This window comes from Kitasatospora papulosa (assembly GCF_000717245.1).
Classification (GTDB): Bacteria; Actinomycetota; Actinomycetes; order Streptomycetales; family Streptomycetaceae; genus Streptomyces; species Streptomyces papulosus.
In genome coordinates this window covers 1,141,759-1,252,299 of the sequence record NZ_JNYQ01000001.1, presented here as the reverse complement: position 1 = coordinate 1,252,299, position 110,541 = coordinate 1,141,759, and the positions used below count along the sequence as shown (strand labels likewise).

Here is a 110,541-nt window from a genome sequence, read left to right as displayed (position 1 = left end):
CTTCATCGTCTTCAACAGCGTCGACAACACCGCCCAGGAGCCCTTCGCGGCCCCCGTCCGCAGGCCCGACTTCATCGGCGCCCGCGACTTCACCCCGGTGAAGTAAGGGCGTACGACTGTCGGAAGGGGCGGGACGCACCACGCGTCCCGCCCCTTCCGCGTCCGGTGCTCCCTCAGGGGCGGCGCCGCCGCGGGCCGGGCCGTACAACTCGCTGGACCCCGGCCCGGGTCGGCGGCGACAGTGGCGCCCATGACCTCACTCGTACAGCACATCACCATCGACTGCGCCGACGCCTACGAGCTCGCCGGCTTCTGGGCCGAGGTGCTCGGATCCTCCGTGTCCGACGAGGACGAGCCCGGTGACCCCGAGGCCCTCGTCGAGTCGCCGCGGGGCACACTGCTCTTCGTCACGGTGCCGGAGTCCAAGCGCTCCAAGAACCGGGTCCATCTCGACCTGCGCCCCGACGGCCGCACCCGCGACGAGGAGGTCGAGCGGCTGCTCGCCGTGGGGGCGACGCCGGTGGGCGACCATCGCAAGCCGAACGGCCGGGGCTGGGTCACCCTGGCCGATCCCGAGGGCAACGAGTTCTGCGTGGAGCTCAGCGCGCCGGAACGCGCCGCGCTGACCGGCGCCCGGCTGCCCGTCACCGCCGACGACGTGACGCTGGCGGTCCGGCTCGCGGTCGACACCCTCGCGAAGTCCCCGGCCGAGGACTGGCGGGTGCCGGCCGGAGGGCTGACGTGGGACTGCTGGGAGACCGTCGAGCACCTGAGCGACGACCTCTTCGCCTACGCCGTCCAGCTCGGCCCGCGCAGGCCCCCGCAGGACCGCGAGGTGCCTTACCGCTACGGCTCCGAACGCGAGGGCGGTCCCGGGAACTCGATCTTCGCGAACCCGGAGGCCGGCGTCCCCGGGCTGCTCCAGACGCTGGAGGCGAGCGGGGCCCTGCTGACCGCGATGGTGCGGACGGCCTCGCCGGACGTGCGCTCCCACCATGTGTCCGGGCTGTCCGACCCCGAGGGCTTCGCCGCGATGGGGATCGTGGAGACCCTCGTCCACACCCACGACGTCGCCACCGGGCTGTCGTCGTCCTGGACCCCGCCCCAGGACCTCTGCGACCGGGTGCTGGCCCGGCTCTTCCCGGACGCCCCGGACGACGAGGACCGGTGGACCGTGCTGCTCTGGTCCACCGGCCGCGCCGATCTGCCGGGCCGCGCCCGTGTCACCTCGTGGATGTGGCACGGTGCGCCGCTGTAGCCGCTACCGGTGCGAGAACCAGGCGGCCGCCGGCAGCAGCTTGCCGTCGTAGTCGAACACCGCCTGGTTCTCCCACGCGTTGCCCGACGCCGGGTCGGCCGGGTCCCAGCCGCTGCCGGTGACGGCGGTCCAGGCCGGCTCCCAGTACACGGCGCCGAGGCCCCGGCCGTTCGGGACGGCCTCGACGACGTTCATGACGTCGCGGAGGTTCGCCGCCTGGCCGGCCGGGGTCGCCGGGTAGCCGGCGACCAGCTGGCTCGCGGTGGCCACGTTGTTCTCCAGGCCGTCGTCGTCGGCGAGCGTGTGGGCGTAGGCCGTCTCGGCGACCAGCACCGGCTTCCCGTAGCGGGAGGCGGCGTCGTCGAGGTTGGTCTGGAGCTCGGACAGCGAGCCGTGCCAGTAGCCGTAGTAGGAGAGGGCGATGACGTCGAAGGGCACCTTCTGCGCCACGGCGTTGTCGAACCACCAGCGGGTGCCCGCGTTGTCGCCGCCCTCGGCGAGGTGCAGCGCCACCTTCGTGCCGGAGGAGACCGCCTTGGCCGCGTTCGCCCCCGAGGTGATCAGGCCCGCCAGTTGTGACCAGTTGGCGGTGGAGCCCTCGGGCCAGAGCATCCCGCCGTTGATCTCGTTGCCGATCTGCACCATGTCGGCCGTGGTGCCCTGGGCCTTGAGGGCGTTCAGCACGTCGTAGGTGTGGTTGTAGACGTCCGTGCGGAGCTGGGCGTAGCCGTGCCCGGCCCAGGCGGCGGGCTTGTTCTGCTTGCCGGGGTCGGCCCAGGCGTCGGAGTAGTGGAAGTCGATCAGGGTCTTCATGCCGAGGGCCTTGGCGCGCTTGGCCATGGCGAGGACCCGGGCCTTGTCGTTGTAGCCGTCGGCCGGGTTCACCCACACCTTGAGGCGTACGTAGTTCATCCCGGAGCTCCTGAGGATGCCCATGGCGTCCCCGGCCGTGCCGCCGGCGTTGCGGTACGTGGCGCCGTGCGCCTCGTTCTTGGGGAGGGTGGAGAGGTCACCGCCCCTGACGCTCAGCCCGGTGCTCCCGGGGGTGAACGTGATGTCGTCGAAGTTCGCCCACTGCCCCGCGTGCGCGTCGGAGTTGAGGCTGATCGTGCAGGCCCCGCCGGTCACCTTGACGGACGTGACGAGCCGGATCCACTCGCCGTTCGCGGTGGGCGGCAGGTCGGTGCGCTGCTCGGCGGAGCCGCAGTTGCGCAGGGCGAGGTAGGCGGATCTCTGGCCGCCGCCGGAGCGCACCCAGGCGCTGAGGGTGTACGTGCCGTCGGTCAGGCCGCTCAGGTACTGGTAGGTCTCGACCTTGTACGCCGAGGCCGACCAGTGGCTGAGCCGGGTGCTGCCGCCGTGGCCGCCCGCCTCGGTGAAGGAGGCGGCGTTCTGGCCTCCGGCCGAGTAGGTCGACCAGCCGGCGGCCCCGGACTCGAAGCCGGTGTTGACGGGGGCGGTGGCCGCGTGGGCGGCCTGGGCGGGGAGCGCGGCGAACACGAGACCGGAGAGTGCGGCCACCGCCCCGGCCGCTTTCGCGCGGGTGTGCGTCGTTCCGTACATCGTCGATGTCCCTTCGACCGTTGTGCGGGATTCCCTGTGGGTGTGCGCCTCAGCCGTCGAGCCGTACGACACGGACCGCGCCCGCCGGAACGGCGAGCTTGTCCACGGCGGGCTCGCCGGTGAGGAGTTCGGTGCCGGGGGTGTCGAGCGCCACCACCGCCTCGGCGTCGGTGTGGTTGATCACGAAGAGGTAGCTGCCGGAGTCACCGGTGCGGCGTACGACCTCGACGTCGTACGGCAGGCTCGTGCGGGGCTCGATGCGGGCGTCGGCGGCGGCGCGGTCCAGGACGGCGTCCAGGTCCGGGCCGGAGAGCCGGGTGGAGAGGTACCAGGCGGTGCCCTCGCCGAGCCGGTTGCGGGTGACGGCGGGGCGGCCCGCCGGGATGCCGTCGGCGTACGACCAGACGGTCTCGGCGCCGCGCGGGATCACCACGTCCGACCAGAGGTCGCCGGTCAGCTCCGGTCCCTCGGGGGCGCCCTCGGGGGTGATCAGGCGGACGGTGCCGCCCTCGCCGAGTGGGGAGAACTCCTCGACGGTCAGCCCGAGTACGTCCCGGAGGACGCCCGGGTAGGCGCCGGGGTGCACGGCGTCGTCGGCGTCGACGATGCCGGAGAAGTACGAGACGACGAGGGTGCCGCCCCGCTCGACGTAGCGGCGCAGGTTGCGGCCGGTCTCCTCCGTGGCCAGGTAGAGGGCGGGGACGACGACCAGCGGGTAGCCGCTCAGGTCGGCGTCGGGGTGGGCGAAGTCGACGGTGAGGTGGCGGTCGAAGAGCGAGGCGTAGAAGGTGTCGGCGCGCTCGCGGGCGTCGTGCTCCTCGCTGGGGCGCCACTCCAGGCCCTGGGCCCACCAGGACTGCCAGTCCCAGATCATCGCCACGTCGGCGACGGTGCGGGTGCCCCGGATGCCCTCCAGCAGGCCGAGTCCGGCGCCCAGCGCGCTCACCTCGCGCCAGATCCGCGAGTCGGTGCCGGCGTGCGGGACCATCGCGGAGTGGAACTTCTCGGCGCCGCGCCGGGACTGCCGCCACTGGAAGAACATCGCCCCCTCCGAGCCCCGGGCCACGTGGGCGAGGCTGTTGCGGGCCATCTCGCCGGGGCGCTTGGCAGGGTTGCGGGGCTGCCAGTTGACGCCGCTGGTGGAGTGCTCCAGCAGCAGCCAGGGGGCGCCGCCCGCCACGGAGCGGGTGAGGTCGGCGGCCATGGCGAGGTTGACGTGGGTGCGGCGGCCGTCGGTGATCAGGTAGTGGTCGTTGGAGACGATGTCGACCTCACGGCCCCAGGCCCAGTAGTCGACGGACTCGCACTGGCTGAGCGCGGTCATGAAGTTGGTGGTGACCGGGATGCCGGGAGCGAGCCGGTGCAGGATGTCGCGTTCGGCGGTGAAGTTCTCCCGCATGGTGGCGTCGGCGAAGCGGGCGTAGTCGAGCTGCTGCGCCGGGTTGCCGACCGTCGGGGTGGTGCGAGGCGGGTCGATGTCCTCGAGGCTCCGGTAGCGCTGGCCCCAGAAGGCGGTGCCCCAGGCCGCGTTGACCGCGTCGGCGGAGCCGTGCCGGGCGGCGAGCCAGCGGCGGAAGTGCGCGGCGCAGCTGTCGCAGTAGCAGGCGCTGACCGGGACGCCGTACTCGTTGTGGACGTGCCACATCGCGAGCGCCGGGTGGCTTCCGTAGCGGCGGGCGAGCTGTTCGGTGATGTCGGCCGCCGCCGCGCGGTAGGGGGCCGAGCTGTGGCAGACGGCGCCGCGTGAACCGAAGGCGTACCGGACCCCGTCCCGGCTGACGGGCAGGGCCTCGGGGTGGGCACGGTAGAACCAGGCCGGCGGGACGACGGTGGGGGTGCCGAGGTCGGCGCGGATGCCGTTGACGTGCAGCAGGTCCAGAAGGCGGTCGAGCCACCCGAAGTCGTAGGTGCCCGGCTCGGGTTCCAGCAGTGCCCAGGAGAAGATCCCGACGCTGACCATGGTCACGCCCGCTTCCCGCATCAGGCGTACGTCCTCGTGCCAGACCTCTTCGGGCCACTGCTCGGGGTTGTAGTCGCCGCCGAAGGCCAGCTTGTGCAGACCGACCGGGTAGGGCGCGGATTCTGAGTGCGGCATGGACAGCTCCTGGCTCTTCGGGTCAACTTCTGGGAACGTGCACACACACTCTCGGCGGCGCAGGGCCAACATAACCGCACAGCAACAACCATTGACAAGTGTCGGTTTGGTTTCTCTACTGTGAACGCTCACAGCGCCTTTCCGGCCAGTCCGCCGATGCGTCTGTTCGTCTCGTCAGGGGAGAAACCATGAAATACCGCACCGTCGCGGTGTCCACCGCCGCAGCCCTCGCCGCCACCGCCCTGCTCTCGGGGTGCGGCACGGACGACGGCGCCGACGAACCGGCCGCGTCCGGGCCCGCCTCGCTGACGTACTGGGCGTGGGCCCCCGGCCTGGACAAGGTCGCCGACATCTGGAACAAGGGCCCCGGCAAGGAGGCCGGCATCACCGTCACGGTGAAGAAGCAGGCCTCGGGTGACGACCTGGTCACCAAGATCATCACGGCGGCGAAGGCCCACAAGGCGCCCGACCTGGTCCAGGCCGAGTACCAGGCACTCCCCACCCTGGTCTCCAACGACGTCCTCGCGGACATATCCGAGGAGGCGGGTGACGCGAAGGGCGAGTTCGCCGACGGGATCTGGCAGCAGGCAACCCTCGGCTCGGACGCCCTGTACGCGCTGCCGCAGGACTCCGGCCCGCTGATGTTCTACTACCGCCAGGACCTCTTCGAGCAGTACGGCCTGACGGTGCCGACGACCTGGGACGAGTTCGCCGAGACGGCCCGCGCGCTCAAGAAGAAGGCGCCGGACAAGGACCTCACCACCTTCTCCTCCAACGACTCGGGCCTCTTCGCGGGTCTCGCCCAGCAGGCGGGCGCGAAGTGGTGGACCACGGGCGGCGACAAGTGGAAGGTCGCGATCGACGACCCCGCCACGCAGAAGGTCGCGGACTTCTGGGGCGGCCTGGTGAAGGAGGGGGCCGTCGACAACCAGCCGATGTACACCCCGGCCTGGAACAAGGCGCTCAACACCGGCAAGCAGGTCGCCTGGGTCAGCGCCGTCTGGGCGCCCGGCACCCTGACCACCGCGGCGCCCGAGACGAAGGGCAAGTGGGCGATGGCCCCGCTCCCCCAGTGGACCGCCGGTGAGAACGTCACCGGCAGCTGGGGCGGTTCCTCCACGGCCGTCACCAACGACTCCACGAACAAGAAGGCCGCCGCCACCTTCGCGAAGTGGCTGAACACCGACCCGACGGCGCTCGCCGCGCTGGTGAAGGAGGGCGGCATCTACCCCGCCGCCACGGCCGCCCAGACCGGTGGCGCCCTGGCGAAGGCTCCGGACTACTTCTCCAACCAGCCCGGCTTCTACACCGAGGCCGCGAAGATCGCCCAGGGCACCGCCCCCGCGGCCTGGGGCCCGAACGTCAACGTCGCGTACAGCGCCTTCAAGGACAACTTCGCGGCGGCCGCCAAGAACAAGTCCGACTTCGGCCCCGCGCTGACCGCCATGCAGGACGCCACCGTCGCGGACCTGAAGAAGCAGGGCTTCGGGGTCTCGGAGTGACGCGTACGCCCCGCAGGAAGGCGTACGGGGTCAAGAGCGCCCCGTACGTCTTCCTGGTCCCCGCCACCCTCCTGTTCCTGCTCTTCTTCGCCCTCCCCATCGGCTACGCCGTGTACCTCAGCTTCCGCCGGACCGAGGTCGCGGGACTCGGCCTCGGGAAGGGCGCACGGCAGGAGATCTGGGCCGGCGTCGCCAACTACGCGGACGCGCTCTCCGACTCGGAGCTCCTGGACGGAGCGCTGCGCATCCTCGGGTACGGCGCGATCGTCGTCCCGGTGATGCTCGGCCTCGCCCTGCTCTTCGCCCTGCTGCTGGACACCGACGGGCTCCGGGCACGCGGCTTCAGCAGGCTGGCGATCTTCCTGCCGTACGCGATCCCCGGCGTCATCGCGGCGCTCATGTGGGGCTTCCTGTACCTGCCGGACGTGAGCCCCTTCCTGTACCTGCTCGACGCGGCGGGACTCCCCCGGCCCGACCTGCTCGACGGAGGGCCGCTGTACCTGTCGCTCGCCAACATCGCCGTGTGGGGCGGCACCGGCTTCAACATGATCGTGATCTACACCTCGCTGCGGGCCATTCCCGCCGAGGTCTTCGAGGCCGCGCGGATCGACGGCTGCTCGCAGCTCCAGATCGCGCTGCGCATCAAGATCCCGATGGTGGCGCCGTCCCTGATCCTGACCTTCTTCTTCTCGATCATCGCGACGCTCCAGGTCTTCAGCGAGCCCACCACGCTGAAGCCGCTGACCAACTCGCTCTCCACCACGTGGAGTCCGCTGATGAAGGTCTACCAGGACGCCTTCGTCAACAACGACATCCACGCGGCCGCCGCCCAGGCGGTCATCATCGCCCTGGCCACCCTCGCCCTGTCGTTCGGCTTCCTCAAGGCGGCCAACTCCCGTACGAAGCAGGGAGACTCCCGATGAGCACCCCGTCCCTCACGGCCCCCGGCCGCCGGCGCCTCCCGCTCGTTCCGACCGCCGCGCTGCTCCTCGGCGCGCTGTACTGCCTGCTGCCCGTCGTCTGGGTCCTGGTCGCCTCGACGAAGTCCGGCAGCGAGCTGTTCTCCACCTTCACCTTCCTGCCCGGTTCCGGCTTCACGGACAACGTCGCCGATCTCACGGAGTACCGCGACGGGGTGTACTGGAGGTGGATGGCCAACTCGGCCTTCTACGCCGGGGCGGGCGCCCTGCTCTCCACCGCGGTGTCCGCGGTCTCCGGGTACGCGCTGGCCGTGTACCGCTTCCGCGGCCGGGAGACCGTCTTCAACATCCTGCTCGCCGGGGTGCTCATGCCCCCGGTGATCCTGGCCGTGCCGCAGTACCTGCTGCTGGCCCAGGCCGACATGACCGACTCCTACCTGTCGGTGCTGCTGCCGCTGATCCTCTCCCCGTACGGCGTCTACCTCGCCCGGATCTACGCGTCGGCCGCCGTGCCGGCCGACGTGATCGAGGCCGGGCGGATGGACGGCGGCGGCGAGTGGCGGATCTTCCGGACCATCGCGCTGCCGATGATGCTGCCCGGGCTGGTGACGGTGTTCCTGTTCCAGTTCGTGGCGGTCTGGAACAACTTCCTGCTGCCCTACATCATGCTCGGCGACGACGAGAAGTTCCCGGTCACCCTGGGGCTCTACACACTCCTCCAGCAGGGCTCGAACACCCCGGCGCTCTACACGCTGGTGATCACGGGCGCGCTGCTCGCGATCATCCCGCTGATCGCCCTGTTCCTCGTGATCCAGAGGTTCTGGAGCCTCGACCTGCTCTCCGGCGCCGTAAAGTCCTGACAGCTCCTCAACAGGGCACCCCTTCATGAAAGATCGAGCACCATGAGCCGCACAGAACAGAACGGCGCGGGACGCCGCAGGCCGCCGACGATCCACGACGTCGCCCGGGAGGCCGGGGTCTCCCGGGGCACGGTCTCCCGGGTGCTCAACGGCGGTCACAACGTCAGCCCGGCCGCGCTCGAAGCGGTTCAGTCCGCCATCCGCCGCACCGGCTACACCGTGAACCGGCACGCCCGGTCGCTGATCACCGGGCGCTCCGACTCCGTGGCGTTCCTGCTGACCGAACCCCAGGAACGCTTCTTCGAGGACCCGAACTTCAACGTGCTGCTGCGCGGCTGCACCGCCGCGCTCGCCGCGCACGACATCCCGTTGCTGCTGATGATCGCGGGCACGGAGGCCGAGCGCCGCCGCAACATGCGGTACATCGCCGGGCACGTGGACGGGGTGCTGCTGGTCTCCAGCCACTCCGGCGACCCGGTCGCCGCGCAGCTGCACGAGGCCGGGGTGCCGTTGGTGGCCTGCGGGAAGCCGCTCGGGCAGGGGTCGCGGGTCAGTTACGTGGCGGCGGACGACCGCAACGGCGCCCGGGACATGGTGCGCTTCCTGCACGGTTCGGGGCGCCGCCGGATCGCCACGGTCACGGGGCCGCTGGACACCCCGGGCGGGGTGGACCGGCTCGCGGGGTACCGCGAGACGCTCACCGAGTGCGGGCTCCCGGTCGACGAGGCCCTGATCGTGCCGGGCGACTACAGCCGGGCGGGCGGTGAGGCCGCGGCGGCGCTGCTGCTGGAGCGGGCGCCCGACGTGGACGCGGTGTTCGTCGCGTCCGACCTGATGGCGCAGGGGGTGCTGAGCACGCTGGAGCGGGCGGGCCGCCGGGTGCCGCAGGACGTCGCGGTGGGCGGCTTCGACGACTCGCCGGCCGCCCTCTCGGCGCGCCCGGAGCTGACGACGGTCCGCCAGCCGTGGGACCGGATCAGCGCCGAGATGGTGCGGGTGTTGCTGGCGCAGATCGGCGGGGAGGACCCGGCCGCGGTCATACTCCCCACGGAACTGGTGCGCAGGGACTCGGCGTAGAGCCGGGCGCCGTCGCCCGTACGGGGACGGCACGGCGGGGGCTCAGGCCAGGCGGCGGGCCAGCACCTGCCCCGGCCAGGTCCCGGACAGGAAGGCGTCCGTACGGGCGAAGCCGTTGCGCTCGTAGTAGGCGACCAGTTCGCCTCCGCCGCCCGCCCAGCAGTCGACCCGCAGCAGGTTCACCCCGGCCTGCCGGGTCTCCTCGGCGGCGTGGGCCAGCAGCGCGGCCCCGATGCCCAGACCCGCGTGCCCGCGGTCGGAGATCAGCAGGCGCACGTAGCGCTCCGGTTCCCCGGCCGGGGCGATCGGCATCTGCGGGCTGGGGCCGGTGTCGAGCACGAGCGCCCCCACGGTCGTGCCGTCCAGCTCGGCGACGTACGGGGTGTTCCGCGTGGTGTACCGCTCGACCCGCTCGACGCCGCCGGAGGTCTGTGAATACGGGACGGTGCCCCACTGCTGGGTGTTGCCGCGGGCGTTCATCCAGGCGACCGCCGAGTCGAGCATGTCCAGGATGGCCGGGGCGTCGGCCGGACCGCCCGGCCTGATGTGCAGGTGCTGAGCCGCTTCGTCGTGGGTCACGGCCGCAGTCTGCCACGGGGACCGCGGCGGACGCCGTGAGCCCGTACGCCGCCGTCGCGGATCGCGGGACGGCGGCGTACGGGCTCACGGCGTCCCGGGCGGCCGGGGTCAGACGGTGTCGAGCGCCGGGTAGTCGGTGTAGCCCTTCGCGTCGCCGCCGAAGAAGGTCGACGGGTCCGGTGTGTTGAAGGGGCCGCCCGCCTTCAGCCGGGCCGGCAGGTCGGGGTTGGCGAGGAACAGGGCGCCGTAGGCGATGATGTCGGCCACCCCGTCGTCGATGACCGTGTGGTGCTCGGGGCCGGTGGGCCCTTCGGAGAACACGTTGATGACGAGGGTTCCGGTGAACTGCTTGCGCAGGGCGAGCGTCAGTTCCCGGGTACCGGCCTGCTCCAGCACGTGCAGGTAGGCCAGTCCGAGCGGTTCGAGCTCGGCGACGAGCGCGGTGTAGACGGCGTCCGGCTCGGGCTCCTCGATGCCGTTGTAGGGGTTGCCCGGCGAGATGCGCAGGGCGGTCCGGTCGGCGCCGATCTCGGCGGCGACCGCCTTGACCACCTCGACCGCGAAGCGGATACGGCCCTGGTCGGAGCCGCCCCACCCGTCGGTGCGCAGGTTGGTGTTGGGGGCCAGGAACTGCTGGATCAGGTAGCCGTTGGCACCGTGCAGCTCGACGCCGTCGAAACCGGCCTCGATCGCGTTGCGGGAGGCCGTGACGAAGTCGGCGACGGTCGACCGGATCTCCGCGTCGGTGAGCTCGTGCGGCTCCACGAAGTCCTTCGGTCCCACGTGGGTGTGGACCTGGCCGGGCGCCGCCACCGGGGAGGGCGCCACCGGGACCAGCCCGTCGGGCAGCAGGACGGGATGGCCGATCCGGCCCGCGTGCATGACCTGGGCGAAGATGCGTCCGCCCGCCGCGTGGACGGAGTCGGTGACCTTGCGCCAGGAGGCGACCTGCTCGGCGCTGTGCAGGCCGGGGGTGGAGGGGTATCCCTGGCCCACCACGGAGGGCTGGATGCCCTCGGTGATGATCAGCCCGGCCGAGGCGCGCTGGGTGTAGTAGTCGACGGTGAGGTCGGTGGCCGTACCCCCCTCACCGGCCCGGCTGCGGGTCATCGGCGCGAGGGCGATGCGGTTGGAGAGCTGCGTCCCGGAGAGGTCGACGGGATCGAACGCGGTGGTCATGAAAGCCTCCGAGGCATTTATATGGTCGGCCAAGCAATCAGCCGCGAGTCACTGTAACGCATTAATTGGCCGACCAAGGTAAAGTTCACGGGGACGTCATGAACCCGGCAGCGGACCGGGTCGCTGCACCGCCCCGAGGAGTACCGATGCAGGCCGACAGCAACGCCCCCGCCGACCCCGCCTGCACCGGCGGGCTGCCGAGCGCGGCACTCGGCGGTCCCGTGAGCCACGCCGTGTCGCGGGTCGCCCGGCTGCACAGGATGACGGCGGGCCGCCTGCTCAAGGGGCTCGGGCTCTACCCGGGGCAGGAGTTCCTGATGATGCACCTCTGGGACAACGGGGCGGTGCGCCAGGCCGAGCTGATCAAGGCGATGGACCTCGACCCGTCCACCGTGACCAAGATGCTGCAGCGCCTGGAGCAGGCCGGGCACGTGCACCGCCGCCCCGACCCCGGCGACCGGCGGGCCGTCCTGGTCGAGGCGACGGAGAGGAGCTGCGCGCTGCGCGCGGAGGTGCGCGACGCCTGGTCGGGGCTGGAGGAGCACACCCTCGCGGATCTGGATCCCGCCGAGCGCGCGGAGCTGATCCGGCTGCTCGCCAAGGTGGAGGAGAACCTCTGCCACCAGGCCGGGGACTGACCCGGCGGATAGCCCCGCCGGGTCAGCCCGCCAGCACGTCCAGAGCCCGGTCGACGTCGGCCTCGGTGTTGTACAGGTGGAACGCCGCCCTCAGGTTGCCCGCGCGGGCCGACACCACCACCCCGGCCGCCGCCAGGTCGGGTTCCCGGCCTCCCAGACCGGGGACGGCGACGATCGCGGAGGCGCCGGGCACCGCCTCGTGCCCGATCGACGCCAGCCCTGCACGGAAGCGTGCGGCGAGTGCGGTGGCGTGCGCCTGCACGGCGTCGACCCCGACCTCCGCCAGCAGCTCCAGCGACCGCTCGGCCCCGTGGTAGGAGAGGAAGGAGACCGGCTCGTCGAAGCGCCGGGCCTCGGCGGCGAGCCGTTCGACCGGACCGTAGACGCTGCCCCAGGCGTCCTCCGCCGCCGCCATCCCCGGGAACAGGACGGGCAGGGTCTCCTGCGCCTCCTCGGTCACGGTCAGGAACGACGTGCCGCGGGGGCACATCAGGAACTTGAAGCCGCCGGTGACCGTGTAGTCGTACGCGCCCGCGTCCAGCGGCAGCCAGCCGGCGGACTGGCTGGCGTCGAGCAGCGTACGGGCGCCGTGCGCGGCGGCGGCCGCACGGATCGCGTCCAGGGCGGCGACGCGACCGTCGGAGGACTGGACGGCGGAGAAGGCGACGACCGCCGTCCCCGGCCGGACCGCGTCGGCCAGTCCGTCCAGCGGGACGTAGCGCGTCCTGAGGTCGCCGCGGACGGCGAAGGGGCTGACGACCGAGCTGAACTCCCCGGTCGGCGCCAGGACTTCGGCGCCGGGCGGCAGTGAGGCGGCCACGAGCCCGACATGGGAGGCGACGGAACCGCCCACGGCGACCCGGCCGGGTCCGACGCCGACGAGCCGGGCGAACGCGTCCCTCGCGGCCACCACGGTCGCGTGGTCACCGGCGCCCTGCCTGCGCCCGGTCGCGTTGTCCTCGACCAGCGCCTTGACGGCGTCGGCCGCGCTGCGGGGCAGCAGCCCACAGGCCGAGGTGTTGAGGTACGTGGTTTCGGATGCGAATTCGCTGGCCCTGACCCGGTCGATCGCAGAAGTCTCCATGCGGGACAGCCTGACGGCCGCTCAACCTCACGTCAATCACGTAAGTTTGAGCGGCACGCCCAAGAAATGCTTATACGCGCTGCTCGGAGGCGCTCGCTGCGGGCACTTCACAGGACCCGTCCGCGTCGCAGGCCGCCGCGTCGCCGCCGACCTGCGTCAGACCGGGGACCTCGCGGTCCTTCCACGCCTGCTCCAGGGCCTGGGTGAAGACCTCGGCGGGCTGGCCGCCGGAGATGCCGTAGCGCCGGTCGAGCACGAAGAACGGCACGGCGTTGGCCCCCAGTTCGGCAGCCTCGCGCTCGTCGGCCCGTACGTCGGCGGCGTACGCCTCGGGGTCGGCCAGCAGCGCACGCGCCTCGTCGGCGTCGAGGCCAGCCTCGACGGCCAGCTCGGCCAGCACGGCGTCGTCGAAGACGGAGCGCTCCTCGGCGAAGTTGGCCCGGTAGACGAGGGTCAGCAGCTCCTCCTGGAGCCCGCGGGCCTTGGCGAGGTGGAGCAGCCGGTGGATGTCGAAGGTGTTGCCGTGGTCGCGCCCCTCGGTGCGGTAGCCGAGCCCTTCGGCCTGCGCGTTCGCCGCGACGTTGGCCTCCATCCCCCGGGCCTCCTCGACGGTGCGGCCGTACTTCTGCGCGAGCATGTCGACGACCTGCTCGGTGTCGCCCTTGGCCCGGCCCGGGTCGAGCTCGAAGGACCGGTGGACGACCTCGATCTCGTCGCGGTGCGCGAACCCGGCCAGCGCCTTCTCGAAGCGTGCCTTTCCGACATAGCACCACGGGCAGGCGATGTCGCTCCATATCTCGACGCGCATGACTCTTCTACTCTCCCACTCGGATTCGCACAGGACGGAGGATCCCTCCGTGCGTCATTCAACCTTCCGCTGCCGTTCGGGATTCCCGAGGCCGGGGCGGAGCCGCACAAACGTCACCGGCGCCTCGGCGCAGGCCTCGTGCCGAGTGCCGGCGCACGGGCGGAGTTGTCAGCGCCCGGCACGGGCTCTGCCGGGTGCCACCGCCCCGGGGCCCCGCGCCACCGCCCCCTGCGCAGCGGGGAGTTCGGGTACCGAACGCTGTCATATGATCCGCTGAACGGCCGCTCCGCGATGGTGCGGCCTGACAGCCACGCAGCTTGCAGCGCGGGTGGCCCGCTCCCCACGAAGGCACCCGGCCCGTCCGAGAACCGGGCGGTGGCAGTGCGTTCCGGCAGGGTACCCAGGAGGAATCCGCTCAGTGCAACCGCTCACCGACTCAGATCCGGCCCGGATCAGTCGCTACCGTCTCGCCGGCCGCCTCGGGGCGGGAGGTATGGGCTCCGTCTACCTCGGCAGCACACCCGGCGGCCGACCGGTCGCCATCAAGGTCATCGGTGACCAGTTCCAGTACGAGGAACAGGCGCTGGAGCGGTTCCGCCGCGAGGTGGGCACCTTGCGCACCATGCGCAGCGCCTACAGCGCTTCGCTCATCGACTCCGGTCTGGACGCCCCGCCGTACTGGTTCGCCACCGAGTACGTGCCCGGCCGGACCCTGCACTCCGCCGTGCGTGCGTCCGGCGCGCTGCCCGCCCAGCTCTGCCTCGGTCTCATGGCCGCGCTGGCCGAGGGGCTGTCGGACATCCACGTCCACGGAATCCTGCACCGGGATGTCAAGCCGCCAAACATCATCCTCTCTCCGGTCGGCCCGCAGCTCATCGATTTCGGCATCGCCCGGGAAACCGGGCAGGCCGCTCTGACCCAGGTCGGCCACACTGCCGGGAGTCCGGGGTTCACCTCCCCCGAGGCGCTGCAGGGAGAGGACGTCGGTGTCGCCGCCGACGTGTTCGCGCTGGGTGCCACCCTGGCCTTCGCCGCCACCGGCCGCCCTCCGTACGGTGAGGGGTCCTTCCCGGCCATCGCCTACCGCACCGTGCACGGCGGCATCGACCTGGGCGGGGTCGACGCCGGACTGGCCGAAATCATCACGGCCTGCACACAGCGGGACCCGGCCCGGAGGCCGGCGCCTGAGGAGATCGTGGAGATGTGCCAGTCGCACACCTCCCTGGCGAATGATCCGGCCTACCAGCGGATCGCCGCCGCCGACCCGACGGACGCCCTGCCTGTTCTCCCCCCTGCCCCCACGGTCCTGGACTCCCCTTCGGATTCCCCGGGCGTCACACTCGCGGTGGCTCCGGCGCACCCGGCCACCGCTCTTTCGGCACCTACCCCTCCTCCGGAGCCGACGGCAGTACAGCCGACCGACATCGTGGTGGCGTCCCCCCGGACGGCGCCCGCCGACGTGCCGCCCGGAGAGGCCGGCGGAAACCGTCGGCGACGACGCAGGATCGCCGTGGCCGTGGCCGCCGTCGCGGTCGTGTGCGCGGTCGGCGTGACCCTGCAGGTTCTGCAGCCCTGGCACGGCGCGGAGGGGGCCGACGGGACGAAGTCCGGGGCGAAGGCGGGAGCCACGCCGTCGGAGACGGCTGTCGCCGCCCCTGGCGACAACGCGGACGCGCCGGCCGACAACGTTTCGGAGGACGAGAAGGAAGAGGAACTGCCCGAGGAACGGGTGATCGACTCGCCGATGAGACTGCAGCCCGGTGAGGAGATCTCCGCGGCCAGGATCCGGCTGGTCTTCCAGCGCGACGGCGGACTTGTCGCCTACGACGAGGCGAACCAGGCGCGCTGGGACACCTGGGCCGGCGGCCCCGGCACGCGAGCCGACTTCCAGCCCGACGGAAACTTCGTCCTCTACAACGCGCAGGACCAGGCCGTGTGGGCGAGCCAGACCGACGGACACGAGAACGCGGTGCTGAAACTCCAGAGCGACGGGAACATCACCGTCGTCGACGGTGATGTCGTCCTCTGGGCCGCGGGAACGAATCACTGACGCGAGGGACGCCCGGAGCGAGGCACTCCTCGGAGTCCTCGCCGGCGGACCGGAGCACGTGGGACGGCCGCGCGCCACGTGGTGCGCGCCGCCGGAACCCGGCCCGCGACGGCGTGTACACGGGCGCACCGAGGACAGGCGGGTGCAGCTCGCTCATGACCTCCGAGCGGGGCCGCGGATCCGGGAGGATCCGCGGCCCCGCGGGTGGACGGCTCCGTCAGCTGCCGTCGCGCAGGTCACCGGGCGCGGTGGGACGGAAGGAGATCCGGTCGAACGAGGCCGTGCAGCCCTCGCCGGTCGGCGACTGGACGAGGAAGCCGACACGGGCGGCCGCCCGCTCCTCCTCCGTGCCGAGCGTGAACACGCGGACGAACGTCCATCGTTCGCCGTCCGCCGACGCGTGGAAGGCGAAGGCACCCCCGGTGCGGCTGATCCGCAGCCAGCAGCTGTCCCCCTCCACCTCGGCCGAGTTCACGTCGTCGGACTGCCCGCGGGTGACCACGGTGCAGACGGTCGGGCGTTCCGGGGAGAGCTCCAGGCAGAGTTTCGCCCACTCCCGCTCGCCGACGTGGAGGTAGAGCACTCCCGCGTCGAAGGCGGCGTCGAAGCCGACCTTCACCCGGGCGATCAGCTGGAAGTCGCCCTCGGGTGCCGCGCCCAGCAGACGCGGAGCGTCGGAGGCGGGCTCCAGCGCGTCGCCGCCCGGCGGGACGAAACGGTCCTGCTTCGGGCCCGCCGTGCCGGTCAGCGCGCCGTCCTCGTACGTCCACCCGCCCTCGGGTCCGAAGCGCTCCAGCGGGAAGGGGAGCGCGTCGATCCGCAGCGCCGTCATGCCCGGCGCCCGTCGACCCGGCGGGGCAGGTTCTGCGGGTTGTCCTCGCGGAGCTCCGCCGGCAGCAACGCCTCGGGCGTCGACTGGTAGCTGACGGGGCGCAGCCAGCGCTCGATCGCGGTGGCGCCGACCGAGGTGGAGGTGGAGGTGGTGGCCGGGTACGGGCCGCCGTGGTGCTGGGCGGGAGCGACGGCGACGCCGGTCGGCCAGCCGTTGACCAGGACGCGTCCCGCCACCGGGGTCAGCTCGGCCAGCAGTCCGGCGGCGCTGCCGTCGGCCTCCTCCGTGGCGATCTGGAGGGTGGCGGTGAGGTTCCCGGGCAGGCGGGACAGCACCGCGGTGACCTCGTCCGCGGAGTCGTAGCGGGCCACGACGGTGACCGGGCCGAAGCACTCCTCCAGGAGCGCGTCGTGGGGTCCCTCCTCAGCAAGCCTCCGGGCCGGCACGGTGAGGAAGCCGGCGGAGACCGTGTGCTCACCGCCCGCGCCGGGGGTGACGGGTGCCTCGACGTCGGGGAGCGCGGCCCGTTCGGCCACTCCCCGGACGAAGGCCTCGCGCATCCGGTGGTCGAGCATGACCCCGGCGCCCGTCCCGCTCACCGTCTCGGTCAGCGACTTCAGCAGCTGGTCGCCGGCCTCGCCGGACGGAGCGAACACGAATCCGGGCTTGGTGCAGAACTGCCCCGCGCCCATGGTCATGGAACCGCCGAGTCCGGCCCCGATCTGCTCGGCGCGTTCGGTGGCGGCCGCCTCGGTGACGACGACGGGGTTGAGGGAGCCGAGCTCGCCGTGGAAGGGGATCGGCGTGGGCCGGGCCGCCGCCGCGTCGAACAGGGCGCGGCCGCCGCGGACCGACCCGGTGAAGCCGGCGGCGGAGACGAGCGGGTGCTTGACCAGCTCGACGCCCGCCTCGAAGCCGTGGACCACGGTCAGGACGTCCTCGGGGATCCCGTGCCGGGCGGCGGCCCGGCGCAGGAGCGAGGCACAGAGCTCGGAGGTCGCGGGGTGGTCGGGGTGCGCCTTGACGACGACCGGGCAGCCCGCGGCCAGCGCGCTCGCGGTGTCGCCGCCGGGGACGGAGAACGCGAGGGGGAAGTTGCTGGCGGCGTAGACGGCGACGACGCCGAGCGGGATCTTGTAGCGGCGCAGGTCCGGCCAGGGCGGGGTCCGGCTGCCGTCCTCGTGGTCGATGTGGATGTCGAGGTAGGCACCCTCCTCGACGACCTCCGCGAAGGCCCGCAGCTGCGCGGCCGTGCGGGCGAGCTCGCCGGTGAGCCGGGCGGGGCCGAGCGCGGTCTCCGCGTCGGCGGCCTCGATGACGTGTTCCTGCGCCTCGGCGAGCAGGTCGGCCGCGGTGCGCAGGAACGCGGCGCGCACGGTGCGGTCGGCCAGCGCCCCCCGGACGGCATGCGCCGCCCGGACCGCACGGTCGACCTCCTCCGCTGTAGCCTCCACCGCAACCTGCTCACGCGGGTTCCCCGTCCGGGGGTCGACGCTCCAGACTGGTGCTGCTGCCACCGTGATTCCTTCCGGTCCACTGCCACACAGGAGAAGTTGTTCGGTATTCTGAACAGCGTTCCTGAACGTGAATACACGGGAACTCTATTTCCGGGCGCTCAGTGTTGGCAAGAAGTGACAGGGTCGGACAAGAAGGCTGGAAGGGGCATCAGGGATGTCGGTTGGCGAGTCCGGTGGGGCACAGGTCAAGTCCGCTGTGAGGACGGTGGAGCTCCTCGAATACTTCGCGGGGCGACCCGGCATGCACTCGCTGGCCGCCGTGCAGGAGGCCGTCGGCTATCCCAAGTCCAGCCTCTACATGCTGCTGCGCACCTTGGTGGAGCTCGGCTGGGTGGAGACCGACGCCACGGGAACGCGCTACGGGATCGGCGTACGGGCCCTGCTCGTCGGCACCTCGTACATCGACGGTGACGAGGTCGTCGCCGCCGCCCGCCCCACGCTGGACCGGCTCTCCGACGACACCACGGAGACCATCCACCTGGCCCGGCTGGACGGGACGAACGTGGTGTACCTCGCCACCCGGCAGTCCCAGCACTACCTGCGCCCCTTCACCCGCGTCGGCCGCCGGCTGCCCGCGCACTCCACCTCGCTGGGCAAGGCGCTGCTGGCGACCCACAGCGACGAGCAGGTCCGCACGATGCTGCCCGAGACGCTGCCGGCGCTGACCGAGCACACCCTCACCGACCGCGAGAAGCTGATCGAGGAGCTGCACGTCATCCGCGAGCAGGGGTACGCGGTGGACCGCGAGGAGAACACGCTCGGCCTGCGCTGCTTCGGCGTCGCGATCCCGTACCGCACCCCCTCGCGCGACGCGATCAGCTGCTCGGTGCCGGTCGCCCGGCTCACACCGGCGCACGAGCAGATGGTCAAGGACGCCCTCTTCGACGCCCGCGACCGGCTCACGCTCGCCACCCGCAGGCTCTGAGCGCCCGGCGGGCCGCTGCCGGACGGGCGGACCCGCGCACCTGAGAAACCGGTGAGAAGGAACACGGACGGGAACGTCCCCGGCGTCCCCGTTCGTCCCTCCAGCGGGATGAACAAGACGATCAGGCGCGCTTCGGTCTTCTGTCTGCTCATGGTGCTCGCCCTGCTGGTGCGGGCGACCTGGGTCCAGGCGTACGAGGCACGGGCGCTCGCAGACGACGAACACAACCGGCGGAACACGATCGCGCAGTACGCGCAGCCGCTCGGAGACATCATCGTGGCCGGTTCACCGGTCACCGGTTCGAAGGAGACGGACGGCGACGACCTCCGCTACAAACGCACCTACACCCAGGGCGATCTGTACGCGGCGGTCACCGGCTACAGCTCGCAGGCCTACGGAGCCACCCAGCTCGAAGGCATCTACAGCGATGTCCTCGACGGCACGGACGACCGGCTGAAGAACCCCGCCGACATGCTCACCGGCGAGCGGACGGACCCCGGCGACGTGCTGACGACCATCGACCCGGACGTGCAGAAGGCGGCCTACGAGGCGCTCGGCGACGACCGGGGAGCGGCGGTCGCGATGGACCCGGAGTCAGGGCGGATCCTGGGGATGGTCTCCTCGCCCTCGTACGATCCCTCCGACATCAGCGGGACCACGGACGGCGACGCCTGGCAGAAGCTCCTCGACGACACGAGCAAACCGCTGGTCAACCGGGCGCTGCGGCAGCCGCTGCCGCCCGGTTCGACGTTCAAGCTGGTGGTGGCCTCGGCGGCGCTGGAGAACGGCCTGTACGGCTCGGTCGACGAGCCCACCGACAGCCCCGACCCGTACACCCTGCCGGGCACGAGCACGGTCCTGTCGAACGAGAACCCGTCGGCACCCTGCGAGAACGCCACGCTGCGCACCGCCCTCCAGTACTCCTGCAACAACGTCTTCGCGAAGGTCGCGGCCGATCTGGGCCAGGACAAGCTGAAGGCGATGGCGGACGCCTTCGGCTTCGACACGGAGGAGCTCGACGTGCCGGTGCGGGCGTCGCAGAGCGTGTACCCGACCGGGATGGACAAGGCGCAGACCGCGCTGACCGGCATCGGGCAGTTCGAGGTGACCGCCACCCCGATGCAGATGGCCATGGTGTCGGCGGCCCTCGCCAACGGCGGTGAGCTGGCCTCACCGCACATGGTCTCCAAGGTGACGGACTCCGACGGTTCCACCCTCCAGGAGTTCCCGGACGGCGACACCGAGCGGGTCGTGAAGGCCTCGACGGCGAAGCAGCTGCGGAGCGCGATGGTCACCGTCGTGGACGAGGGGACCGGCAGCAACGCGAAGATCGACGGAGCCGAGGTGGGCGGCAAGACGGGGACCGCGCAGAACGGCGTGGACAACAGCAACACCCCCTACGCCTGGTTCACCTCGTACGCGAAGGACGACTCCACCGGCAAGCAGGTCGCGGTCGCGGTGGTCGTCGAGGACTCGGGGGCGGCCCGCTCCGAGGTCAGCGGGAACGGTCTCGCGGCGCCGATCGCGCAGAAGATGATGAAGGCGGCCCTGAAGGGGTGAGGCGTTCCGCTGCCACCGCCCGGCGGGCGGTGGCAGCGGGGGCCGGCTACTTCACACCGAGCAGCTGCTCGACCGGGTCGATGGCGAAGTACACGGCGAACAGGGCGGCGGCGCCCCACAGCAGCCAGTGGACCTCCCTGGCCCTGCCGAGGACGGCCTTGAGCACCACGTACGACACGAAGCCCGCGCCGATCCCGTTGGTGATGGAGTAGGTGAACGGCATCACGGCGATCGTGAGGAAGGCCGGGACGGCGATCTCGTACTTCTCCCAGTCGATGTGACGCACCTGGGCCATCAGCATGAAGCCGACCGCGACCAGGGCCGGCGCGGCCGCCTGCGCGGGGACGATCGTGGCCAGCGGGGTGAGGAACAGCGCCACGGCGAAGAGTCCGCCCGTGACGAGGGAGGCGAAGCCCGTGCGGGCGCCCTCCCCGACGCCCGCCGTGGACTCGACGTAGGAGGTGGCGGAGGACGCGGAGGCCGCGCCGCCCGCGACCGCCGCCGCACCGTCGATGAGCAGGACCCGGCCCAGGTGCGGCACCTTGCCGTCCTCGTCGAGGAGTCCGGCCTCGTGGGAGACGCCGACGACGGTTCCCATGGTGTCGAAGAAGTCGCTCAGCAGCAGGGTGAAGACCAGCAGCACGATGGTGAGGACACCGACGTGCTGGAACGCCCCGAAGAGGCTGAAGGATCCGAGCAGCCCGAAGTCCGGTGCCGCGAACAGGTCGTCGGGGACGGCGGGCACGGTCAGTCCCCACGCGGTGGGGGCGATGTCGGCGAGCGCGTCGACGACGACCGCCACGACGGTCGTCACGACGATGCTGATGAGGATGGCGCCCTTGGTCCTGCGGGCGAGCAGCGCCACGGTGAGCAGGACACCGAGGCAGAAGACCAGGACCGGCCAGCCGGAGAGGTGTCCGGTGGCGCCGAGCTGCACGGGGACCGATCCGGTGTCGCCGGGGATGCGGGTGGCGAAACCGGCGTCGATGAAACCGATGAACGCGATGAAGAGCCCGATACCGACACTGATGGCCTGTTTGAGGGACGCCGGGATCGCGTACATGATCGCCTCGCGGAGCCCGGTGACCACCAGGACGCAGATCAGCAGGCCCTCGATGACGATGAGGCCCATCGCGTCGGGCCAGCTCATCAGCGGCGCCAGCTGGTAGGCGGTGACGGCGTTGATGCCGAGCCCGGCCGCGAGGGCGAGCGGGAGATTGCCGCCGATCCCCATGACGACGGTCGTCACGGCGGCCACCAGGGCGGTGGCGGTGACGAGTTGCGGCGCGGAGAGGTGGTTGCCGAACTTGTCCTCGGCCGAGCCGAGGATGATCGGGTTGAGCACCAGGATGTAGGCCATCGTGAAGAAGGTGGCGAAGCCGCCGCGTATCTCGCGTCCGAAGTCCGAGCCGCGGGCGCTGACGGAGAAGAAGCGGTCGACCGCGCCCGGGCCGCCCCGCTCCGGGGGCGCGCCCTCCGCGGGCACCGCGGGCGCGGGGACCGCGGCTTTCTCGGTCCCGGGCACGGGCGCGGTGGGATCGGGTCTGTCCGGCATGGCACTCCTCCTGGTGTACGGATCACTGGTGTACGGATCACTGGTGCACGGATCGCAGGTGCACGGATCGCAGGTGCACGGCTCACGGCTGTACGGGTCACGCGGTGGTCAGCCGGATTGTCCACCGGCCGTGGGGAGTTCGGGTTTTCGCCGTGTTACGTCCCGGGTGGTTCGGGCGCGCCGAAGGGACCCCGGGGATGCGTGCGGCGAGTCCGGGGCAGTGGCGCGAAAGGAACGTACACAGGGACGCGCGCGCCGTCACTCCCCCGGGCCCGCGGCCCTTCGGCCGGCGCAGGGGGGTTCAGGTTTTCGCCGTGTTACGCCTTACTGGGAGGCGCACACGCGTCGAAGCGCTTCCGGGTGCGCATTGGTACGCTCGCGCCCCGCGAACGGAGTTGGGAACGTACACAGCCCGTTCGAGCGCGTAGGGATTCCCGTGCAGAGAAGAGGTAGCCGTGGGCACGGTCGTGGACGATGCTGCTGCCGCCGAGTTCCGTGCGTTCTTCGAGGCGCACTACGCCGAACTCGCCCGGCTCGCCCATCTGCTGACGGGTGAGGCCGACGCGGCGGACGATCTGGCGGCCGACGCGCTGATGGCGCTCTGGCACCGCTGGGACCGGGTCAGGGGCGCCGACCACCCGGCGGCGTACGCCAGGGGGGTCGTCGCCAACCTGGCCCGCACCCGCATCCGCAGCGCGGTGCGCGAGCGCCGGAGGATCGCCCTGTTCTGGGCGCCTCGGGGGGCCGGGGACGGCGGTGCGGCGGACGGGCCCGACGTGTCGGCCGTGGTGGACGTCCAGGAGGCCCTGCGGCGGCTGCCGTTCCGCAAGCGCGCGTGCGTGGTGCTGCGGCACGCGTTCGACCTGTCCGAACGTGACACCGCTCTGGTCCTCGGTGTCTCGGTGGGTACGGTGAAGAGCCAGACCTCGCGCGGTGTGGCGGAACTCCAGCGGCTGTTGGGACCCGAGACCCCGGCGGCACAGGTACAGGTGGCGGCCGCCGGGCAGCGCGCCGGAGGAAGGCAGTGATGGACGAGGACCTGCGGGAGCGCCTGCGCGCGGCCGCCGCTTCGCACCGCCCCGACCGGGCGCGGATGCTGGCCCGTGTCGAGCGCGGCATGGCGGAGGAACCTCCGGCCCGCCCCGCACGCGCCCCGCGTACGGCGATGCCGTGGCTGCGCGTGGCCGGAGCGACGGCGGCGGTGTGCGGGGTGCTGACGGCCGGAGCGTTCGCGGTGGCCTCCGCCGGCGGGGAGGAGCCGGAGGGCGTTCAGCGGGTGGCGGCGGGCCCCGCGTCACCCGGCCCCGCGTCACCGGCCCCGGACAGGGGCGGCGCGCTGCCCGCGGGGAAGGGCCCGCTGTGGTCGGACGGTTCGCTGGACCCGGAGAGCAACAGCTACTGGGCGCAGAGCGAGGTGACGGTGAAGACGACCGGGCCGCTGTCCGCGCTCACCGTCGAACTCCGGATCGCGCTGAACGGCGGGGTGAACACCACCGGGTCCTGGCGCTCCCTGCCCGAGGAGGACTTCACGGTCTCGGCGCGCGAGGAGGACGGCTTCCTGGTCTACCGCTGGGCCCTGAGGCAGGGAAGGAGCGTGCCGGCCGGTACGCACACCTTCGCGGGGCAGTACAACCACGCGGAGGGCGACCGCGACACCGGACGGGACGACTACACGGCGCGGGCGCGGGCGGCGGGTGGACAGGTCGCGGTGGGCGGCGGCTTCACGCGGACGCGCTGAGCGCCGGGGCAGGGACGGCCGCCGGGGCAGGGACGGCCGCCAGGGCCGCACAGGCCGCGGAGAAGGACAGGGCGGCGAAGGGCACGGCGAAGAAGAAGGCCCGGACACGGCAACCCTTTGCGGGGCGGCGGCGACCCAGGAGCGCGAGACTCCCCCACCCTCTAGGAAACGGGACCACGAACATGAAGGAACGCGCGCACACCCACCGGCGCAGGCCCGGCAGGCGCCGTATGGCCGCCGCCCTCACCGCGGCCCTGGGCCTCACCGGCGCCGCTCTGGCCACCAACGTGATGCTGCAGCCGGCGGGCGCGGCGACGGCCGCGGTACCCGCCTGGCCGAGTGCCACCGGCTCCCAGGCCGTCTCGAAGACCATCGAGGTCTCGGGGACGTACGACGGATCGCTGAAGCGCTTCTACGGGAGCGGCGACCTCGGCGGGGGCGGCCAGGACGAGGGCCAGGACCCGATCTTCAAGCTGGCCGACGGTGCCACGCTCAAGAACGTCATCCTGGGCTCGCCCGCCGCCGACGGCGTGCACTGCTCCGGCAGCTGCACCATCCAGAACGTCTGGTGGGAGGACGTCGGCGAGGACGCCGCGTCCTTCAAGGGCACGTCGACGGGCTCCGTGTACACGGTGTACGGCGGCGGCGCCAAGAAGGCCTCCGACAAGGTCTTCCAGTTCAACGGCGCGGGCAAGCTGGTCGTCACGAAGTTCCAGGTGTCGGACTTCGGCAAGCTCGTCCGGTCCTGCGGCAACTGCTCCAAGCAGTACAAGCGCGAGATCATCGTGAACGACGTCGACATCACGGCGCCGGGCAAGTCCCTGGTCGGCATCAACACCAACTACGGGGACACCGCCGCGCTGCGGTCGGTGCGGATCCACGGTGACAGCAGCAAGAAGATCAAGCCGTGCGTCCGCTACACCGGCAACAGCACCGGTGCCGAGCCCAAGGAGACGGGCAGCGGCCCGGACGGCACGTACTGCCGCTACACCGCGTCGGACCTCAGCTACGACTAGGAGGTAGCGGTGCGGGGGCGCGGACACCGTGGTGTCCGCGCCCCCGCGTCATGTCCGCCGCACCCCGGCCGCCGGCCGGCCGGCGAGCCGGACGTCGAGCCAGGCGTACACCTCGGCCTGCATCGCCGAGGTGAAGGTGTGGCCGGTGTCGGGCCACACCCGGGTGGTCAGCCGGTCGCCCGCCCCCTGCGACTCCCAGACCGCGCGCAGGGTGGCGTACGCGGACTCCACCCCCGCAGCCGTGAACAGGTGGTCCCTGCCGCCCGCGTGGAAGAGCGCCGGCTTGGGGGCGGCGAGGGACGCGACGTCCGGGATGTCGAGGCGGCGGCGCAGTCCGGGGTGGAGCATGAAGTACGCGGACTGGCCGCGCAGGGCGTTGCCGCCCGGCGCCGTCAGCTCCTTGAGCCCCGTCATCCAGCAGACGGCGGCGGCCGCCCGGACCCCGTCGGAGAGGGCGGACAGCTGCCAGGCGCGGTAGGCGCCCATGGAGAACCCCAGCGCGCCGACCCGCCGTTCGTCCACCTCGGGCAGCGAGGCGAGGAAGGCCGCGGCCCTGATGTCCTCGTGGGCGGCGAGTCCGGCGAGGGAGGTGCCCAGCTGGAGGAGGTTGGCGGCCAGGGCCTGCTGGTCCTCGTGGGCGAGCGGTCCCCGGTCGCCCCAGCCCAGCGTGTCCACGGCGAGAACGGCGTACCCGCGGGCGGCCAGTTCGTCGCCGATGAACCGGCCGTCGTAGTACCGGTCCGCCCACGCCTCGGCGGGTGCGAGGCGCTCCGGGTCCGACCGGGGCCGGACCACCTTCTCGCGGCCGATCCCGAACTCGCCCCCGTGGTCGTGGAGTACCAGTACCGCGGGGAAGGGCCCGCTCCCGCGCGGCATCAGCAGGGAGCCGCGGGTACGCCCGTAGCGGCTCAGGGCGAACTCGACGGTGCGGGCGGTGTACGTGCCCGCGGGCCGCTCGTCGAGGGTCACCGGGCCGAACGGTTCGGGGCCGGGCGTGAGCGGCTGCAGCAGTGACTCCCCGACCGCGGCGCGCGCCTCGGCGCGCCAGGCCGGGAAGTCACGGGTCGCCGACCTCCCCCAGGAGAGCGGGAAGGTGAGTTCGTCCCTGAGCCGCTCGTGGAAGGCGGGGAGCACCCGCCGGGTGATCCCCAGGTTCACGCGCGGGGGCGCCAGTCGCCCAGCCAGTCGGCCGGGGTGTGCGCGCGTGCCTCGGACGCGGTCAGCTGCGGACGGTTGCCGGGGACGGTGACGCGCGCGCCGGGACCGGTGTTGCGGTACTCGGCGAAGCGCTGGTCCTGCCAGGGGAAGCCCGCGGACATGGTGCCGTACGGCGTGACCGCGTCGATGCCGGCGCCGAGGTGGCTGTCCCGGACGGTCAGCATCGGGTGGGCGGTCGGGTCGGAGGAGGGCACCCAGGGGCGGGCCAGTTTGTAGTACGCGTCGGGGGCCGTGCTGGTGACCCGGGAGCGCAGCACCAGGTAGCCGCGCGGGTTGGCTCCGGCGGTGCTGGGCGCGAAGACGAAGCCGTACGGGGCGGCGGCGAGGTCGGTGCGGTCCAGGGTGCGGAAGTGGCAGCGGTCGAAGACGGCGGTGGCCCGGCCGAAGACGAAGTCGACGTCGCCCTCCACGTAGCAGTCGCGGTAGTACTGGCGCGCGAAGGCGGTGAGGGCGAGGGAGTCGGCGTACAGGGTGTCCTGGTGGCCGAGGAAGCGACAGCCGTGGAACGCGGAGCGGTCGCCCTGCACCTTGATCGCGACGGCCTGGGTGCCGGTGTACTCCGGGTTGTCGGAGCGCAGCCAGTCGTTGGCGAAGGTCACGTCGCGGGCGGTGAAGCCGGCGGCCTGGACGGTGACCGTGGCCGATCCGCTGGTGCCGTAGGGGCCGGAGCCGTCGGGCCTGGGTGTTCCGGCGGCGTTGTCGTGGACGATGACGGTGTCCCGGGGGTCGCCGCTCGCGCCGATGACGGTGAGCTCCGCCCGGGCGGCGGTGACGAGGACCGGGCCGCGGTAGGTGCCGGGGGCGAGGACCAGGGTGTGACCGGTGCCGGACGCGGCTTCGACGGCGGACGCCACGTCGGTGTGGTCGCCCCGGCCGAGCGGATCGACGTACAGCGTCAGGGCGTCGAGCCGGCGGGAGGGGGACCCGTAGCGGCCGAAGGGGCGGGTGTGGGCGGGCCGCGCCGCGGCGGCGGGGGTGCCGAGGGCGAGGGCGGCGCCCGCCCCCGCGAGCAGGGTCAGCGCGCTGCGTCTGCTGGGCATGGCGTACTCCTTGTGCGGGGGTGGGGGGCCGGAGCGGCGCTCTCCGGGGTGCTGGAGAGCGTGCGGTGCCGCTCCGGCCGTTCGGGGGGTGGGTCAGCGGACCAGCGGCTTGCCGGCGCCCGCTCCGAGGCCCACCAGGAGCGGGACGACGAGCGGGTGGCTGACCCGGGTGCGCAGGGTCGGGGTCCAGCCGGCGCCCTCGGTGAGCTGCTCGGCGGGGACGCCGGCGTTGTGGACGGCGATCAGGTCGGTCTTCCGCCCGTTGACGTAGTTGTTCTCCGCCGTGAGGGAGGACTCGGACCATTTCTTCAGGATCTTCGCCCGGTCCAGGCCGGATCCGAGCGTGAACGCGTTGGACTCGGCGACGAGCTTCGACTCGGCGCCGATGCCGTAGGTGTAGCCGTAGGCGGAGCCCGTCGTGGCGACGAAGTGGTTGTTGTACGAGTCGACCTGGCCGAAGCGGACGCGGGGCGCGCGTTCCTTCACGTCCTTGAAGAGGTTGTGGTGCAGCGTGACGCGGAGCTTGCCCCGGTCGCTCGCGCCGGCGCCGTCGCTGTTGCCGATGAGCATGGTCTTGTCGTGGTCCTCGAGGACGTTCCACGAGACGGTGACGAGGTCGGCGCCGCGCACGATGTCGAAGAGGCCGTCGTGCTGCTGGTACACCTGCCCGAAGTAGCGGGGCTGGTCGGCGTCGGGGCGGTCGCCGTCGCTGAAGGTGTTGTGGTCCACCCAGACGTGGCTGGAGCCGTGGACGACGAGGTTGTCGTACTCGGAGTTCCAGGCGCCCTGGTCACCGTCGGTGGGGTCCCACTGGGGGAAGCAGTCGTAGGTGTCCTCGAAGGAGATGTTGCGGACGATGACGTTGGAGACGTTCTTCACCTGGAGGCTGGCACCGATGATCGTGGCGTCCTTGCCGACGCCGACGAGCGTGGTGTTGGACGGCACGTTCACGTTGACCGCGGCCGCCTGGAGCTTCGCGGACGCGGCCCGCGCGTCCTCCAGCGGGCCAGCCGGCACCTCGTCCCTGCCCCAGACGGCCGGGTCGTAGGCGTCGAGGTACTTCTCCAGGGTGTAGCCGCCCTGCTGGTACGCCTCGCAGCCGATCGGGGTGCCCTCGGCGTCGGAGTTGCCGTGGACGGTGCCGGCGATCCTGACGATCTTGGGCGCGTCACCCGCGTCCTCGAAGGCGGCGATGAGCTCGGCCCGGTCGGTGACGGTGTACACGTGCTCCGGGGTGGCGCCCGCGCCGCCCGTGGTGGAGCCGTCGGCGGAGGCCCAGCCGTCACCGGCGGGGAGCACCGCGCGCTCGATGCCCGTGCCGCGGTGGGTGGTGGCCTGGGCGGGGAGGCTGACGGCGAGGGCGAGCGAGGTGGCGCCCATCACCACGGCGATGGCGCGGACGTGTCTCATGCGTGCGGGCATGGCGGATCCTTCTCTGTCGTACGCGGAAGGTGCTCGGGTGAGCGGGGAGGGCTGCGCGCGGGAGGGTGCGGAGGGGATCAGGCCGGGGGCCAGGTGATCCACGATCCGGGCACCGGCTCGTCGAGTCGGCGCAGGTCGCGCGGGGAGAGCGTGCGCGCGTCCAGCAGGGCGCGGGCGGTGGTCCTGGCCACGTCGACGGCGCCGTCGGGCCGGAAGTGGGTGTTGTCCTGCTTGCCGTCGGGGTAGTTCGGCGACTCGCCGGGCTCCAGCCAGTTGAAGTACGGCAGGGTCCCGTCGGGGCCGAGCCGCTGCCAGCGGGCGAGGGAGAGTGCCTGCATGTCGAGCAGGGTGACGCCCTCCTCCGACGCCAGGGCCCGCATGGCGGCCGGGTACGCGCCGTGGGTGGGCTTCGCGGTGCCGTCCTCGGCGAAGCGGCGGCGCTCGACCGGGGTGATCAGGACGGGCTCCGCACGCCGGGCGCGGGCGCCCTCGACGTACTGGCGCAGGTATGCCTGGTAGGTGGTGTACGGGTCGGTGCCCCGGGCGGGGTCCTCGGTCTTCTCGTCGTTGTGGCCGAACTGGATGAGGACGAGATCGTCCGGGCGGACGCCGTCCAGCAGGACGGTGAGCCGGCCCTCGTCGATGAAGCTCTTCGAACTCCGGCCGTTCACCGCGTGGTTGACGACGCGGAGGGAGCGGCCGAGGAAGAAGGGCAGGGCCATGCCCCAGCCGGTCTCGGGCGCGGCGTCGGCGTACTTCTGCGCTGCCGTGGAGTCGCCCGCGATGTGGAGGGTCCGGGGCCGGGGCCTGCCCCCGCCACCGTGGGCGAGCGCGGGGGTGGCGCTGAGGGCGAGGGGCAGCGCGAGGAGCGCGGCTGCCGTCCGTCTGCGGGTGAGTGACACAGGATGACTGCCTCTCTCGAGGGGCACGCGGGAGGTGGAGCGTGGGAGGGGGACCGGCGGCGGGGTGCGACCCGGACCGCCGCCGGCCCCCCGGTCATCGGGGTGTCGGCCGTGGTGACGACCGGGTCAGCCGTTGCCCAGTTCCTTCCACTCCTTCTGGGCGGCGTTCAGCTCGTCGGCCATCTTGTCGAGGAAGGCCTTGGCCGTGATCTTGCCGAGGAGGAGCTTCTGGAACTCGGGCTCGTTGTCGGCCTTGCTGATGTTGTTCCAGTCGGGCAGGTAGTACGGCAGGTCGACGATCTTGGTGGAACCGTCGGTGAGGGCCTTCGCGGCGAGCGCGGTCGGCTCGGACTCGGAGATCCACGGGTCCTCGGCCGCCTCGGTGTTGGCCGGGATGGCGCCCGCGGACTCGTTCCACTTGCTGTTGGACTCGTGGGAGGCGGCGAACTCGATGAACTTCCAGGCCGCGTTCTTGTTCTTGCCGGACCGGAACAGGCCGAGCCCGTCGACGGGGTTGGACACCTGGACGCGTGTACCGCCTTCACCGATGGGCGCGGGTATGCCGGCGAACTTGTCCTCGCCCAGCGCCTTCAGGTGGTCCTGGTAGGAGCCGAGGTTGTGGCTCAGCATCCCGATGGTGCCGGTGTCCCACTGGGCGACCATCTTGGTGAAGTCGTTGTTGACGTCGGCGGCCGGTGTCGTCCTCTTGAAGAGGGCGGCGTACTTCTCCAGGGCCGCGACGTTCTTCGGGTCGTTCAGAGTGGTCTTCTCGCCGTCCCAGAACTCCGTCATGCCGGTCTGGCCGTAGATCGCGTCCAGGGCCTGGGCGATGGAGCCCGCGCCACCGCGGATGGTGTAGCCGAACTTGTTGTTCTTCGCGTCGGTGAGCTTGTCGGCGGCCTCGTAGAACTTGGGCCAGGTGGTCGGCGCCTCCAGGCCGGCCTGCTCGAACAGGTCGGTCCGGTACCAGAGAGCACCGTTGTTCGCGGAGGTCGGCATGGTGTACATGTCGTCGCCCCGCCCGGCCGCGGATCTGACGCTCTCGACCATGCTCTCGACGAGTCTGCCCTTGAGCGGCGACCCCTCCAGCCGCTTGTTGAGCGGCTCCAGGGCCTCCTGGGACACCATGTTGGCCAGGTAGGCGGTGCCGACACCGCCCACGTCGGGCAGGCCGCCTCCGGCGATGGCCGTGTCGTACTTGGACTGGACGTCGGCGATCGGGATCGGGACGTACTTGACCTTGATGTCGGGGTTCTTCTTCTCGAAGTCCTTGATGATCTCGGTCCAGATCGCGGTGCGCGGGCCACCGTTGTTGTCCCAGAAGGTGATCTCGCCCTTCCCGCTGCCCTCCGTGCCCGAACCGCTGCCGTCGTCTCCGCAGGCGGTGGCACCGAGCGCCAGGACCGCGGTGAGGGACACCGCGGTCGCGGCACGCCCCCGGAGCGTCTTCGAGATGTTCATGTCGGCTCTTCTCTCTCGGAATCTGTGCGCGTACGTGGGGGGAGGTCAGTGGTGTGCGCGGTGCGGGGCGGCCGCCCGGCCATGCGGCGGGCATGACAAAGACGGCGGCGGGTGGGCCGTGAACAGCCTTGTCGTTCCGGTGCGCTCGGTACGGAGGTGCGTCATTGCGGCTCCCATACAGCGGTGCGGGGTCAGACGGTGCGGGGTCGGACGGTGCGAGGTCGTCCGGTCGTGCGGAAAGCGGTGAAGCCGGCTGTTCCGGAGGGCCCGTCGCCCGCCGGAGCGGTGGCGAAGAGGCCGAGCAGCGCGCCGACCCAGCGCCACGGGGTGGCGGCGAAGACCTGGCCGGAGGCCCGGAAGCCGGTCCCGTCGCCGGTGTCGGCCCAGAAGCGGCAGCGCGCGCCGCGGGTGACCTCGATCCGGACGCGGACGGAGGCCCCGGGCGCGGGCCGGGGGTGTTCGGCGTCCCGCTCGTGCTCGGCCACGGACTCGGCGTACCGGTGCACGAGCAGGGCCCCGCCGTCGGCGCCGGCCTCCAGTCCGATCCACGAGAACGCGTCGCCGAGCACGGCGAGGCCGGCCTTGGCTCCCGGTTCGGCGGTGTCCAGCGTGATGCCCACCTCGACGGTGAACTCCTCGGCGGGCAGGCGTTGCACCAGGACGTTGGGCAGGGCGCGCAGGTCGTGGGCGTACGCGGTCCGTACGCAGCTGAGGCGCAGCCCGTCGCCGGCGTGCCCGATCGTCCAGCCGGTCCGCGGGTTGGCCGTCCACTGCCACTGGCGTCCGTGGCGGCCACCGGGGAAGTCGTCGTCGGAGGCAGGTGCCCCGGCGGTCCGCTCCGGGGCCTCGGGGAGCCGGTGGCGCAGGACGGGCTCGCCCTCGTCGCCGATGACCGGCCAGCCCTCCTCCCAGCGCATCGGCTGGAGGTGCACCACCCGGCCGTACGCCCCGCGTGCCTGGAAGTGCAGGAACCAGTCCTCACCCGCGGCGGTACGGACCCAGCCTCCCTGGTGGGGTCCGTTGACGTCGGTGCTGCCCTGGGCGAGGACGACACGCTCCTCGTAGGGGCCTTCGAACGTCCGCGAGCGGAAGGCGCCCTGCCAGCCGGTCTCCACTCCCCCGGCGGGGGCGAAGATCCAGAACCAGCCGTCGTGCCGGTAGAGCTTGGGGCCCTCCAGGGTGAACCAGCCCGGGATCGTGTCGGCGTCGACGAGGGTGGTGCCCTCGTCGAGCAGCTCGCGTCCGTCGGGGCTCATCCGGTGGCCGGTGAGCCGGTTCTTGATGCCGGAGCGGGACTTGGCCCAGGCGTGCACCAGGTAGGCCTCGCCGGTCTCCTCGTCCCACAGGGGACACGCGTCGATGAGGCCCTTGCCGGCCTTCACCACGTGCGGCGCGCTCCAGGGGCCCCGGATGTCCTCGGCGTTGATCTGCTGGATGCCGTGGTCGGGGTCGCCCCAGAAGATCCAGAAGCGGCCGGCGTGATGACGCAGCGAGGGTGCCCACACCCCGCAGTCGTGGCGGGGCACCGCGAAGTCGGCGTCCGGTCCGGGCCGTTCGAGGGCGTGGCCGACGAGGGTCCAGTTGACGAGGTCGCGGGAGTGCAGCAGGGGCAGTCCGGGGGCACGGCCGAAGCTGGACGCGGTCAGGTAGTGGTCGTCCCCGACGCGGACGACGTCCGGGTCGGACCAGTCGGAGTTCAGGACCGGGTTGCGGTAGGTGCCGTCCCCGAGGTCGGCTGTCCAGGGCGCCGTCATGCGGCGACCGCCTTGCGGACGTGGGCCGCGGCGGCGTCCCGGTCGAGGTGTCCGTCGGCGACGACGGTGACGACCCGGCGCACGACGGTGGCCCCGGCGGGGACGGGGAGGCGGCGCTCGGCCGCGAGGGAGGATCCGACCCCCGGGTACTGGGTGGTCCGTACGAACCAGGGGTCGCGCCGGGTCTCGTCGGTCGCGCCGGCGAAGACGAGTGTCCAGCCGTCCCCGGCGAGGGCCAGCCAGTCGGCCGCCCTGCCGTGCACGGCGTCCTCGCCGTCGAGCGTGCCGCTGAACACGGCGGGCGGTGCCGCCTCCTTGGGCGCGCGCCAGAAGAAGCCGCCGTAACCGGCGCCGGGGCGGCCGTTGGTGGCGGGGCTGCCGATGGAGAGGTCCGTGCGGCCGCGGTTGGTGAGGGAGAAGGAGAAGTCGAGCGCCCAGGCGGTGGCGGAGAGCCCGGTGGCGGCGACCGTGCGGTGCTCGCGCAGCAGCTCGGTGCCGTCGGCCTCCCAGCTGAGTTCCTCCACGAAGCCGTCCGGGTCGCGCAGCTTCCAGCCGAGGTGGCGCTGGGTGCCGTGGTTGTCGAGCTCGGTGGGGCCCTGGTCGCGTACGTAGGTGCGCCCGCCCCAGAAGTTGTGTCCGGCCACGTCGGGCACCGCGACGGAGGCACCCAGGTGGTGGATGTGGTCGGCCGGACGTTCCTCGGTGACGGGGGTGCCGGCGAGGGTGGTGACGGGGTGCAGGTAGGGACGGCTGTCGGTCCCGGGCCCGTAGCCGTAGCGGCCGACGGGGCGTCCGGCGCAGCTGAGGAGTGCGGTGGTCATGGTGTGCTCACCTCGCTGGGGCGCGCCCAGGAGGCGCCTAGTTCGGAGAAGAGGGTGAGGGTGTCGGCCGCGGCGGCGACGGTGCCGTCGATGCCGTGCACGACGCGCCGTACGCCGTCGCCCCGGTCGGCGGGCCGGGTGTGCCAGGCGGTGGGCGGCAGCGGGGCCGGCTCGGGAGCCGTGCGTACGGCTTCCAGGACCCGCATGAACGCGCCGGTGCGCTCCGGCGGCACGAGGAGCGCGGTGCCGTGCTCCAGGTGGTCGACGAGGTTCTCCAGGAGGTCGGTCCGCCCGTGCACGGCCTCCTCGGGGCCGTGTCCGGCGCGCTGGACGAGGACCCGGTCCTGCTTGTACCAGAAGGTGATGCGGCCGCGGTCGCCGTGGACGACGACGTACGGCTCGCCGGCCTCCTCGGCGCAGAGGGTGACGGCGACGGTGACCGGCATCCCGTCGGTGGTGGTGATCCGGACGCAGCTGGTGTCGTCGGACTCGATGTCGTGGGCCCTGAACAGCTCGGTCTCGATGGACCTCACGTCCTCGGCCGTTCCCCGGCCCGCGAGTTCGAGTGCGGTGGCCACGGCGTGCGCGAGGGGGTTGGTGAGCACCCCGTCGACCACGTCGGTCCCGTTCAGCCGGCGCCGCCCCGCCCAGGGCGCCCGCCGGAAGTAGGCGTCGTCGCGGACCCAGGCCCCGGCCGCGCCGACGCCCCGGACGGAGCCGATCGCTCCGTCGCCGATGAGCTCCTTGACGGCCGGCACCGCGTGCGAGCCGAAGGACTGGAAGCCGATCTGGCAGGCGACGCCGGCCTCCCGCACCCCGTCGGCCATCCGCGCGTAGTCGGCCCAGGTCGCGGCGGGGGGCTTCTCCAGGAGCAGGTGGACGCCCCGGGCCGCCGCCGTCAGGGCCAGCGCGGTGTGGGTCGGGATGGGGGTGCAGACGACGGCGACGCGGGCGCCGGTGGAGTCCAGGAGGGCACCGAAGTCGGCGGACTGCTCGGGCATCTCCCCGGCGAACAGGTCGAGTTCGTCGTCGGTCAGCGGGGTCAGTTCGCAGATCCCGGCCAGCCGGACCAGGCCCTGGTGCTGGAGCCGCCGGATGTTGGCGAGGTGCCAGCGCCCGTGGCCGCGGGCGCCGGCCAGGACGAGGGGAAGGGGGGTGGTCGCGCTCATCGGCCCGCCCTCCCCGTCCCGGCCACGCGGCCGGTCCGGGCGGCGCGGGGGCTCGGCTTCCGGGTCATGTCCGTCATCCCTTCACGGCGCCGGCACTGAAGCCGGTGATGAGCCACTTCTGGATGAAGGCGAAGACGATCACCACGGGCACGGCGGCGATCACACCGCCCGCGGCCAGCGCACCGAGGTCGACGCTGTCGGCGCCGATCAGGGTGTTGAGGCCGACCGGGATCGTCTGCTTGTCCTGCTCGCTGAGGAACATCAGCGCGAACAGGAAGTGGTTCCAGCTGTGGACGAAGGCGAACGAACCGACGGCGATGAGTCCGGGGCGCAGGAGCGGCAGGACGACCGCGCAGAAGGCCTTGAAGCGTGAGCAGCCGTCCACCCAGGCCGCCTCCTCCAGGGAGACCGGCACGTTCTTGATGAACCCGCTGATCAGGATGATCGACAGCGGCAGCTGGAAGACGGTCTCCGCGATGACGACGCTCCCGAGGGAGTTGATCATCTGGAGGTTCTTGAAGATCTCGAAGAGCGGCACGAGCATCAGGGCGCCCGGGATGAACTGCGAGCACAGCAGGGCCAGCATGAACGCGCCCTTGATCTTGAAGTCGAACCGGGCCAGCGCGTAGCCGCCGGCCAGCGCGACCAGGGTCGTGGCGATCAGCGTCGCGACGCCGACGATCATGCTGTTCTGGAAGAAGACGGCGAAGCTGCGCTCGTTCCAGACCTTGGAGAAGTGGGCCCCCGTCATCGGCCAGGGCACCAGTGAGGTGGAGCCGGCGGGCCGGACGGCGAAGAGGAACATCCAGTAGAACGGGACGAGCGTGAAGAGCAGGTAGACGCCGAGCGGCACGTAGATCTGCCAGCGCGGTACGTCGTCGAAGGCACGCTCGCGCGTGGCGCGGCGGGGCGAGGAGGGCGGTGGGGCGGAGCTGCCCCGGGACGGGCCCGGCGTACGGGCGTCCTTCTTCTCCACGAGTGCGGCGGTCACTTGTTGTCGCCTCCGAACTTGCTCAGGCGCAGATAGACGATCGAGCAGAAGAGGAGGATCACGAAGGCGACGGTGGTGAGCGCGGACGCGTATCCGAAGTCGTGGCCCTCGATGCCTGTGTTGGCGACGTAGAGCGGGAGGGTGGTGGTCTCGCCCGCGGGTCCGCCACCGGTGAGGGTGTACAGCAGGTCGACGTTGTTGAACTCCCAGACCCCGCGCAGCAGGGTGGCCAGGATGATCGCGTCGCGCAGGTGCGGGAGCGTGATGTGGAAGAACTGCCGCAGCCGGCCGGCGCCGTCCACCGACGCCGCCTCGTACAGCTCCTTGGAGACGGACTGCAGGTCGGCGAGGATGAGGATGGCGAAGAAGGGGACCCCGCGCCAGAGTTCGGAGACGGTCGCCGCCCAGAAGACGGTGCCCGTGTCGGAGAGCACCGAGGTGCCGTACTCACCGATCCCGGCGTCCGCGAGGTAGCGGCTGAAACCGGTCGAGGAGTTGTAGAGCAGGATCCAGATGGTGCTGGTCAGCACACCGGAGACGGCCCAGGGCGAGAAGACCATGGCGCGGGAGATACCGCGGCCGACGAAGGTCTGGTTGACGATCAGCGCGAGGGCGAGGCCGAGCGCGAGCTGGAGGGTCACCTGGGTGAAGACCCACTGCGCGCTGAAGCCGAGCGTCGGCCAGAACTGCTCGTCCTCGGTGAAGATCCGCGTGAAGTTGTCGAGGCCCGCGAAGCCGTTCCGCCACGGCTTGGTGACGTTGTAGTTCTGCAGGCTGTAGTAGAAGACGCTGACCACCGGATAGGCGATGAAGCCCAGCATCAGCAGGCCCGCGGGCGCGATCAGCAGATACGGCAGGCGGCGGGGGGTGGCCGAGCGGCGCTTGGACGCCTTCCCCTTGGGGGGCGGTGTGGCCACGGCTGCGGATTGGGCCATGACGCGTCTCCGTTCTCTGGAAAAGTGCTGGATGTGCCGTTCTTCCGGTGCATGGTGCAAGCGCTTGCCGCATGTCGTTCGGTATTCCGGACGAGGCGGTGCGCTGAATCCTCTTCGCCCGGTCAGCCCGCGTACGGGTCGGGCACCTCTCCCTGGCGGGCGAGGAACGTGAAGTCGCAGCCGGTGTCGGCCTGGGTGATCTGGTCCTGGTAGAGCGCGCCGTAGCCGCGTCCGTAGCGGGCGGGCGGCTCGGTCCACTCGGACCGGCGCAGTTCCAGCTCCTCGTCGGACACGTCGAGGTGGAGCAGCCGCGCCTCGACGTCCAGGGTGATCCGGTCACCGGTGCGGACCAGCGCGAGCGGTCCGCCGACGAACGACTCGGGTGCGACGTGCAGGACGCAGGCCCCGTAACTGGTCCCGCTCATCCGGGCGTCGGAGATCCGCACCATGTCGCGCACCCCCTGCTTCAGCAGGTAGTCCGGGATGGGCAGCATGCCGTACTCCGGCATCCCGGGGCCGCCCTTGGGGCCGGCGTTGCGGAGCACCAGCACGTGGTCCGGGGTGAGGGCCAGGGCCGGGTCGTTGATGGTGCGCTGCATCTCCTTGTAGTCGTCGAAGACGACCGCGGGACCGGTGTGGCGCAGCAGGTGCTGTTCGGCGGCGATGTGCTTGATGACGGCGCCGTCCGGGCAGAGGTTGCCGCGCAGGACCGCGACACCGCCCTCCTCGGCCAGTGGGTTGTCGCGCTCCCTGATGACGTCGGTGTTGTGGACGAGCGCCCCGTCGAGCTGCTCGCGCATCGTGCCGTGCGTGACGGTGGGCCGGTCCAGGTGGAGCACGTCGGTGAGCCGCGCCAGGAAGCCGGGCAGCCCTCCGGCGAAGTGGAAGTCCTCCATCAGGTACTTCCCGCCGGGGCGGAGGTTGGCGAGGACGGGCACGGTGCGGGCGATGCGGTCGAAGTCGTCCAGGGTGAGCTTCACCCCGGAGCGGCCCGCCATCGCGATCAGGTGGATGACGGCGTTGGTGGAGCCGCCGAGCGCGAGGACGGTGGCGACGGCGTCCTCGTAGGCGTCGGCCGTGAGGATCTGCGACAGCGTCAGCTGCTGCCAGACCAGTTCGACGATCCGGATGCCGGACTGCGCGGCCATGCGGTCGTGTCCGGAGTCCACGGCCGGGATGGAGGAGGCGCCCGGCACCGTGACGCCGAGCGCCTCGGCGGCGGCCGTCAGGGTCGAGGCGGTGCCCATCGTCATGCAGTGGCCCGGTGAGCGGGCGAGCCCGTTCTCCAGTTCGGCCATCTCGCAGTCGCCGATCAGTCCGGCCCGCTTGTCGTCCCAGTACTTCCACATGTCCGTGCCGGAGCCCAGGACCTCGTTGCGCCAGTGGCCCGGCAGCATCGGTCCGGCGGGCACGAAGACCGTGGGCAGGTCGACGGAGGCGGCGCCCATGAGCAGCGCGGGCGTCGACTTGTCGCAGCCGCCGAGCAGCACGGCGCCGTCGACGGGGTAGGAGCGCAGCAGCTCCTCCGTCTCCATCGCCAGCATGTTGCGGTAGAGCATCGGGGTGGGCTTCTGGAAGGTCTCCGAGAGCGTGGACACCGGGAACTCCAGCGGGAAGCCGCCCGCCTGCCAGACGCCCCGCTTGACCGCCTGCGCGCGTTCGCGCAGATGGACGTGGCAGGGGTTGATGTCGGACCAGGTGTTGAGGATCGCGACGACCGGCTTGCCCAGGTGCTCCTCGGGGAGGTAGCCGAGCTGCCGGGTGCGGGCGCGGTGGCTGAACGAGCGGAGCCCGTCCGTGCCCCACCACTGGTGGCTGCGCAGCTCGTCGGGGGCGATGCGGCGCCCCGCCGTGCCGGTGCCGCTCATATCGACCACCCGGCGACCAGCCCGGCCACCTCGGCCCGCTGTTCCTCGGGCAGGGCCCTGCTCGGCGCGCGTACGTCGCGGCGGCAGAGCCCGAGCGAGGCCAGGGCCTCCTTGACGACCGTCACGTTGTTGGCGGACTGGCGGTCGGCGCGCAGGTCCTCGAAGCGGCGGATCTGCTCCCAGACCTTCATCGCCGCGACGTAGTCGCCGGCGCGCAGGGCCTCCAGCATCGCGAGCGAGACGCCGGGGGCGACGTTGACGAGCCCGGAGGTGAATCCGGTGGCGCCGGTGGCGAAGTAGGAGGGTGCGTAGAGCTCGGCGAGCCCGGCGACCCACACGAACCTCTCCAGGCCGGCGTCCCGCGCGAACGCCCCGAAGCGGGCGGCGTCCGGGACGGCGTACTTCACACCGATGACGTTGGGGCAGCTGTCCGCGAGCTCGGCGAGGCGCTCGCCGGCGAGCAGCGGGTTGCGGACGTAGGGGACGACGCCGAGCTCGGGAACGGCCCGGGCGATGGCCCGGTGGTAGTCGACCCAGCCGTCCTGCGAGACGTAGGGGTGCACCGGCTGGTGCACCATCACCATCTCGGCGCCCCTCTCCCTGGCGTGCTCGGCGGCGGCGACGGCGGTCGGCACGTCGTGGCCGACCCCCACCAGGACGGTGGCACGGCCGCGGGCCTCCTCGACGGTCAGCTCGGTGACGGTGCGCCGCTCGTCGGGGGTGAGCGCGTAGAACTCACCGGTGTTGCCGTTCGGGGTGACGATGCGGACGCCGCCGTCGAGCAGCCGCCGCAGCAGGGCCTGGTGCGCCGGGACGTCGATGCTCCCGTCCTCGGTGAACGGGGTCACCGGGATCGCCACAACGTCTGCGAGGGCCGCCTTCAGCGGGGAGAGGTCCATGCGGACCAGCCTTTCGTCGAGGTGCTGGTGGGTCACGTCCAGCGGGTGGTTCACGCCGCGCCACCCCCGTCTTCGTCGTCGGGGAAGGCACGGCGCACGAACGATGCGATGTGGTCGTGCAGGGCCGCGGCGGCGGCCGTGGCGTCGTCGGCGAGGGCGAGCCGCAGGATCTCGCGGTGCTCGGCCGCCTCGCGCTCCCAGGACGGGATCGCCGACCAGGCGACGGTCGACACGAGGGCGGCCTGGTCGCGGATCTCGTCGAGCATCCGGGCGAGCAGCGGGTTGCCGCAGGGCAGGTACAGCGCCCGGTGGAAGTCCCGGTTGGCCAGCGACCTGTCCGCCTTGTCGATCGCCGAGTCGGCGCGCTCCAGGGCTTCCTGGGCCGCCTCCAGCGAGGCCTTGCGGGTGATGGAGCGGCGCAGCGCCTCCGGTTCGAGGAGCAGGCGCACGTCGTACACCTCCCGGGCCATGGTCGCGTCGACCAGCCGTACGGTGGCACCCTTGTACTGGCTCATGACCACGAGACCGGTGCCCGCGAGCGTCTTGAGCGCCTCGCGTACGGGCGTCTTCGACACCCCGAACTGCGCGGCGAGTTCGGTCTCCACCAGTGCCTGGCCTGGCTTCAGCTGCGCGGTCAGGATGGCGTGCTTGATCGCCTCCAGCACGTACTGGGTCCTGGACGGAATCGGGGCAGGCGCAAAGGTCATGGGTGAAGAGCTCTCGCATCTCGCGTATCGCGTCTCATATATGACGTACGAAGTACGACGCGATGAAGCTAGAGCGGTGGGAATGTTTCGTCAACGCTTCTGGCAAAAGAAGTTCGGCGAACACCGGTCCGGTACGCGTCGAAGGGCGGTCGGGCGCACCCGGAACGCGGCAGGCGCAGGTCCCCGGCCCGTGGCCGGGGACCTGCGCTTCGAGGATGCGGGAGACCCGGGGTCAGCCGCCGCCGACCGCGGAGAGCGCCTTCGTGACGGCGCTCAGGTCCGGCCCGGAGGCCAGGCCCGCGTGGTAGAGGCGCAGCTGGTTCGCGCCGAGCGAGGCCGCGTGCGAGGCGTCCCGCTCCAGGGTGCCCGGGCTGCCGCCCATCCCGCTCACCACGTTGAAGTTCGCGGCCAGCACCCCGGAGAGCCCGGCGAACGGCCCGAGCACCGCCTCGCGGGCCGCGTCCCCGCCGGTGCACGGAAGCACGACGCCGTCGGCCGTGGACAGGATGTGGGCGGGGTCCGTCCCCACGTTGGCACCGGTGCGGTGGGAGGCGGGGTCGGCGTGCAGCAGCACCTTGAAGCCCGGCCCCGGCGCCGCGGCCCGCACGGCGGCGACGGCGGCCTCCTGGAGGCTCCCGGCGACCTGGCGGCGCCACCGCAGGGTGGCCCCGGCGAGTCCGGCGCCGAGCAACTGCTCCACCCCGGCCCAGCCCTGCTCACCGGAGCCGGACCCGGACCAGACCGGTTCCAGGGCGCGGCGCACGGCGGCACGCAGTTCCTCGGCGTCGAGCCCCGCCGAGCCGTAGCCGGCCCGGCAGTCGGCGCAGAAGCAGAGGGACATCAGGTACTGCGCCGCGTCCCCGAGAGCGACCCCGGAGGTCTTGTCGTGGGCGTGCAGATGGGCGAAGCCGTACCAGCCGCACGACTCCAGCTCGGTGCCGTGCGTCCCGGGGCGCACGGCGGCCTCGGCCGCCAGGTCCACCAGGTACGCGCGGACGGCCTGCCGGGCGATGCACGGCGCCCAGGGGTACCGGTCGCCGTAGGCGTTGACGACGGAGGTCTCCGGATGCTCCGCGCCCATGCGGGAGTTGTGCGCGAGGACCACCCAGGAGTGCACCTGGAGGCCCGCGCCCGCCAGGGCCTCGGCCGCCTCCCCGTAGGGGTCCTCGCCCGCCACCCAGGACTGCGTGAAGGGGCGCAGCCCCCGGCCCGCCCAGCGCGTGGCGTCGGGCGGGTAGAGCACCGCGGCGTGTTCGGCGGTGACGATCCGGCGGCCGGGATGGCGCGGGGTCAGCGCCCGGGTGGAGTGGTAGGCGGAGGCCAGCGTCACCTGCTGGACGCCGGTGTCGGCGAGCCGGGCCGCGGCGTCCGGGTCCCCCACAACGTCCCAGGGGTACAGGAAGGCGGAGGCTCTCACTCGCCCTCCCCGGCACGGTACTTGTCCAGCACCGCACGGCCGCTCGCGATGATCGAGGCGAGCTCGTCGACGTGCTCCGCCGGGGGCTCGGTGAGCGGGGTGCGCACCGGTCCGACCTCCAGGCCCCCCAGCCGGACGGCCGCCTTCACGAGCGACACGGCGTACCCGTGGCCCTTGGCCCGCAGTTCGACGAGCGGCCGGTAGAAGTGGTCGAGCAGCGCGTTGGCCAGGTCGTCGTCGCCGGACTCCAGCGCCCGGTAGAAGGCGAGGGCGATGTCGGGGGCGAAGGCGAAGACGGCGGAGGAGTAGAGCGTGACGCCGATGCCCCGGTAGGCGAGCCCGGTGAGCTCCGCGGTGGGCAGCCCGTTGAAGTACAGGAAGTCCTCGCCCGGCAGCGCGCTGCGTACGGCGCTGACGATGCGCTGCATCAGGTCGAGGTCGCCGAGGCCGTCCTTGAGTCCGACGATCCCGGGCGTCCGGGCCAGGGCGACGACGGTCTCCGGGGTGAAGACGGCGTTGTCCCGCTGGTAGACGATCGTCTCCAGCGAGGTGGCGGCGGCGAGGGCCGTGTAGTGGGCGAGCAGTCCCTCCTGGCCGGCGACGACGAGGTAGGGCGGCATGGCGAGGAGCCCGTCCGCCCCCGCCTCCTCGGCGAGTTCCGCGTACCGGACGGCGAGCGCCGTGCCGTAGCCGGCACCGGCGACGACGGGCACCCGGCCGCCGGCCTCCTCGACGGCCGCACCGACGACGAGCCGGAACTCCTCGGGGTCCAGCGCGTGGAACTCGCCCGTGCCGCAGCAGGCGAAGACGGCCGCGGCACCGGCGTCGACACCCGTGCGCACGTGCGCGCGGAAGGCGTCGAGGTCGACGGCGCCGTCCGGCCCGTAGGCGGTGACGGGGAAGAAGAGCGGCCCGGCGACGGTGGTGAGTCGGGCGGCAAGGGGGGCTGAGGTCACGGGCGCTCCCTGAGCAGATCCAGGCGTGCACAATTATGATCGGTGTCCATATCTCTGAACGCTGCCACGCTAAGGCAGTCGCGCGGCGCCGGTCAAGACACGTACACCCGGACCGGGACCGGACCGGTCGGCACGGAGCGCCACTTGACGCGGTCCGCCACTCCTTCCTAGCGTGTCCACGCATGTGAATGCCGTCCATGAGCCGGACGCATCCCGGGCGATCGCGTGGCATCCGCGCGCCACGCGCACCTCGCTGTCCGTACGCCAGTCCCCCCGCAGCCCAGCCCCGCACCGTCCGCGCACGCCGCGCCCTGCGCCCTGTGCCCGCACCGAGGAGATCCACGTATGCCAGCTCCCCGTACCGTCCTTCTCACCGGCGCCGCCGGCGGCCTGGGCACCCTGATGCGGGGACTGCTCCCCGCGTACGGCTACGACCTCCGGCTCCTCGACGTCGCTCCCGTCGAGGGCGAGCCGGACGCGATCACCGCCGATCTCGGCGACAGGGCCGCACTGCGGGAGGCCGTACGGGGCGTCGACGCGGTGATCCACCTGGCGGGCATCTCCCTCGAAGCCTCGTTCGACAAGATCCTGCGCTCCAACATCGAAGGCACGTACAACCTCTACGAGGCGGCACGCGAGGAGGGCGTCGGGCGGATCGTGTTCGCCTCCTCCAACCACGCCATCGGCTACACCCCCCGCCCGCTCGCGGGTGATCCGCTGATCCCCGTCGGGACCCCCCGCCGCCCCGACACCTTCTACGGGCTGTCGAAGTCCTTCGGCGAGGACCTCGCCCAGCTCTACTGGGACAAGCACGGCGTGGAGACCGTCTCCGTGCGCATCGGCTCCTGCTTCCTGGAACCGACGTCGGTGCGGATGCTGTCCGTCTGGATGAGCCCCGGCGACGGAGCGCGCCTCTTCCACGCGGCCCTCACCGCCGAGGACGTGCGGCACACCGTGGTCTACGGCTCGTCCGACAACACCCGCCTGTGGTGGGACCTGACCACGGCCCGCTCCCTCGGCTACGACCCGCAGGACGACTCCGAGCAGTACGCGGAGAAGCTCGTCGCCGAGCAGGGCGAACTGGACCCGGACAACCCCGACCACGCCCACCTCGGCGGGCACTTCGTCACGAACCCCCCGATCTGGCCCCACTGACGGGCCCGCGCCGGTCCGTGCCGTAATTCGCGCGACGCGAGGCCGCGGGGGCGGGCACCATACGGCCATGCCGAAACCCTCCGGATTCCAGTACGAGCAGCACGGCGACGCGAGCGTCACCGTCACCCACCACGGCCGCCCCGCGGGCACCCTGCGCGGCGGCCGGGCGGAGAAGTTCCTGGCCGAGGTGGTCTCCGGCGACGCCCAGCTCGTCATGGCCCGCTGGACCGGCGCCTACCGGCACGGCAACGAACGCACCGCCCGCGAGCACCCCCGCAACCGGGCCCGCGGCGGGCGCTGAGCCGTACGGAGCAAGCCGCCGAAGGTAAGGGAACGGCAAAGCCGGGTCGTTCGTTACCCCGTGCATGACCGCAATGACCCCCGGCTCGAACATCCCTCTCTCCGCCGCCCGCGTGGCGGTGGACGTCGCCGCCCCGGTGCGGCTCGACGTCTCGGGCCTGCTGCTCACCGCCGACGGCAAGGTGCGCTCCGACGACGACTTCATCTTCTACAACCAGCCCTCGGGCCCCGGCGTGACGTACCGCCCGGGCGGCGGGTCCGCGCCCGACGCGATCGTCGTGGACACCACGGCGGTCCCCCCGGGCATCGAGAAGATCGTGGTCACGGCGAGCCCCGACGCCGCGGGCCGGACCTTCCAGGGCGTCGAGCCCACCGCCACCGTGCGCAACGCGGACGACGGCAGCGCGCTCGCCACCTTCACCCCGCCGCAACTGGGCAGCGAGACGGCACTGGTGGTCATCGAGATCTACCTGCGCAACGGCGCCTGGAAGGCCCGCGCGGTCGGCCAGGGCTACGCGAACGGTCTGGCCGGGATCGCGACGGACTTCGGCGTCTCGGTGGAGGAGCCCGCCGCCGCGGCGCCCGCTCCGGCCGCACCCGTCGCCCCGCCCGTCGCTCCCCCGGCCCCCGTGGCCGCTCCCGTGGACCCCCGGATCGCTCCCCCCGCCCCCGCGGCCCCGCCGGCACCGCCCGCCCCGCCCGCCGGCTCCGGCAAGATCAACCTCGACAAGGGCCGGATCAGCCTCCAGAAGAACCAGACGGTCTCCCTGGTCAAGGGCGGCAGGCCGCTGCTCTCGCAGGTCAAGATGGGTCTGGGCTGGGAGCCCGCGTTCCGGGGCAAGGACATCGACCTCGACGCCTCGGTGATCGCCTTCGGCCCCGACCGCGGCCACCTGGACAGCTGCTACTTCGGCAAGCTCTCCATCCTGAACGGCGCGATCAAGCACTCCGGCGACAACCTCACCGGAGAGGGCGCGGGTGACGACGAGGTGATCGTCGTCGACCTCGGCAGGATCCCCGCCGAGGCCACCGGACTGGTCTTCACGGTCAACTCGTTCACCGGGCAGAAGTTCACCGAGGTCGCCAAGGCCTACTGCCGGCTCATCGACGCGGCCACCGGGGAGGAGCTGGTCCGCTTCGACCTGACCGGGGCGGAACCGCAGACCGGCGTAATGATGGCCAAGCTGATCAAGCAGTTCTCCGGTGAGTGGGAGATGACGGCCATGGGTGAGTTCGTGAAGTCACGGACCGTCCGCGGCATGGTCAAGCCCGCCGCGAAGGCCCTGTAGCGCCCGACGGGCCCCGCAACGGCTTCCGGGGCACCTGACGGGTCTCCCCTTCAGGTGCCCCGGATCCGGAGAGTCTCCGGCGGGACGCGTAGCGTGCTCGTGCGCTCCCTCAGAGCTTGGTCAGCTTCGAGTACGGACTCAGGATCCTCCCCTGTCGACCGGAGAAGTCGATGAGTACCGCGTCGTTGTCGCCCTCGACGGCGAGGACCCGACCGAGTCCGAACTGGTCGTGCGACACCCTGTCGCCCACATCGAAGCACTCGACCGGTGGGGCCGCCTGGGCCGGGCGGTTGAAGGGACTGGAAGGCAGGTGACGCCGGGAACCGGCTGACTGTTTCATTACGGTCGAGTATGCGCCCTGTAAGCGCCGGACGCCATGCCCGACCGCTCCGGAGGGGTCAGTAGTGCCGCATTCGTAATCAGCGGTTCCAGGGCCAGTCGGCGCTCCTGCCCGCTTCCAGCAAGGGCACCATGCGGAACGCCGCGTCGGAAAGTCCCCCGAACGTGTGGCGGTTCTCGCTTCCGGACGGCGCGTGACCGACCCGGTGGCCGGCGAGGTTCCAGGTGTAGACGGGCACGGTCGGCGGGATCCCTCCGGTGGCGTCGCCGTAGTAGGTGAACGACGCCTGCTCGTCGGTGACGATCAGCACCCGGTCGTGCGCGCGGTAGTGCTTGCGCACCGCCTGCACGGTGTTCGTGCCGCCCAGGTCGCCGAACCGGTCCAGGATCCTCAGCACGGACTCCCCTTTGCGGTACCCGACCGCCGAGCTGGTCGTGCCGAACTCCACCAGGTCCGCGTCCGCGGCCCGCAGCGCGAGCGACGCACCGAAGACGGCCGCCGCGTCCGCACGGTTCAGCAGGGAGCGGTCGGAGAGCGGCGACCACATCGACCCCGAGCGGTCCACCAGGATCAGGGTGCGGCCGGGCAGCGCCGGGACGTTCGCCAGGGAGTGACCGAGCGCCTGCTCCAGCGGGTACGCCCAGCGCAGCGACGGCGCGTGCCGGTACGCCGCGAGGTAGCGGAAGGGGAACTGCCGCGACGAGGCCACGGCCTCCGGGTCACTGATCCGTGCCGCCACACGCGCCGCGGTCCCGTCCGGGACCCCCGCCTCGTCGAAGTTGCGGAGGTTGCGCACGAGCGCCATCGCCCCCATGGACGGGATCACGGCCTCCCAGGCCGCGGCGTCCATCGGCCCCTGCAGCCAGCCGGCCAGCGCCTCCCAGGTCATGCCCGCCTCGGCCAGCCGCTCCGCGCCTCCGGGCCCGGTGATCACCGAACGCCGTTCGGCGGCCGGTACCGCCATGAGTGCCCGGTGGGCCGTCAGCGTGCGGTCCGACGCGGGCGCCTCCGCGCCCTCGGGGTGGTGCCTGCGGTCCAGCGCGTACCGGAACAGATCGCCCTGCCAGGGCTTGGCGGGGTCCGGCGCGGCGTGCACCAGGTTGAGTACGTCACCGAAGCGGTAGACCCTGGACGCGGTGTCGTACTTCAGCAGCGCCTTGCCGTCCCAGAGCCGGCGCACCGCGTCGGCGATCCCGCGCTTGACGGGCTTGGGCACGGCGCGGCCGTAGCGCGAGGTCCAGTACCCGAGCAGTTCACCGGGCTCGTCCGCGCGCAGCAGTACGGAGTCCACGACCTGCCGGTTGGAGGGGCCGTCCACCGCGCCGGCGTCGAGCCGCGCCTTCACGTACTCGGCGGCGCCGACGACCGACGCGGTGCGCATCCGTCCGTCGCGGCGCAGCCAGCGCAGCAGCCCGGCCGTCCACTCCGGGTCCTCGACGGCGAGCGCCCGCACCAGCGCGGCGTAGCGCGTGTCGCGCTCCTCCCCGTCCTCGTGGAAGGTCTCCTGCGACACGAAGTTGGCGACCGCGAGCAGGAACAGCTCGGAACGGCTGTCGCGCAGATGCCCTGTGGCGCCCTGGTGGTTGCGGGCGGTGCATCCGGTCGTCGTCACGGGCGAGGTGACAGGGGAACGGGTGAGCCGGGTGTTGAAGCGTGCCATGTGAATTCCCCCGAATTCATGGGAGAGGGCACAGCGGAGGAGGGGTGCCCGAGATCAGGAGTCGGCGACGGTGCTCTTCCGATGCTCTGTCCGGCTGAGCTACCGGCCGTGGCCGGGCGGGACTCGAACCCGCGACCCTCGGATCAATGAAGTATCCGTCACCTGCGCACCGGGCACCCCGGCGCATGTGCCTCCCGAGATCAGGACGGCTGCGGCGTGTTTCGGGAAAGGAAGTAGCCGCTGCCTTCGCACCGGGAGGTGCATGGCCATGACTCTAGGAGGACGGCCGCGCGGCGCGCGAGGGGATTTCCCGCGCGCGCCGCACGTGCCGGTGCCGGGTCAGTGCTTGTGCGGCTGGCGCTTCCACGGGCCCGTGATGGCGAGCATGATGCCGGGGGTCTGGATGTTGGCGAACAGCGTCTTCCCGTCGGGCGAGAAGGTGACCCCGGTGAATTCGCTGTAGGAGGGGTCCTCCTCCGTGCCGCCGTTCAGCTCGTTGCGCGCGATCGGGTAGGTGCGGCCGCTGTCGGTGGCCCCGAAGAGGTGCTGGATCCCTTCGCCGTCCTCGGCGATGACCAGACCGCCGTAGGGGGACACGGTGATGTTGTCCGGGCCGTCGAAGGCGCCGTCCTTGGAGGGGTCGGCGTTGACGCCGAGGAGCACCTTCAGGGTCAGCGTGCGGCGCTTGGGGTCGTAGAACCAGACCTGGCCGTCGTGGGCGACCGGGCTCTCGCCGCGCGCGAAGGAGGAGACGACGTAGGCACCGCCGTCGCCCCACCACATGCCCTCGAGCTTGCGGGCCCGGGTGACCTGTCCCTCGGTGAACTGCTTGCGGACCGAGACCGTCTTCGCGTCGCGGTCGGGCACGTCGGCCCAGTCCACGCCGTAGACGGTGCCGATCTCCGTGGCGCGCGACAGGTCGTCGACGAACGCGCCCTTCCTGTCGAAGCACTTGGCGGCCTGGAGGACACCGGCGTCGTCGGCGAGCGTGCGCAGCTTGCCGCGGCCGTGCGTGAAGCCGTGCGGCGGGACCCAGCGGTAGAGCAGGCCGTTGGGGCCGGAGGCGTCCTCGGTCAGATAGGCGTGGCCGCGCTTCGGGTCGATGACGACGGCCTCGTGGGCGTACCGGCCGAACGCCTTGATCGGTCGCGGGTCGCGGTTGGCGCGCTTGTCGTACGGGTCGACCTCGAAGACGTAGCCGTGGTCCTTGAGGAGGCCGTTCTTGCCGGCCTTGTCCTCGGTCTCCTCGCAGGTGAGCCAGGTGCCCCACTCGGTGCTGCCGCCCGCGCAGTTGGTCGACGTGCCGGCGATACCGACCCACTCGGCGGTGCGGCCGTCGCGGCGGGTCTCCACGACCGTGCAGCCGCCGGCGGCGACCGGGTCGTACACGAGGCCCTCGGTGAGCGGGACGGGGTGCTCCCAGCCGGCCCGGGTGCCGCTCAGCTCGTGGTTGTTGACCAGCAGGGTGACTCCGCGGGCCCCTTCGAAGGCGGCGGTGCCGTCGTGGTTGGAGGGGGTCGGCTCGCCGGTCTCCAGCTTGGTGACACCGCTGTGGGTGAGGACGCGGTACGAGAATCCGGCGGGCAGCGCGAGTATGCCCTTCGGGTCGGGGAGCAGCGGGCCGTAGCCGAGCTCCTTGCCGAGCCCGTGCCCCTTGTCGTCGTCGTGCCCGTGTCCGCCGCCGTGTCGCGCGTCCTCGGCCGCCAGGGCGCCGGGAGCCGTGGCCAGGGTGCCGACGGCACCGGTCAGGGCTATGCCGGCGCCGGTGAGGGCGGACTGTCTGCTGAATTCCCTGCGCGTGATCGACATCGAGGACTCCTGCTGGTGCGTGGCCGGGTGGGTTGGCGCGATCACGCTCCCTGCCCCGCACCAACAGGAGTTGAACGACGTACGACGTCGAGCGGGCCTGCACATCAAACCGTGCCGCGTTCCGGGACGAACCGGTGCACCCGGCCGTGTCCGGTGCAGGACGCCCTGGCCGAAACCCTCCGCCCCGAGCCCTCCCGGCTCCAGGCGCTCAGCGGTCCGGACCGGCCGTGCACGCCCCGGGTTCAGTCCTTCGCGCGCGAGCGGGCCTTGAAGGCGGCCTTGCGGGCGTCCTTGGCGATCTTGCGGTCCCGGTGCAGCCGTCCCACGGCCTCCAGCACGTCCGGCGTCGCGGGGTGCTCGACCCTCCATGCCTGGTCGAAGAAGCCGCTGTGCTGGCCGGAGAGCCCTTCGACCAGTTCCTGGAGCTCCTCCAGATCGCCGTCCGCGTCCAGTTGGGCGGCGATCGTGTCGACGGCGAGCCAGAAGATCATCGACTCCGGAGGCGCCGGTACGTCCGCGGCGCCGCGCTCCGCGAGCCAGACCCGCGCCAGTCCGCCGAGTTCGGGGTCGTCGAGCACGGCGCGCACGGCGGGCTCGGCCTCCGGCCCGACCAGCGCGAGGGCCTGCTGGCAGTGGAGCCTGCGCAGCGGGGCGCGCTCGTCGGCTCCCCGTGCCGCGCCCAGGAGTTCGGCAGCGGCCGCCTCCGCCTCGTCCGTGCCGCGCCGGCCGAGCCAGAGGCCGACCTCGGTGCGCGCGGCCTCCTCGGGGTAGTACGCGATGCCGTCGAGGAGGACGTCGGCCCCCTTGTCCGCGAGGTCACCGACGGCGGGGGCGTCCACGCCGGCCTCCAGCATGCGTTCCCGGATGCCGTAGAGACCGAGCGGGGTCAGCTTGACCATGCCGTAGCGGGTGACGTCGTCGTCGTCGGCGGGCGGTGTCGCCTCCTCGCCCTCCTCGGTCAGCAACGCCTCGTCCACCGGCCGGTACTCGACGATCCCGATGGGGGCGAGCACCCGGAACTGGTCGTCCAGCCGCATCATGACCTCCGACACCTGTTCGAGGACGTCGTCGGTGGGCTCGCCCATGTCCTCGGGCACCACCATGGACGCGGCCAGGGCGGGCAGCGGTACCGGGGCGTCCGCGGGACCCGCCTCCGAGAGCGTCAGCAGATAGAGGTTGCCGAGCACGCCGTCGAGGAATTCGGCCTCCTCCTGCGGGTCCCAGTCCAGGGCCTCGAAGTCGACGCTGCCGTCCTCGCCGATGAGGTCGGCGAAGTCGTCGAAGGCCGGGGCGGTGGCGTCCGCGTGCACGGCCTCCAGGCCGTCGAGCCAGATCGCGAGGACGTCCTGCGGCGAACCGGAGGTCAGCAGGCCCAGGTTCTCCCCGACCGTCACGGTGCCTTCGGCGTCGTCCTCCGCCTCCTCGCCCTCCGGGTCCTCGACGTCGAGGAGCCCCGTGTCGACGGCGAGGCGCCATGCCTCGCTGGCGTACGCCGCGCCGTCCTCGTCGTCGCCGAGGCCCAGGTGCTCGGCGGCCGCGGGCAGCTGCGCCTCGACGAGCTCGCCGCCGGCGCCCACCCGGGTCGCGGGGCCCGCCCAGCGGGCGAGGCGGACGGCCCGGGCGAGCAGCGGAGCGGCCAGCGCGTCCCGTGCCAGCTCGGCCTCGGTGTGCAGCCGCACCGGCGGCAGGGAGGGGCGCTCTGCGGACATCAGGGGGTTCTCCTCGGGGCGTGCGCGGGATGTGTGCGACGGGCCGGCCCCTGTGTGTACGGGTCCCCGGCCGCGGGCTCCAGCGTAGACGCATTCCGTCCCGTGGTGCCCGGTTCCGTCCGAGGTCCCCGCCGATGCCGGGGCGGGCCTCCGGCGGCGCGCTGCCGCTTCCCCGGCCGGGGTGGTCCCGGGCCCGGAGCCGTCGCGGGACCGGCGGTCCGACGCCCGCCCGGCGTGCGCGCCGTGCACGGCCGCCCCCGGGGATCAGGGCAGGTGACGACCGGTCAGCCGGCCGTGTCCTCGCGCCAGGCCGTCGTGTTCAGCTCGTCCATCAGCCGGACGTCGTGTTCCTCCAGCGGGAAGATCCTCGCCCCGGCGTCCGGCGCGGCCGCGATCTCCAGGGCGTCGCCCTCGATGAGGTCGCCGCCCTCCTTCGTGGAGACCCAGGCCAGGGTCGACGTGACCGTCCCGCCGGGCCGGAGCACGACCTCCTCGGGCCCCTCGTCGTTGCCGAACATCGATCCGCCCGGGTTGACGGGGACGGGGATGCGCCCCCCGTCCTCGCCCAGCGCCCGGACCGACGGGTAGCCGTGGACCCGGTACGGCCGCTTCCCGCAGTTGGTGAGCGTGAGGGTGACGGCGCGGTGGAACATCGCCGTCTGGACGGGCCCCATGTCCACGACCGCACCGGATGCCGGGCAGTCACCGGCCGACGGCGAGGGGCTCGGGGCGCCCTGGGCCGGCGCGTCCGTCGTGGCCCCGGCGCCCGGGGCTGGGGCGGTGCCGGCCGGCCGCGTCGCGGCCGTGCGGCCCGGTTCCGGGGCCGGCTCCCCCTCACCCGCCGGGACGAGGAATCCGGCGCAGCCGGACAGCGTCAGGACGGCCGCCGTGAGCACGGCCGCCGAGATCGTCTTCCGTACGCGCATTCCGTGTGCCCCACCCCTGGAACGGTTCGTCGCCTCTCTGTTCGATCATGCCAGAGGGGCTTCACCGTTCAGCGTCTCTTGCCTTCCACCCCAAGCAGATCTAAGTGGACCCGCACCGGCCGGACACGGAGACTGCGGACATGACTTCCCCCGCCACGAGGCCCTTCGGCCGCGCCCTCTGCGCCATGATCACACCGTTCACCGCCGCGGGCGGCCTGGACCTGGACGCCGCCCGCCGCCATGCCGCCGCCCTCGTGGCGGACGGGTGCGACGGTCTCGTGCTCAGCGGCACCACCGGCGAGTCACCGACCACGACGGACGAGGAGAAGACGGCGCTGCTGCGGGCGGTCCGGGAGGCGGTCGGGGGCTCGGTCCCGCTGATCGCGGGGGTGGGGAGCTCCGACACCCGGCACACGGTCCGGCTCGCGCAGGAGGCGGAGGCGGCGGGCGCGGACGGCCTGCTGGTGGTGACCCCCTACTACAGCCGCCCGCCGCAGGCCGCCGTGGAGGCGCACTTCCTCAAGGTCGCGGAGGCGACCGGCGTCGGGCTGATGCTGTACGACATCCCGGGCCGCACCGGCACGCGCATCGAACCGGCGACGCTGCTGCGTCTGGCGCAACACCCGCGCGTCCTCGCGGTCAAGGACTGTTCGTACGACCTGCTCGCGGCCACCGGGGTGATGGCGCGGACCTCGCTGGCGTACTACTCGGGCTGCGAGGAGCTGAACCTCCCGCTGTACGCGATCGGCGGTGCCGGATACGTCAGCACGGTCGCCAACGCGGTCCCCCGTCAGATGCGGGCCGTGCTGGACGCGTTCGACGCCGGTGACACCGCGGAGGCGGCCCGTCTCAACGGTCTGGTGGCTCCGCTGGTCGAGGCCATGATGGCCGCCGGCCTGCCGGGCACCGTCACCGCGAAGGCGCTGCTGGGCGCGGGGACGGTCCGGGAACCGCTGCAGCCCGCCGGCCGCGAGGCGGCCGCCGGGCTGCGTGGGCTGTACGAGGAACTCCTCGCCGCTACCGCCTAGTCGTTGCTGTGCAGGACGTCGTTGAGCCCGTCCCACACCGCGTTGTTCGGGCGGGCCTCGACGGCTCCGGTGACCGAGTTGCGGCGGAAGAGGATGTTCGAGGCGCCGGAGAGCTCGCGCGCCTTGACGACCTGTCCGTCCGGCATCGTGACCCGGGTGCCGGCCGTGACGTAGAGCCCGGCCTCGACGACGCACTCGTCGCCGAGCGCGATCCCGATGCCCGCCTCCGCGCCGATCAGGCAGCGCTTGCCGATGGCGATGCGCTCCTTGCCGCCGCCGGACAGCGTGCCCATGGTGGAGGCGCCGCCGCCGATGTCGGACCCGTCGCCGATGACGACGCCCGCGGAGATGCGCCCCTCGACCATGGAGGTGCCGAGGGTGCCCGCGTTGAAGTTGACGAAGCCCTCGTGCATCACGGTCGTGCCGGAGGCGAGGTGCGCCCCGAGCCTGACCCGGTCGGCGTCGGCGATCCGTACGCCCTTGGGCGCGACGTAGTCCGTCATCCGGGGGAACTTGTCCACGGAGGTGACCTGGAGGTGCAGGCCCTCGGCGCGGGCGTTCAGCCGGACCTTCTCCAGGTCGTCGACGGCCACCGGACCCAGCGACGTCCAGGCGACGTTGGCGAGGAAGCCGAAGATGCCGTCGAGGTTCTGCCCGTGGGGCTGGACGAGACGGTGCGAGAGCAGGTGCAGCCGCAGGTAGGTGTCGTGCGCGTCGAGCGGCTTGTCGTCGAGCGAGGAGATGACCGTGGACACGGCGACGATCTCCACACCACGGCGCGCGTCCACACCGATGGCCTTGGCCGCGCCCTCACCGAGGCGGTTCACCGCCTCGTCGGGGGTCAGGCGCTGCGTGCCCGCGGGGCCGGGCTCGGCGGTGAGCTCGGGGGCGGGGAACCAGGTGTCGAGGACGGTGCCGTCACCGGCGATGGTGGCGAGGCCGGCGGCGACGGCGCCGGTGGTGCGGGCGGAGCCCTGGGAAGTCGTGTCGGTCATGCACAGAACCTAACCGTCCGAGCCCCGCGCGTGCGAACCGGTCTCAGGTGCCGGAGCGTGTCCGTCCGTCTCCCGCCGGGTCAGCGGTCGCCCGGGGGTCCCGTCTCCGTCGCCCCGAGGAGGCGTTCCCCCGTGCCGGACCGCGCGCGCTCCGGTCGGCTCCCCCCTCGGCGAGCCTCGCCAGCATCTCCCGGGTGTACACCGGGTCGAACTCGCCGCCGGTCAGGAGCACCTGGAGGCAGATCCCGTCCAGCAGCGCCGTGAGCGCCCGCGCGGTGGCCGGGTCGGTGCGGTGGGCGATCGGCTCGACCAGCGCGTCGGCCCACTCGCCCGCCACCGGCCGCAGGACGGGCCGCCTCAGCGCCGCGAGGTACAGCTCGTACTCCAGCTCCATCGGCCCGCGCCCGCCCGAGAACCACTCCCCCAGCAGCCGGGTCAGCGCGTCGGCGAGCGGGACGGCGGGGTCGGCGAGACCGCCCCCCTCCCGGACCATCCGGGCGAAGTTCTCGTTGCACCGGCGGAGCGCGGCGACCAGCAGCTCGTCGAGGGAGGCGAAGTGGTACGTCGTCGAGCCGAGCGGCACATCCGCCTCGGCGGCCACACTGCGGTGGCTGAGACCAGCGATGCCCTGGGCGCCGACGACCCGGATGGCCGCCTCGATGATGCGCTCGCGCCGCTCGGGGTCGTGCCGCCGGGCCATCAGTGGGCCCCTCCGAGATTGAGGACCACGACCCCGGCCACGATCAGCGCGATGCCGGCCAGCTTGGCCGGACCCGCGGACTCGCCCATCCAGAGGACGCCGATGGCGGCGACGGCCGCGGTGCCCACCCCCGCCCAGATGGCATAGGCGGTGCCGATCGACAGCGTCTTCAGGGTCTGGGCGAGCAGCGCGAACGCCAGCACGTAGCCCACGACCGTGACGAGCGAGGGCCACAGCCGGGTGAAGCCCTCGCTGTACTTCATGGCCGTCGTCGCGGTCACCTCCGCCGCGATGGCCGCGGCCAGCAGTCCGTATCCCATGCGTACAAGCGTACACAACGTTGCGTACGGCCGTACACATCGCGCGCACCCCTCCCGCTCCCCCGCAGCGGCCCCGGAACGCCCGGACCGGCCGGGATCCACCGGCGCCCGGACGCTACGGTGTCCGCACCGGTATGACCTGATGACAACCGGACGATACGAACAAACGGAGCAGTGGTGGCGCAGGACGCAGGGTGGGGCGGGGGCGCCTACGGGGGCGCGCCGTACGGCGGTTACCCCTTCGGGGGGCCTCCGGGGTGGGGCGGCTGGGTGCCGCCGCCGAAGCCGGGGGTGATACCGCTCGCGCCGCTGGGACTCGGGGACGTCCTGGGCGGAGCGTTCTCGACGATGGGCAGGTACTGGAAGCAGCTGTTCGGCATGGCGGCGGCGCTCTACGGCGGCGCCACGCTGCTGATGGGCGCGGCGGTGGCCGTCGCCTACTCCGCCGTCTCCGACCATCTGGACCGGGTGGTGGCCCTCGACCACGACGAGACGGCGTCGTCCACGGACGTCGTTCCGCTCGTGACCGCGGGCATCGTCCTCGGGCTGCTGGGCATCGTCACCATCTCCGTCGTCTCCGGCCTGATGTACGCGGCGGTCCCGGCGGTGCTGCAGGAGGCCGTCCTGGGCAGGCCGGTCGCGTTCTCGACGGTGTGGCGCAGGGCGTGGGCCCGCGTCTTCCCCGTGATCGGCGCGGTGATCCTCACGTCGCTCGTGGCGATCGTGCCCGTCCTGCTCGTCATGGTCGCGTTCTTCGGGCTGGTCGTCGGTCTGCTCACCATGGACGGGGACAGGGGCGCGGCCGTCGCCCTGTCGCTGGGCGTCGTCGGCGCCCTGGCGACCGGGCCGCTGGCGGTCTGGCTCTGGATAAAGGTCTGTCTGGCTCCGGCGGCCGTGGTCTTCGAGGGCCAGGGTCCCGTCGCCGCGCTGCGCCGGTCCGCCCAGCTGGTGAAGGGCGACTGGTGGCGGATCTTCGGCATCACCCTGCTGGCCGGGCTGATGGCGGCCGTCGCCGGGTACATCGTGCAGATCCCGTTCTCGTTCCTCGGCCTGTTCCCCGGGATGCTCGGGACCGCGTCGCTGGACGAGGACCCGAGCACCGCGGCAGTGGTGGTGGCGATGAGCGGCTACCTGGTCGCGACCCTGCTGGGGATGACGGTGAGCCAGATCATCTCCACGACGTTCCCGCAGCTGGTGACCGGTCTGCTCTACGTCGACCGGCGGATCCGCACGGAGAACCTCGGCCCGGTGCTGGCCGAGGCCGCGGGCGTACCGCCGCAGGGCTTCCCCCACCAGGGGCCCGTCCCCCCGCCGTACGGAGGCGGGACACCTCAGTGGTGACCCGCCCCCGGTGCCGCGGGGCGGAGCGGGTCAGCCGCCCACGGTGAACCAGGTGGCGCGGGACTTCTTCCACTCGGCGTGGCCGAGGTCCTTCGCCTCGGTGCCGTCACCGTAGAGATCGGCCGCCCCGGCGTCGGTGATCACCTGGGCACGGGCCCCGGCGGCCGTCAGGTCCGGCACCGAGACGACGGCCTCCCAGCCGCCCGGGTCGGTGGTGGGCAGCTCGGTGACCTTCACCGGCGCGTGTCCGGCGACGCCGTCCCAGCGGTAGAGGGCGTAGGGGTCGGAGTTGTCGTCGGCCGCCCAGGACCCGGCCACGATCAGGTACTGGTCGGCGGCGTTCTTCCGGATGTCACGGATGGTCAGCCCGCCGAGGTCCAGCTGGACCGGCGTACCGAACACGGCCTTCGCCCCGCTGCCGGCGACCTTGTCGAAGTTGGTCACGGGCACCAGGAGCGCCTTGCCGCCGGCCTTCGGCGGAACCAGGGGCGCGCGGAAGCCGACGTACGCGGTGGTCGTCGAGCCGGGCGCGAACTCCAGTCCCTCGACGTTGAATCCGTCGATCTGCTTGGGCGCCTGGCCGTCCTCGGTGCCCGCGGCGAAGCCGAACCGGTCCCCGTTCGCCTCGTCCCAGGCGACCAGGTCGTCGCGGAGCCTCTGGTACGAGCCGCCGACCGTCAGCTGGGTGGCGGCGCCGGAGCCGGTCACGGTCGTGGCGAAGACGGTGTTGCGGGCGGACTTGTACTCGCCGTCCTTGTTGTTGCCGAGCGATCCCGTCCAGTAGACGGTGTTCCCCACCCGTGCGGCCCCCTCGATGTCGATCTCCTTGCTCACCCCGAGCTTCGAGGCGACGTCCCAGGTCCGCACGGGGGCGCCGGAGACCGAGAGGTCGTAGAGGCGCAGGGTGTTGGACTCGTCGTCCGCCACCACCGCGTACCCGCCGCCTACGTCGACGGCCGCCGAGGCGTCCGACGAGCCGGTCGCCCAGCGGGTGCCGGACGAGTTCTGCACGGCGGCCGACGCGGCGTAGTGCAGCACCGTGGTCGCGGTCTTCCCGCCGAGCCCGGTGACCTTCAGGGTGAGGTCGGTGTACCCACGGGCGTGGGCACCGACGGAGACCTGCCGGGTGGCACCGGTGCCGGTGACGGTCACGTCGGAGACCGCGGCCACCGAGGACCTGGAGCTGGCGGAGGCGGTCACGGTGAGCGCCGAGACGTCGGCGCCGCTCTGCGCGACGGTCACGGCGGCCGTCGGGTCTCCCGTGGCACCGACCGCGCCGGACAGGTAGGACGCCGACAGGGCGATCGTCGGGGTCCCGTAACCCGCGGCGTGCGCGGGAACGTTGCCGACCGGCGCGGCCAGTACGAGGATCCCGGCGGCGGCGAAGGCCGCCCTGCGGTTCTGGAGCGGAAGCTGGTGCAGCACGGCGTGCCTCTCGTCGGCGTGGTGTCGAGGAGCAGGCTCCGTCCCCGGCGCCAACGGCGGGGGCACGGCACGGGTACGGCGGACGAACAGCACGGGACGCCCGTGAGGGCGCGCGGCCTCCGTGCCCCGGACGCGTGCGGAACGGCGAACGGCCGTGGCCGCCAGGAGGACTGGCGGCCACGGCCGTTCGCACGGGTGGAGCGGGAGGTCGATCAGACGTTGAAGCCGAGCGCGCGGAGCTGCTCACGGCCGTCGTCGGTGATCTTGTCCGGGCCCCACGGCGGCATCCAGACCCAGTTGATCCGCAGCTCGTTGACGATGCCGTCGGTCGCGGACTTCGCCTGGTCCTCGATGACGTCGGTCAGCGGGCAGGCCGCGGACGTCAGCGTCATGTCGAGGGTGGCGATGTTGGCGTCGTCGATGTGGATGCCGTAGATCAGGCCCAGGTTGACGACGTCGATCCCCAGCTCGGGGTCGACCACGTCGTACAGCGCCTCGCGGACCTCCTCCTCGGAGGCCGGCTTGGTCGTGAGAGTCTCGTTCTCGCTCATGCGGTCTTCCCTTCGGACAGCGCCTGCGCCGTCGCGTCCTTCCACGCCATCCAGCTCAGCAGCGCGCACTTGACCCGGGCCGGGTACTTGGAGACACCGGCGAACGCGACCGCGTCCTCCAGCACCTCCTCCATCGCGTCGTCCGGCTCCAGCTGACCCTTGGACTGCATCAGTTCCAGGAAGGTCTCCTGGATCCTCTGCGCCTCGCCGAGCTCCTTGCCCACCAGCAGCTCGTTGAGCACGGAGGCGCTGGCCTGGCTGATGGAGCAGCCCTGACCCTCGTAACTGACGTCGGCGACGGTCTCTCCGTCGTACTTCACGCGGAGCGTGATCTCGTCGCCGCACGTCGGGTTGACGTGGTGCACCTCGGCGTCGCCGTCCCGCAGGCCACGCCCGTGGGGGTGCTTGTAGTGGTCCAGGATCACTTCCTGGTACATGGAATCAAGCTTCACCAGTCAACCCTCTGCCGTCTAACCGAAAAAGTTCCGCACGTGCTCCAGCCCGTCCACCAGGGCGTCGACCTCGGCCGGCGTGGAGTACAGATAGAACGACGCTCGCGTCGTCGCAGGAATTCCGTACCGCAGGCAGACCGGCCGTGCGCAGTGGTGTCCGACCCGGACGGCGATGCCCTGCTCGTCGAGCACCTGCCCCACGTCGTGGGGGTGGATGTCGCCGAGCGTGAAGGAGATCGTCGCCCCGCGGTCCTCGGCCGTCGCCGGACCGATGATCCTGAGGTCCGGGACCTCCAGGAGCCGGCGCACCGCGTACTCGGTGATGGCCTGCTCGTGGCGGTGGATGTTCTCCATACCGATGGCCGAGAGGTAGTCCACGGCCGCGCCGAGGCCGACGGCCTGCGCGATCGGGGGCGTTCCCGCCTCGAACTTGTGCGGAGCCGGCGCGTACGTCGACGAGTGCATCGACACGGTCTCGATCATCTCGCCGCCGCCGAGGAAGGGCGGCAGGTCCTCCAGGAGCTCCTGCCGTCCCCAGAGCACGCCGATGCCCGTCGGGCCGACCATCTTGTGACCGGTGAAGGCCACGAAGTCGGCCTGCAGCGCCTGCACGTCGAGCACCATGTGCGGGGCCGCCTGCGAGGCGTCGATGCAGACCAGCGCACCGACCTGCTGGGCGCGGCGGACGATCGTCTCGACCGGGTTGACCGTGCCCATGATGTTGGAGACCAGGGTGAAGGAGACGATCTTCGTCTTCTCCGTGATGATCTCGTCGATGTTGGACAGGTCGAGGCGGCCGTCGTCGGTGATGCCGAACCACTTCAGCTTCGCGCCGGTGCGCTGCGAGAGCAGCTGCCACGGCACGATGTTGGAGTGGTGCTCCATCTCCGTGGTGACGATCTCGGTGTCGCTGTCGACCCGGTAGGGCTCGTCCGCCCAGCCGAGCATGTTCGCGACGAGGTTGAGCGACTCCGAGGCGTTCTTGGTGAAGATCACCTCGTTGCGGCTGGGAGCGTTGATGAAGGCGGCGACCTTGTCGCGGGCGCCTTCGTACAGCGCGGTGGCCTCCTCCGCGATGGTGTACACACCGCGGTGGACGTTGGCGTTGTGCCGCTCGTAGTACGCACTGAGGGCGTCGAGCACCTGGCGCGGTTTCTGCGAGGTCGCCGCGCTGTCCAGGTACACGATCTTCTTGCCGTCGTGGACCGTGCGGTCCAGGATCGGGAAGTCCTTGCGGATCGCCTCGGTGTCGAGGAGGCCGGAGAGCCCCTGTCGGGCGTCAGTCACGCGGAAGCGCCACCCTTCACATATGCCTCGTAGCCCTCGTTCTCCAGCTTGTCGGCCAGCTCGGCACCGCCGGACTCGGCGATGCGGCCGTTGGCGAAGACGTGCACGAAGTCGGGCTTGATGTAGCGGAGGATCCGCGTGTAGTGGGTGATCAGCAGGGTGCCGACCTCGCCGCCCTCACGGACCCGGTTGACGCCCTCGGAGACGACGCGCAGGGCGTCGACGTCCAGGCCGGAGTCGGTCTCGTCGAGGATCGCGACCTTCGGCTTGAGGAGCTCCAGCTGGAGGATCTCGTGGCGCTTCTTCTCACCGCCGGAGAAGCCCTCGTTGACGTTGCGCTCGGCGAAGGAGGGGTCCATCTGGAGCTCGGCCATCGTCTCCTTGACCTCCTTGACCCACGTACGCAGCTTGGGGGCCTCGCCACGGACGGCGGTGGCGGAGGTGCGCAGGAAGTTGGAGACCGAGACACCGGGGATCTCGACCGGGTACTGCATGGCGAGGAACAGGCCGGCGCGGGCCCGCTCGTCGACGGACATCTCCAGGACGTCCTCGCCGTCCAGGGTCACCGTGCCGCTCGTGATCGTGTACTTGGGGTGACCCGCGAGCGAGTAGGCGAGGGTGGACTTGCCGGACCCGTTCGGGCCCATGATGGCGTGCGTCTCGCCCTGCTTCACGGTCAGGTCGACGCCCTTGAGGATCTCCTTCGTGGCGTTGTCGGCCTCGACGGAGACGTGCAGGTCGCGGATTTCAAGCGTTGCCATGGGTGACTCAGGACTCCTGGGTGACGGAGACGAGCACATCGTCCCCTTCGATCTTTACGGGGTATACGGGGACGGGGCGCGTCGCGGGAAGACCGGACGGCTTGCCGGTGCGGAGGTCGAAGCTCGATCCGTGCAGCCAGCACTCGATCGCGCAGTCCTCCACCTCGCCCTCCGAGAGCGAGACGTTCGCGTGCGAGCAGATGTCGTTGATCGCGAACACCTCGCCCTCGGTGCGGACGACGGAGACCGGCGTGCCGTCGAGCTCCACCCGCTTCGGGGTGTCGTCCTCCAGCTCGCTCAGCGCACAGGCTTTGACGAAGGCCATCTCAGACCGACGCCTTCAGCTCGGCCTCGATCTTGTCGAGGAGCCGGGCCTCGACGTCCGGAAGGCCGATCTGCTGGACCAGCTCGGCGAAGAAGCCGCGCACGACGAGCCGGCGGGCCTCCTCGGCCGGGATGCCGCGGGACTGCAGGTAGAACAGCTGCTCGTCGTCGAAGCGGCCGGTCGCCGAGGCGTGGCCGGCACCGACGATCTCGCCGGTCTCGATCTCCAGGTTCGGTACGGAGTCGACCCGGGCACCGTCGGTCAGAACCAGGTTCCGGTTCATCTCGTAGGTGTCGGTCCCCTCGGCGGCGGCCTGGATGAGCACGTCACCGATCCACACGGCGTGGGCGTCGTCGCCCTGGAGCGCGCCCTTGTACACCGCGTTGGACTTGCAGTGCGGCGTGTTGTGGTCGACCAGGAGGCGGTGCTCCTGGTGCTGGCCCTTGTCGGTGAAGTAGAGGCCGAAGAGCTCGGCCTCCCCGCCGGGGGCGGCGTAGGCGACCCGCGGGTGGAGACGGACGAGGTCCCCGCCAAAGGTCACCACGATCGACTTGAACGAGGCGTCGCGGCCGACCAGCGCGTTGTGCTGGCCGACGTGGACGGCCGTGTCGTCCCAGTCCTGGACGGAGACGACGGTGAGCTTGGCACCGTCGCCCAGGACGTAGTCGACGTTGGCCGCGAGCACGGCGTCACCGGTGTGGTCGATGACGACGACGGCCTCGGCGAAGGCACCCAGCTCGACGACCTGGTGGCCGTAGGCCACACCGCCCTCGCCGTGCACGGTGATCCGGACCGGCTCGCTGAGCACGGCCTCCTTGGCGACCGTGACGACCGAGGCGTGCTGGAAGGACGAGTACGCCTGGGCGGCGACCCGGTCCACCGGGGTGCCCGCCTTGCCGAGCCGCGCGTCGTCGCGGCCCACGGTCTCGACGGTGACGCCCGAGGGCGCCTCGACGACGACCTTGACACCGTCACCGGTGGCGACGGCGGTGCCGTCGTGCAGGCCGCGCAGTCGCTCCAGCGGCGTGAACCGCCACTCCTCCTCGCGGCCGTGCGGGACCGGGAAGTCCGCGACGTCGAAGGACGGGGGCGCGCTCATGCGCGTGGCGACGGTGGACTCTGCCGCCACCGCGATGGACCCGGCGGTGGTGGAGCCCGCAGGGATGTTCTGAGCCTCAGCCATGGCTGTCGTAGTGCTCGCTTTCTCAGTCAAGAACTCTCGGGGACGATCGGCGGACGGCGGCGCCGTACTAGCCGACCGAGCCCTCCATCTGCAGCTCGATCAGCCGGTTGAGCTCGAGCGCGTACTCCATCGGCAGCTCCTTGGCGATCGGCTCGACGAAGCCGCGCACGATCATCGCCATGGCCTCGAACTCCGTCATGCCGCGGCTCATCAGGTAGAAGAGCTGGTCCTCGGAGACCTTGGAGACGGTCGCCTCGTGGCCCATCGACACGTCGTCCTCGCGGACGTCCACGTAGGGGTAGGTGTCGGAGCGGGAGATGGTGTCCACGAGCAGCGCGTCGCACAGCACGTTGGACTTGGCGCCGGGCGCACCCTCGCCGATCTCGATGAGACCGCGGTAGGAGGTGCGGCCACCGCCTCGCGCCACCGACTTGGAGACGATGTTGGAGGAGGTGTTCGGTGCCATGTGGACCATCTTGGCGCCGGCGTCCTGGTGCTGGCCCTCGCCCGCGAAGGCGATGGACAGGGTCTCGCCCTTGGCGTGCTCGCCCATGAGGTAGACGGCCGGGTACTTCATGGTGACCTTGGAGCCGATGTTGCCGTCGACCCACTCCATGGTCGCGCCCTCGTACGCCACGGCGCGCTTGGTGACCAGGTTGTAGACGTTGTTCGACCAGTTCTGGATGGTCGTGTAGCGGCAGCGGCCGCCCTTCTTCACGATGATCTCGACGACCGCGGAGTGCAGCGAGTCCGAGGAGTAGATCGGCGCGGTGCAGCCCTCGACGTAGTGGACGTAGGCGTCCTCGTCGACGATGATCAGCGTCCGCTCGAACTGGCCCATGTTCTCCGTGTTGATACGGAAGTAGGCCTGGAGCGGGATCTCGACGTGCACGCCCTTCGGCACGTAGATGAAGGAGCCGCCGGACCACACGGCGGAGTTCAGCGAGGCGAACTTGTTGTCACCGACGGGGATGACGGTGCCGAAGTACTCCTTGAAGAGCTCCGGGTGCTCCTTGAGCGCGGTGTCGGTGTCCATGAAGATGACACCCTGCGACTCGAGCTCCTCGTTGATCTGGTGGTAGACCACCTCGGACTCGTACTGCGCGGCGACACCGGCGACGAGGCGCTGCTTCTCCGCCTCGGGGATGCCGAGCTTGTCGTACGTGTTCTTGATGTCCTCGGGCAGGTCCTCCCAGGACTCCGCCTGCTTCTCCGTCGACCGGACGAAGTACTTGATGTTGTCGAAGTCGATCCCCGACAGGTCCGAGCCCCAGTTCGGCATCGGCTTCTTGTCGAACAGCTTCAGGCCCTTGAGCCGGAGCTTGAGCATCCACTCCGGCTCGTTCTTCTTCTCCGAGATGTCGCGGACGACAGCTTCGGACAGGCCGCGCTTCGCCGCCGCGCCTGCCGCGTCGGAGTCGGCCCAGCCGAACTCGTACGTGCCCAGGCCCTCGAGCTCAGGGTGGGCAGTCTCCGTGGGGAGCGTCATGCGGGGTTCCTCCCGGCCGTGCTTGCGGATGCTGAATGAGTGGTCTGTGAAGTCTGTGGTGCCGTGGGGCTGCCGCGCGGAACGAACGTCGTGCACACGCCGTCGCCGTGGGCGAGGGTGGCGAGACGCTGCACATGGGTCCCGAGCAGACTGGAGAAGAACTCCGTCTCCGCCTCGCACAGCTGCGGGAACTGCTCCGCTACGTGCGCGACCGGGCAGTGGTGCTGGCACAACTGCTCGCCCTGCTGGGGCCCCGGCGCGCTGCGCGCCGTAGCAGCGTACCCGTCGGCCGACAAGGCCTTGGCCAAGGCCTGGGTGCGGGCCTCGGGGTCCGCGGCCTCGATCACGGCCCGGTACGTCTCGGACTGGGAGGCCATCCTGGCGCGGGCGAAGGCGACGAGCGCCTCGTCCCCGGCGGTGTCGGCGATCCAGCGGAGCGCGTCGGCGGCGAGCTTGTCGTAGGACTGGTCGAACGCGTCCCGGCCGCAGTCGGTGAGCGCGAAGACCTTGGCCGGACGGCCACGGGTCCGCGTGCCGTACACCCGCTGCTCGCGGGCCTCGACCACGTCGTCGGAGACGAGGGTGTCGAGATGACGGCGTACGGCCGCCTGCGTCAGGCCGACCCGCTTCGCCAGGTCGGCGGCGGTGGACGGGCCGTGGTCCAGGATGGAGCGCGCGACCCGGTTGCGCGTCGAGCGCTCACCGGTCGCGAGTTCCTCCTGAGGAGCCTCGCCAACGTATTTCACAACGCCATTGTTGCGTAATTCCTCCGGGCCTGACAACCCGCCCCGTGACCGGGCGCGGTGCCCTTCATCACTAAGGCAGACCTAAGTTGACCTGCGGAAACGGATGATCTCGGCAGCCCTTCGCAGGTGGGCGCCGTCGCGGACCTCCGGGGGACGCGGGGCTCCCGGGCCCCGGCACGACGCTCCGGACACGTCCGGACACAGGGGGGAACCCGGCGCGCCGGACCCCTTTCCCGCCAGCCTAGACTTGCCCGCCATGAGCAGTGAGCCCGTCGTACAGGCCAGGGGCCTGGTCAAGAGGTACGGCACCAGGACAGCGGTCGACGGCCTCGACCTGGAGGTCTCGGCGGGCGCGGTGACCGCGGTCCTCGGCCCCAACGGCGCCGGCAAGACCACCACGATCGAGACATGCGAGGGCTACCGCCGGCCGGACGGCGGAACCGTGCGGGTCCTCGGCCTGGACCCGGTCGCGGACGCGGCCGCGCTCCGCCCCCGGATCGGCGTGATGCTGCAGTCCGGCGGCGTCTACTCCGGCGCCCGCGCCGAGGAGATGCTGCGCCACATGGCCAAGCTCCACGCCGACCCGCTGGACGTCGGCCCGCTCGTCGAGCGCCTCGGACTCGGCAGCTGCGGCCGGACCACCTACCGCCGGCTCTCCGGCGGACAGCAGCAGCGCCTCGCCCTGGCCATGGCCGTCGTCGGCCGCCCCGAGCTGGTGTTCCTGGACGAGCCGACGGCGGGCCTCGACCCGCAGGCCCGCCGCGCGACCTGGGACCTGATCCGGGAGCTGCGCACCGACGGGGTGTCCGTCGTCCTCACCACGCACTTCATGGACGAGGCCGAGGAGCTCGCCGACGACGTCGCCGTCATCGACGCGGGGCGGGTCATCGCCCAGGGCAGCCCGGAGCGGCTGTGCCGCGGCGGCGCGGAGAACACCCTGCGCTTCACCGGGCGCCCCGGCCTGGACCTCGGCTCGCTGCTGAAGGCGCTGCCCGACGGCAGCGAGGCCGCGGAGCTGACCGGCGGCGCCTACCGCATCACCGGGCGGATCGACCCGGAGCTGCTGGCGACCGTCACCTCCTGGTGCGCCCAGAACGGCGTGATGCCCGACGGCATCGCGGTGGAGCGGCACACCCTCGAGGACGTCTTCCTGGAACTGACCGGCAAGGAGCTGCGCGCATGAGCGCCGGTACGTACACCCCGCGCCCCGGCGCCGCCCCGCTGCACCGCATGATCGCGGCCCAGGCCGCGCTGGAGACGCGGATGCTCCTGCGCAACGGCGAGCAGCTGCTGCTCACCGTGGTCATCCCGGCGCTGCTGCTCGTCCTGTTCAGCGCGGTCGACGTCGTCGACACGGGCGCGGGTGAGGCGGTCGATTTCCTGACGCCGGGCATCCTGGCGCTCGCGGTGATGTCCACGGCCTTCACGGGCCAGGCCATCGCCACCGGTTTCGAACGCCGCTACGGCGTCCTCAAGCGGCTGGGCGCCTCGCCGCTGCCCCGCTGGGGCCTGATGACGGCCAAGACCCTCTCGGTGCTGGTCACGGAGGTGCTGCAGGTCGTCCTGCTGACGGTGATCGCCTTCGCGCTTGGCTGGTCGCCGCAGGGGAACCCGTTCTCCGTCCTGCTGCTGCTGGTCCTGGGCACCGTGGCCTTCTCCGGGCTGGGGCTGCTGATGGCGGGGACGCTGAAGGCCGAGGCGACGCTGGCCGCCGCCAACCTGGTCTTCCTGCTGCTGCTGGTCGGCGGCGGCGTCGTCGTGCCGCTGGACAGGTTCCCGGAGGCGGCACAGTCGGCCCTGGGCCTGCTGCCGATCTCAGCGCTCTCCGACGGGCTCAGGGACGTCCTGCAGCACGGCGCCGCGATGCCGTGGGGCGACGCGGCGGTCCTGGCCGTCTGGGCGGTGCTGGGGCTGGGCGCGGCGGCGCGGTTCTTCCGCTGGGAGTGAGGGCCCTCCCGGGGCGCCGTCCCGCGACAATGTCCGGGCTCACCCGGGAATGCCCACCCCTCGTGAAAACTTGCACAAGCCGTTCCTTACGATAGGGCGCGTGGAAACCCCCATCTCCTACATCGCCAAGCGCTGGACCCCGTCGGCGAAGACGGCCAAGCGAGCGGCGCTCGCCGCGGTGGTGATGAGCGTCTTCATCATCGTCACGGGCGGTGCGGTCCGGCTGACCGGATCGGGCCTGGGCTGCGACACCTGGCCCAAGTGCACCGACGACAGCCTCTTCGCCACCCCCGAGCAGGGTCTGCACGGCGCCATCGAGTTCGGCAACCGGATGCTGACCTACGTCCTGTCGGCCGCGGTCGGCTGGGCGATCATCGCGGCGCGCTCCCTGAAGCCCCGCAGGCGCGGTCTCACGCGCCTCGCCTGGTCGCAGTTCTGGCTGGTGATGGGGAACGCCGTCATCGGCGGGATCACCGTCTGGGCCGGACTCAACCCGTGGTCGGTGGCCGGGCACTTCCTGCTCGCCAACTGCCTGCTCACGGTGGCCGTGATCACCTGGGTGCGGATCGGCGAGGGCGACGGCGCGCCGCGCCCGCGCGCCCCCCGCCCGGTGCGGCAGCTGTCCTGGGCCGTCGTCGCCGCCACGGTCCTGCTGATGGTGCTCGGCACCACGGTGACCGGCTCGGGCAAGCACGCCGGCGACAGCAGCGACGTCCCGCGCATGCCGTGGGACTGGAGCGCCGCCGCACACGTCCACGCCGTCGCGGCCTGGGTCGTCTGCGCCCTGGCCGTCGCGATGTTCTTCGCCCTGCGCGTCGTGGACGCCCCCGCCGACACCCGGGCCCGCGCCCGTGACCTGCTGCTGGTGCTGCTGGCACAGGGCGCCATCGGCTACGTGCAGTACTTCAGCGACGTACCCGAGATCCTGGTCGGGATCCACATGCTCGGCTCGTCCCTGATGTGGATCGCGGTCATGCGGCTGCTCCTGTCGCTGCGCGAGCGGCCGGCGGGCGGCCCCGGCATCCCCGCTCCGGCGAGCGGACAGCAGCCGGAGCACGCCGCGGCCGTCTGACCGCGCGGACATACGAGAGCCGCTGTCGTCGCGCCCCTGAGGGGCGGGACGACAGCGGCTCTTCGTCGTACCGGTACCGGGTGAGTCAGCCCTTGTCGTTGGACGGGCCGCCGACCTGGATGCCCGCCATCCGGGACCACTCGTACGGGCCCGTGCGGACCTTGGCCGCGAACTCGCCGTCGAAGTCCTCGTGGACGGTGATGCCAGCCTTGCGCGTGGCGTTCTCGGCCACCGCGTAGGAGGGGGCGACCAGGTCGCCCCAGCCGCCGTCCTCACCGACCAGCACGATGCGGGTGCCCATCCGCCCGAGGTGGGCGAGCTGCCCCTCGGCACCGCCGTGCGCCTCGGCGAAGGTGTTGATCTGCCTGGCGAGCTTCGCAGCCCTGCGCTCGGCGCGGGCCGCGTGCTTGTCGTCCGTCTGCTGGGTCTGAGGCTCTGCCGTCTCTGCCATGGTCAGGATGCTACCGACGGGTAGATCGACTGGCGACGGGCGGGGGGCGTGGCGTCGGCCACGTCCCCCGCCCGTCGGCGGAGCCTCTGCGCGTGCGGGACTACCTCAGGAAGGGGTCCACCGCGACGGCGACGAAGAGGAGCGAGACATAGGTGATGGACCAGTGGAACAGCCGCATCTCCTTGAGCTTGGCGCCGGTGACGCCGGACTTGGCCCGGTTCTGCAGGCCGTGGGCCTCCCAGAGCCAGAATCCGCCGGTCAGTACGGCCACCAGGGTGTAGAACCACCCGGTGTAGCCCAGCGGGGTCAGCAGGAGCGAGACACCGACCATCACCCAGCTGTAGACCACGATCTGGCGGGCGACCACCTGGTTGGAGGCGACGACCGGGAGCATCGGGACGCCGACGCGGGCGTAGTCGTCCTTGACCTTCATCGAAAGCGGCCAGTAGTGCGGCGGCGTCCAGAAGAAGATCACCGCGAAAAGAATGACCGCGGCCCAGCTCATCGAATTCGTCACGGCGGACCAGCCGATGAGCACCGGCATGCAGCCGGCGATTCCGCCCCAGACGATGTTCTGGGAGGTACGGCGCTTCAGCAGCATCGTGTAGATGACGACATAGAACAGAAGTGCGCCGAGTGCGAGCGCCGCGGACAGCCAGTTGACGAGCAGTCCGAACCACACGGTGGAAATCACCGCCAGGGCGATTCCGAAGGCAAGGCACTCACGAGGGCTCACCATGCCGGTGACCAGCGGGCGCTGGGACGTACGGTCCATCAGCGCGTCGATGTCACGGTCGATATACATGTTGAGCGCATTGGCACCGCCCGCGGAGAGATATCCGCCGATGGTGGTGGTCACTACGAGCCAAAGATCGGGCACGCCCTGAGCGGCGAGGAACATCACCGGAACGGTGGTGATCAGCAGCAGCTCGATGATGCGCGGCTTGGTAAGAGCCACGAATGCCTTGATGCGGGCCCCGAACGGGCGCTGGCCCACTGGGCTCGGAGTCAAGGCGACCCCTGCGGGTCGGGACTCGACGGCCGTCACGCACACCCCTGACAGAGAAATCCCAGCAAGCTCCGGGCGGGAAGGCCCGGTAAAGACTTGCGCGAACCAGACCACTGTAGACGTTGGGCATACGCCGTCCTTCGCGGGGGTGGGGTCGTGTTGGGGTGGCGCAGAAGTGAACGGCGGCGCTCATACGGGAGGCGAACTCCGCAGGTCGCCCGCACTGTGGAAAGGGCAGAAGTACGGTCTTGCGACGGGGGTAGGCTCGACAATGCCCGGTGCGGTAACCAGTCACCGGTTTACGAACAGTGGAGAGGAGCCCTGACTCAGGGTGAGCACCAAGCCGACCACCACAGACCTCCAGTGGACCGAATTGGACCAGCGGGCCGTGGACACCGTCCGCGTCCTGGCCGCGGACGCCGTACAGAAGGTCGGAAACGGCCACCCGGGTACGGCGATGAGCCTCGCTCCTGCCGCGTACACCCTCTTCCAGAAGGTGATGCGCCACGACCCGGCGGACGCGGAGTGGACCGGACGCGACCGGTTCGTACTCTCCGCGGGCCACTCCAGCCTGACGCTGTACATCCAGCTCTACCTCGCCGGGTACGGCCTGGAACTGGACGACCTGAAGGCGTTCCGCACCTGGGGCTCCAGGACGCCCGGTCACCCGGAGTACGGCCACACCACCGGTGTCGAGACGACGACCGGCCCGCTGGGCCAGGGCGTCGCCAACGCCGTGGGCATGGCGATGGCCGCCCGGTACGAGCGCGGTCTCTTCGACCCGCAGGCCGCCGCGGGCACCTCCCCGTTCGACCACACCATCTGGGTCATCGCCGGTGACGGCTGCCTCCAGGAGGGCATCTCGGCCGAGGCGTCCTCGCTGGCCGGCCACCAGAAGCTCGGCAACCTGGTGCTGCTGTGGGACGACAACCACATCTCGATCGAGGGCGACACGGAGACCGCGGTCTCCGAGGACACCCTGAAGCGTTACGAGTCCTACGGCTGGCACGTCCAGCGCGTGGACCAGCTGCCCAGCGGCGACCTCGACCCCGAGGGCCTGCACCGCGCGCTGCTGGCCGCCAAGGCCGAGACCGAGCGCCCGTCGTTCATCGCGGCCCGCTCGATCATCGCCTGGCCCGCCCCGAACGCCCAGAACACCGAGGCCGCGCACGGCTCGGCCCTCGGCGACGACGAGATCGCCGCCACGAAGCGGGTGCTCGGCTTCGACCCGGAGAAGACCTTCGAGGTCTCCGACGAGGTCATCGCCCACACCCGTGAGGCGCTGGACCGCGGCCGCGAGGCCAAGGCCGAGTGGGAGAAGGGCTTCGCCGCGTGGCGCACCGCCAACCCGGAGCGCGCGGCGGACTTCGACCGCATCGCCGCCGGTGAGCTGCCCGCGGGCTGGGAGGACGAGCTCCCCGTCTTCGAGGCCGGTCACGGCGTCGCCACGCGTGCCGCCTCCGGCAAGGTCCTGCAGGCGCTCGGCGGTGTGATCCCCGAGCTGTGGGGCGGCTCCGCCGACCTCGCGGGCTCGAACAACACCACGATCGACAAGACGTCGTCGTTCCTCCCGGCCGGCAACCCGCTGCCCGAGGCCGACCCGTACGGCCGGACGATCCACTTCGGCATCCGCGAGCACTCCATGGCCGCGGCCATGAACGGCATCGCGCTGCACGGCAACACCCGTATCTACGGCGGCACCTTCCTGGTGTTCTCCGACTACATGCGCAACGCCGTCCGGCTGTCCGCGCTGATGCACCTCCCGGTGACGTACGTGTGGACGCACGACTCCATCGGCCTCGGCGAGGACGGCCCGACGCACCAGCCGGTCGAGCACCTGGCCTCGCTGCGGGCGATCCCGGGTCTCAACGTCGTCCGCCCGGCGGACGCCAACGAGACGACCATCGCCTGGCGCGAGATCCTCAAGCGCGGCAAGAAGGACTTCGGGAAGAGCGCCCCGCACGGTCTGGCGCTGTCCCGCCAGGGCCTGCCCACCTACGCGGCGAACGAGAACGCCGCCAAGGGCGGCTACGTGCTCCTCGACGCCGAGGGCGGCGAGGCCCAGGCCGTTCTGATCGCCACGGGTTCCGAGGTCCAGCTGGCCGTCGAGGCGCGTGACGAGCTCCAGGCGGCCGGTGTACCGACCCGTGTGGTCTCGATGCCGTGTGTCGAGTGGTTCGAGGAGCAGGACCGGGCGTACAAGGACAGCGTGCTGCCGCCGTCCGTGAAGGCCCGGGTCGCCGTCGAGGCGGGCATCGGTCTCACCTGGTACCGCTACGTGGGCGACGCGGGCCGGATCGTCTCGCTGGAGCACTTCGGTGCGTCGGCGGACGCCAAGGTCCTCTTCCGCGAGTTCGGCTTCACCGCCGCGCACGTGGCGGAAGCCGCCCGGGAATCTATCGCCGCCGCCGCGCGCTGACGCGATCACACGACTAGTAGGAGATGCAATTCTCATGACAGACGCACTCAAGCGCCTCTCCGACGAGGGCGTGGCGATCTGGCTGGACGACCTGTCCCGTAAGAGGATCACGTCCGGCAACCTGGCCGAGCTGATCGACCAGAGCCACGTCGTGGGTGTCACGACCAACCCTTCGATCTTCCAGAAGGCGATCTCGCAGGGCGACGGCTACGACCAGCAGCTCACGGACCTCGCCGCCCGCAAGGTCACCGTCGAGGAAGCCATCCGCATGATCACGACGGCGGACGTCCGTGACGCCGCCGACATCCTGCGCCCCGTCTTCGACGCCACCGGCGGACAGGACGGCCGGGTCTCCATCGAGGTCGACCCGCGCCTGGCCCACAACACCCTGGCGACGGTGGCCGAGGCCAAGCAGCTGGCATGGCTGGTGGACCGGCCGAACACGCTCATCAAGATCCCGGCGACCAGGGCCGGCCTGCCGGCGATCACCGAGGTCATCGGCAAGGGCATCAGCGTCAACGTCACGCTGATCTTCTCGCTGGAGCGTTACCGCGAGGTCATGGACGCCTACCTGGCGGGCCTGGAGAAGGCCAAGGCCGCGGGCCTGGACCTCTCCGAGATCCACTCAGTGGCGTCCTTCTTCGTGTCCCGCGTGGACACCGAGATCGACAAGCGCCTGGACGCGGTCGGCACCGACGAGGCGAAGGCCGCGAAGGGCAAGTCCGCCCTCGCCAACGCCCGTCTGGCCTACGAGGCGTACGAGGAGGTCTTCGGCAGCGACCGCTGGGCCGCCCTGGACAAGGCGCAGGCCAACAAGCAGCGCCCGCTGTGGGCCTCCACCGGTGTGAAGGACCCGTCCCTCAAGGACACCCTGTACGTCGACGACCTGGTCGCGCCGAACACGGTCAACACCATGCCGGAGGCGACGCTGGACGCCGTGGCCGACCATGGGGAGATCACCGGCAACACCGTCGCCGGCCGTTACGACCAGGCCCGTGCCGACCTCGACGCGATCAAGAAGCTCGGGGTCAGCTACGACGACGTCGTCCAGCTGCTGGAGGACGAGGGCGTCGAGAAGTTCGAAGCCGCCTGGATCGACCTGCTCAACTCCACCGAGGCCGAGCTCAAGCGCCTCGCTCCTTCGGAGGGCTGACCACCTTGTCTGGTGTTCCCGGAGCCAACCCGCTCCGTGACGCACAGGACCGACGGCTCCCGCGCATCGCGGGGCCGTCGGGCCTGGTGATCTTTGGCGTCACGGGCGATTTGTCCCGTAAAAAGCTGATGCCCGCTGTCTACGACCTGGCCAATCGCGGCCTGCTGCCGCCGGGCTTCTCGCTCATCGGTTTCGCGCGCCGCGACTGGGAGGACGAGGACTTCGCCCAGGTCGTCCACGACGCCGTCAAAGAGCACTCCCGCACCCCGTTCCGCGAAGAGGTCTGGCAGCAGCTCAGCCAGGGCATGCGCTTCGTCCAGGGCAACTTCGACGACGACGACGCGTTCGAGACCCTCAGGTCCACGATCGAGGAACTCGACAAGGCGCAGGGCACGGGCGGCAACTTCGCCTTCTACCTCTCCGTGCCGCCGAAGTTTTTCCCCAAGGTCGTCCAGCAGCTCAAGAAGCACGGGCTGGCCGACCAGAAGGAGGGCAGCTGGCGGCGGGCCGTCATCGAGAAGCCGTTCGGTCACGACCTCGGGAGCGCGCAGGAGCTGAACCAGCTCGTGCACGACGTGTTCCCGCCGAACGAGGTCTTCCGCATCGACCACTACCTCGGCAAGGAGACGGTCCAGAACATCCTGGCCCTCCGTTTCGCCAACACCATGTGGGAGCCGATCTGGAACAGGTCGTACGTCGACCACGTCCAGATCACGATGGCCGAGGACATCGGCATCGGCGGCCGCGCCGGGTACTACGACGGCATCGGCGCCGCCCGTGACGTCATCCAGAACCACCTGCTCCAGCTGCTGGCGCTGACGGCGATGGAGGAGCCCGGCTCCTTCCACCCGAAGGCCTTGGTCGCCGAGAAGCTCAAGGTGCTCACGGCGGTCGAGCTGCCCGAGGACCTGGGCAGCCACACGGTGCGCGGGCAGTACACGCACGCGTGGCAGGGCGGTCAGGAGGTGCCCGGCTACCTCGAGGAGGACGGCATCGACCCCAAGTCGAAGACGGACACCTTCGCCGCGATCAAGCTGACGATCAACAACCGCCGCTGGGCCGGGGTGCCGTTCTACCTGCGTACCGGCAAGCGGCTCGGCCGCAGGGTCACGGAGATCGCGGTCGTCTTCAAGCGGGCCCCGTATCTGCCCTTCGAGTCCGGTGCGACGGAGGAGCTGGGCGGGAACGCCCTGGTCATCCGGGTGCAGCCGGACGAGGGTGTCACCGTGCGTTTCGGCTCCAAGGTGCCCGGCACCTCCATGGAGGTCCGCGACGTCACGATGGACTTCGCCTACGGCGAGTCCTTCACGGAGTCCAGCCCGGAGGCGTACGAGCGGCTCATCCTCGATGTCCTGCTCGGCGACGCCAACCTCTTCCCGCGCCACCAGGAGGTCGAGCTCTCCTGGAACATCCTCGACCCGATCGAGGAGTACTGGGACAAGCACGGCAAGCCCGCCCGGTACGCGGCCGGCACCTGGGGTCCGGCCGAGGCCGACGACATGCTCGCACGCGACGGACGGAGCTGGCGCCGGCCATGAAGATCGATCTCACGGAAACCACGTCCAGCAAGATCAACCAGGCCCTCATCTCGGCCCGCCGTGACATCGGCTCCCCCGCCGTCGGCATGGTGCTCACCCTCGTCATCGTCACGGACGAGGAGAACGCGTACGACGCCCTCAAGGCGGCGAACGACTCCTCGCGCGAGCACCCCTCGCGGATCATCGTGGTGATCAAGAGGGTCAGCCGTTCGCCGCGGGCGCGCCGCGACGCCCGGCTCGACGCCGAGATCCGGGTCGGCTCCGACGCCGGCTCGGGCGAGACGGTCGTCCTGCGTCTGCACGGGGAGCTGGCCAACCACGCCCAGTCCGTCGTCCTGCCGCTGCTGCTGCCGGACGCCCCGGTGGTGGCGTGGTGGCCCGAGGACGCTCCGGCGGATCCGGCCAAGGACCCGCTGGGCGCGCTCGCCCAGCGCCGCATCACCGACACCTACTCGGCCGAGCACCCGCTCGACGAGCTGTCGGTGCGCGCGGCGACGTACCGGCCCGGGGACACCGACCTGGCCTGGACGCGCATCACGCCCTGGCGTTCCATGCTGGCGGCGGCGCTCGACCAGCAGCCCGCCCAGGTCATCTCGGCGACGGTGGAGGGCGAGTCCGACAACCCGAGCTGCGAACTGCTCGCGATGTGGCTCGCGGACCGGCTCGGCGTCCCGGTCGAGCGCACCCTCTCCGGTGGTCCCGGTCTCACGGCGGTGCGGCTGGAGACCAAGAACGGCGTGATCGTCCTGGACCGTCCCGACGGTTCCCTGGCGACGCTCTGCATGGCCGGCCAGCCGGACCGCGCGGTCGCGCTGAAGCGGCGGGAGACCGCCGAGCTCCTCGCGGAGGAACTGCGCCGGCTGGACCCGGACAACATCTACGAGTCGACGGTGAAGTTCGGTGTGGAGCGCCTCGGCGGTCCCACGGAGGCGTCGTCCGTCGGTTCGGGTCAGAAGCGGCAGGAGCCCGCGGGCGCCGCCGCTCCGGCCGCGAAGAAGGCGGCGGCCAAGAAGGCGGCGTCGAAGTGAGTGCCCCGCAGCTCGTCGTGCACCGCGACAAGGAGCTGATGGCCCAGGCCGCGGCGGCCAGGCTGATCACGAAGATCGTGGACGCCCAGGCCGCCCGCGGTTCCGCCTCGGTGGTCCTCACCGGCGGGCGCAACGGCAACGGCCTGCTGGCCGCGCTGGCCGCCTCTCCGGCGCGGGACGCGATCGACTGGTCGCGGCTCGATCTGTGGTGGGGCGACGAGCGGTTCCTGCCCGAGGGGGATCCGGAACGCAATGTCACGCAGGCCCGTGAGGCCCTGCTGGACAAGGTGGCTCTGGACCCCTCCCGGATCCACGCGATGCCCGCGTCCGACGGACCCCACGGCGGGGACGCCGACTCCGCCGCCGCGGGGTACGCGGCGGAGCTCGCCGCCGCGGCGGGGCCGGAGGACCACGGGCCCGTCCCGACGTTCGACGTGCTGATGCTGGGCGTCGGCCCGGACACCCATGTCGCGTCGCTCTTCCCGGAGCTGCCCGCGGTGCGGGAGACCGAGCGCACCGTGGTCGGTGTGCACGGCGCCCCCAAGCCGCCGCCCACCCGTGTCTCGCTCACGCTGCCCGCCATCCGGGCGGCGCGTGAGGTGTGGCTGCTGGCCGCGGGTGAGGACAAGGCCGAGGCGGCGGAGATCGCGCTGTCCGGGGCCGGGGAGATCCAGGCACCGGCGGCCGGGGCCTACGGCCGCAGCCGCACGCTGTGGCTGCTGGACGCCGCGGCGGCCTCGAAGCTGCCGCGCGCGCTGTACCCGCCCGCGTCGGCGTAGTACGTCACGGCACGAAGGCCGGCCCCGCTCGATCGAGCGAGCGGGACCGGCCTTCGTCGCGTCCCGCGCCGTCACCGGCCGGGGTGCGCGGTGCGCTCCAGGAAGGGCTCCAGCAGCCCCGGTACGGCCTCCGCGGCGAAGGTGAGGCCCTCGGCGGCGTCGGCGTCGTACACCGTGTACGCGCCCCCTCCGGCGGCGGTGGTGGCCGTGACGGTCAGCAGCCCGGCACGCCGCTGGAAGACCGACTGCCTGACCGTCCAGCCGATCACCCCGGCCCGCTCCAGGGCGGCGGTGGAACGCCGGACCGTACCGGAGCGGGTGACCAGGTAGCGGCCGGAGAGCGCGTGCCCGAGGCCGCGGTAGGCGTCGAGGGCGAGCGCCACCGCGAGGGGGACGGACACCACGGCGCAGCCGAGCGCGATCCACAGCAGTACGGGCGTGAACAGTGTCCCGAGGACGGCCAGGACCAGGACCGGGCCGACGGACGCGGCGAGCGACCGGCGCAGTCTGCGGCCCCGTGCGGCGGACGGATGACGGACGAGCGGGGCGGCGGTCGGGGTGGCCGTCTCGCGCAGGACGTCGGCCGCGACGGAGTCGGCCCGTTCACGGGGAGCGACCGGGAGCAGGGTGTTGTGGTCGGCGTCCCTGGCCTCGTGGTCCTTGGCGAGGCCGGTGGTGATGGCGTCGAGCCGGGCCGCGCCGAGCAGCCGGACACCCAGCGGCTCGACCAGGTCGACGCCGCGCAGACGGGCCTCCTCGACGGATATGGACCGGGAGGTGAACAGTCCGCGCCGCACCCGGAGGGTGCCGCCCGGCTCACGCTCCAGGCGGTAGTTCCACCACATCTCGGTCCAGAGGCCGAACGCCCCGACGACGCCCGCGATCAGGGCGGCCAGGACCAGGGTGACAATCGTCCAGAGCAGCGCGGTGTCCCGGAAGCGGTCGGCGACCCACGCGATGACCTCGCCCTGGGCTCCCACCCAGTCGCTGATCTGCAGCACGGCCCCGGCGGCGGCGCCGCCGAGCATCGGGGCGACGAAGGAGACCGGGGCGTAGCGGATCCAGCGGGGGTCCAGGACGGCCAGTTCACCCTCGCGGTGGAAGCCGGGCGGCACGGTGGACGCGCGTTCCAGCAGGAGGCGGCGCAGGCGTTCGCCCTCGGCCCGCGTGACCGGGTCCAGTTCGAGGGTGGAGTCGCCGCCCTGTTCGCCGGTGCCGATCCTGACGGTGACCAGACCGAGGACGCGCAGCAGCGGATGGGCGGTGAGGTCGACGGTGCGGATGCGTTCCCGGGCCAGGGAGCGGCGCTTGACGACGAGCAGACCGGTGTGGAGGTCCACGCGCTCCTCGCCGACGCGGTAGCGGGTGCGGTGCCAGCGCACGCGGTCGACGCCCGCCGCCGCCCCGATGACGAGGGCCGCGCCGGCGGACATCTGGAGCACGGCGGCCGGGCGGCTGGACCACCGGGTGAGCCCGAGCGTGACGGGGACGGCCGCTCCCGCGACGACGCCTGCCACGACGAGGGCGCTGACCAGGACCGTACGGGGGTCGAGGCGCCGCCAGTCGCCGGCCGGGGCGGCGGTGCTCATGTGGCGTCGCCGGGGGTGTCGCGGGTGATGCGGGTGAGCTGCCGTGCCAGATCGGCGGCGACCTCGTGGTCCAGGCCCTCGATCCGCACCGCGCCCTTGGCGGAGGCGGTGGTGACCGTGACGGTGGAAAGCCCGAAGAGCTGCTCCAGCGGGCCCCGTACGGTGTCCACGGTCTGGATCCGGGACATCGGCGCGATCCGCCACTCCTGCCGGAAGAAGCCGGTCCGGACGTAGACCGCGTCCTCGGTGATCTCCCAGCGGTGCGTGCGGAACCACCACACGGGGAGGAGGACGGCGGCCGCCGTGCCCGCCGCGGCCAGGACCGCGGCGGGCAGGAGCAGCCAGAAACGGGCGGCCTCGATGAGTGCGCCCAGCACCGCGAGCGGCACGACGGGCACGGCGGCGGCCAGCAGCCACTGGGTGCGCCACCAGCCGACGGCCCGCCGGTCCAGCGTGTTGCGCGGCGGCCTGAGGCGTATCGTCCCCTCCCCCGTGGACACGGCTCAGCGACCGCGCAGCGAGCGGTACGTCGACACGAGTGCGGCGGTCGAACTGTCGAGCTGGTCGCCGCCGGTGCCCTGGGTCAGGACCGGCTCGATCTTCTTGGCGAGGACCTTGCCCAGTTCGACGCCCCACTGGTCGAAGGAGTCGATGTTCCAGACGGCACCCTGGACGAAGACCTTGTGCTCGTACAGCGCGATCAGCTGGCCGAGGACCGAGGGGGTGAGCCGCTCGGCGAGGATCGTGGTCGTCGGGTGGTTGCCGCGGAACGTCTTGTGGGGGACGAGCTCCTCCGCGACGCCCTCGGCCCGTACCTCGTCGGGCGTCTTGCCGAAGGCCAGCGCCTGCGTCTGGGCGAAGAAGTTGGCCATCAGCAGGTCGTGCTGGGCGATCAGCCCGGGCAGCAGGTCGTGGACCGGTGCGGCGAAGCCGATGAAGTCGGCGGGGATGACCTTCGTGCCCTGGTGGATCAGCTGGTAGTAGGCGTGCTGCCCGTTGGTGCCGGGCGTGCCCCAGACGACCGGTCCGGTCTGCCACTCGACCGGATTGCCGTCCCTGTCCACGGACTTGCCGTTGGACTCCATGTCCAGCTGCTGCAGGTACGCGGTGAACTTGGACAGATAGTGACTGTAGGGCAGTACCGCGTGGGACTGCGCGTCGAAGAACGCGCCGTACCAGACGCCCAGCAGTCCGAGCAGCAGCGGGACGTTCTCCTGCGCGGGCGCGGTGCGGAAGTGCTCGTCGACGAGGTGGAAGCCGTCGAGCATCTCGCGGAAGCGGTCCGGGCCGATGGCGATCATCAGCGAGAGGCCGATCGCCGAGTCGTAGGAGTACCGGCCGCCGACCCAGTCCCAGAACTCGAACATGTTGGCCGTGTCGATGCCGAAGTCGGTGACCTTCTCGGCGTTGGTCGAGAGCGCCACGAAGTGCTTGGCGACGGCTTCCTGACCGGCCTTCAGCTCCGTGAGGAGCCAGTCGCGGGCGGAGGTGGCGTTGGTGATGGTCTCGATCGTGGTGAAGGTCTTGGACGCGACGATGAACAGCGTCTCGGCCGGGTCCAGATCGCGCACGGCCTCGTGGAGGTCGGCGCCGTCGACGTTGGACACGAAGCGGACCGTGAGCGAGCGGTCCGTGAAGGAGCGCAGCACCTCGTAGGCCATGGCGGGGCCCAGGTCGGAACCGCCGATGCCGATGTTCACGATGTTCTTGACCGGCTTGCCGGTGTGACCGGTCCACTCCCCGGCCCTGACCCGGTCGGCGAAGGAACCCATCTTGTCGAGGACGGCGTGCACGGCCGGCACCACGTTCTCGCCGTCGACCTCGATCACGGCGTCGCGCGGGGCGCGGAGCGCGGTGTGCAGGACGGCGCGGTCCTCGGTGGTGTTGATCTTCTCGCCGCGGAACATCGCGTCCCGCAGTCCGGCCACACCGGTGGCGTCCGCGAGGTCACGCAGCAGACGAAGCGTCTCGTCGGTGACCAGGTGCTTGGAGTAGTCGATGCGGAGGTCGCCGACCCGGAGGGTGTACGCCGTCCCGCGGTCCGGCGCGTCCGCGAACAGCCGGCGCAGATGGGTGTCGCCGAACTCCTCACGGTGCTTGCCGAGAGCCGCCCACTCGGGCGTCTGGTTCAGCTTGGTTCGGCTTTGTGCGTTCATCGCGGAAATCGCCCACTTCTTCTCGTACCTGCAACCTTCCCCGCTGCCCCTCCAACCTAATTGATCTGAAGGGTACGGCGGGGCAACGGCGGGCTACGTGGGGGCATACGGATTCCGGCCGGTCACCCAGGGGGTGGCCGGCCGGTGGACGACTTCTAGATCTCGCCGCGGAGTTTCGCGAGGGCCTCGGCGAGGATCGCCTCGCCGTCCGCGTCGCTGCGCCGCTCGCGTACGTACGCGAGGTGCGTCTTGTACGGCTCGGTGCGCGGCGGGGCAGGCGGGCTGTCCTGGTCCTGGCCGGCCGGGAAGCCGCAGCGCGGGCAGTCCCAGGTCTCCGGTACCTGCGCGTCATGGGCGAAGCTCGGCTGCGTCTCGTGCCCGTTCGAGCACCAGAAGGAGATGCGGGCGCGTGGCGCGGACTCGCCGCGCTCGGCCTCCCCCATCGGCCCCGCTCCGACCCGGCTTCCCCGGATCGCGTTGCCACTTGCCACGGTCGTAACTCCCTGCGTGATGGTGCTCGAAGATGCCCCAGTCTACGTAAGGCCCAACGCGCGTCCAGTGAAAGGAGTTACACCCTCACCGGGAATCGCGGACGACGGGTCAGCTGTCCAGCTTGATGAGCAGGGCAAGGACGACAATGCATGCGAACCAGGCCAGACCGACCACGACGGTGATGCGGTCGAGGTTCCGCTCGGCGACCGACGAGCCGCCCACGGACGACTGCATTCCACCGCCGAACATGTCGGAGAGGCCGCCGCCCTTCCCCTTGTGCATCAGCACCAGCAGCATCAGCAGCAGGCTGAAGACGATCAGGGCGATCTCGAACGCCAAAACCACGGCTGGTCCCTACTTTCCGGAATTCCTAGGACTGCATGTACGAACAGCGGGGGCCCGGGGGTATACCCCCCTGGCCCCCGCAAGGGTACGACGGATCCGCCCCACCGCATACTCACCGGTCGCGGCGGCGGACGATCCTACTGGTCGCGGAAGCGGACGATCTTGACGAACTCGTCGGCGTCCAGCGCGGCACCGCCGATGAGGGCACCGTCCACGTCGGGCTGCGCCATGATGGCCGCGACGTTCCCCGACTTCACCGAGCCGCCGTACTGGATGCGGACGGCGTCGGCCAGCTCCTGCGAGTAGAGCTCGGCGAGCCTGCGGCGGATCGCACCGCAGACCTCCTGGGCGTCCTCGGGGGTGGCGACCTCGCCGGTCCCGATGGCCCAGACCGGCTCGTACGCGATCACGATGGACTCGGCCTGCTCGGCCGGGATGTCCTTCAGTGCGCCGTCGAGCTGCGCCAGGGTGTAGGACACCTGGTCACCGGCCTTGCGGATCTCCAGGCCCTCGCCGACGCAGAGGATCGGGGTCAGGCCGTGCTTGTAGGCGGCCTTCACCTTGGCGTTGCAGATCTCGTCGTTCTCGCCGTGGTACTGGCGGCGCTCGCTGTGACCGACGGCGACGAAGGTGCACTTCAGCTTGGCGAGCATCGGGCCGGAGATCTCACCGGTGTACGCGCCGGAGTCCTGCGCGGAGAGGTCCTGGGCGCCGTACTTGATCTTCAGCTTGTCGCCGTCGACCAGCGTCTGCACGGAGCGCAGGTCGGTGAAGGGCGGCAGGACGGCGACCTCGACGGCGTCGTAGTCCTTGTCGGCCAGGGCGAAGGCGAGCTTCTGGACGTGCGCGATGGCCTCGAGGTGGTTGAGGTTCATCTTCCAGTTGCCCGCCATGAGCGGGGTGCGGGTGGTCATTGAGGGTCAGTCCTCCAGTGCGGCGAGTCCGGGAAGCGTCTTGCCTTCGAGGTATTCGAGGCTGGCGCCGCCACCGGTCGAGATGTGGCCGAATGCGTTCTCGTCGAAGCCCAGGATGCGGACGGCGGCAGCGGAGTCCCCGCCGCCGACGACGCTGAAGGCCGGGGAGTCGACGAGCGCCTGGGCGACGGCCTTGGTGCCCTCGGCGTAGTCGGGGTGCTCGAAGACGCCCATCGGGCCGTTCCAGAAGACGGTGGCCGCGTCGGCGAGCTTGGCAGCGTACAGCTCGCGGGTCGCGGGCCCGATGTCCAGGCCCTCCTGGTCGGCCGGGATGGCGTCGGCGGCGACCGTGGCGGGATGGGCCGGGGCCTTGGTCTTCAGGTCCGGGAACTCGTGGGCCACGAGGACGTCGACGGGGAGCACGAACTCCACACCGAGCTCCTCGGCCCGCTTGAGGTACCCCTGGACGGCCGGGACCTGGTCCTCCTGGAGGAGCGAGATGCCCACCTCGTGCCCCTGGGCCTTGAGGAAGGTGTACGCCATGCCGCCGCCGATCAGGATGCGGTCGGCCTTCTCCAGCAGGTGGTCGATGACGCCGAGCTTGTCCGAGACTTTGGCTCCGCCGAGGACCACGGCGTAGGGGCGCGCGACGTCCTCGGTGAGCTTCTTCAGGACACCGACCTCGGTGGCGATCAGGCCGCCGGCGGCGTGCGGCAGCCGCGCCGGGAGGTCGAAGACCGAGGCGTGCTTGCGGTGGACGGCGCCGAAGCCGTCTCCCACGTACAGGTCGGCGAGCTCGGCGAGCTGGTCGGCGAAGGCACCGCGCTCGGCGTCGTCCTTCGACGTCTCACCGGCGTTGAAGCGGAGGTTCTCGATGACGGCGACCTGGCCGTCGGTGAGGGCCGCGACCGTCGCACGGGCGGACTCGCCGACGGTGTCGGTCGCGAAGGCGACCTCGGATCCGAGGAGCTCGCCGAGGCGCGCGGCGGCGGGGGCCAGCGAGAACGCCGGGTCCGGGGCTCCCTTCGGCCGGCCGAGGTGCGAGGCGACGACGACCCGGGCGCCGGCCGCGGCGAGCGCGGAGACCGTCGGGCGGACGGCGCGGATGCGGCCGTCGTCGGTGATCGTGGTGCCGTCCAGCGGCACGTTGAGGTCGGCACGGACGAATACCCGCTTGCCCGCGACCCCTTCGGCGAGAAGTTCGTCGATCGTCTTCATCTGTTCCCAATACTCCTTGGAAGGACGGATGACCATGCGAGGGGGCCCGGACGGCGCCACGTCGCGCCGTCCGAGCCCCTCACATCACACCTGGATGCCTGTCGATCCTAGGATCAGAGCTGGCCGCCGACGAAGACGGTCAGGTCGACGAGGCGGTTGGAGTAGCCCCACTCGTTGTCGTACCAGCCGAGGATCTTCACCGAGTTGCCCTCCTGGACCATGGTCAGGGAGGAGTCGAAGGTGCAGGACGCCGGGTCGCTGACGATGTCCGAGGAGACGATCGGGTCCTCGGTGTAGGCCAGGAAGCCCTTGAGGTCGCCGTCCTCGGAGGCCTTCTTGAACGCGGCGTTGACCTCGTCCTTGGTGACCTCGCGCTGCAGCGTCACGACCAGGTCGGTGGCGGAACCGGTCGGGACCGGGACGCGCATCGCGATGCCGTCGAGCTTGCCCTTGAGCTGCGGGAGGACCAGGGCGGTCGCCTTGGCGGCGCCCGTCGTGGTCGGGATGATGTTCTCGGCGGCGGCGCGGGCGCGACGCAGGTCCGAGTGCGGGAAGTCCAGGATGCGCTGGTCGTTCGTGTACGCGTGGACCGTCGTCATCAGACCCTTGACGATGCCGAAGTTCTCGTCGAGGACCTTGGCCATCGGCGCCACGCAGTTGGTGGTGCAGGAGGCGTTGGAGATGACGTGGTGGTTGGCCGCGTCGTACTTGTCCTGGTTGACGCCCATCACGATGGTGATGTCCTCGTCCTTGGCCGGAGCCGAGATGAGGACCTTCTTGGCGCCACCGGCGATGTGCTTCTCGGCGTCGGCCTTCTTCGTGAAGATGCCGGTCGACTCGATGACGATGTCGACGCCCAGCTCACCCCACGGGATGTCGGCCGGGTTGCGCTCGGAGAGCACCTTGATGGTGTGGCCGTCGACGGTGATGGTGTCGGCGGTGTGGCTGACCTCTGCCTTGAGACGACCCAGAATGGTGTCGTACTTCAGCAGGTGAGCCGTGGTCGCAGTGTCACCCAGGTCGTTGACAGCCACGATCTCGATGTCCGCACCCTGCTCCAGCAGCGCGCGGAAGTAGTTACGACCGATGCGGCCAAAGCCGTTGATGCCTACGCGGATCGTCACGAACCGATCTCCTCGTTAGGAACGCCGGTTTCGATGCCGGCGAGTTTTATAGGGATGTCCCCGACCGCCTCCGACCCTACCTCTCCGAAGCCTCAGGAGTGACATCGAGAGCAGCGGTGCGAAGAGGGATGTCCGTACTCCCGAGTAGGAGCAACGGATTCCGGCCGGATTCCGCACAGGGGCGACGACGAGGGGGACGCCTGCGGCACTACGGTCACGAAGCGTCAACACCGCCCCGAACCGGCCCCTTTGCGGCCGTAGGGCGGAGGACGGCACCCTCCCGGCGCGACGTCACCGGGAGTCACCGGCACGGGCCCGGCCGAGGCGGTTGCGCCGGGGCCGGGCAGCGCCGATGGACCCCGGCACGCACCGCCGGAGCACATCCCGAGTTAACCGCTCAATTGTGCGGAGTGCTACTCAATCGATAAAAGCCGCGGGTCGCCCGCACACTTCCGGAGTACACGTGGGACGAACTGCGGAGCACACCGCTCATTCGTGCGGGGTCGCACTCATACATGCCACCCAAGGGTGACTCATTCCCGTCGAGCGGATCGACGGCCGCGTCAATTCCGGAAATTCTCTCCGACGATTTAGGAATGGCCCGCTCCCGGCGGCCGGAAATGGCGGACGGCCTCCTTCGTCCCGCCCCGGCACGCGACCGCCCCGGCCACCGGAGGGGGTGGCCGGGGCGGTTCTGCGGCTCCTCAGCCCACGAGGCCGTCGGCCAGCTCCTCGCCGAGCGTCGATTCCGTTCCGGGGATCCCGAGGTCCTGGGCGCGCTTGTCGGCCATGGCCAGCAGGCGCCGGATACGGCCGGCGACCGCGTCCTTGGTCAGCGGCGGGTCGGCGAGCGCCCCCAGCTCCTCCAGGGAGGCCTGCTTGTGCTCCATACGCAGCCGCCCGGCGGCCGCGAGGTGCTCCGGAACCTCCTCGCCCAGGATCTCCAGCGCACGCCCCACCCGGGCGCCCGCGGCGACCGCGGCGCGGGCGGAGCGGCGGAGGTTGGCGTCGTCGAAGTTGGCGAGCCGGTTGGCCGTGGCACGGACCTCGCGCCGCATACGGCGCTCCTCCCAGGCCAGCACCGCGTCATGGGCTCCCAGCCGGGTCAGCAGGGCGCCGATCGCGTCACCGTCGCGGACGACGACGCGGTCCACGCCGCGCACCTCACGGGCCTTGGCGGCGATCGAGAGCCTGCGGGCCGCGCCCACCAGGGCGAGGGCGGCCTCCGGGCCGGGACAGGTCACCTCCAGCGAGGAGGAGCGGCCCGGCTCGGTGAGCGAGCCGTGGGCCAGGAAGGCCCCGCGCCAGGCGGCCTCGGCGTCGCAGGTGGCCCCCGAGACCACCTGCGGCGGCAGACCGCGGATGGGACGGCCGCGACCGTCCACCAGGCCGGTCTGGCGGGCGAGCTGGTCCCCGCCCGCCACCACCCGCACGACGAACCGGGAACCGCGGCGCAGACCACCGGGAGCCATCACGATCAGCTCCGAGCTGTGCCCGAAGATCTCCAGGATGTCCCGCTTGAGCCGGCGTGCCGCGTTCCCGGTGTCCAGCTCGGCCTCGATCACGATCCGGCCGCTCACCAGGTGCAGCCCGCCCGCGAACCGGAGGATCGCCGAGACCTCTGCCTTTCTGCAGCAGGTCCGTGTCACGGGAAGCCGAGAGATTTCGTCCTTCACCGCTGGCGTCATCGCCATGGGCCGATCCTTCCATGCATCCGAAAAATACGGTCGTACGCGGCGGCCAACAGCTCCGGATCATGAATCGGAACGCCGTCGGGTGAGGCCACGGGGGCCAGCTCGACCGCGGCTCCGAGGCGCTGGGCGGCGTCTGCGAGGGACTCACGGTCAGGCACGGCGGCCAGATCGGCCAGCACCACGTCCATGGCGAGTTTAGGGGCGTGTCGTCCCAAAACCTCCAAATGACGCTGCGGTGAGAAGCCATCTGTTTCACCGGGCTGCGGTGCGAGGTTCAGTGAGAGGACCTTGCGGGCCTTCGTGGTCACCAGCGCGTCGAGCAGCTCGGGCACCAGTAGATGCGGAATCACGGAGGAGAACCAGGACCCCGGACCGAGAACCACCCAATCGGCGTCGAGCACCGCGGCCACCGCCTCGGGGACGGCGGGCGGGTCGGCCGGGACGACGTGGACGGACTGCACCTCGCCGGGGGTCAGTGCCACCGTCGCCTGTCCGCGCACGGTGACCGTGTCCTCGGGGCGCTGGGGGTCGTGCCCCTTCACCAGCGCCTGCAGCTCCAGGGGGACGGCGGACATCGGCAGCACCCTGCCGTGGGCTCCGAGCAGCTTGCCGACCAGGTCGAGGGCCTGCACATGGTCGCCCAGCTGCTCCCAGAGGGCGACGATGAGCAGATTGCCCACCGCGTGCTCGTGCAGGTCCCCCTTGGACTCGAAGCGGTGCTGGATGACCTGGGCCCATGTCTGGCCCCACTCGTCGTCCCCGCAGAGCGCGGCGAGTGCCTTGCGGAGGTCGCCGGGAGGCAGCACACCGAGTTCCTCGCGCAGCCGGCCGCTGGACCCGCCGTCGTCGGCCACGGTCACCACGGCCGTCAGGTCGCCGGTGATGCGGCGCAGCGCCGTGAGCGAGGCGGAGAGCCCCATGCCGCCGCCGAGGGCGACCACCTTGGGCTGTGCGCCGCGCTTGCGGCCGGAGAGCGCGGCCGTGGCCCTGCTCAGTCGGCGCTGACGCAGGTTGCGACTGGTCACTCGCGCCCCATGTCCCGGTGGACGAGGACGGTCTCGATCCCTTCGGTGGCGAGCCGCGCGGCGAGCTTCTCCGACATCGCGACGGAACGGTGCTTGCCGCCCGTGCATCCGACGGCGATCGTCACGTAACGCTTGCCCTCGCGGCGGTAGCCGGTGGCGATGAGCTGCAGCAGTTCCGTGTACTGGTTGAGGAATTCCTTGGCGCCCGGCTGGTCGAAGACGTAGTCGGACACCTCCTCGTTGAGCCCGGTGAAGGGGCGGAGCTCCGGGACCCAGTGCGGATTGGGCAGGAAGCGGCAGTCGACGACGAGGTCGGCGTCGACCGGGAGCCCGTACTTGAAGCCGAAGGACATCACCGTCGCCCGCAGCTCCGGCTCCTCGTCGCCGGCGAACTGCGCGTCCATCTTGGCCCGCAGCTCGTGCACGTTGAGGCTGGAGGTGTCGATGACGAGGTCGGCGTCGCCGCGCAGCTCACGCAGCAGGTCACGCTCGGCCGCGATGCCGTCGACGATCCGGCCGTCGCCCTGGAGCGGGTGCGGACGGCGGACCGATTCGAACCGGCGTACGAGGGCGTCGTCGGAGGACTCCAGGAAGACGATCCGCCGGGTGACGTGCTTGGCCTCCAGGTCCGCGAGGGACTCCCTGAGGTTGTCGAAGAAGCGGCGGCCCCGGACGTCGACGACGACGGCGATGCGGGCGACGTTTCCCTGGGAGCGGGCGCCGAGCTCCACCATCGTGGGGATCAACGCGGGCGGCAGGTTGTCGACGACGAACCAGCCGAGGTCCTCCAGACACTTGGCGGCGGTGCTGCGCCCGGCGCCGGACATTCCGGAGATGATCACCAGCTCGGGAATGGCGGGCGTCGCGGCCTCGGCCTTCTCGTTGGTGCTTCCCGTACTCACGTCTTCTGCTCCGTCTGCTCGGCCGCGGTCGTTCCGGTGTTCATGCGCGTGCTGGGTCATGTCCTGCTGCCCCCGTCGTCCTCTTCGATGATCTCTCCTGTGGCGGTGTTCACGGCGGGTGCGGCCGGGGCGGCCGCCGCGAAGGCGACGGCCACCGATTCGGCGGTCCTGCGCCCTATCCCCGGCACCTCGCAGATCTCGTCGATTGTCGCCTGCCGCAGCTTCTTGACGGAGCCGAAATGCTTGATCAGCGCCTGCTTGCGGGTGTCACCGAGACCCGGCACGTCGTCCAGGGGGCTGCTGCGGATGCGCTTGGCCCGCTTGGCCCGCTGATAGGTGATGGCGAAGCGGTGCGCCTCGTCGCGGATGCGCTGGAGGAGATAGAGGCCCTCGCTGGAGCGGGGCAGGACCACCGGGTCGTCGTCGTCGGGCAGCCAGACCTCTTCGAGGCGCTTGGCGAGACCGCAGACGGCGATGTCGTCGATGCCCAGCTCGTCCAGGGCGCGCTTGGCCGCGGCGACCTGGGGCTGCCCTCCGTCGACGACGACGAGCTGCGGCGGGTAGGCGAACCGCTTGGGACGGCCGTCGTCCTCCCGGGGCTCGTCCCGTGGTTCCTCGCGGGCGGAGCCGGGCTCCGCGGTCCCGGGCACGGACGGGGCGGATGCGGGAACGGGGCCGGTGGGGGCCGGGGAGTCCTCCCACTCCCCCGTCCGCTCCTTCTCCTGGAGGTAGCGCCTGAAACGGCGGCCGATGACCTCGTGCATGGACCGGACGTCGTCCTGGCCCTCGAATCCCTTGATCTGGAAGCGGCGGTACTCGCTCTTGCGCGCGAGACCGTCCTCGAAGACCACCATCGACGCCACCACGTCGTCACCCTGGAGGTGCGAGATGTCGAAACACTCGACGCGCAGCGGAGCGCTGCCGAGACCGAGCGCCTCGGCGATCTCCTCCAGGGCCCGGGAGCGCGTCGTGAGGTCGGACGCCCGCTTGGTCTTGTGCAGCCCCAGCGCCTGCTGGGCGTTGCGCTGGACCGTGACCATCAGGTCCTTCTTGTCCCCGCGCTGCGGGATACGCAGGCTGACCTGGGACCCCCTGCGGTCCGCGAGCCACTGGGACACGGCTTCGGGATCCTCGGGCAGCGCCGGGACCAGCACCTCCTTGGGGACGGAGTCGCCCGACTCCTCGCCGTACAGCTGCTGGAGCGCGTGTTCCACCAGGCCCGCCGTGTCGACGGCCTCGACCTTGTCCGTGACCCAGCCGCGCTGGCCGCGGACGCGTCCGCCGCGGACGTGGAAGATCTGGACCGCGGCTTCGAGCTCGTCCTCGGCGACGGCGATCAGGTCGGCGTCCGTGGCGTCGGCGAGGACGACGGCGCTCTTCTCCATGGCGCGCCTCAGCGCCTCCGCGTCGTCGCGCAGCCGGGCCGCGCGCTCGTACTCCATGTCCTCGGCCGCCTGCGTCATGTCCTTCTCGAGGCGCCGGATGTACGTCCCGGTGCGGCCCGCCATGAAGTCGCAGAAGTCCCCGGCGAGGTCCCGGTGTTCCTCGGGGGTGACGCGTCCGACGCAGGGCGCGGAGCACTTGCCGATGTAACCGAGGAGGCAGGGGCGGCCGGTCCGCTCGGCGTTCTTGAAGACGCCGGCGGAGCAGGTGCGCACGGGGAAGACCCTGAGCATCAGGTCGACGGTCTCGCGGATCGCCCAGGCGTGGCCGTACGGGCCGAAGTAGCGCACGCCCTTCTTCTTGGCGCCGCGCATGACCTGGACGCGCGGGAACTCCTCGTTGAGCGTGACCGCGAGGTAGGGATAGCTCTTGTCGTCGCGGTACTTGACGTTGAACCGCGGGTCGAACTCCTTGATCCAGGAGTACTCCAGCTGAAGTGCCTCGACCTCGGTGGAGACGACGGTCCATTCCACGGACGCGGCCGTGGTGACCATCGTCCGGGTGCGCGGGTGGAGGCCGGCCAGGTCCTGGAAGTAGTTGGCCAGGCGCTGGCGCAGGTTCTTGGCCTTCCCGACGTAGATCACCCGGCGGTGCTCGTCGCGGAATTTGTAGACCCCCGGGGAGTCGGGGATCTGTCCCGGCTTGGGGCGGTAGCTGGAGGGGTCTGCCATGTCTCACACCCTACTTGCGGGCGGTGACAGAGCGGCATTTCCGGGAAGCCCCGGGCCCTTGAAGGGCCGGGCGGCCTGTGTGACGGACCGTGCGGCGGGCGTGACATTCCGTGCGGCCGGTGCACGGGCCGCAGTGGTCAGGCGGCGGTGGTCAGGCGTCGGGGCCCGCGACCAGCTTTCCGCCTTCGAGCTTCAGCGGGACGGAGGGCAGGGGCACCGTCGCGGGGCCCTGCAGCGCCTTGCCCGTGGTCATGTCGAAGCGGCTGCCGTGGCACGGGCAGTTGCCCTCGTTGCCCTCGACCTTGTCGAGGAGGCATCCGGCGTGGGTGCACTGCGCGCTGAAGGCCTTGTACTGACCGGCGGCCTGGCAGCTCACCACGACCCGCTGCTCCCGGTAGAGCTTCGCCCCGCCGACCGGGACCTCGTCCGCGGCGCCGAGCTCCACGGGCGCGGTGGGCGTGGGCGTCTGTGCGTGGCCGAGCTTGGAGTCGGTGGAGCAGGCGGCGGCTCCCAGCCCGGCGGCACCGGCGAGAGCGGCGCCCTTCAGTACGGTACGGCGGGCGGCGGGCAGGCCGGACATGCGGTCTCCACGGGTCGGGGGGACAGAGAGCCGCCGTCACCGTCCGGGCGAAGGCGTGGGCCGAAGGCGTGGGCGACAGACCCGACGATACCGGCGGAGAACGACGGCCCCTCGACCGGGCCCGGAGTGCGCCTTCTCCGGTCGGCCCCGGCGACCTGGTCGCCGGGGCCGACCGCACGAAGGAGGCAGGTACGGGGCCGGGGCGGCACCCCGAAATACGGATGCCGCCCCGGGACCGAGCTGTCAGGCCTTCCGCGCGCGGGCGGCCTTCTTCGCCGCGGGCTGCTCGGCAGCCGCCTTCTTGGCCGTCCTGGCCGTGGCCGTCCTGCGGGCCGGGGCCGCCTTGGCGGCGACGGCCTTCTTCGCGGGGGCCTTGCGGGCCTTCCGGGCGGCGGGCACGGCGGCCTCACCGATCCGGTCCGCGCCCAGGATGTCCTGGAGGAACTTCCCGGTGTGGCTGGCCGGCACCGAGGCGATGTGCTCCGGGGTGCCCTCGGCCACGACCAGGCCGCCGCCGCTGCCGCCCTCGGGACCCATGTCGACGACCCAGTCGGCGGTCTTGACGACATCGAGGTTGTGCTCGATGACGATGACCGTGTTGCCCTTGTCGACGAGACCCGAGAGGACCGAGATGAGCTTGCTGATGTCCTCGAAGTGCAGACCCGTCGTCGGCTCGTCCAGGACGTAGACCGTGCGGCCGGTGGAGCGCTTCTGCAGCTCGCTGGCGAGCTTGACCCGCTGTGCCTCGCCGCCGGAGAGCGTCGGCGCGGACTGGCCGAGCCTGACGTAGCCGAGGCCCACCTCGTTGAGCGTGCGCAGGTGACGCGCGATCGTCGGGACGGCCTCGAAGAACTCCAGGCCTTCCTCGATCGGCATGTCCAGCACCTCGGCGATGGACTTGCCCTTGTAGTGCACCTCCAGCGTCTCCCGGTTGTAGCGCGCACCGTGGCAGACCTCGCACGGGACGTACACGTCGGGCAGGAAGTTCATCTCGATCTTGATGGTGCCGTCGCCGGAGCAGTTCTCGCAGCGGCCGCCCTTGACGTTGAAGGAGAAGCGGCCCGGCAGATAACCGCGCACCTTCGCCTCCATCGTCTCGGCGAACAGCCGGCGGACGTGGTCGAAGACTCCGGTGTACGTGGCCGGGTTGGAGCGGGGCGTGCGGCCGATCGGCGACTGGTCGACGTGCACGACCTTGTCGACGAGGTCGTCGCCGTCCACGCGGGTGTGCCGGCCGGGCACCGACTTGGCGCCGTTGAGCTCACGCGCGAGATGCGTGTACAGGATGTCGTTGACCAGGGTCGACTTCCCGGAGCCGGAGACACCGGTGACCGCCGTGAGCACGCCGAGCGGGAAGGAGACGTCGATGTCCTGGAGGTTGTTCTCCCGGGCACCGTGCACCGTGAGCCGGCGCTTCGGGTCGACGGGACGCCGGACGTCCGGCATCGCGATGACCCTGCGGCCCGAGAGGTACTGGCCGGTGACGGAGTCCTCGTTGGCCAGCAGTTCCTTGAGCGACCCGGAGTGGACGACCTTGCCGCCGTGCTCACCCGCGCCGGGACCGATGTCGACGACCCAGTCGGCGACCTTGATGGTGTCCTCGTCGTGCTCGACGACGATGAGCGTGTTGCCCATGTCCCTGAGCCGGACCAGGGTCTCGATCAGCCGGTGGTTGTCGCGCTGGTGCAGGCCGATCGACGGCTCGTCCAGGACGTACAGCACGCCGACGAGACCGGATCCGATCTGGGTGGCGAGCCGGATGCGCTGCGCCTCGCCGCCGGACAGGGTGCCGGCGGCACGGTTCAGCGAGAGGTAGTCCAGGCCGACGTCGACGAGGAACTTCAGCCGCTCGTTGACCTCCTTGAGCACCCGCTCGGCGATCTTCTTGTCGCGGGCGTTCAGCTTGAGGCGGCCGAGGAACTCGGCGCACTCGCTGATCGACATCGCGGCGACCTCGGCGATGGACTTCTCCATCACCGTCACCGCGAGGACCAGCGGCTTGAGACGGGTGCCCTCACAGGTCGGGCAGGCCACCTCGCGCATGTAGCCCTCGAAGCGCTCCCTGCTGGAGTCGCTCTCCGCCTCGGAGTGACGCCGCTTGACGTACTGGACCGCACCCTCGAAACGGGGGGTGGTGTAGGCCCGCTCGCGCCCGTACCGGTTGCGGTAGCGGACCTCGGTCTGGATCTTGTGGCCGTGGAGCAGCGCCTTCTTGGCGCGCTGCGGCAGTCCCGCCCAGGGGATGTCCGTGCGGAATCCGAGCGCCTCGGCCAGAGCGGTGATCTGACGCCCGAAGTACTCCTTGGTGTGGCCGTGGGACCAGGGGTGGATCGCGCCCTCGTCCAGGGACTTCTCCTCGTCCGGGACGATCAGGTCCGGGTCGACCTCCATGCGCGTACCGATGCCCGTGCAGTCGGGGCAGGCGCCGAAGGGGCTGTTGAAGGAGAAGGAGCGGGGCTCCAGCTCCTCGAAGGAGAGGTCGTCGTACGGGCAGTAGAGGTGCTCGGAGTACATCCGCTCGCGCTCGGGGTCGTCCTCCTCGAGGTCGACGAAGTCGAGCACGACCATGCCGCCGGAGAGACCCAGGGCCGTCTCGACCGAGTCGGTCAGCCGGCGCTTGGCGCTGTCCTTCACCGTGAGGCGGTCGATGACCACCTCGATGGTGTGCTTCTCCTGCTTCTTCAGCTTGGGCGGCTCGGACAGCTGGATGGTCTCGCCGTCGACCCTGGCCCTGCTGTAGCCCTTGGTCTGGAGGTCGCCGAAGAGGTCGACGAACTCGCCCTTGCGCTCCCGCACCAGCGGCGAGAGGACCTGGAAGCGGCTGCCCTCGGGCAGCCCGAGGACCTTGTCCACGATGGCCTGCGGCGACTGGCGCGAGATCGGCCGGTGGCACTCGGGGCAGTGCGGCTTGCCGATCCTGGCGAAGAGCAGCCGGAGGTAGTCGTAGACCTCGGTGATGGTGCCGACCGTCGAGCGCGGGTTGCGCGAGGTCGACTTCTGGTCGATGGAGACGGCGGGCGAGAGGCCTTCGATGAAGTCCACGTCCGGCTTGTCCATCTGGCCGAGGAACTGGCGGGCGTACGAGGAGAGCGATTCCACGTAGCGCCGCTGGCCCTCGGCGAAGATCGTGTCGAACGCGAGCGACGACTTGCCCGATCCGGAGAGCCCGGTGAAGACGATGAGGGAGTCACGGGGGAGATCGAGCGAGACGTTCTTCAGGTTGTGCTCGCGCGCGCCACGGACGATGAGACGGTCGGCCACGCCGGTCCGCACCTTTCTGGAGAGAAGTGGGGGAACTGAGCCCCTGTCCCAGGGTATGGGGGGCGCCACAGCGATGTACGAAGCTTTCGACTCCGAGCGTATAGCACGCGCATTCGATTTACGGTCGGTCGGAGACTCCATCACCCGAACGAGTGGCGGGGTCTACGCTCGGCCCATGACTGATCACGCGCGCGACCTGGAAGCTGTACGTGAAGCGACCGATCGGCTGCTCGGTGCCACGGGCAAGATGGACGACGGCTTCCTTGCCGAGCCGTCGCGTCTGCCGGGCTGGAGCCGCGGCCATGTTCTTGCCCACCTCTCACGTAACGCCGACGCCCTCGTAAATGTTCTCCAGGGGCGGCCGATGTACGCGAACAGCGAAACCCGGGACGCCGACATCGAGCGTGATGCCTCCCGGCCCCTGTCGGAGCAACTCGCCGACCTGCGGGCGAGCGCCGCGGCCTTCCTCGCCGCGGCGGAGGCACCGGCCGACCGGGAACGCACGGTCACCCTGCGCAACGGTGTGACGGATTCGGCGTCCCGGATCCCCTTCCGCCGCCTGATCGAGGTGGAGCTGCACCACGTCGACCTCGGCGTGGGGTACGAGCTGGAGGCCCTGCCGGAGGAGTTCGTGATCCGGGAGAACGACTTCCTGGCGCAGCGGTTCGCCGGACACCCCGACGTCGTCCCCACGACGGCGGTCACCGAGGACGGCCGGCTGTGGACCACGGGCGGCGGCTCGGACGGCGCTCCGGTCACCGTCCGCGGGACGGCCTCCGACATCCTCGGCTGGCTCTGCGGGCGCCGTGACGGCTCCGCGCTGACGGTGGACGGCGGCGGTCTCCCCGTGCTGCCCCCGCTATAGGCTGCGTCACATGACGTACAGCGGAACGGTCAAGGTCGGCGGACCTGCCGATGTGCACGAGCTGACGGACCTGATGATCTCCAAGGTCGCCGTCGGCCCGATGAACAACAACGCGTATCTGCTGCGCTGCCGGGCCACCGGCGAGCAGCTCCTGATCGACGCGGCCGCCGAGGCCGGGGTCCTGCTGCGGCTGATCGGCGAGGACGGCATCGCCTCCGTCGTCACGACGCACCGGCACGGCGACCACTGGCAGGCCCTCGCCGAGGTGGTGGCGGCCACCGGGGCGCGGACCTATGCCGGGAGGTACGACGCCGAGGGCATCCCGGTCCGGACCGACGAGCTCGTCGAGGACGGCGGCACGATCCGGGTGGGGCAGGTCACGCTGACCGCCAGGCATCTGACCGGCCATACCCCGGGATCCGTCGCGCTGGTCTACGACGACCCGCACGGGGCCCCGCACCTGTTCACGGGGGACTGCCTCTTCCCCGGCGGCGTGGGCAACACGCACAAGGACCCGGAGGCGTTCGCGAGCCTGCTCCACGACGTGGAGACCAAGCTCTTCGACCGTCTGCCGGACGAGACGTGGGTCTACCCCGGCCACGGCCACGACACCACACTCGGCGCCGAGCGCCCGCAGCTGCCCCGGTGGCGCGAGCGGGGCTGGTGACCTCGTCCTGAAACGGCCGACGGCCGGGCGCCCCTCGGGGCCCCGGCCGTCGGTGTGTCCGTCCGGCGCTACTTCTCCGCGCCGACGTTCCGGCTGTCGTCCTTCCGACCGCCCGTCTCCGGGCCCTCCGCGTCCTTCTCCGCCGCTTCCTGCTTCCTGGTGGCGATGAGGCTGGTGATCGTGGTGATCACCAGGACGCCGCAGATGACGGTGAGGGAGAACGGGATGGAGATCTCCGGGACGTGCACCCCGGACTCGTGCAGGGCGTGCAGCACCAGCTTGACCCCGATGAACCCGAGGATCACCGAGAGCCCGTAGCTGAGGTGGACCAGCTTCTTCAGCAGACCGCCGATGAGGAAGTACAGCTGACGCAGGCCCATCAGGGCGAAGGCGTTCGCGGTGAAGACGATGTACGGGTCCTGGGTCAGGCCGAAGATCGCCGGGATGGAGTCCAGCGCGAAGAGCACATCGGTGGTGCCGATGGCGAGCATGACCACCATCAGGGGGGTCATGACGCGCTTGCCGTTGTTCCGGATGAAGAGCTTGGTGCCGTGGTACTTGTCGGCGACACCGAAGCGGTGCTCGATCGACTTGAGGAGACGGTTCTCCTCGAAGTCGTCCTCCTCCTCGTCGGCCCGGGCCTCCTGGATCAGCTTCCAGGCGGTGTAGATCAGGAACGCGCCGAAGATGTAGAAGACCCACGAGAAGTTGGCGATGACCGCGGCGCCGGCCGCGATGAAGATCGCCCGCAGCACCAGCGCGATCAGCACACCGATGAGCAGCACCCGCTGCTGCAGGTGGGACGGCACCGAGAACTTCGCCATGATCAGGACGAAGACGAAGAGGTTGTCCACGCTGAGCGACTTCTCGGTGATGAAGCCGGCGAAGAACTCGCCCGAGGCCTGGCTCTCGCCGAAGACCAGCAGGCCGAGCCCGAAGAGGACGGCCAGGGTGATCCAGACGATGGTCCAGATTCCGGCTTCCTTGGTCGACACGTCATGAGGCTTGCGCCCGATGAAGAAGTCGACGGAGATGAGGGCGACGAGACCGAGGATGGTCAGCGTCCAAAGAGTCCATGAAACGTCCACTGCGCCTCCGGCAGTTCGCTACGGCTATAGATCAGCGTCGTCGCTGCCGGAGGTCTCTTCCACCCGGGAGCGCGGGATGCGCGCCGGGCCGACGCCCCGGGACCGGTCACAGTCCGTACTGACGGGAACGCCGCGATCGGGAGTACTCCCCTCCGCACCAAGAACAGTACAGGAAACACCAAGAAACGGTAAAGTCCCCGCCAAGTCATGATCAAAATGCCAGGTCAGATGACTCGGACGGGAGGGGTGATCCGCCGTCACCCCGCCTCAGCAGCGCCCTCCACGCCGCGCCTCGGCCACCAGCGCGAGGACCTGTTCCAGGACCCGGCTGCCCTGCGGCGTCCTCAGCGGCTCGTACGTCCACGCGTGGCCCACCCAGGGGTCGGCGAGGTGGTCGTCGGCCACCGGGGTGATCCGCAGCAGGGAACGCCACAGCGGGTCGAGCACGGGGCCGTAGGCGCGGGCGTCCTCCCGGTCGGCCACCATCAGCAAGTGCACCCCGACCGAGGGCCCCTCGTCGGCCAGATAGCGCAGCTGGGTGACGGCCCTGTCGTCGAATCCGTGCGGGAAGTCGTTGACGATCAGCAGGTGCTCCCCCGTGTCGAGGTCCGGGGGTAGCGAGTCCGCGGCGCCGGCCCGGATCGCCATCTGCACCAGGTCGACCCGCCGGGTGAGGTGGGCGAGGACCGATGCCACGCCTTCGGCCCCGGCCGCCGGCGGACCGGCCAGGACCCCGGATCCGACCAGGGGCGAGAGCTGCCCCGCGGCGGAGCCCGCCGGGTCGACGACGTGCACGGAGAACTCGCCCGCCGGGTAGACCGCGAGCAACCGCGCGGCCAGGGTGACCGCGGTCTCCACGGCCAGGCCGCGCAACTGGTCGCCGGTGGTCGAGGCGGCCGCCTCGGACGCCGTACGCCCGCTGTCGATCCAGATCCCGCGCTCCAGGGGAAGCCGCACCAGCAGCGGAATGCGCAGATCGGGGGCCTCGCCCAGCAGGAGGTCTCCGAGGCGCAGAGCCATCGGGATCTCCATGGGGACGCGGTAGGCGTGCCAGACGGGGTTGTCCCAGCCCGCGTAGGCCGCGGGCAGGGCGGGCTCCACGACGGCGGACTCGGCGGCGAGCTGGGCGAGATCACGCTCCAGCGCCTCACGTGCCCGCCCGGTGAGCTCGTCACGCTTGGCCCGGGCCGCCTCGCGGGCGCGGTCACCCGCACCGCCGATGCGATTGCGCGGGTCGGACAGGGCCCGGTCCAGCTCCTGGTCCATCCGGGACTCGGCGAAGTCGACAGCGCTGCGGTATGCGGCGACAGCGCGGGCGAGGTCCTCGAACATGCCCCAGATCTGGTTGTAGAGACGCTCGTCCATGGACCAGCCGGTGGCGTCGCCTGCGACGGGCCGCGCGGGCTGCCCGGGTGCCGCGGGTGGTGCCGTCGGAGGCGGCGGGGGCGGCGCCGAGGTCTGGCGCCGGGGGTGCGCGTAGTCGATGGGGCCCCCGCCGGGAGCCTCCGTACGCGCGCTCGCGGGGTCGCCCAGCGGCTCCGCGGGCTGCGCCTCGGGGACGGGCGGCGCCGCGGCCTGCGCCCCCGCGGCGGCCGGGCCCGCGGGGTGGCGTACCCGCTCCCCCTCGGTGGTCCTGGGCGGCGGTGTCACGGAACGGGCGAGCCCGGAGGCGACGGCCTCCTGGATGGCGGCGGCGGTCTCCGCCGCCTCCGCGACCCCCTGGTCGGCGAACAGCCCCGCGAGCCCGGCGGCGTACCCCTGGCCGACGGCGCGCACCTTCCAGGCGCCCTGGCGGCGGTAGAGCTCCAGGGCGGACACGGCCGACTCGGTGTCCAGTCCGGTGAGGGTGAACGTGGCTATCTCGGTGCCGTCGAGTCCGGTGACGGCGACGAACGGCGCGGCGACCGCGCCGAAACTGACCGGCCTTCCGGCTCCCACGGGCAGGGCCAGGACCACGGTGACGCGGTGCACCTCGGCGGGCAGCGCGTCCAGGTCCACGGCCAGCCGGTGGTCGGCCGCCGCCTGCCGGGACACCTCCAGTCCGGGCACCCGGTGCGAGGCGGGGTGGGCGATCCACTCGGCGCCGCGGACCGTGCCCCGCTCGTCCCCGAGCGTGGCCCCGGCCACGACGGGTGAGCCCGCCGACACCCTGATCTCCAGACGGGTCTGGGGCAAGGTGTGGTTCTGCCCCCGGACCAGCTCGGCCGTCATCGCCCTGTCCCCTCGACGTTCGGTGTGGTGCCCTGCCGTGCGGTGGTGCCCCGCCACGGCCGCAGCTCCCGGCGGCGGGTGCCTCCGGGAGCTGCTCGTACGCGTTGTCGGGCCGGCTGCTGCCCGTGCGGTGCCTACAGGTGCGGCAGGATCGCCGGCATCAGGTCCTGGAAGGTCCGGCCGTTGGCCGGGTTGCCCAGGGCCGTCATCTGCCATCCACCGCCCACGCGGTGCACCTTCGCCATGATCTGCGCCGTGTACTGACCGCCGCCGTCCAGCGTGTAGCGGGCCAGTTCCTGGCCGTTGGTCTCGTCGACGATGCGGCAGAAGGCGTTCTGCACCTCCTGGAACGTCTGGCCGGTGAACGAGTTCACCGTGAAGACGATCTGGTCGATGTGGACCGGGACGCGCTGCAGGTCGACCAGGATCGCCTCGTCGTCGCCGCCGGAACCGGCACCGCCGACCAGGTTGTCGCCGGTGTGCTTGACCGAGCCGTCGTCGCTGACCAGGTGGCGGAAGAACACGACGTCCACGGGCTGCTTGTCGGCGAAGAGCACCGCGGAGGCGTCCAGGTCGATCTCCCGGGTGCGCGAACCGAACAGCCCGCGGCGCGGGGCCGCCTGCCAGCCGAGCCCCATCCGTACCGCGGTCAGGGTCCCCCCGTCGCTCTTCTGCAGGCTGATGGCCTGGCCCTTGGTCATGTTGACCGTCACGCGCTGTCCCCTCTCCGCTTGCCCCGCACCCGTCGGTGTGCGGCTTCCCCGCACCCTACGCAGTCCCGCGGGGCGAGAAGGAGGGAAGGGCCGTTTTTGTGTCGGTCCTGCAACACTGCGGACCTCAGAGGTCAGGCCAGCCCCGCCTCCCTCATCTGCCGCAGTTCCTTCTTCAGCTCGCCCACCTCGTCGCGCAGCCGGGCTGCCACCTCGAACTGCAGGTCGGCGGCGGCCGCGCGCATGCGGTCCGTCATCTCTTCGATGATCCCCGCGAGCTCCGTGGCGGGCCGGTCGGTGACCACCGCGCCGTCCTTCTTCGCCTTGGCTCCCGCGCCGGCCTTGCCGCCCAGTGCGGGGACGGGGGCCTTGGTGTCCTTGGCCTGCCGGTAGCCGGTGCCGAGCAGCTGCTCGGTGTCGACCTCCTCGCGGGCGATGGACGCGACGATGTCGTTGATCTTCTTGCGGAGCGGCTGCGGGTCGACGCCCCGCTCGGTGTTGTAGGCGATCTGCTTCTCGCGACGGCGGTTGGTCTCGTCGATGGCCTGTGCCATCGCCGGGGTGACCTTGTCCGCGTACATGTGGACCTGGCCCGAGACGTTACGGGCGGCACGCCCGATGGTCTGGATCAGCGAGGTCCCGGAGCGCAGGAAGCCCTGCTTGTCCGCGTCGAGGATCGCCACGAGTGACACCTCGGGCAGGTCGAGGCCCTCACGCAGGAGGTTGATGCCCACCAGGACGTCGTACTCGCCGGAGCGCAGCTCGCGCAGCAGCTCGATACGGCGCAGCGTGTCGACGTCGCTGTGGAGGTACCGGACCTGAATGCCCAGCTCGAGGAAGTAGTCGGTGAGGTCCTCGGACATCTTCTTGGTGAGGGTGGTGACCAGGACGCGCTCGTCCTTCTCGGTCCGCTCGCGGATCTCGTGGACGAGGTCGTCGATCTGTCCCTCGGTCGGCTTGACGACGACCTCCGGGTCGACGAGACCGGTGGGCCGGATGATCTGCTCGACGAAGCCGTCGCCGCGGGAGAGTTCGTACTTCCCGGGGGTGGCGGAGAGGTAGACCGTCTGGTTGATCCGGCCCAGGAACTCCTCCCACTTCAGCGGGCGGTTGTCCAGCGCGGAGGGCAGCCGGAATCCGTGGTCGACGAGGGTCCGCTTGCGGGAGGCGTCGCCCTCGTACATCGCGCCGATCTGCGGGACGGTGACGTGCGACTCGTCCAGGACGAGGAGGAAGTCCTCGGGGAAGTAGTCGAGGAGGGTGTGGGGGGCCGTGCCGGGCGAGCGGCCGTCGAAGTGCATCGAGTAGTTCTCGACGCCCGAGCAGGTCCCGATCTGGCGGAGCATCTCGATGTCGTACGTGGTGCGCATGCGCAGCCGCTGGGCCTCCAGCATCTTGCCCTGCTTCTCCAGCTCGGCGAGGCGCTCCTCCAGCTCCTTCTCGATGCCGGTGACGGCCTTCTCCATGCGCTCGGGGCCCGCCACGTAGTGGCTGGCGGGGAAGACGTGGAGCGAGGTGTCCTCGCTGATGACCTCGCCGGTGAGCGGGTGGAGGGTCGAGAGCGCCTCGATCTCGTCGCCGAACATCTCGATGCGGACGGCGAGCTCCTCGTACACCGGGAAGATCTCGATGGTGTCACCGCGCACCCGGAAGGTCCCGCGGGTGAACGCGAGGTCGTTGCGGGTGTACTGGATCTCGACGAAGCGGCGCAGCAGCTGGTCACGGTCGACCTCGTCGCCCACCTTGAGCTGGACCATGCGGTCCACGTACTCCTGCGGGGTGCCCAGGCCGTAGATGCAGGAGACGGAGGCGACCACGACGACGTCCCGCCGGGTGAGCAGCGAGTTCGTCGCGGAGTGCCGCAGCCGCTCGACCTCCTCGTTGATCGAGGAGTCCTTCTCGATGTAGGTGTCCGACTGGGGGACGTACGCCTCGGGCTGGTAGTAGTCGTAGTACGAGACGAAGTACTCGACGGCGTTGTTCGGGAGGAGCTCGCGGAACTCGTTGGCCAGCTGGGCGGCCAGGGTCTTGTTCGGCGCCATCACCAGGGTGGGGCGCTGCAGCTTCTCGATCATCCAGGCGGTCGTCGCCGACTTGCCCGTGCCCGTCGCGCCGAGCAGGACGACGTCCTTCTCACCCGCGCGGACGCGCCGGTCCAGCTCGGCGATGGCCGTGGGCTGGTCGCCGCTGGGCTGGTAGGGACTGACGACCTCGAAAGGCGCCACCGAACGTTCGATCTTCGAGACTGGCCGCATGCAACCACCGTACGACCCCCCACTGACAAAGGCGGGGATCAACGGCTCCGCGGCGGCCGGGAGCCCTTGCGCGCCGTGGTCGCGTAGTGCGGGGTGGGGCGGCGCTGGACGGGGATCGGGCTGACCGGCCCCCCGCGCAGCGGCGCCCGCCCCGGCCGCCGGCCCGTCGCCTCGGGTCCCCCCGACACCACGAGGGGGTCGATCATCACGACCACGGCGGCGAGCAGCAGGAAGCAGCCCGGTCCGATCATCATCGGCAGGAGCAGCGAGGTGGGCGCCTCGCCGGGCGGCGCGGGTGCGGCGTCGGGGTGCAGGTGCACCTGGAGCGCGGCCATCCCGGTGTAGTGCATCCCGCTCACCGCCACGCCCATGGCGACGCTGGCGCCGAGGCTGGGGAGGAAGCCGTGGACGGACACGGCCGCCCACAGCGCGGTGGTCGCGGCCACGACGGCGATGACGACGGAGAGCGAGACCGTGAGCGTGTCGTACTCGAACACTCCTCCGAAGTTCATTCCGGCCATACCGAGGTAGTGCATGGAGGCGACCCCGAGACCGGTGATCGTCCCGCCGGTGACCAGTGCCATGCGGGTCGCGCCCCGGTAGCCGACGAGGAAGATGCCGATGCCGACCATCCCGACGCCCACGGCGAGGCTGGCGTAGGTGAGGGGCCTGTCGTAGCTGACCGGTGCCTCCCTGACGCTGAAGCCCAGCATCGCGATGAAGTGCATCGTCCAGATGCCGGAGCCGATGGAGGTGGCGCCGAGAGCCAGCCATCCGGCCCTGGCGACGCCTCTCGCGCGCAGGGACCGCGTGGTGCACCGGAGACCGAGCGCGGCACCGAGGCAGGCCATGAGGAACGCCGTGACCGGGGTCACGGCGCCGTAGGTGAATCCGTCAACTGTGCCCTGCATGCTGGTACGCCCTTCGCGGTGTGCCCGGGTTCGGGGTGACCCTAAAGGGCAAGGCCCGGCAAGCAAACATAAGAGCGGCATTTTATCCGCCTCCGGGCCCTCCGGGGATCCGGTACCCAACATTCCGTTCACAACATGGCCATCATCACCCTCCCCGCCGTTGGGGATCGGGTGCGAGTCTCGACCTGTCCGCATCACGACGCGAGGAGTACACGTGTCCGTACGCACAGCAACCGCCTCCGGTGCAGCAGCGGCCCTGCTCGGCACCTGCTTCCTGCTGCCCGCCGCCCAGGCGCAGGCGACGGGAACCCAGGACAGCCCGGTCGTCTACGCCCACCGGGGCGCGTCCGCCTACGCCCCGGAGAACACCCTGGCCGCCGTGGACGCGGCGGACGACCTGGGTGTCGCGTGGGTGGAGAACGACGTGCAGCTCACCAAGGACGGCGTGCTGGTCGTCGTGCACGACACCACCCTAGGCAGGACCACCGACGCCGAGGAGGTCTTCCCCGGCCGTGCCCCCTGGGCGGTCAAGGACTTCACCGCCGCGGAGATCGCGAAGCTGGACGCGGGCAGCTGGTTCGGCGCCGGATTCGCGGGCGCCCGGGTGCCCACGCTGACGCAGTACCTGCACCGGCTCGAGCGCAATCACCAGAAGCTGCTCCTGGAGATCAAGAGCCCGGAGATCTACCCGGGCATCGAGAAGGAGACCCTGCGCGTCCTGCGTGAGGAAGGCTGGCTCGACCGCGCCCACGTCAAGCACAAGCTGATCATCCAGAGCTTCGGTGCAGAGAGTGTGAAGAAAGTCCACGCCCTGCGTCCGGACGTCGTGACGGGCTTCCTCGGCACCCCCGCCGTGGCCGAGCTGCCGTCGTACGCGGCGTTCACCGACCAGATCAATCCGTCGTACACGACGATCGGCGCCGACTACGTCGCGGCGGTCCAGAAGCTGAAGGGCGCTCACGGCAAGCCTCTGCGGGTGAACACCTGGACGGTGAACGACGCGGCGAAGGCGGCGCAGGTGGCCGGCTTCGGTGTGGACGGCATCATCACCAACAACCCCGACATCGTGCGGGAGGCCACCCGCTGAGCGGACCGGCGGGCCGGCGTTGTCGGTGCCCGGCCGTACCGTGGGTGTCGTGGAGAGCAACGAGCAGGTCGTGGAGTGGTCCGTCGTACCCAGCGGCATCGGCCCGCTGCTGCTCGCCGCGACCCGCCGGGGCCTGGTGACCGTGGGCTTCCACGCCCGGCCGGCGGTCCGGGACGCGACGCTCGGTCTGCTGGGGGCACGGCTGGGCGCGGAGCCCGTGGAGGCACCGGACTCCGCGCTGCTGGCGGAGCCGGTGCGACAGCTCGCCGCGTACTTCGCCGGCGAGCTGCGGGAGTTCTCGCTCGGCCTGGACTGGTCGCTGAGCTCCGGTTTCCACCGTGTGGTGCTGCGCGAGCTGGCGTCCGGCGTGCCGTACGGCACGATCGTGGGGTACGGGGACCTGGCGGCCCGGGTCGGCCAACCGGGCGCCGCCCAGGCCGTGGGGGCGGCCATGGGCTCCAACCCCCTGCCGGTGGTCGTTCCGTGCCACCGGGTGGTGGAGAGCGGCGGAGGACTCGGCGGGTTCGGCGGCGGGCTGGAGACGAAGCGGCAGTTGCTGGCGCTCGAGGGGATACTTCCGCAGCCGCTGTTCTGAACACCGGCCGCCCGTGCGGGAGGCCGCACCCTTGCGGTATTGCTCGATTCACCGCGCCGGACCGGTGCCGTCCGGAGGCACGGGCTGGCACACTGCGGCGGTGACGACAGCCTCCTCCTCATCCCGGATCACGGCGGCCGAACTGCCGGCCCTGCGGCGCCGGACATCGGCCGTGCTCATCGGCAGTCAGATACTCGGCGGCCTGGGCGTGGCCGTCGGTATCGCCCTCGCACCGGTCCTGGCGGCCGAGGTGAGCGGTTCCGAGGCGCTGTCGGGGCTGGCTCCCACGGCGTCCGTGACGGGTACCGCGCTGCTGTCGCTGCCGCTGGCCGCCCTGATGACCTCGCGGGGGCGGCGCCCCGGACTCGTCCTCGCCTATCTGACCGGGGCGCTCGGAGCGCTCCTCGTGGTGACCGCCTCGGTCGTGGGCAGCTTCCCCCTGCTGCTGCTCGGCATGGCCGGATTCGGCGCGGGTTCGTCGGCCAACCTCCAGGCACGGTTCGCCGCGGCCGACCTCGCGGAGCCCGAGCGGCGCGGTCGGGCGATCTCCCACGTCATCTGGGCGACCACGATCGGTTCGGTGCTCGGCCCCAACATCGCCGCCCCGGCGAGCGCGGTGTTCCGGGGCACCGTGGTGCCCGAGACCGCGGGCCCGTTCGCCTGGGCCTTCGTCATCTTCCTGCTCACCGGGTCCCTGGTGGCCGTGCTGCTGCGCCCCGACCCGCTGCTGACCGCCAGGGCCTTCGCCCCCGAGGGCACGGAGACCGCGGCGAACCGGTCGCTGCGGGCGGGCATCGCCGCGGTGCGGGCGGCCCCGATGGCCCGGCTGGCGCTCGTGACCGTCGCCGTGTCCCACACCGCGATGGTCTCCGTCATGGTCATGACCCCCGTCCATCTGGGGCACCACGGCGCGGACATCCAGTTGATCGGCCTGGTCATCAGCGGACACATCGCGGGCATGTACGCGTTCTCCCCCCTCATGGGCCGGCTCGCCGACCGGGCCGGACGGCTCCCCGTCATCGGTCTGGCCGCCGGACTGCTGTGCTTCGCCGCCCTGTTGGCCGGCACGTCGGGGGGCGGGCACGCCCGGACGGCCGCCGGGCTGTTCGTCCTGGGACTCGGCTGGTCGGCGGGGCTGGTCGCCGGATCGGCCCTCCTCACCGACTCCGTGCCGCAGGCGGCGCGGGCCGCCGCACAGGGCTTGTCCGACCTCACGATGAACGCGGCGGCCGGCGTCGGCGGCGCCCTGGCCGGTGTGATCGTGTCCCGGCTGGGCTACGGCTGGCTCAACGCCGTCGTCGCCTGCCTGCTCCTGCCGATGGCGGCACTCGCGCTGCGCCGGGCGACGGGACGTCCGGCCACGGGCTGAGGAGTGCGGTGAACGCGCGGGGGCGGACGCGGACCGGCGGGCCGCAGGGACGGTCGTGACGCTCGGGGGCCGCCCGGTGCGCGGAACCCCGGGACCGCGGCCGGCAGAACCGCCCTAGCCGCCCAGCCCCGTCCAGGCGGGACGGTGCGGGTCGTCGGCGCGTACGACCGTGTCCGAGGCGCCGGCCGGATCGGTCTCCGTCTCGTACCGCTCGAAGGCGGGCAGTGTCCACCGCTCGCTCTCCTCGGTACGCCGCCGCAACGCACCGGGGGTGAGGCTCAGATGGACCGTGAGGTCGAAGGGGAACCACCGGCCGAGGAGCAGCGGCCCGTGCAGGATCAGCACCCCTCCCTCGGGCAGCACCTGGTAGGGGCTGCGGGTCGCCCGGTCCGTGTCGGGGTTCCAGAGATCGGGCAGGACCCGTCCGCTGCCGCCCGCTTCGAGCGGGCGGAACACCTCGCGCCACAGCGCCCCGGTGTCGAACCAGCCGTCGGCGTACGAGTCGGGGTCCTCCTTGCCGTATTCGTAGCGCAGGCTGGCCGGGCGCAGGAAGCCGGCCGTGGAGACCGTGAGAACCGGACGCCCCCGGGCGCGCAGCGCGGCGGCGAGGTGGGCGGCGGCCTCCTCGGGGCGGGCCGCGGGTGCGCCGTCGACGCCGATCCTCAGCCAGGACCCCTCGTCGGCCGGTTCGAGTCCGTCGGCGTGGGCGGCGAGGGTCCGGGCCAGCCGGGGCCAGGTGATGGGTTCGAATCGCACCCGTCCATCATCGCTCTGCCGCAACCGGACCGGTGGCCGGATGCACGGGTGCCGGCGGTGCGGCGGGGACGGCCGGGCCGTGGCGGACCTCGGCGCGTACGGCGGGTCGCCCCGCCGGCTGTCCCTGTCGCACCGCCGGGTAGTCCCCTATCGCGCCGACGGGCAGTCCGCCGCCTCGGCGTCGTCGGACAGCGGGCTGCCCTTCGGGAGCAGGTACGTCACCCACAGCACGACGGGGTCGGTGCCCAGATTGCGTCCGATGTGCCGGTGGTCGGCCCCGGACGGTTCGATGAACGACGTACCCGCGGGTGTGACCTCGACCGAGCAGTCGTGGAGGGTCCGGGTCAGCGTCCCGGACTTGACGACGGCGATCAGCTGCCCGCTGTGGGTGTGCCACCCGGTGGATCCGCCGGGTGCCACGGTGATCTCCCGGAAGGTCACGTCCGTGCGGCCCTTCGGCGCCTTCACCTTGAGCTTGCCCTCCGAAGTGCCCTCGGCGTGGACCGTGCCGCTCACGCCGCTGCCCGGGGTGGCGACCGCCGCCACCGGCAGGAGGCCGAGCGCGGCCACGCCGACGCCGACGAGCAGGGCCTTGCGCAGGGTCACCCGCTTCTTGGCCCCGCCGCGGCTCTTCCCGCCGATCACGCTCTTCGCACCGACAACGCCGTCGAACCCCATGACCGACTCCTCAGCATCCGCCCGATGAACACGCTTACGCTACCGGCGAGTTGGTCATATGGCTTCAGGCGCGCGGGCATTGACCGCCACGGAGTTCATCGGCGAGCGGGCCCTCGCCGAGCACCTTTGCCCTGCCACCCTCGACCGCGTCCACGAGGGTGCTCCCGCCGCGGCCGACGGCCAGGACGGCGTCGGCGTCCAGTACGAGGCAGGCGTCGGGACGGTCGGCGGGGCCGTATCCGTAGACCTCGCCCGGCGCCTCCGCGCCGATACGGAGGTGGAACTCTCCTTCAGGCAGGCGGACTTCGACGACTCCGCTGTGGGTGAGGCCGTCCAGGGCGCGCAGCAGCGGGAGGGCGAACCAGTGCGCTCTGACCGCGTCCGTCGGGCGGCGTTCGTCGAGCGCGGGGGCGCCCCACCGGGCGAGCGCGGTGAGCACCGGGAGCAGTCCGCGGCCGTGCTCGGTCAGTTCGTAGACGGCGGCGGCCGCGGGGGGCGGCAGGCGGCGGCGCACGGCCAGGCCGCCCTGCTCCATGTCCCTGAGCCGTGAGGCCAGCACGTCCGTGCTGACTCCGGGCAGATCGGCGTGCAGATCCGTGTACCGGCGCGGACCGGCCAGCAGTTCACGGACGATCAGCAGGGTCCACCGGTCCCCGACGGAGTCGAGGGCACGGGCGGTGGCGCAGAACTGGTCGTAGCTCCGGCGGCGGGCGGGGCGTGCGGGCTGCTGCTGACGTGGCATGCGACGCAGTCTAGACATGTTGTTGGACTTTCCAAGCCCGAGCTTGGTAAAACCAAGTATCGCAATTCACGTCGGGGAGGCACCGCATGGAGTTCCGGCAGTCCAGCAAGCTCAACGAGGTCTGTTACGAGATCCGGGGTCCGGTCATCGAGCAGGCCAACGCCCTGGAGGAGGCGGGGCACAGCGTGCTCCGCCTCAACACGGGCAATCCGGCGCTCTTCGGCTTCGAGGCGCCCGAGGAGATCGTGCAGGACATGATCCGGATGCTTCCCCAGGCGCACGGCTACACCGACTCGCGCGGCATCCTGTCCGCCCGGCGCGCCGTCGCGCAGCGCTACCAGGCGATGGGGATGGCCGATGTCGACGTGGACGACATCTTCCTCGGCAACGGGGTCTCCGAGCTGATCTCCATGGCCGTCCAGGCACTCCTGGAGGACGGCGACGAGATCCTGATCCCGAGCCCCGACTATCCGCTGTGGACCGCCGTCACGACGCTCGCGGGCGGGAAGGCCGTGCACTACACGTGCGACGAGGGCGCGGACTGGAACCCCGACCTCGCCGACATGGCCTCGAAGATCACCGACCGCACCCGGGCCATGGTCATCATCAACCCGAACAACCCGACGGGCGCGGTCTACTCCCGCGACGTCCTCGACGGCATGCTCGACCTGGCGCGCAGGCACGGACTCATGGTGTTCGCCGACGAGATCTACGACCAGATCCTGTACGACGACGCCGAGCACCACAGCGTGGCAGTACTGGCTCCCGACCTCCTCTGCCTCACCTTCAGCGGTCTGTCGAAGACGTACCGCGTCGCGGGATTCCGTTCGGGCTGGATGGTGGTGTCGGGTCCGCGGCAGCACGCCCGCAGCTATCTGGAGGGGCTCACCATGCTCGCCTCCATGCGGCTGTGCCCCAACGCCCCGGCGCAGTACGCGATCCAGGCGGCCCTCGGCGGCCGTCAGTCGATCCGGGACCTGGTGGCCCCGGGAGGCAGGCTCCACGAGCAGCGCGACCGGGCCTGGGAGCGGCTCAACGAGATTCCCGGGGTGTCGTGCGTGAAGCCCAAGGGCGCGCTGTACGCCTTCCCGCGCATCGACCCGAAGGTCCACGCCATCGTCGACGACGAACGCTTCGTGCTGGACCTGCTGCTGCGGGAGAAGATCCAGGTGGTGCAGGGCACCGGGTTCAACTGGCCGCGCCCGGACCACTTCCGCATCCTCACCCTCCCGCACGCCGACGATCTGGACGCCGCCATCAGCCGTATCGGCCGCTTCCTGAACGGATACCGCCAGTGACTCGCGGGGCCTGTGGCGTTCCCGTGCTCACGCAGTCCGCCTCCCCGGATCTGGTGGGCGCCGTCGTGGAAGGCGGCCTCGACGCGGTCGTCCACCTCCACAACCCGTCGGGGACGACGGCAACGACGCGCGCGGCGGACCTTCCGCTGCCGGTCTTCGAGCGGTCCCTCGCCGGCCGGGGCGTGTCCCTCCCCGGTGGTGAGCGGAACGGCTGACGGGCACCACCACCCTACGAGTCCGGAGGACCACAGCCCATGGACACCGAACCCTCGCCGGCAGGAGCGGGACGGCCGGACGGACCGCCCGTGCGGCTCGGCGCTCTCGTACCGCTGACCCCGCCCGGCTGGACCGACGCGGGCCGGCATCTGCTCGCCGGACTCGACATGGCCGTCGACGAGGTCAACGCGGCCGGCGGTGTCGACGGCAGGCCGCTGGAACTCACGGTCAGGGACACCGCGGCTGATCCGCACAGGGCGGAGGCGGTGGTGGACGAGCTGGCCGCTCTGGGCGTGAGCGCGCTGGCCGGCGAATACCACAGTGTCGCCGCCCGCGCCGCCGCCACCAGGGCGGAGGCCCTCGGTGTGCCGTTCCTCTGCTCGTCGGCCGTTCTCGACGCGCTCACCGGACAGCCGACCGAAAGCATCGCTCGCATCGCCCCGGCGCAGTCCCACGGCTGGCGGCTGTACGCCGACTTCCTCCTCGGCGCGGGCCACCGCAGGATCGCCGTGGCGACCGAGCCGGGCGCCTACTGGGCGTCCGGGGCCGGCGTCCTGCGGGACCACCTCGCCCCGCACGGCGGCACGGTCGTCGGACTCGACGCGCGCACGCTCACCCCGGACGCGGTGTGCGACGCGCTCGCCGGCAGCGGTGCGACGGCCCTTCTCCTCCTGGTGGGCAGTCCGGAACCGGCCGTGTCGATCGTCCGGTCCGTCCGTGGCGACCGGCGGCTCTCCGGGATCCTGATCGGTGCTCCGGCCGGGCAGCCGGAGTTCGGCTCCTGGGCGGCTTCGCTGGGTTGCGACGGTGCCGCCATCCCGTTCCTGCGCTACCTGCCCGAGCGGCTCGGCCCGCTCGGCGCCCGGGTGGAGAAGGACCTCCGCGAGCGGCTGGGCGAAGCGCCGTCCTTCGTCGCCCTGGAAGGCTACGACACCGTCACCGTCCTCGCCCATGTGCTGCGTTCGCACGGCGCGGACCGGGCACGCGTCGCCGCGGCCTGGCCGGGCGTCTCGGTGGAAGGCACCCGGGGCCTGATCAGGTTCTCCCGTACACCGGGCATCGGTGTCCGCCAGTGGACCTGGGCACCGGTACAGGTCGCCGACCGGGACCCGTCCGATCCCGGCCGGTTCCGGGTCCTCCACACCGGCTGAGACCGGCCTGCCCGGGGCCGTGCGATCGGTTTTCCCGTTGTGCGTGAGGCTCGTCCGGCGGACGCCGCCGGTGCTAGCTTCTTCGCCGTGACGGAACACCAGGACGAGACACGGGTGGCCTACGACGGGGTCGTCGAGCTGTACGCGTCGATGTTCGCCGACCGGCTGGAGACACGGCCGTTCGCGCGGGCCATGCTCACCGCCTTCGCCGAACTCGTGCGCGGGACGGAGAACCGGCGGACGGCCGATGTCGGCTGCGGTCCCGGGCACCTGACGGCCGTGCTGCGTGATCTGGGCCTGGACCCCTCCGGGTTCGACCTCTCCGCGGGTATGGTCGGCCACGCGCGGCGGGCCCATCCGTCACTGCGGTTCGAGCAGGCGCGGATGGAGTCGCTTCCTGTCGAGGACCGCTCCCTCGGCGGCGTGCTGTCCCACTACTCGATGATCCACACCCCTCCCGGGGAACTCCCCGCACTGCTCGCCGAACAGGTGCGGGTCCTGGCGCCGGGCGGACTGCTCCTGGTGTCGTTCTTCGCGACCGACGCACCGGAGCCCGTCCTCTTCGACCACAAGGTGGCCCCCGCCTACAGCTGGCCGGTGGACCGGTTCGCCGGCCTGCTGGCCGGGGCCGGGCTCGATCCGTTCGCCCGGCTCGTCCACGATCCGGCCTCCGAGCGCGGCTTCCTCGAAGCGCACCTGCTGGCCCGCCTCCCCGGGAGTCCTGCCGCGTGACCGCCGGGCGGCGGCTGCGGCGTCAGCCCCGCAGGGCGGTGAGCGCGGCGACCGGGTCGGGGTCGGGAGCGGCCCGGGGCCACCAGTCGTCCTCGCCGGGGTCGGATTCGTAGCCGTACCAGCGGTTGTCGTGGCCGAAGCGCAGCTGAAGGGTTCCCGTGGCGTCGGTCAGGCGGTTGCGCCGGGGCTGGAAGCGCGGGAAGTCGGCGGAGGCCAGGGCGGGCCGCGCCCGGTCGAACGGGCCGGCCGGCGGGTCCCAGGCGGTCTCGAGCACCTCGAGCCCTTCCGCGCCG

At 71.4% G+C, this 110,541-nt stretch carries 99 protein-coding genes and 2 pseudogenes (1 of these 101 only partly in view); 35 read left to right on the top strand and 66 right to left on the bottom strand.

Annotated elements, in window-relative coordinates; all coding sequences use genetic code 11:
* Positions 1 to 106, top strand: a pseudogene (locus IA22_RS36365) (ectoine hydroxylase); the annotation flags it as partial.
* A gap of 144 nt (positions 107 to 250) precedes the next feature.
* On the top strand, positions 251 to 1,258 hold the full coding sequence (locus tag IA22_RS0105495; protein WP_030122887.1) for a VOC family protein: 1,008 nt from the start codon (positions 251 to 253) through the stop codon (positions 1,256 to 1,258).
* Between the two features lie 3 nt (positions 1,259 to 1,261).
* Here the strand turns inward: IA22_RS0105495 and IA22_RS0105490 are convergent, their stop codons facing one another.
* Together IA22_RS0105490 and IA22_RS0105485 are read right to left on the bottom strand one after the other, a co-directional pair.
* On the bottom strand, positions 1,262 to 2,821 hold the full coding sequence (locus IA22_RS0105490) for a glycoside hydrolase family 53 protein (RefSeq protein WP_030122886.1): 1,560 nt from the start codon (positions 2,819 to 2,821) through the stop codon (positions 1,262 to 1,264).
* A 49-nt stretch (positions 2,822 to 2,870) separates the two neighbouring features.
* A complete protein-coding gene (locus tag IA22_RS0105485; RefSeq protein ID WP_030122885.1) occupies positions 2,871 to 4,916 on the bottom strand; it encodes a beta-galactosidase in 2,046 nt (681 codons plus the stop codon).
* Between the two features lie 188 nt (positions 4,917 to 5,104).
* Here IA22_RS0105485 and IA22_RS0105480 point away from each other — a divergent pair, with 188 nt between their 5' ends.
* Genes IA22_RS0105480 through IA22_RS0105465 form a run of 4 tightly spaced genes read left to right on the top strand, consistent with a single transcriptional unit; the run spans position 5,105 to position 9,275 of the window.
* On the top strand, positions 5,105 to 6,418 hold the full coding sequence (locus tag IA22_RS0105480) for an ABC transporter substrate-binding protein (RefSeq protein ID WP_014156962.1): 1,314 nt from the start codon (positions 5,105 to 5,107) through the stop codon (positions 6,416 to 6,418).
* Positions 6,415 to 7,341: a carbohydrate ABC transporter permease gene (locus IA22_RS0105475; protein WP_030122884.1), complete on the top strand. Its 927-nt coding sequence runs from the start codon at positions 6,415 to 6,417 to the stop codon at positions 7,339 to 7,341. Before IA22_RS0105480 ends, IA22_RS0105475 begins: the two co-directional genes overlap by 4 nt.
* A complete protein-coding gene (locus IA22_RS0105470; protein WP_015576700.1) occupies positions 7,338 to 8,198 on the top strand; it encodes a carbohydrate ABC transporter permease in 861 nt (286 codons plus the stop codon). Before IA22_RS0105475 ends, IA22_RS0105470 begins: the two co-directional genes overlap by 4 nt.
* A 42-nt stretch (positions 8,199 to 8,240) precedes the next feature.
* Positions 8,241 to 9,275, top strand: a complete 1,035-nt coding sequence (locus IA22_RS0105465; protein ID WP_030122883.1) for a LacI family DNA-binding transcriptional regulator — start codon at positions 8,241 to 8,243, stop codon at positions 9,273 to 9,275.
* Between the two features lie 42 nt (positions 9,276 to 9,317).
* On the opposite strand, the gene IA22_RS0105460 is transcribed toward IA22_RS0105465, so the two are convergent.
* Complete coding sequence (locus IA22_RS0105460) at positions 9,318 to 9,854, bottom strand: GNAT family N-acetyltransferase (protein WP_014156958.1); 537 nt, start codon at positions 9,852 to 9,854, stop codon at positions 9,318 to 9,320.
* A gap of 108 nt (positions 9,855 to 9,962) precedes the next feature.
* Positions 9,963 to 11,033 (bottom strand): alkene reductase, encoded by a 1,071-nt coding sequence (locus IA22_RS0105455; protein WP_014156957.1) that lies wholly within the window; start codon positions 11,031 to 11,033, stop codon positions 9,963 to 9,965.
* A gap of 146 nt (positions 11,034 to 11,179) precedes the next feature.
* Between IA22_RS0105455 and IA22_RS0105450 the strand changes: the two genes are divergently transcribed.
* Entirely contained in the window at positions 11,180 to 11,671 is a 492-nt protein-coding gene (locus IA22_RS0105450; protein ID WP_015576701.1) for a MarR family winged helix-turn-helix transcriptional regulator, read from the top strand.
* Between the two features lie 22 nt (positions 11,672 to 11,693).
* Here IA22_RS0105450 and IA22_RS0105445 read toward each other — a convergent pair whose 3' ends face one another.
* Positions 11,694 to 12,755, bottom strand: a complete 1,062-nt coding sequence (locus IA22_RS0105445) for an aminotransferase class V-fold PLP-dependent enzyme (RefSeq protein ID WP_015576702.1) — start codon at positions 12,753 to 12,755, stop codon at positions 11,694 to 11,696.
* A gap of 70 nt (positions 12,756 to 12,825) precedes the next feature.
* On the bottom strand, positions 12,826 to 13,563 hold the full coding sequence (locus IA22_RS0105440; protein WP_014156954.1) for a DsbA family oxidoreductase: 738 nt from the start codon (positions 13,561 to 13,563) through the stop codon (positions 12,826 to 12,828).
* A gap of 418 nt (positions 13,564 to 13,981) precedes the next feature.
* Here IA22_RS0105440 and IA22_RS0105435 point away from each other — a divergent pair, with 418 nt between their 5' ends.
* The gene (locus IA22_RS0105435; RefSeq protein WP_014156953.1) at positions 13,982 to 15,613 is read left to right on the top strand and encodes a protein kinase domain-containing protein; all 1,632 of its coding nucleotides are present in this window, start codon (positions 13,982 to 13,984) and stop codon (positions 15,611 to 15,613) included.
* Between the two features lie 217 nt (positions 15,614 to 15,830).
* Here IA22_RS0105435 and IA22_RS0105430 read toward each other — a convergent pair whose 3' ends face one another.
* A complete protein-coding gene (locus IA22_RS0105430) occupies positions 15,831 to 16,445 on the bottom strand; it encodes a DUF1349 domain-containing protein (RefSeq protein ID WP_014156952.1) in 615 nt (204 codons plus the stop codon).
* A complete protein-coding gene (locus IA22_RS0105425) occupies positions 16,442 to 17,962 on the bottom strand; it encodes an aldehyde dehydrogenase (NADP(+)) (protein WP_078494643.1) in 1,521 nt (506 codons plus the stop codon). The genes IA22_RS0105430 and IA22_RS0105425 overlap by 4 nt, the downstream gene beginning before the upstream one ends.
* A gap of 154 nt (positions 17,963 to 18,116) precedes the next feature.
* On the opposite strand from IA22_RS0105425, the gene IA22_RS0105420 reads away from it, so the two are divergent.
* Together IA22_RS0105420 and IA22_RS0105415 are read left to right on the top strand one after the other, a co-directional pair.
* A complete protein-coding gene (locus IA22_RS0105420) occupies positions 18,117 to 18,887 on the top strand; it encodes an IclR family transcriptional regulator (RefSeq protein ID WP_014156950.1) in 771 nt (256 codons plus the stop codon).
* Between the two features lie 108 nt (positions 18,888 to 18,995).
* Complete coding sequence (locus tag IA22_RS0105415; protein WP_030122882.1) at positions 18,996 to 20,447, top strand: peptidoglycan D,D-transpeptidase FtsI family protein; 1,452 nt, start codon at positions 18,996 to 18,998, stop codon at positions 20,445 to 20,447.
* A 46-nt stretch (positions 20,448 to 20,493) separates the two neighbouring features.
* Here IA22_RS0105415 and IA22_RS0105410 read toward each other — a convergent pair whose 3' ends face one another.
* Complete coding sequence (locus IA22_RS0105410) at positions 20,494 to 22,002, bottom strand: NCS2 family permease (RefSeq protein ID WP_014156948.1); 1,509 nt, start codon at positions 22,000 to 22,002, stop codon at positions 20,494 to 20,496.
* Positions 22,003 to 22,457: 455 nt separating this feature from the next.
* On the opposite strand from IA22_RS0105410, the gene IA22_RS0105405 reads away from it, so the two are divergent.
* From IA22_RS0105405 to IA22_RS0105395, 3 genes are all read left to right on the top strand, one after another.
* Positions 22,458 to 23,030 carry a SigE family RNA polymerase sigma factor gene (locus IA22_RS0105405; protein WP_014156947.1) on the top strand — a complete coding sequence of 191 codons (573 nt, stop codon included), beginning with the start codon at positions 22,458 to 22,460 and terminating at the stop codon, positions 23,028 to 23,030.
* On the top strand, positions 23,030 to 23,740 hold the full coding sequence (locus IA22_RS0105400; RefSeq protein WP_015576710.1) for a hypothetical protein: 711 nt from the start codon (positions 23,030 to 23,032) through the stop codon (positions 23,738 to 23,740). Before IA22_RS0105405 ends, IA22_RS0105400 begins: the two co-directional genes overlap by 1 nt.
* Positions 23,741 to 23,922: 182 nt before the next feature.
* Complete coding sequence (locus tag IA22_RS0105395) at positions 23,923 to 24,756, top strand: pectate lyase (protein WP_014156945.1); 834 nt, start codon at positions 23,923 to 23,925, stop codon at positions 24,754 to 24,756.
* Positions 24,757 to 24,804: 48 nt separating this feature from the next.
* On the opposite strand, the gene IA22_RS0105390 is transcribed toward IA22_RS0105395, so the two are convergent.
* From IA22_RS0105390 to IA22_RS0105320, 15 genes are all read right to left on the bottom strand, one after another.
* Complete coding sequence (locus tag IA22_RS0105390; protein WP_030122881.1) at positions 24,805 to 25,914, bottom strand: dienelactone hydrolase family protein; 1,110 nt, start codon at positions 25,912 to 25,914, stop codon at positions 24,805 to 24,807.
* Positions 25,911 to 27,014: a pectinesterase family protein gene (locus IA22_RS0105385; protein ID WP_030122880.1), complete on the bottom strand. Its 1,104-nt coding sequence runs from the start codon at positions 27,012 to 27,014 to the stop codon at positions 25,911 to 25,913. The genes IA22_RS0105390 and IA22_RS0105385 overlap by 4 nt, the downstream gene beginning before the upstream one ends.
* 93 nt (positions 27,015 to 27,107) lie before the next feature.
* A complete protein-coding gene (locus tag IA22_RS0105380) occupies positions 27,108 to 28,436 on the bottom strand; it encodes a pectate lyase family protein (RefSeq protein ID WP_030122879.1) in 1,329 nt (442 codons plus the stop codon).
* Between the two features lie 77 nt (positions 28,437 to 28,513).
* Entirely contained in the window at positions 28,514 to 29,338 is an 825-nt protein-coding gene (locus IA22_RS0105375; protein WP_030122878.1) for a rhamnogalacturonan acetylesterase, read from the bottom strand.
* A gap of 126 nt (positions 29,339 to 29,464) precedes the next feature.
* Positions 29,465 to 30,799: an ABC transporter substrate-binding protein gene (locus tag IA22_RS0105370; RefSeq protein ID WP_014156940.1), complete on the bottom strand. Its 1,335-nt coding sequence runs from the start codon at positions 30,797 to 30,799 to the stop codon at positions 29,465 to 29,467.
* A gap of 191 nt (positions 30,800 to 30,990) precedes the next feature.
* Positions 30,991 to 32,553 (bottom strand): glycoside hydrolase family 43 protein, encoded by a 1,563-nt coding sequence (locus IA22_RS0105365; protein ID WP_038271704.1) that lies wholly within the window; start codon positions 32,551 to 32,553, stop codon positions 30,991 to 30,993.
* Positions 32,550 to 33,374, bottom strand: a complete 825-nt coding sequence (locus IA22_RS0105360) for a DUF6807 domain-containing protein (RefSeq protein ID WP_030122876.1) — start codon at positions 33,372 to 33,374, stop codon at positions 32,550 to 32,552. The genes IA22_RS0105365 and IA22_RS0105360 overlap by 4 nt, the downstream gene beginning before the upstream one ends.
* Positions 33,371 to 34,543 carry a Gfo/Idh/MocA family protein gene (locus IA22_RS0105355; RefSeq protein WP_014156937.1) on the bottom strand — a complete coding sequence of 391 codons (1,173 nt, stop codon included), beginning with the start codon at positions 34,541 to 34,543 and terminating at the stop codon, positions 33,371 to 33,373. The genes IA22_RS0105360 and IA22_RS0105355 overlap by 4 nt, the downstream gene beginning before the upstream one ends.
* 73 nt (positions 34,544 to 34,616) lie before the next feature.
* On the bottom strand, positions 34,617 to 35,534 hold the full coding sequence (locus IA22_RS0105350; protein ID WP_014156936.1) for a carbohydrate ABC transporter permease: 918 nt from the start codon (positions 35,532 to 35,534) through the stop codon (positions 34,617 to 34,619).
* The gene (locus tag IA22_RS0105345) at positions 35,531 to 36,469 is read right to left on the bottom strand and encodes a carbohydrate ABC transporter permease (RefSeq protein WP_015576716.1); all 939 of its coding nucleotides are present in this window, start codon (positions 36,467 to 36,469) and stop codon (positions 35,531 to 35,533) included. Before IA22_RS0105345 ends, IA22_RS0105350 begins: the two co-directional genes overlap by 4 nt.
* 122 nt (positions 36,470 to 36,591) lie before the next feature.
* Positions 36,592 to 38,337, bottom strand: coding sequence for an L-arabinonate dehydratase (gene araD / locus IA22_RS0105340; RefSeq protein WP_030122875.1), 1,746 nt, complete (start codon positions 38,335 to 38,337; stop codon positions 36,592 to 36,594).
* Positions 38,334 to 39,236 (bottom strand): dihydrodipicolinate synthase family protein, encoded by a 903-nt coding sequence (locus IA22_RS0105335; protein WP_030122874.1) that lies wholly within the window; start codon positions 39,234 to 39,236, stop codon positions 38,334 to 38,336. The genes araD and IA22_RS0105335 overlap by 4 nt, the downstream gene beginning before the upstream one ends.
* Positions 39,237 to 39,286: 50 nt before the next feature.
* Positions 39,287 to 39,943, bottom strand: coding sequence for a GntR family transcriptional regulator (locus IA22_RS0105330; protein WP_014156932.1), 657 nt, complete (start codon positions 39,941 to 39,943; stop codon positions 39,287 to 39,289).
* Between the two features lie 232 nt (positions 39,944 to 40,175).
* Entirely contained in the window at positions 40,176 to 41,360 is a 1,185-nt protein-coding gene (locus tag IA22_RS0105325) for a hypothetical protein (protein ID WP_030122873.1), read from the bottom strand.
* Positions 41,357 to 42,316, bottom strand: coding sequence for a 5-dehydro-4-deoxyglucarate dehydratase (locus IA22_RS0105320; RefSeq protein WP_030122872.1), 960 nt, complete (start codon positions 42,314 to 42,316; stop codon positions 41,357 to 41,359). The genes IA22_RS0105325 and IA22_RS0105320 overlap by 4 nt, the downstream gene beginning before the upstream one ends.
* Positions 42,317 to 42,661: 345 nt before the next feature.
* Here IA22_RS0105320 and IA22_RS0105315 point away from each other — a divergent pair, with 345 nt between their 5' ends.
* The 3 genes from IA22_RS0105315 (at position 42,662) to IA22_RS0105305 (ending at position 45,060) form a co-directional block, all read left to right on the top strand.
* Complete coding sequence (locus IA22_RS0105315) at positions 42,662 to 43,471, top strand: NAD-dependent epimerase/dehydratase family protein (RefSeq protein WP_014156929.1); 810 nt, start codon at positions 42,662 to 42,664, stop codon at positions 43,469 to 43,471.
* A 67-nt stretch (positions 43,472 to 43,538) separates the two neighbouring features.
* On the top strand, positions 43,539 to 43,772 hold the full coding sequence (locus tag IA22_RS0105310) for a hypothetical protein (protein WP_014156928.1): 234 nt from the start codon (positions 43,539 to 43,541) through the stop codon (positions 43,770 to 43,772).
* A gap of 64 nt (positions 43,773 to 43,836) precedes the next feature.
* The gene (locus tag IA22_RS0105305; protein WP_030122871.1) at positions 43,837 to 45,060 is read left to right on the top strand and encodes a TerD family protein; all 1,224 of its coding nucleotides are present in this window, start codon (positions 43,837 to 43,839) and stop codon (positions 45,058 to 45,060) included.
* 109 nt (positions 45,061 to 45,169) lie between these two features.
* Here the strand turns inward: IA22_RS0105305 and IA22_RS36760 are convergent, their stop codons facing one another.
* From IA22_RS36760 to IA22_RS0105280, 5 genes are all read right to left on the bottom strand, one after another.
* Entirely contained in the window at positions 45,170 to 45,400 is a 231-nt protein-coding gene (locus IA22_RS36760) for a hypothetical protein (RefSeq protein ID WP_014156926.1), read from the bottom strand.
* A gap of 79 nt (positions 45,401 to 45,479) precedes the next feature.
* A complete protein-coding gene (locus IA22_RS0105295) occupies positions 45,480 to 47,060 on the bottom strand; it encodes a TROVE domain-containing protein (protein ID WP_030122870.1) in 1,581 nt (526 codons plus the stop codon).
* Positions 47,061 to 47,399: 339 nt separating this feature from the next.
* Positions 47,400 to 48,869, bottom strand: coding sequence for an alkaline phosphatase PhoX (locus IA22_RS0105290; RefSeq protein WP_030122869.1), 1,470 nt, complete (start codon positions 48,867 to 48,869; stop codon positions 47,400 to 47,402).
* A gap of 242 nt (positions 48,870 to 49,111) precedes the next feature.
* The gene (locus IA22_RS0105285) at positions 49,112 to 50,578 is read right to left on the bottom strand and encodes a hypothetical protein (RefSeq protein WP_030122868.1); all 1,467 of its coding nucleotides are present in this window, start codon (positions 50,576 to 50,578) and stop codon (positions 49,112 to 49,114) included.
* A gap of 284 nt (positions 50,579 to 50,862) precedes the next feature.
* Complete coding sequence (locus tag IA22_RS0105280) at positions 50,863 to 51,504, bottom strand: DUF4232 domain-containing protein (RefSeq protein ID WP_030122867.1); 642 nt, start codon at positions 51,502 to 51,504, stop codon at positions 50,863 to 50,865.
* A gap of 140 nt (positions 51,505 to 51,644) precedes the next feature.
* Here IA22_RS0105280 and dapA point away from each other — a divergent pair, with 140 nt between their 5' ends.
* The gene (gene dapA / locus IA22_RS0105275) at positions 51,645 to 52,532 is read left to right on the top strand and encodes a 4-hydroxy-tetrahydrodipicolinate synthase (protein ID WP_030122866.1); all 888 of its coding nucleotides are present in this window, start codon (positions 51,645 to 51,647) and stop codon (positions 52,530 to 52,532) included.
* On the opposite strand, the gene dapD is transcribed toward dapA, so the two are convergent.
* The 3 genes and pseudogenes from dapD to IA22_RS0105260 all read right to left on the bottom strand — a co-directional run bounded on the left by dapD (position 52,529) and on the right by IA22_RS0105260 (position 54,547).
* Positions 52,529 to 53,527, bottom strand: a complete 999-nt coding sequence (gene dapD / locus IA22_RS0105270; protein WP_014156920.1) for a 2,3,4,5-tetrahydropyridine-2,6-dicarboxylate N-succinyltransferase — start codon at positions 53,525 to 53,527, stop codon at positions 52,529 to 52,531. The genes dapA and dapD overlap by 4 nt on opposite strands.
* Before the next feature lie 157 nt (positions 53,528 to 53,684).
* Positions 53,685 to 54,227: pseudogene (locus IA22_RS0105265) on the bottom strand (TetR/AcrR family transcriptional regulator); the annotation flags it as partial.
* Positions 54,227 to 54,547, bottom strand: a complete 321-nt coding sequence (locus IA22_RS0105260; RefSeq protein WP_014156918.1) for a DMT family transporter — start codon at positions 54,545 to 54,547, stop codon at positions 54,227 to 54,229. The pseudogene IA22_RS0105265 and the gene IA22_RS0105260, both read right to left, overlap by 1 nt.
* Positions 54,548 to 54,724: 177 nt before the next feature.
* Here IA22_RS0105260 and IA22_RS0105255 point away from each other — a divergent pair, with 177 nt between their 5' ends.
* Positions 54,725 to 55,888 (top strand): DUF7847 domain-containing protein, encoded by a 1,164-nt coding sequence (locus tag IA22_RS0105255; protein ID WP_030122864.1) that lies wholly within the window; start codon positions 54,725 to 54,727, stop codon positions 55,886 to 55,888.
* Positions 55,889 to 55,918: 30 nt separating this feature from the next.
* Here the strand turns inward: IA22_RS0105255 and IA22_RS0105250 are convergent, their stop codons facing one another.
* From IA22_RS0105250 to IA22_RS0105210, 9 genes are all read right to left on the bottom strand, one after another.
* On the bottom strand, positions 55,919 to 57,313 hold the full coding sequence (locus tag IA22_RS0105250) for a DUF3616 domain-containing protein (RefSeq protein ID WP_030122863.1): 1,395 nt from the start codon (positions 57,311 to 57,313) through the stop codon (positions 55,919 to 55,921).
* A gap of 212 nt (positions 57,314 to 57,525) precedes the next feature.
* Complete coding sequence (locus IA22_RS0105245) at positions 57,526 to 57,864, bottom strand: metal-sulfur cluster assembly factor (RefSeq protein WP_014156915.1); 339 nt, start codon at positions 57,862 to 57,864, stop codon at positions 57,526 to 57,528.
* Positions 57,861 to 58,316 carry a Fe-S cluster assembly sulfur transfer protein SufU gene (sufU, locus tag IA22_RS0105240; protein ID WP_014156914.1) on the bottom strand — a complete coding sequence of 152 codons (456 nt, stop codon included), beginning with the start codon at positions 58,314 to 58,316 and terminating at the stop codon, positions 57,861 to 57,863. Before sufU ends, IA22_RS0105245 begins: the two co-directional genes overlap by 4 nt.
* Positions 58,317 to 58,334: 18 nt before the next feature.
* Entirely contained in the window at positions 58,335 to 59,603 is a 1,269-nt protein-coding gene (locus tag IA22_RS0105235; RefSeq protein ID WP_014156913.1) for a cysteine desulfurase, read from the bottom strand.
* Positions 59,600 to 60,364: a Fe-S cluster assembly ATPase SufC gene (sufC, locus tag IA22_RS0105230; protein WP_014156912.1), complete on the bottom strand. Its 765-nt coding sequence runs from the start codon at positions 60,362 to 60,364 to the stop codon at positions 59,600 to 59,602. Before sufC ends, IA22_RS0105235 begins: the two co-directional genes overlap by 4 nt.
* 7 nt (positions 60,365 to 60,371) lie before the next feature.
* On the bottom strand, positions 60,372 to 60,689 hold the full coding sequence (locus IA22_RS0105225) for a bifunctional 3-phenylpropionate/cinnamic acid dioxygenase ferredoxin subunit (protein WP_014156911.1): 318 nt from the start codon (positions 60,687 to 60,689) through the stop codon (positions 60,372 to 60,374).
* A gap of 1 nt (position 60,690) precedes the next feature.
* Positions 60,691 to 61,872, bottom strand: coding sequence for a Fe-S cluster assembly protein SufD (sufD, locus tag IA22_RS0105220; RefSeq protein ID WP_014156910.1), 1,182 nt, complete (start codon positions 61,870 to 61,872; stop codon positions 60,691 to 60,693).
* Between the two features lie 67 nt (positions 61,873 to 61,939).
* Positions 61,940 to 63,361, bottom strand: a complete 1,422-nt coding sequence (gene sufB, locus IA22_RS0105215) for a Fe-S cluster assembly protein SufB (RefSeq protein WP_014156909.1) — start codon at positions 63,359 to 63,361, stop codon at positions 61,940 to 61,942.
* Positions 63,358 to 64,107 carry a helix-turn-helix transcriptional regulator gene (locus IA22_RS0105210; RefSeq protein ID WP_014156908.1) on the bottom strand — a complete coding sequence of 250 codons (750 nt, stop codon included), beginning with the start codon at positions 64,105 to 64,107 and terminating at the stop codon, positions 63,358 to 63,360. The genes sufB and IA22_RS0105210 overlap by 4 nt, the downstream gene beginning before the upstream one ends.
* 256 nt (positions 64,108 to 64,363) lie before the next feature.
* On the opposite strand from IA22_RS0105210, the gene IA22_RS0105205 reads away from it, so the two are divergent.
* The 3 genes from IA22_RS0105205 to IA22_RS0105195 all read left to right on the top strand — a co-directional run bounded on the left by IA22_RS0105205 (position 64,364) and on the right by IA22_RS0105195 (position 67,126).
* Positions 64,364 to 65,290, top strand: a complete 927-nt coding sequence (locus IA22_RS0105205) for an ABC transporter ATP-binding protein (RefSeq protein ID WP_015576731.1) — start codon at positions 64,364 to 64,366, stop codon at positions 65,288 to 65,290.
* The gene (locus IA22_RS0105200; RefSeq protein ID WP_030122862.1) at positions 65,287 to 66,054 is read left to right on the top strand and encodes an ABC transporter permease; all 768 of its coding nucleotides are present in this window, start codon (positions 65,287 to 65,289) and stop codon (positions 66,052 to 66,054) included. Before IA22_RS0105205 ends, IA22_RS0105200 begins: the two co-directional genes overlap by 4 nt.
* 91 nt (positions 66,055 to 66,145) lie before the next feature.
* Positions 66,146 to 67,126, top strand: a complete 981-nt coding sequence (locus tag IA22_RS0105195; RefSeq protein ID WP_030122861.1) for a COX15/CtaA family protein — start codon at positions 66,146 to 66,148, stop codon at positions 67,124 to 67,126.
* A gap of 85 nt (positions 67,127 to 67,211) precedes the next feature.
* On the opposite strand, the gene IA22_RS0105190 is transcribed toward IA22_RS0105195, so the two are convergent.
* The gene (locus IA22_RS0105190) at positions 67,212 to 67,577 is read right to left on the bottom strand and encodes a hypothetical protein (protein ID WP_014156904.1); all 366 of its coding nucleotides are present in this window, start codon (positions 67,575 to 67,577) and stop codon (positions 67,212 to 67,214) included.
* Between the two features lie 100 nt (positions 67,578 to 67,677).
* Positions 67,678 to 68,625: a heme o synthase gene (locus IA22_RS0105185; RefSeq protein ID WP_014156903.1), complete on the bottom strand. Its 948-nt coding sequence runs from the start codon at positions 68,623 to 68,625 to the stop codon at positions 67,678 to 67,680.
* 292 nt (positions 68,626 to 68,917) lie between these two features.
* On the opposite strand from IA22_RS0105185, the gene tkt reads away from it, so the two are divergent.
* The 5 genes from tkt to pgl are packed head-to-tail and all read left to right on the top strand — an operon-like array spanning position 68,918 to position 75,503.
* Positions 68,918 to 71,005 (top strand): transketolase, encoded by a 2,088-nt coding sequence (tkt, locus tag IA22_RS0105180; protein ID WP_030122860.1) that lies wholly within the window; start codon positions 68,918 to 68,920, stop codon positions 71,003 to 71,005.
* A gap of 34 nt (positions 71,006 to 71,039) precedes the next feature.
* Positions 71,040 to 72,158 carry a transaldolase gene (gene tal / locus IA22_RS0105175; RefSeq protein ID WP_030122859.1) on the top strand — a complete coding sequence of 373 codons (1,119 nt, stop codon included), beginning with the start codon at positions 71,040 to 71,042 and terminating at the stop codon, positions 72,156 to 72,158.
* A gap of 5 nt (positions 72,159 to 72,163) precedes the next feature.
* Positions 72,164 to 73,696: a glucose-6-phosphate dehydrogenase gene (gene zwf / locus IA22_RS0105170; RefSeq protein ID WP_014156900.1), complete on the top strand. Its 1,533-nt coding sequence runs from the start codon at positions 72,164 to 72,166 to the stop codon at positions 73,694 to 73,696.
* The gene (opcA, locus tag IA22_RS0105165; RefSeq protein WP_014156899.1) at positions 73,693 to 74,724 is read left to right on the top strand and encodes a glucose-6-phosphate dehydrogenase assembly protein OpcA; all 1,032 of its coding nucleotides are present in this window, start codon (positions 73,693 to 73,695) and stop codon (positions 74,722 to 74,724) included. Before zwf ends, opcA begins: the two co-directional genes overlap by 4 nt.
* The gene (gene pgl, locus IA22_RS0105160; RefSeq protein ID WP_014156898.1) at positions 74,721 to 75,503 is read left to right on the top strand and encodes a 6-phosphogluconolactonase; all 783 of its coding nucleotides are present in this window, start codon (positions 74,721 to 74,723) and stop codon (positions 75,501 to 75,503) included. The genes opcA and pgl overlap by 4 nt, the downstream gene beginning before the upstream one ends.
* A gap of 71 nt (positions 75,504 to 75,574) precedes the next feature.
* On the opposite strand, the gene IA22_RS0105155 is transcribed toward pgl, so the two are convergent.
* The 14 genes from IA22_RS0105155 to uvrA all read right to left on the bottom strand — a co-directional run bounded on the left by IA22_RS0105155 (position 75,575) and on the right by uvrA (position 92,917).
* Complete coding sequence (locus tag IA22_RS0105155; RefSeq protein WP_030122858.1) at positions 75,575 to 77,092, bottom strand: PH domain-containing protein; 1,518 nt, start codon at positions 77,090 to 77,092, stop codon at positions 75,575 to 75,577.
* Positions 77,089 to 77,592, bottom strand: coding sequence for a PH domain-containing protein (locus tag IA22_RS0105150; RefSeq protein WP_014156896.1), 504 nt, complete (start codon positions 77,590 to 77,592; stop codon positions 77,089 to 77,091). Before IA22_RS0105150 ends, IA22_RS0105155 begins: the two co-directional genes overlap by 4 nt.
* 3 nt (positions 77,593 to 77,595) lie before the next feature.
* Positions 77,596 to 79,248: a glucose-6-phosphate isomerase gene (pgi, locus tag IA22_RS0105145; RefSeq protein ID WP_030122857.1), complete on the bottom strand. Its 1,653-nt coding sequence runs from the start codon at positions 79,246 to 79,248 to the stop codon at positions 77,596 to 77,598.
* Positions 79,249 to 79,403: 155 nt separating this feature from the next.
* Positions 79,404 to 79,739 carry an RNA polymerase-binding protein RbpA gene (locus IA22_RS0105140; RefSeq protein WP_014156894.1) on the bottom strand — a complete coding sequence of 112 codons (336 nt, stop codon included), beginning with the start codon at positions 79,737 to 79,739 and terminating at the stop codon, positions 79,404 to 79,406.
* A gap of 109 nt (positions 79,740 to 79,848) precedes the next feature.
* The gene (gene secG, locus IA22_RS0105135) at positions 79,849 to 80,085 is read right to left on the bottom strand and encodes a preprotein translocase subunit SecG (protein ID WP_014156893.1); all 237 of its coding nucleotides are present in this window, start codon (positions 80,083 to 80,085) and stop codon (positions 79,849 to 79,851) included.
* A gap of 137 nt (positions 80,086 to 80,222) precedes the next feature.
* Positions 80,223 to 80,999, bottom strand: a complete 777-nt coding sequence (tpiA, locus tag IA22_RS0105130) for a triose-phosphate isomerase (RefSeq protein WP_030122856.1) — start codon at positions 80,997 to 80,999, stop codon at positions 80,223 to 80,225.
* A gap of 6 nt (positions 81,000 to 81,005) precedes the next feature.
* Positions 81,006 to 82,217, bottom strand: coding sequence for a phosphoglycerate kinase (locus IA22_RS0105125; protein WP_030122855.1), 1,212 nt, complete (start codon positions 82,215 to 82,217; stop codon positions 81,006 to 81,008).
* A 113-nt stretch (positions 82,218 to 82,330) separates the two neighbouring features.
* Positions 82,331 to 83,341, bottom strand: coding sequence for a type I glyceraldehyde-3-phosphate dehydrogenase (gap, locus tag IA22_RS0105120; RefSeq protein ID WP_014156890.1), 1,011 nt, complete (start codon positions 83,339 to 83,341; stop codon positions 82,331 to 82,333).
* Positions 83,342 to 84,045: 704 nt separating this feature from the next.
* Entirely contained in the window at positions 84,046 to 85,035 is a 990-nt protein-coding gene (gene whiA, locus IA22_RS0105115) for a DNA-binding protein WhiA (protein WP_014156889.1), read from the bottom strand.
* Positions 85,026 to 86,060 carry a gluconeogenesis factor YvcK family protein gene (locus IA22_RS0105110; protein ID WP_014156888.1) on the bottom strand — a complete coding sequence of 345 codons (1,035 nt, stop codon included), beginning with the start codon at positions 86,058 to 86,060 and terminating at the stop codon, positions 85,026 to 85,028. Before IA22_RS0105110 ends, whiA begins: the two co-directional genes overlap by 10 nt.
* Entirely contained in the window at positions 86,057 to 87,022 is a 966-nt protein-coding gene (rapZ, locus tag IA22_RS0105105) for an RNase adapter RapZ (protein WP_015576739.1), read from the bottom strand. Before rapZ ends, IA22_RS0105110 begins: the two co-directional genes overlap by 4 nt.
* Entirely contained in the window at positions 87,019 to 89,076 is a 2,058-nt protein-coding gene (uvrC, locus tag IA22_RS0105100; RefSeq protein ID WP_014156886.1) for an excinuclease ABC subunit UvrC, read from the bottom strand. The genes rapZ and uvrC overlap by 4 nt, the downstream gene beginning before the upstream one ends.
* Positions 89,077 to 89,227: 151 nt before the next feature.
* Positions 89,228 to 89,656, bottom strand: a complete 429-nt coding sequence (locus IA22_RS0105095; protein ID WP_014156885.1) for a Rieske (2Fe-2S) protein — start codon at positions 89,654 to 89,656, stop codon at positions 89,228 to 89,230.
* A 243-nt stretch (positions 89,657 to 89,899) separates the two neighbouring features.
* Positions 89,900 to 92,917, bottom strand: a complete 3,018-nt coding sequence (uvrA, locus tag IA22_RS0105090) for an excinuclease ABC subunit UvrA (protein ID WP_030122854.1) — start codon at positions 92,915 to 92,917, stop codon at positions 89,900 to 89,902.
* Positions 92,918 to 93,092: 175 nt separating this feature from the next.
* Between uvrA and IA22_RS0105085 the strand changes: the two genes are divergently transcribed.
* Both IA22_RS0105085 and IA22_RS0105080 read left to right on the top strand, forming a co-directional pair.
* On the top strand, positions 93,093 to 93,782 hold the full coding sequence (locus IA22_RS0105085; RefSeq protein ID WP_030122853.1) for a maleylpyruvate isomerase family mycothiol-dependent enzyme: 690 nt from the start codon (positions 93,093 to 93,095) through the stop codon (positions 93,780 to 93,782).
* Positions 93,783 to 93,792: 10 nt separating this feature from the next.
* Positions 93,793 to 94,449 (top strand): MBL fold metallo-hydrolase, encoded by a 657-nt coding sequence (locus IA22_RS0105080; RefSeq protein ID WP_030122852.1) that lies wholly within the window; start codon positions 93,793 to 93,795, stop codon positions 94,447 to 94,449.
* A 68-nt stretch (positions 94,450 to 94,517) separates the two neighbouring features.
* On the opposite strand, the gene IA22_RS0105075 is transcribed toward IA22_RS0105080, so the two are convergent.
* From IA22_RS0105075 to IA22_RS0105055, 5 genes are all read right to left on the bottom strand, one after another.
* On the bottom strand, positions 94,518 to 95,537 hold the full coding sequence (locus tag IA22_RS0105075; RefSeq protein ID WP_014156881.1) for a TerC family protein: 1,020 nt from the start codon (positions 95,535 to 95,537) through the stop codon (positions 94,518 to 94,520).
* A 267-nt stretch (positions 95,538 to 95,804) separates the two neighbouring features.
* The gene (locus IA22_RS0105070) at positions 95,805 to 97,748 is read right to left on the bottom strand and encodes a TerD family protein (RefSeq protein WP_030122851.1); all 1,944 of its coding nucleotides are present in this window, start codon (positions 97,746 to 97,748) and stop codon (positions 95,805 to 95,807) included.
* A gap of 134 nt (positions 97,749 to 97,882) precedes the next feature.
* Complete coding sequence (locus tag IA22_RS0105065) at positions 97,883 to 98,461, bottom strand: TerD family protein (protein WP_014156879.1); 579 nt, start codon at positions 98,459 to 98,461, stop codon at positions 97,883 to 97,885.
* A 131-nt stretch (positions 98,462 to 98,592) separates the two neighbouring features.
* Complete coding sequence (gene uvrB / locus IA22_RS0105060; protein ID WP_014156878.1) at positions 98,593 to 100,713, bottom strand: excinuclease ABC subunit UvrB; 2,121 nt, start codon at positions 100,711 to 100,713, stop codon at positions 98,593 to 98,595.
* A 38-nt stretch (positions 100,714 to 100,751) separates the two neighbouring features.
* The gene (locus IA22_RS0105055) at positions 100,752 to 101,624 is read right to left on the bottom strand and encodes an MHYT domain-containing protein (RefSeq protein ID WP_030122850.1); all 873 of its coding nucleotides are present in this window, start codon (positions 101,622 to 101,624) and stop codon (positions 100,752 to 100,754) included.
* A gap of 214 nt (positions 101,625 to 101,838) precedes the next feature.
* Here IA22_RS0105055 and IA22_RS0105050 point away from each other — a divergent pair, with 214 nt between their 5' ends.
* The 3 genes from IA22_RS0105050 to IA22_RS0105040 all read left to right on the top strand — a co-directional run bounded on the left by IA22_RS0105050 (position 101,839) and on the right by IA22_RS0105040 (position 104,675).
* Positions 101,839 to 102,711: a glycerophosphodiester phosphodiesterase gene (locus IA22_RS0105050; RefSeq protein WP_030122849.1), complete on the top strand. Its 873-nt coding sequence runs from the start codon at positions 101,839 to 101,841 to the stop codon at positions 102,709 to 102,711.
* Between the two features lie 49 nt (positions 102,712 to 102,760).
* Positions 102,761 to 103,306 carry a methylated-DNA--[protein]-cysteine S-methyltransferase gene (locus IA22_RS0105045; protein WP_030122848.1) on the top strand — a complete coding sequence of 182 codons (546 nt, stop codon included), beginning with the start codon at positions 102,761 to 102,763 and terminating at the stop codon, positions 103,304 to 103,306.
* Between the two features lie 100 nt (positions 103,307 to 103,406).
* Entirely contained in the window at positions 103,407 to 104,675 is a 1,269-nt protein-coding gene (locus IA22_RS0105040) for an MFS transporter (protein WP_030122847.1), read from the top strand.
* Positions 104,676 to 104,789: 114 nt separating this feature from the next.
* Here IA22_RS0105040 and IA22_RS0105035 read toward each other — a convergent pair whose 3' ends face one another.
* The 3 genes from IA22_RS0105035 to IA22_RS0105025 all read right to left on the bottom strand — a co-directional run bounded on the left by IA22_RS0105035 (position 104,790) and on the right by IA22_RS0105025 (position 106,869).
* The gene (locus IA22_RS0105035) at positions 104,790 to 105,431 is read right to left on the bottom strand and encodes a nucleoside/nucleotide kinase family protein (RefSeq protein ID WP_030122846.1); all 642 of its coding nucleotides are present in this window, start codon (positions 105,429 to 105,431) and stop codon (positions 104,790 to 104,792) included.
* 147 nt (positions 105,432 to 105,578) lie between these two features.
* Positions 105,579 to 106,109: a cupin domain-containing protein gene (locus IA22_RS0105030; protein WP_030122845.1), complete on the bottom strand. Its 531-nt coding sequence runs from the start codon at positions 106,107 to 106,109 to the stop codon at positions 105,579 to 105,581.
* A 64-nt stretch (positions 106,110 to 106,173) separates the two neighbouring features.
* Positions 106,174 to 106,869, bottom strand: coding sequence for a winged helix-turn-helix transcriptional regulator (locus tag IA22_RS0105025; RefSeq protein WP_030122844.1), 696 nt, complete (start codon positions 106,867 to 106,869; stop codon positions 106,174 to 106,176).
* 68 nt (positions 106,870 to 106,937) lie between these two features.
* On the opposite strand from IA22_RS0105025, the gene IA22_RS0105020 reads away from it, so the two are divergent.
* From IA22_RS0105020 to IA22_RS0105005, 4 genes are all read left to right on the top strand, one after another.
* Positions 106,938 to 108,149, top strand: coding sequence for a pyridoxal phosphate-dependent aminotransferase (locus IA22_RS0105020; protein ID WP_014156858.1), 1,212 nt, complete (start codon positions 106,938 to 106,940; stop codon positions 108,147 to 108,149).
* 23 nt (positions 108,150 to 108,172) lie between these two features.
* On the top strand, positions 108,173 to 108,364 hold the full coding sequence (locus IA22_RS0105015) for a hypothetical protein (protein WP_245229538.1): 192 nt from the start codon (positions 108,173 to 108,175) through the stop codon (positions 108,362 to 108,364).
* A gap of 39 nt (positions 108,365 to 108,403) precedes the next feature.
* Entirely contained in the window at positions 108,404 to 109,516 is a 1,113-nt protein-coding gene (locus tag IA22_RS0105010) for an ABC transporter substrate-binding protein (RefSeq protein WP_030122842.1), read from the top strand.
* Between the two features lie 87 nt (positions 109,517 to 109,603).
* Positions 109,604 to 110,248 carry a class I SAM-dependent methyltransferase gene (locus tag IA22_RS0105005; protein WP_030122841.1) on the top strand — a complete coding sequence of 215 codons (645 nt, stop codon included), beginning with the start codon at positions 109,604 to 109,606 and terminating at the stop codon, positions 110,246 to 110,248.
* 22 nt (positions 110,249 to 110,270) lie between these two features.
* On the opposite strand, the gene IA22_RS0105000 is transcribed toward IA22_RS0105005, so the two are convergent.
* A protein-coding gene (locus IA22_RS0105000) for an SWIM zinc finger family protein (protein ID WP_030122840.1) crosses the window boundary here: on the bottom strand, positions 110,271 to 110,541 show its 3' end. It continues 1,007 nt past the right edge of the window; the window shows 271 of its 1,278 coding nt (coding positions 1,008-1,278); its start codon lies beyond the right edge, outside the window — the gene reads right to left on this strand; it ends in the stop codon at positions 110,271 to 110,273.

What these genes read in the sequence shown, in the direction of transcription:
- IA22_RS0105020 (WP_014156858.1), top strand. Translation starts at nt 106,938, where the DNA reads ATGGAGTTCCGGCAGTCCAGCAAGCTCAACGAGGTCTGTTACGAGATC.
- IA22_RS0105470 (WP_015576700.1), top strand. Translation starts at nt 7,338, where the DNA reads ATGAGCACCCCGTCCCTCACGGCCCCCGGCCGCCGGCGCCTCCCGCTC.
- araD (WP_030122875.1), bottom strand. Translation starts at nt 38,337, where the DNA reads ATGAGCGGCACCGGCACGGCGGGGCGCCGCATCGCCCCCGACGAGCTG.
- uvrB (WP_014156878.1), bottom strand. Translation starts at nt 100,713, where the DNA reads ATGCGGCCAGTCTCGAAGATCGAACGTTCGGTGGCGCCTTTCGAGGTC.
- IA22_RS0105355 (WP_014156937.1), bottom strand. Translation starts at nt 34,543, where the DNA reads ATGAGCGCGACCACCCCCCTTCCCCTCGTCCTGGCCGGCGCCCGCGGC.
- pgi (WP_030122857.1), bottom strand. Translation starts at nt 79,248, where the DNA reads ATGAACGCACAAAGCCGAACCAAGCTGAACCAGACGCCCGAGTGGGCG.
- IA22_RS0105445 (WP_015576702.1), bottom strand. Translation starts at nt 12,755, where the DNA reads ATGGAGACTTCTGCGATCGACCGGGTCAGGGCCAGCGAATTCGCATCC.
- IA22_RS0105465 (WP_030122883.1), top strand. Translation starts at nt 8,241, where the DNA reads ATGAGCCGCACAGAACAGAACGGCGCGGGACGCCGCAGGCCGCCGACG.
- IA22_RS0105070 (WP_030122851.1), bottom strand. Translation starts at nt 97,748, where the DNA reads ATGACGGCCGAGCTGGTCCGGGGGCAGAACCACACCTTGCCCCAGACC.
- IA22_RS0105295 (WP_030122870.1), bottom strand. Translation starts at nt 47,060, where the DNA reads ATGGCACGCTTCAACACCCGGCTCACCCGTTCCCCTGTCACCTCGCCC.
- IA22_RS0105055 (WP_030122850.1), bottom strand. Translation starts at nt 101,624, where the DNA reads ATGCAGGGCACAGTTGACGGATTCACCTACGGCGCCGTGACCCCGGTC.
- IA22_RS0105025 (WP_030122844.1), bottom strand. Translation starts at nt 106,869, where the DNA reads ATGTCTAGACTGCGTCGCATGCCACGTCAGCAGCAGCCCGCACGCCCC.
- tal (WP_030122859.1), top strand. Translation starts at nt 71,040, where the DNA reads ATGACAGACGCACTCAAGCGCCTCTCCGACGAGGGCGTGGCGATCTGG.
- rapZ (WP_015576739.1), bottom strand. Translation starts at nt 87,022, where the DNA reads ATGACCCAGCACGCGCATGAACACCGGAACGACCGCGGCCGAGCAGAC.
- sufB (WP_014156909.1), bottom strand. Translation starts at nt 63,361, where the DNA reads ATGACGCTCCCCACGGAGACTGCCCACCCTGAGCTCGAGGGCCTGGGC.
- IA22_RS0105490 (WP_030122886.1), bottom strand. Translation starts at nt 2,821, where the DNA reads ATGTACGGAACGACGCACACCCGCGCGAAAGCGGCCGGGGCGGTGGCC.
- IA22_RS0105430 (WP_014156952.1), bottom strand. Translation starts at nt 16,445, where the DNA reads ATGACGGCGCTGCGGATCGACGCGCTCCCCTTCCCGCTGGAGCGCTTC.
- IA22_RS0105190 (WP_014156904.1), bottom strand. Translation starts at nt 67,577, where the DNA reads ATGGCAGAGACGGCAGAGCCTCAGACCCAGCAGACGGACGACAAGCAC.
- IA22_RS0105455 (WP_014156957.1), bottom strand. Translation starts at nt 11,033, where the DNA reads ATGACCACCGCGTTCGATCCCGTCGACCTCTCCGGGACGCAGCTCTCC.
- IA22_RS0105480 (WP_014156962.1), top strand. Translation starts at nt 5,105, where the DNA reads ATGAAATACCGCACCGTCGCGGTGTCCACCGCCGCAGCCCTCGCCGCC.
- IA22_RS0105335 (WP_030122874.1), bottom strand. Translation starts at nt 39,236, where the DNA reads ATGGACCTCTCCCCGCTGAAGGCGGCCCTCGCAGACGTTGTGGCGATC.
- IA22_RS0105495 (WP_030122887.1), top strand. Translation starts at nt 251, where the DNA reads ATGACCTCACTCGTACAGCACATCACCATCGACTGCGCCGACGCCTAC.
- IA22_RS0105450 (WP_015576701.1), top strand. Translation starts at nt 11,180, where the DNA reads ATGCAGGCCGACAGCAACGCCCCCGCCGACCCCGCCTGCACCGGCGGG.
- IA22_RS0105260 (WP_014156918.1), bottom strand. Translation starts at nt 54,547, where the DNA reads ATGGGATACGGACTGCTGGCCGCGGCCATCGCGGCGGAGGTGACCGCG.
- IA22_RS0105485 (WP_030122885.1), bottom strand. Translation starts at nt 4,916, where the DNA reads ATGCCGCACTCAGAATCCGCGCCCTACCCGGTCGGTCTGCACAAGCTG.
- IA22_RS0105305 (WP_030122871.1), top strand. Translation starts at nt 43,837, where the DNA reads ATGACCGCAATGACCCCCGGCTCGAACATCCCTCTCTCCGCCGCCCGC.
- IA22_RS0105440 (WP_014156954.1), bottom strand. Translation starts at nt 13,563, where the DNA reads ATGCGCGTCGAGATATGGAGCGACATCGCCTGCCCGTGGTGCTATGTC.
- IA22_RS36760 (WP_014156926.1), bottom strand. Translation starts at nt 45,400, where the DNA reads ATGAAACAGTCAGCCGGTTCCCGGCGTCACCTGCCTTCCAGTCCCTTC.
- whiA (WP_014156889.1), bottom strand. Translation starts at nt 85,035, where the DNA reads ATGGCGATGACGCCAGCGGTGAAGGACGAAATCTCTCGGCTTCCCGTG.
- IA22_RS0105380 (WP_030122879.1), bottom strand. Translation starts at nt 28,436, where the DNA reads ATGCCCGCACGCATGAGACACGTCCGCGCCATCGCCGTGGTGATGGGC.
- dapD (WP_014156920.1), bottom strand. Translation starts at nt 53,527, where the DNA reads ATGACCGACACGACTTCCCAGGGCTCCGCCCGCACCACCGGCGCCGTC.
- IA22_RS0105030 (WP_030122845.1), bottom strand. Translation starts at nt 106,109, where the DNA reads ATGGGGTTCGACGGCGTTGTCGGTGCGAAGAGCGTGATCGGCGGGAAG.
- IA22_RS0105360 (WP_030122876.1), bottom strand. Translation starts at nt 33,374, where the DNA reads ATGACCACCGCACTCCTCAGCTGCGCCGGACGCCCCGTCGGCCGCTAC.
- IA22_RS0105205 (WP_015576731.1), top strand. Translation starts at nt 64,364, where the DNA reads ATGAGCAGTGAGCCCGTCGTACAGGCCAGGGGCCTGGTCAAGAGGTAC.
- opcA (WP_014156899.1), top strand. Translation starts at nt 73,693, where the DNA reads ATGAAGATCGATCTCACGGAAACCACGTCCAGCAAGATCAACCAGGCC.
- IA22_RS0105155 (WP_030122858.1), bottom strand. Translation starts at nt 77,092, where the DNA reads ATGAGCACCGCCGCCCCGGCCGGCGACTGGCGGCGCCTCGACCCCCGT.
- IA22_RS0105245 (WP_014156915.1), bottom strand. Translation starts at nt 57,864, where the DNA reads ATGAGCGAGAACGAGACTCTCACGACCAAGCCGGCCTCCGAGGAGGAG.
- IA22_RS0105420 (WP_014156950.1), top strand. Translation starts at nt 18,117, where the DNA reads ATGTCGGTTGGCGAGTCCGGTGGGGCACAGGTCAAGTCCGCTGTGAGG.
- IA22_RS0105330 (WP_014156932.1), bottom strand. Translation starts at nt 39,943, where the DNA reads ATGACCTTTGCGCCTGCCCCGATTCCGTCCAGGACCCAGTACGTGCTG.
- IA22_RS0105315 (WP_014156929.1), top strand. Translation starts at nt 42,662, where the DNA reads ATGCCAGCTCCCCGTACCGTCCTTCTCACCGGCGCCGCCGGCGGCCTG.
- IA22_RS0105125 (WP_030122855.1), bottom strand. Translation starts at nt 82,217, where the DNA reads ATGAAGACGATCGACGAACTTCTCGCCGAAGGGGTCGCGGGCAAGCGG.
- IA22_RS0105400 (WP_015576710.1), top strand. Translation starts at nt 23,030, where the DNA reads ATGGACGAGGACCTGCGGGAGCGCCTGCGCGCGGCCGCCGCTTCGCAC.
- IA22_RS0105085 (WP_030122853.1), top strand. Translation starts at nt 93,093, where the DNA reads ATGACTGATCACGCGCGCGACCTGGAAGCTGTACGTGAAGCGACCGAT.
- dapA (WP_030122866.1), top strand. Translation starts at nt 51,645, where the DNA reads ATGACTTCCCCCGCCACGAGGCCCTTCGGCCGCGCCCTCTGCGCCATG.
- IA22_RS0105395 (WP_014156945.1), top strand. Translation starts at nt 23,923, where the DNA reads ATGAAGGAACGCGCGCACACCCACCGGCGCAGGCCCGGCAGGCGCCGT.
- IA22_RS0105280 (WP_030122867.1), bottom strand. Translation starts at nt 51,504, where the DNA reads ATGCGCGTACGGAAGACGATCTCGGCGGCCGTGCTCACGGCGGCCGTC.
- IA22_RS0105415 (WP_030122882.1), top strand. Translation starts at nt 18,996, where the DNA reads ATGAACAAGACGATCAGGCGCGCTTCGGTCTTCTGTCTGCTCATGGTG.
- IA22_RS0105385 (WP_030122880.1), bottom strand. Translation starts at nt 27,014, where the DNA reads ATGCCCAGCAGACGCAGCGCGCTGACCCTGCTCGCGGGGGCGGGCGCC.
- IA22_RS0105410 (WP_014156948.1), bottom strand. Translation starts at nt 22,002, where the DNA reads ATGCCGGACAGACCCGATCCCACCGCGCCCGTGCCCGGGACCGAGAAA.
- IA22_RS0105310 (WP_014156928.1), top strand. Translation starts at nt 43,539, where the DNA reads ATGCCGAAACCCTCCGGATTCCAGTACGAGCAGCACGGCGACGCGAGC.
- IA22_RS0105345 (WP_015576716.1), bottom strand. Translation starts at nt 36,469, where the DNA reads ATGGCCCAATCCGCAGCCGTGGCCACACCGCCCCCCAAGGGGAAGGCG.
- IA22_RS0105365 (WP_038271704.1), bottom strand. Translation starts at nt 32,553, where the DNA reads ATGACGGCGCCCTGGACAGCCGACCTCGGGGACGGCACCTACCGCAAC.
- IA22_RS0105290 (WP_030122869.1), bottom strand. Translation starts at nt 48,869, where the DNA reads ATGTCGATCACGCGCAGGGAATTCAGCAGACAGTCCGCCCTCACCGGC.
- IA22_RS0105080 (WP_030122852.1), top strand. Translation starts at nt 93,793, where the DNA reads ATGACGTACAGCGGAACGGTCAAGGTCGGCGGACCTGCCGATGTGCAC.
- sufD (WP_014156910.1), bottom strand. Translation starts at nt 61,872, where the DNA reads ATGGCTGAGGCTCAGAACATCCCTGCGGGCTCCACCACCGCCGGGTCC.
- IA22_RS0105225 (WP_014156911.1), bottom strand. Translation starts at nt 60,689, where the DNA reads ATGGCCTTCGTCAAAGCCTGTGCGCTGAGCGAGCTGGAGGACGACACC.
- tpiA (WP_030122856.1), bottom strand. Translation starts at nt 80,999, where the DNA reads ATGACCACCCGCACCCCGCTCATGGCGGGCAACTGGAAGATGAACCTC.
- IA22_RS0105095 (WP_014156885.1), bottom strand. Translation starts at nt 89,656, where the DNA reads ATGTCCGGCCTGCCCGCCGCCCGCCGTACCGTACTGAAGGGCGCCGCT.
- IA22_RS0105370 (WP_014156940.1), bottom strand. Translation starts at nt 30,799, where the DNA reads ATGAACATCTCGAAGACGCTCCGGGGGCGTGCCGCGACCGCGGTGTCC.
- IA22_RS0105285 (WP_030122868.1), bottom strand. Translation starts at nt 50,578, where the DNA reads ATGTCCGCAGAGCGCCCCTCCCTGCCGCCGGTGCGGCTGCACACCGAG.
- IA22_RS0105200 (WP_030122862.1), top strand. Translation starts at nt 65,287, where the DNA reads ATGAGCGCCGGTACGTACACCCCGCGCCCCGGCGCCGCCCCGCTGCAC.
- uvrC (WP_014156886.1), bottom strand. Translation starts at nt 89,076, where the DNA reads ATGGCAGACCCCTCCAGCTACCGCCCCAAGCCGGGACAGATCCCCGAC.
- IA22_RS0105010 (WP_030122842.1), top strand. Translation starts at nt 108,404, where the DNA reads ATGGACACCGAACCCTCGCCGGCAGGAGCGGGACGGCCGGACGGACCG.
- sufC (WP_014156912.1), bottom strand. Translation starts at nt 60,364, where the DNA reads ATGGCAACGCTTGAAATCCGCGACCTGCACGTCTCCGTCGAGGCCGAC.